Annotated in this window: 80 protein-coding genes, 1 tRNA gene, 1 rRNA gene, 1 other RNA gene, 1 pseudogene and 1 other annotated feature; of the genes and pseudogenes, 46 read left to right on the top strand and 38 right to left on the bottom strand. The window is 39.9% G+C overall.

The annotated features are described in order from the left end of the window. Positions 1–664 precede the first annotated feature (664 nt). Positions 665–1,015, top strand: coding sequence for a hypothetical protein (locus tag H6G69_RS21720; RefSeq protein WP_190691195.1), 351 nt, complete (start codon positions 665–667; stop codon positions 1,013–1,015). Positions 1,016–1,168: 153 nt separating this feature from the next. Beyond that, positions 1,169–1,354 carry a transposase gene (locus H6G69_RS21715; protein ID WP_190691194.1) on the top strand — a complete coding sequence of 62 codons (186 nt, stop codon included), beginning with the start codon at positions 1,169–1,171 and terminating at the stop codon, positions 1,352–1,354. A 5-nt stretch (positions 1,355–1,359) separates the two neighbouring features. Here H6G69_RS21715 and ctpC read toward each other — a convergent pair whose 3' ends face one another. Both ctpC and ispG read right to left on the bottom strand, forming a co-directional pair. Then, positions 1,360–2,646 carry a carboxyl-terminal processing protease CtpC gene (gene ctpC / locus H6G69_RS21710; protein WP_190691193.1) on the bottom strand — a complete coding sequence of 429 codons (1,287 nt, stop codon included), beginning with the start codon at positions 2,644–2,646 and terminating at the stop codon, positions 1,360–1,362. 257 nt (positions 2,647–2,903) lie between these two features. After that, complete coding sequence (ispG, locus tag H6G69_RS21705) at positions 2,904–4,130, bottom strand: (E)-4-hydroxy-3-methylbut-2-enyl-diphosphate synthase (protein WP_190691192.1); 1,227 nt, start codon at positions 4,128–4,130, stop codon at positions 2,904–2,906. Positions 4,131–4,322: 192 nt separating this feature from the next. On the opposite strand from ispG, the gene H6G69_RS21700 reads away from it, so the two are divergent. Continuing rightward, on the top strand, positions 4,323–5,366 hold the full coding sequence (locus H6G69_RS21700; RefSeq protein WP_190691191.1) for an isochorismatase: 1,044 nt from the start codon (positions 4,323–4,325) through the stop codon (positions 5,364–5,366). Positions 5,367–5,384: 18 nt separating this feature from the next. Here H6G69_RS21700 and H6G69_RS21695 read toward each other — a convergent pair whose 3' ends face one another. Both H6G69_RS21695 and H6G69_RS21690 read right to left on the bottom strand, forming a co-directional pair. Then, positions 5,385–6,263 (bottom strand): M23 family metallopeptidase, encoded by an 879-nt coding sequence (locus tag H6G69_RS21695; protein ID WP_190691190.1) that lies wholly within the window; start codon positions 6,261–6,263, stop codon positions 5,385–5,387. A 143-nt stretch (positions 6,264–6,406) separates the two neighbouring features. Further along, complete coding sequence (locus H6G69_RS21690; protein ID WP_190691189.1) at positions 6,407–12,139, bottom strand: alpha-2-macroglobulin; 5,733 nt, start codon at positions 12,137–12,139, stop codon at positions 6,407–6,409. Positions 12,140–12,376: 237 nt separating this feature from the next. On the opposite strand from H6G69_RS21690, the gene pbpC reads away from it, so the two are divergent. From pbpC to H6G69_RS21670, 4 genes are all read left to right on the top strand, one after another. Beyond that, complete coding sequence (gene pbpC / locus H6G69_RS21685) at positions 12,377–14,653, top strand: penicillin-binding protein 1C (protein WP_190691188.1); 2,277 nt, start codon at positions 12,377–12,379, stop codon at positions 14,651–14,653. 298 nt (positions 14,654–14,951) lie between these two features. After that, positions 14,952–16,841, top strand: coding sequence for an ATP-binding protein (locus H6G69_RS21680; protein ID WP_190691187.1), 1,890 nt, complete (start codon positions 14,952–14,954; stop codon positions 16,839–16,841). A gap of 30 nt (positions 16,842–16,871) precedes the next feature. Next, positions 16,872–18,143, top strand: a complete 1,272-nt coding sequence (locus H6G69_RS21675; RefSeq protein WP_190691186.1) for a sensor histidine kinase — start codon at positions 16,872–16,874, stop codon at positions 18,141–18,143. Positions 18,144–18,345: 202 nt separating this feature from the next. Then, positions 18,346–18,501, top strand: coding sequence for a hypothetical protein (locus H6G69_RS21670; protein WP_190691185.1), 156 nt, complete (start codon positions 18,346–18,348; stop codon positions 18,499–18,501). Positions 18,502–18,938: 437 nt separating this feature from the next. Here H6G69_RS21670 and H6G69_RS21665 read toward each other — a convergent pair whose 3' ends face one another. Then, entirely contained in the window at positions 18,939–19,595 is a 657-nt protein-coding gene (locus tag H6G69_RS21665) for a hypothetical protein (RefSeq protein WP_190691184.1), read from the bottom strand. Positions 19,596–19,799: 204 nt separating this feature from the next. On the opposite strand from H6G69_RS21665, the gene H6G69_RS21660 reads away from it, so the two are divergent. Next, the gene (locus tag H6G69_RS21660; RefSeq protein WP_190691183.1) at positions 19,800–20,654 is read left to right on the top strand and encodes a DUF72 domain-containing protein; all 855 of its coding nucleotides are present in this window, start codon (positions 19,800–19,802) and stop codon (positions 20,652–20,654) included. Between the two features lie 526 nt (positions 20,655–21,180). On the opposite strand, the gene H6G69_RS21655 is transcribed toward H6G69_RS21660, so the two are convergent. Both H6G69_RS21655 and H6G69_RS21650 read right to left on the bottom strand, forming a co-directional pair. Further along, complete coding sequence (locus H6G69_RS21655; protein WP_190691201.1) at positions 21,181–22,548, bottom strand: O-antigen ligase family protein; 1,368 nt, start codon at positions 22,546–22,548, stop codon at positions 21,181–21,183. Then, entirely contained in the window at positions 22,530–23,363 is an 834-nt protein-coding gene (locus tag H6G69_RS21650) for a YaaW family protein (protein WP_190691182.1), read from the bottom strand. The genes H6G69_RS21655 and H6G69_RS21650 overlap by 19 nt, the downstream gene beginning before the upstream one ends. 144 nt (positions 23,364–23,507) lie before the next feature. Between H6G69_RS21650 and H6G69_RS21645 the strand changes: the two genes are divergently transcribed. Continuing rightward, complete coding sequence (locus tag H6G69_RS21645) at positions 23,508–24,530, top strand: NAD(P)/FAD-dependent oxidoreductase (RefSeq protein WP_190691181.1); 1,023 nt, start codon at positions 23,508–23,510, stop codon at positions 24,528–24,530. A gap of 534 nt (positions 24,531–25,064) precedes the next feature. Continuing rightward, positions 25,065–25,442, top strand: coding sequence for a hypothetical protein (locus H6G69_RS21640; RefSeq protein ID WP_190691180.1), 378 nt, complete (start codon positions 25,065–25,067; stop codon positions 25,440–25,442). Positions 25,443–25,637: 195 nt separating this feature from the next. Here the strand turns inward: H6G69_RS21640 and H6G69_RS21635 are convergent, their stop codons facing one another. Next, entirely contained in the window at positions 25,638–29,423 is a 3,786-nt protein-coding gene (locus tag H6G69_RS21635) for a hydantoinase B/oxoprolinase family protein (RefSeq protein ID WP_190691179.1), read from the bottom strand. Between the two features lie 103 nt (positions 29,424–29,526). On the opposite strand from H6G69_RS21635, the gene H6G69_RS21630 reads away from it, so the two are divergent. Both H6G69_RS21630 and H6G69_RS21625 read left to right on the top strand, forming a co-directional pair. Beyond that, positions 29,527–30,432, top strand: a complete 906-nt coding sequence (locus H6G69_RS21630; protein WP_190691178.1) for a bestrophin family protein — start codon at positions 29,527–29,529, stop codon at positions 30,430–30,432. Positions 30,433–30,516: 84 nt separating this feature from the next. After that, positions 30,517–32,055, top strand: a complete 1,539-nt coding sequence (locus tag H6G69_RS21625) for a right-handed parallel beta-helix repeat-containing protein (RefSeq protein ID WP_190691177.1) — start codon at positions 30,517–30,519, stop codon at positions 32,053–32,055. 11 nt (positions 32,056–32,066) lie between these two features. On the opposite strand, the gene H6G69_RS21620 is transcribed toward H6G69_RS21625, so the two are convergent. Further along, entirely contained in the window at positions 32,067–32,918 is an 852-nt protein-coding gene (locus H6G69_RS21620) for a M28 family peptidase (protein ID WP_190691176.1), read from the bottom strand. Between the two features lie 324 nt (positions 32,919–33,242). Between H6G69_RS21620 and dnaK the strand changes: the two genes are divergently transcribed. Beyond that, on the top strand, positions 33,243–35,333 hold the full coding sequence (dnaK, locus tag H6G69_RS21615; RefSeq protein ID WP_190691175.1) for a molecular chaperone DnaK: 2,091 nt from the start codon (positions 33,243–33,245) through the stop codon (positions 35,331–35,333). A gap of 238 nt (positions 35,334–35,571) precedes the next feature. Further along, the gene (locus H6G69_RS21610; RefSeq protein ID WP_190691174.1) at positions 35,572–36,567 is read left to right on the top strand and encodes a DnaJ C-terminal domain-containing protein; all 996 of its coding nucleotides are present in this window, start codon (positions 35,572–35,574) and stop codon (positions 36,565–36,567) included. Positions 36,568–36,868: 301 nt separating this feature from the next. Here the strand turns inward: H6G69_RS21610 and trxA are convergent, their stop codons facing one another. Then, positions 36,869–37,186 carry a thioredoxin gene (trxA, locus tag H6G69_RS21605; protein ID WP_190691173.1) on the bottom strand — a complete coding sequence of 106 codons (318 nt, stop codon included), beginning with the start codon at positions 37,184–37,186 and terminating at the stop codon, positions 36,869–36,871. A 193-nt stretch (positions 37,187–37,379) separates the two neighbouring features. Here trxA and fabG point away from each other — a divergent pair, with 193 nt between their 5' ends. Continuing rightward, entirely contained in the window at positions 37,380–38,144 is a 765-nt protein-coding gene (gene fabG / locus H6G69_RS21600) for a 3-oxoacyl-[acyl-carrier-protein] reductase (RefSeq protein WP_190691172.1), read from the top strand. A 7-nt stretch (positions 38,145–38,151) separates the two neighbouring features. Here the strand turns inward: fabG and H6G69_RS21595 are convergent, their stop codons facing one another. Next, on the bottom strand, positions 38,152–39,234 hold the full coding sequence (locus H6G69_RS21595; protein WP_190691171.1) for an MraY family glycosyltransferase: 1,083 nt from the start codon (positions 39,232–39,234) through the stop codon (positions 38,152–38,154). 159 nt (positions 39,235–39,393) lie between these two features. On the opposite strand from H6G69_RS21595, the gene groL reads away from it, so the two are divergent. The 5 genes from groL (at position 39,394) to rnc (ending at position 44,498) form a co-directional block, all read left to right on the top strand. Continuing rightward, positions 39,394–41,052: a chaperonin GroEL gene (groL, locus tag H6G69_RS21590; protein WP_190691170.1), complete on the top strand. Its 1,659-nt coding sequence runs from the start codon at positions 39,394–39,396 to the stop codon at positions 41,050–41,052. Between the two features lie 290 nt (positions 41,053–41,342). Beyond that, positions 41,343–42,485: a magnesium/cobalt transporter CorA gene (corA, locus tag H6G69_RS21585; protein ID WP_190691169.1), complete on the top strand. Its 1,143-nt coding sequence runs from the start codon at positions 41,343–41,345 to the stop codon at positions 42,483–42,485. 38 nt (positions 42,486–42,523) lie between these two features. Then, positions 42,524–43,228 carry a hypothetical protein gene (locus H6G69_RS21580; protein WP_190691200.1) on the top strand — a complete coding sequence of 235 codons (705 nt, stop codon included), beginning with the start codon at positions 42,524–42,526 and terminating at the stop codon, positions 43,226–43,228. A 48-nt stretch (positions 43,229–43,276) separates the two neighbouring features. Beyond that, an RNA gene (gene rnpB / locus H6G69_RS21575) (RNase P RNA component class A) lies at positions 43,277–43,711 on the top strand. 67 nt (positions 43,712–43,778) lie between these two features. After that, positions 43,779–44,498, top strand: a complete 720-nt coding sequence (gene rnc, locus H6G69_RS21570; protein WP_190691168.1) for a ribonuclease III — start codon at positions 43,779–43,781, stop codon at positions 44,496–44,498. An 87-nt stretch (positions 44,499–44,585) separates the two neighbouring features. On the opposite strand, the gene rplL is transcribed toward rnc, so the two are convergent. From rplL to rplS, 8 genes are all read right to left on the bottom strand, one after another. Beyond that, positions 44,586–44,969: a 50S ribosomal protein L7/L12 gene (gene rplL / locus H6G69_RS21565; RefSeq protein WP_190691167.1), complete on the bottom strand. Its 384-nt coding sequence runs from the start codon at positions 44,967–44,969 to the stop codon at positions 44,586–44,588. A gap of 173 nt (positions 44,970–45,142) precedes the next feature. Further along, complete coding sequence (gene rplJ / locus H6G69_RS21560; RefSeq protein WP_190691166.1) at positions 45,143–45,682, bottom strand: 50S ribosomal protein L10; 540 nt, start codon at positions 45,680–45,682, stop codon at positions 45,143–45,145. Positions 45,683–45,744: 62 nt separating this feature from the next. Continuing rightward, positions 45,745–45,910 (bottom strand) — a sequence feature (ribosomal protein L10 leader region). Positions 45,911–45,974: 64 nt separating this feature from the next. Further along, entirely contained in the window at positions 45,975–46,691 is a 717-nt protein-coding gene (gene rplA / locus H6G69_RS21555) for a 50S ribosomal protein L1 (protein WP_190691165.1), read from the bottom strand. A gap of 158 nt (positions 46,692–46,849) precedes the next feature. Next, on the bottom strand, positions 46,850–47,275 hold the full coding sequence (gene rplK / locus H6G69_RS21550) for a 50S ribosomal protein L11 (protein WP_190589092.1): 426 nt from the start codon (positions 47,273–47,275) through the stop codon (positions 46,850–46,852). Positions 47,276–47,281: 6 nt separating this feature from the next. Next, positions 47,282–47,914, bottom strand: a complete 633-nt coding sequence (gene nusG / locus H6G69_RS21545) for a transcription termination/antitermination protein NusG (RefSeq protein WP_190691164.1) — start codon at positions 47,912–47,914, stop codon at positions 47,282–47,284. Next, positions 47,914–48,135, bottom strand: coding sequence for a preprotein translocase subunit SecE (gene secE, locus H6G69_RS21540; RefSeq protein WP_062290310.1), 222 nt, complete (start codon positions 48,133–48,135; stop codon positions 47,914–47,916). The genes nusG and secE overlap by 1 nt, the downstream gene beginning before the upstream one ends. Before the next feature lie 188 nt (positions 48,136–48,323). Further along, positions 48,324–48,396, bottom strand: a tRNA-Trp gene (locus H6G69_RS21535). Positions 48,397–48,546: 150 nt separating this feature from the next. After that, complete coding sequence (gene rplS / locus H6G69_RS21530) at positions 48,547–48,909, bottom strand: 50S ribosomal protein L19 (protein ID WP_190691163.1); 363 nt, start codon at positions 48,907–48,909, stop codon at positions 48,547–48,549. 232 nt (positions 48,910–49,141) lie between these two features. Here rplS and H6G69_RS21525 point away from each other — a divergent pair, with 232 nt between their 5' ends. Further along, positions 49,142–50,080: a glycosyltransferase family 2 protein gene (locus tag H6G69_RS21525; protein WP_190691162.1), complete on the top strand. Its 939-nt coding sequence runs from the start codon at positions 49,142–49,144 to the stop codon at positions 50,078–50,080. A 141-nt stretch (positions 50,081–50,221) separates the two neighbouring features. On the opposite strand, the gene H6G69_RS21520 is transcribed toward H6G69_RS21525, so the two are convergent. Both H6G69_RS21520 and H6G69_RS21515 read right to left on the bottom strand, forming a co-directional pair. Next, entirely contained in the window at positions 50,222–53,455 is a 3,234-nt protein-coding gene (locus tag H6G69_RS21520; RefSeq protein ID WP_190691161.1) for an efflux RND transporter permease subunit, read from the bottom strand. Between the two features lie 156 nt (positions 53,456–53,611). Further along, positions 53,612–55,063, bottom strand: a complete 1,452-nt coding sequence (locus tag H6G69_RS21515) for an efflux RND transporter periplasmic adaptor subunit (protein ID WP_190691160.1) — start codon at positions 55,061–55,063, stop codon at positions 53,612–53,614. Between the two features lie 497 nt (positions 55,064–55,560). Between H6G69_RS21515 and H6G69_RS21510 the strand changes: the two genes are divergently transcribed. From H6G69_RS21510 to H6G69_RS21485, 6 genes are all read left to right on the top strand, one after another. Beyond that, the gene (locus H6G69_RS21510) at positions 55,561–56,109 is read left to right on the top strand and encodes a phycobiliprotein lyase (protein WP_190691159.1); all 549 of its coding nucleotides are present in this window, start codon (positions 55,561–55,563) and stop codon (positions 56,107–56,109) included. A 762-nt stretch (positions 56,110–56,871) separates the two neighbouring features. Then, positions 56,872–57,213: a CU044_2847 family protein gene (locus tag H6G69_RS21505; RefSeq protein WP_190691158.1), complete on the top strand. Its 342-nt coding sequence runs from the start codon at positions 56,872–56,874 to the stop codon at positions 57,211–57,213. Between the two features lie 6 nt (positions 57,214–57,219). Further along, positions 57,220–58,113 (top strand): trypsin-like peptidase domain-containing protein, encoded by an 894-nt coding sequence (locus H6G69_RS21500; protein ID WP_190691157.1) that lies wholly within the window; start codon positions 57,220–57,222, stop codon positions 58,111–58,113. Between the two features lie 17 nt (positions 58,114–58,130). Then, a complete protein-coding gene (locus H6G69_RS21495; protein ID WP_190691156.1) occupies positions 58,131–59,786 on the top strand; it encodes a hypothetical protein in 1,656 nt (551 codons plus the stop codon). A gap of 14 nt (positions 59,787–59,800) precedes the next feature. Beyond that, on the top strand, positions 59,801–62,593 hold the full coding sequence (locus H6G69_RS21490; RefSeq protein WP_190691155.1) for a tetratricopeptide repeat protein: 2,793 nt from the start codon (positions 59,801–59,803) through the stop codon (positions 62,591–62,593). After that, the gene (locus H6G69_RS21485) at positions 62,586–64,094 is read left to right on the top strand and encodes a radical SAM/SPASM domain-containing protein (RefSeq protein WP_190691154.1); all 1,509 of its coding nucleotides are present in this window, start codon (positions 62,586–62,588) and stop codon (positions 64,092–64,094) included. Before H6G69_RS21490 ends, H6G69_RS21485 begins: the two co-directional genes overlap by 8 nt. Before the next feature lie 7 nt (positions 64,095–64,101). Here the strand turns inward: H6G69_RS21485 and H6G69_RS21480 are convergent, their stop codons facing one another. The 5 genes from H6G69_RS21480 to purN form a co-directional block, all read right to left on the bottom strand. Further along, a complete protein-coding gene (locus H6G69_RS21480; RefSeq protein WP_190691153.1) occupies positions 64,102–65,670 on the bottom strand; it encodes a DHA2 family efflux MFS transporter permease subunit in 1,569 nt (522 codons plus the stop codon). 193 nt (positions 65,671–65,863) lie between these two features. Then, entirely contained in the window at positions 65,864–67,138 is a 1,275-nt protein-coding gene (locus tag H6G69_RS21475; RefSeq protein WP_190691152.1) for an MFS transporter, read from the bottom strand. A 145-nt stretch (positions 67,139–67,283) separates the two neighbouring features. After that, complete coding sequence (locus tag H6G69_RS21470; RefSeq protein WP_190691151.1) at positions 67,284–68,765, bottom strand: HlyD family secretion protein; 1,482 nt, start codon at positions 68,763–68,765, stop codon at positions 67,284–67,286. 155 nt (positions 68,766–68,920) lie between these two features. Beyond that, positions 68,921–69,388: a MarR family winged helix-turn-helix transcriptional regulator gene (locus H6G69_RS21465; protein WP_190691150.1), complete on the bottom strand. Its 468-nt coding sequence runs from the start codon at positions 69,386–69,388 to the stop codon at positions 68,921–68,923. A gap of 129 nt (positions 69,389–69,517) precedes the next feature. Next, positions 69,518–70,183, bottom strand: a complete 666-nt coding sequence (gene purN / locus H6G69_RS21460; protein WP_190691149.1) for a phosphoribosylglycinamide formyltransferase — start codon at positions 70,181–70,183, stop codon at positions 69,518–69,520. 25 nt (positions 70,184–70,208) lie between these two features. Here purN and H6G69_RS21455 point away from each other — a divergent pair, with 25 nt between their 5' ends. From H6G69_RS21455 to H6G69_RS21435, 5 genes are all read left to right on the top strand, one after another. Continuing rightward, positions 70,209–71,093, top strand: coding sequence for a carbohydrate ABC transporter permease (locus tag H6G69_RS21455; RefSeq protein ID WP_190691148.1), 885 nt, complete (start codon positions 70,209–70,211; stop codon positions 71,091–71,093). A 252-nt stretch (positions 71,094–71,345) separates the two neighbouring features. Continuing rightward, a complete protein-coding gene (locus tag H6G69_RS21450) occupies positions 71,346–71,960 on the top strand; it encodes a pentapeptide repeat-containing protein (protein ID WP_190691147.1) in 615 nt (204 codons plus the stop codon). 401 nt (positions 71,961–72,361) lie between these two features. After that, positions 72,362–72,688, top strand: a complete 327-nt coding sequence (locus H6G69_RS21445; RefSeq protein ID WP_190691146.1) for a hypothetical protein — start codon at positions 72,362–72,364, stop codon at positions 72,686–72,688. Positions 72,689–72,704: 16 nt separating this feature from the next. After that, on the top strand, positions 72,705–74,786 hold the full coding sequence (locus H6G69_RS21440; protein WP_190691145.1) for a dynamin family protein: 2,082 nt from the start codon (positions 72,705–72,707) through the stop codon (positions 74,784–74,786). Positions 74,787–74,908: 122 nt separating this feature from the next. Beyond that, positions 74,909–77,074, top strand: a complete 2,166-nt coding sequence (locus H6G69_RS21435) for a dynamin family protein (RefSeq protein ID WP_190691144.1) — start codon at positions 74,909–74,911, stop codon at positions 77,072–77,074. Positions 77,075–77,147: 73 nt separating this feature from the next. Here H6G69_RS21435 and H6G69_RS21430 read toward each other — a convergent pair. After that, positions 77,148–77,237, bottom strand: a pseudogene (locus tag H6G69_RS21430) (IS982 family transposase); the annotation flags it as partial. A 130-nt stretch (positions 77,238–77,367) separates the two neighbouring features. After that, positions 77,368–79,749, bottom strand: a complete 2,382-nt coding sequence (locus tag H6G69_RS21425) for a transglycosylase domain-containing protein (protein WP_190691199.1) — start codon at positions 79,747–79,749, stop codon at positions 77,368–77,370. 310 nt (positions 79,750–80,059) lie between these two features. Between H6G69_RS21425 and folK the strand changes: the two genes are divergently transcribed. The 5 genes from folK to H6G69_RS21400 all read left to right on the top strand — a co-directional run bounded on the left by folK (position 80,060) and on the right by H6G69_RS21400 (position 82,764). Then, a complete protein-coding gene (gene folK / locus H6G69_RS21420) occupies positions 80,060–80,608 on the top strand; it encodes a 2-amino-4-hydroxy-6-hydroxymethyldihydropteridine diphosphokinase (RefSeq protein ID WP_313951695.1) in 549 nt (182 codons plus the stop codon). 72 nt (positions 80,609–80,680) lie between these two features. Beyond that, complete coding sequence (locus tag H6G69_RS21415) at positions 80,681–81,229, top strand: NUDIX hydrolase (protein ID WP_190691143.1); 549 nt, start codon at positions 80,681–80,683, stop codon at positions 81,227–81,229. A gap of 283 nt (positions 81,230–81,512) precedes the next feature. After that, complete coding sequence (locus H6G69_RS21410) at positions 81,513–82,010, top strand: tetratricopeptide repeat protein (protein WP_242072133.1); 498 nt, start codon at positions 81,513–81,515, stop codon at positions 82,008–82,010. 63 nt (positions 82,011–82,073) lie between these two features. Beyond that, entirely contained in the window at positions 82,074–82,424 is a 351-nt protein-coding gene (locus tag H6G69_RS21405; protein WP_190691141.1) for a DUF5674 family protein, read from the top strand. Beyond that, a complete protein-coding gene (locus tag H6G69_RS21400; protein WP_190691140.1) occupies positions 82,405–82,764 on the top strand; it encodes a hypothetical protein in 360 nt (119 codons plus the stop codon). Before H6G69_RS21405 ends, H6G69_RS21400 begins: the two co-directional genes overlap by 20 nt. A 20-nt stretch (positions 82,765–82,784) precedes the next feature. Here the strand turns inward: H6G69_RS21400 and H6G69_RS21395 are convergent, their stop codons facing one another. The 3 genes from H6G69_RS21395 to H6G69_RS21385 form a co-directional block, all read right to left on the bottom strand. Beyond that, on the bottom strand, positions 82,785–83,435 hold the full coding sequence (locus tag H6G69_RS21395) for an HAD family hydrolase (protein WP_190691139.1): 651 nt from the start codon (positions 83,433–83,435) through the stop codon (positions 82,785–82,787). Positions 83,436–83,471: 36 nt separating this feature from the next. Beyond that, positions 83,472–84,671, bottom strand: coding sequence for an NAD(P)/FAD-dependent oxidoreductase (locus H6G69_RS21390; protein WP_190691138.1), 1,200 nt, complete (start codon positions 84,669–84,671; stop codon positions 83,472–83,474). A 287-nt stretch (positions 84,672–84,958) separates the two neighbouring features. Further along, the gene (locus H6G69_RS21385) at positions 84,959–86,587 is read right to left on the bottom strand and encodes a DUF655 domain-containing protein (protein WP_190691137.1); all 1,629 of its coding nucleotides are present in this window, start codon (positions 86,585–86,587) and stop codon (positions 84,959–84,961) included. 220 nt (positions 86,588–86,807) lie between these two features. Between H6G69_RS21385 and H6G69_RS21380 the strand changes: the two genes are divergently transcribed. Together H6G69_RS21380 and H6G69_RS21375 are read left to right on the top strand one after the other, a co-directional pair. Continuing rightward, on the top strand, positions 86,808–87,977 hold the full coding sequence (locus tag H6G69_RS21380; protein ID WP_190691136.1) for a cysteine desulfurase family protein: 1,170 nt from the start codon (positions 86,808–86,810) through the stop codon (positions 87,975–87,977). A 68-nt stretch (positions 87,978–88,045) separates the two neighbouring features. Beyond that, a complete protein-coding gene (locus H6G69_RS21375; RefSeq protein WP_190691135.1) occupies positions 88,046–90,814 on the top strand; it encodes a hypothetical protein in 2,769 nt (922 codons plus the stop codon). Positions 90,815–90,904: 90 nt separating this feature from the next. Here the strand turns inward: H6G69_RS21375 and H6G69_RS21370 are convergent, their stop codons facing one another. Next, positions 90,905–91,162: an AbrB/MazE/SpoVT family DNA-binding domain-containing protein gene (locus H6G69_RS21370; protein ID WP_190691134.1), complete on the bottom strand. Its 258-nt coding sequence runs from the start codon at positions 91,160–91,162 to the stop codon at positions 90,905–90,907. 133 nt (positions 91,163–91,295) lie between these two features. Between H6G69_RS21370 and H6G69_RS21365 the strand changes: the two genes are divergently transcribed. From H6G69_RS21365 to H6G69_RS21355, 3 genes are all read left to right on the top strand, one after another. After that, positions 91,296–92,030 (top strand): DUF1995 family protein, encoded by a 735-nt coding sequence (locus tag H6G69_RS21365; RefSeq protein WP_190691133.1) that lies wholly within the window; start codon positions 91,296–91,298, stop codon positions 92,028–92,030. A gap of 213 nt (positions 92,031–92,243) precedes the next feature. Further along, positions 92,244–93,281, top strand: a complete 1,038-nt coding sequence (locus tag H6G69_RS21360; protein ID WP_190691197.1) for a low specificity L-threonine aldolase — start codon at positions 92,244–92,246, stop codon at positions 93,279–93,281. 256 nt (positions 93,282–93,537) lie between these two features. Beyond that, positions 93,538–94,170 carry a DUF2996 domain-containing protein gene (locus H6G69_RS21355; protein ID WP_190691132.1) on the top strand — a complete coding sequence of 211 codons (633 nt, stop codon included), beginning with the start codon at positions 93,538–93,540 and terminating at the stop codon, positions 94,168–94,170. Here H6G69_RS21355 and H6G69_RS34020 read toward each other — a convergent pair. Beyond that, entirely contained in the window at positions 94,167–94,655 is a 489-nt protein-coding gene (locus tag H6G69_RS34020) for an NINE protein (RefSeq protein WP_313951692.1), read from the bottom strand. The two genes, H6G69_RS21355 and H6G69_RS34020, sit on opposite strands and share 4 nt — an antisense overlap. A gap of 863 nt (positions 94,656–95,518) precedes the next feature. Here H6G69_RS34020 and acsF point away from each other — a divergent pair. After that, positions 95,519–96,595, top strand: coding sequence for a magnesium-protoporphyrin IX monomethyl ester (oxidative) cyclase (gene acsF / locus H6G69_RS21345; protein ID WP_190691131.1), 1,077 nt, complete (start codon positions 95,519–95,521; stop codon positions 96,593–96,595). 480 nt (positions 96,596–97,075) lie between these two features. Then, positions 97,076–98,374: a sodium:proton antiporter gene (locus H6G69_RS21340; protein ID WP_190691130.1), complete on the top strand. Its 1,299-nt coding sequence runs from the start codon at positions 97,076–97,078 to the stop codon at positions 98,372–98,374. 342 nt (positions 98,375–98,716) lie between these two features. Here H6G69_RS21340 and H6G69_RS21335 read toward each other — a convergent pair whose 3' ends face one another. From H6G69_RS21335 to H6G69_RS21325, 3 genes are all read right to left on the bottom strand, one after another. Next, complete coding sequence (locus H6G69_RS21335; RefSeq protein ID WP_242072132.1) at positions 98,717–100,885, bottom strand: polysaccharide biosynthesis tyrosine autokinase; 2,169 nt, start codon at positions 100,883–100,885, stop codon at positions 98,717–98,719. Between the two features lie 874 nt (positions 100,886–101,759). Further along, positions 101,760–102,635 (bottom strand): NAD(P)-dependent oxidoreductase, encoded by an 876-nt coding sequence (locus H6G69_RS21330; protein ID WP_190691128.1) that lies wholly within the window; start codon positions 102,633–102,635, stop codon positions 101,760–101,762. 88 nt (positions 102,636–102,723) lie between these two features. Next, positions 102,724–103,467, bottom strand: coding sequence for a tetratricopeptide repeat protein (locus H6G69_RS21325; RefSeq protein ID WP_190691127.1), 744 nt, complete (start codon positions 103,465–103,467; stop codon positions 102,724–102,726). Between the two features lie 590 nt (positions 103,468–104,057). Between H6G69_RS21325 and H6G69_RS21320 the strand changes: the two genes are divergently transcribed. Further along, on the top strand, positions 104,058–105,410 hold the full coding sequence (locus H6G69_RS21320; protein WP_190691126.1) for a pentapeptide repeat-containing protein: 1,353 nt from the start codon (positions 104,058–104,060) through the stop codon (positions 105,408–105,410). Positions 105,411–105,572: 162 nt separating this feature from the next. On the opposite strand, the gene argS is transcribed toward H6G69_RS21320, so the two are convergent. Then, complete coding sequence (gene argS / locus H6G69_RS21315) at positions 105,573–107,339, bottom strand: arginine--tRNA ligase (protein WP_190691125.1); 1,767 nt, start codon at positions 107,337–107,339, stop codon at positions 105,573–105,575. 130 nt (positions 107,340–107,469) lie between these two features. Further along, positions 107,470–108,336: a carboxylating nicotinate-nucleotide diphosphorylase gene (gene nadC, locus H6G69_RS21310; protein ID WP_190691124.1), complete on the bottom strand. Its 867-nt coding sequence runs from the start codon at positions 108,334–108,336 to the stop codon at positions 107,470–107,472. 292 nt (positions 108,337–108,628) lie between these two features. Between nadC and H6G69_RS21305 the strand changes: the two genes are divergently transcribed. Next, positions 108,629–108,735: ribosomal RNA gene (locus tag H6G69_RS21305) — 16S ribosomal RNA — on the top strand; the annotation flags it as partial.

Below are 108,735 nucleotides of genomic sequence, written 5' to 3'. Positions count from 1 at the left end.
CCTCCCTTGCCTATCGGCATCGGTCGGAAGATTGTCGTCAATTAGCCTGCCATTCATCTCATCACCTCCCTTCGGGTAGGTGAGAGGCTTCTGTCAGTTCAAGCTAATAGGACTTACGCAAAATATCTCTCAAACTCTCATTTCTCCGTGAACTCTGCGCCTCTGTGGTTCGATTTTCCGTAGCTTGTGCGTAAGTCCTGTCTAAAATCCACACATTTCTTGATTCAGCAGTCTGCAAAGTTGCGAAATTAGATATATAAACAGTTGAGATGTTGGCGGGAACGATTGTTCAAGCCAACATTTTTTTATTTGTTGAGGAAGTACGCAAAAGACCATGAACATCGTCGACGCGCTCTTCAGCTACCACAGCACCACAGAGAAGCCAGTGCGTAGGTAAATTCCATTGTCTGATCAATACCTATTTAAAAAAATATTAAAAATAAGTGACATCTGATATTTTTCACCTGAAACTATTAAATAAGGCATCAAAAAAAATCAGCTAAATTAGCACTCTTAGCTATTGAGTGCTAATTTAAAAAATAATTAATTCCCAGGTTATAGACTAAAATTTAACTGTTGTCAGATATGATTTAGACAGTTTTAAAACACAATTTAAATAGCAGTTCAAGCTCGTCAATTGCGGTGAAGTTTCAGGAGGACTGGAATGAAATACACTTTTGAGATTATCGGCGTGTCTCCAGTTTTGCAATTTTTCAATCATCAACAACAGACTATGCAAAAGCCGCAGGCTCTTGGCATAGAATATTTAGGAACGCATAAATGCACTTTAGATGCTTTTTTAGAATCTATAGAACCAGTGCCAGCAAAATGGAAATGGAATATGGATCAAGTTGTAGATACGGTGATCGATTTTTGGCTAAATAATTCAGAAAGTATTCAATATTGGAAAACGCGGTTAATCGATGCAGGTAAAGATAATTTATTAGTAGCTAGATTGGCAGATGTGACAGCGTTGCAAGCTGAATTTGAAAATTTATTAGGTAAAAATTGGTAAAAGTATGAAGTGTAAAGTCTGAATTCAAAAATGTATAATACACTCATAAAACTCTAGACTATTAGGCTTATAGCTATTTTGGGGAAGCGCAATAATTCTAAAATAGGGAACTGCGATCGCAATTCCCTATTTCAATAGAGGCAAAACTAAATTATGGATAGTACACAAACTTGGCATATTGTCAAGCATAATACTGGTAATTGCAAAATCGTCCCTAGTGAGCAAGTTAGGGACGATGATACAGAGATTATAGAAAAATGGGGGCCATTTGCTTCACAAGAAGAAGCGATCGCCCGACGAATTGGCTTAATCAGGGCTGGTAAGTGCCAACCCGTGTGAGTAAATTATCTTTTTTCTGCGCTAGTGACACCTTGAGCCGCAATTTGCTTACCTAGTACTTCCACTCCTTTAGCAAACTGGGGATCTGCTAGTGTTGCTAGTTTATCGCGCTCGTGCAACCATAAATCTTGCCTTTGGGCATCGGTCAAATCTACCTTCACATCAGGCGCAATTCCTTGGTGGTTAATATCTCTGCCACTGGGGGTGTGATATTTGGCAATTGTTACCGCTAATCCTGAACCATCTTCTAAAGGACGTACCGATTGCACCAAGCCTTTACCAAAGGTTTGAGTACCCACCAAAACAGCCCGCTTATTATCTTGTAAAGCCCCAGATAAGATTTCGCTGGCACTAGCCGAACCTTTATCTACTAAAATCACCAGTGGTTTAGTCGTCAAAGCCCTACCATTGGCTACTTCTCTTTCTTGCTCACCTTGGCGGTCAATAGTGGAAACAATAGTGCCTTTATCTATCCACATCCGGGCAATTTCCACACTAGAGAATAACAAACCACCAGGGTTGCCACGCAAATCTAAAATATATCCAGCAACTCGCTTGCCTTCTAAATCTTTGATCGCATTTTGCATTTCCTTACCAGCATTGGCACTAAATTGATTTAAGCGAATGTAGCCAATATTTCCGGCTGGTGTTTGTTTTTGAGAATAACGAACTGGATGAATTTCAATCCGCGCCCGTTTAATATCAAATTGTTTAACTGCACCATTGCGCTGAATTGTCAGCGAGACTTTGGTGTTTGGTTCACCGCGAATTAAGGATACAGCTTGGTTAGTATCCATCCCTTTAGTACTTTTGCCATCGATTTTGAGAATCACATCCTTGGCTAAAATACCCGCCTTGAATGCTGGTGTATCTTCAATCGGGGCAATTACAACTAACTGCTTAGTTTTTTCATCCTGGCTGATAGTAATCCCAATACCTATAAGTTCTCCAGAGGTATCAACCTGCATATTTTTGAATTCCTCTGGGTCCATAAACCGGGTGTAAGGATCGCCCAGCTTTTTCAGCATCTCTCGAATAGATTTATAAGCTTCTTGCTGATTACTGTAGGACTTGTTCAGGTACTGCTTACGAACAGCCTGCCAATCTACTTGGTTAAAAGTACCATCCACATATTGGCGGTTAACAATTTGCCAAACTTCGTCTACTGTCTCTTTGGGACTTGCTTTAAATAAAGCCTGACCACGCGAGTGAATGCCCAGGCTAGTAACAGCAATTGTGGAGAGTGTTACTGCTGTAGCACCCAAAACAAGCCTATTTTTTGTAATCACCATAATGACATCTGTGTCAGGAGGAAAAAATAATAGTCAGTATGCCCAATCTAACACAGGTATTCCGCAAAGACGGGGCAAGTATTCCTAACTTCATCAAAATAGTTGACAATCCGGCGAAGTTGGGGCGGGGAAGTATGAAGTGTGAAGTATGAAGTATGAAATAGTTAGTTGTTGAGATTGGGTGTGCGGATGTCAGGGTATATGGTGATAATTTTTCCTTATACTCCTACACCCAACACCCCTATACCCCTGATTCATTAAGGATCTACCCAACGTCCGTCAGCTTTAATCAAGTTGATTAATTCTTCTACGCCTTTGTCTTCTGGGACTTTTTTAATTTCTTCTCGACCACGGTATAAAGAAATATAACCAGGATTTTTGCCTACATAACCATAGTCAGCATCGGCCATTTCGCCAGGGCCGTTGACAATACAACCCATGACGGCAATGTCTAACCCGGTTAAGTGCTTGGTTGCTTCTCTGACTTTATGTAGCACTTCTTCTAGGTTAAATAGAGTACGTCCGCAGGAAGGACAAGCTACGTATTCCACCATTGTTTTTCGCAAACCCAATGCTTGCAAGATGCTGTAGCATACGGGGATTTCGTTTTCTGGTGCTTCGGTGAGTGAGACGCGGATAGTATCACCAATGCCATCTGCTAGTAGGGTGGCAATACCGGCTGTAGATTTGATTCTGCCGTAGTCACCATCTCCAGCTTCCGTTACACCTAAATGTAAGGGATAATCCATACCTAATTCATCCATCCGTTTGGCCAGTAGGCGATAGGCGGCTACCATCACGGGTACGCGTGAGGCTTTCATGGAAATAACTAAGTTACGGAAATCCAAAGATTCACAAATACGCACAAACTCTAAGGCTGATTCCACCATACCTTCAGGGGTGTCACCGTAGGTAAACAGCATTCTTTCTGCCAGTGAACCATGATTTACACCTATTCGCATAGCTTTGCCTTGGTCGCGCAAGGAAACTACCAGAGGTTCTAGAGTTTCGCGGATTTTTTCGCCAATTTCTGCAAATTCAGCTTGGGTATATTCAGTGCGGTTGGTGTTTGGTTTTTCAAATACGTACAACCCTGGATTAATCCGTACTTTCTCGATGTGTTTGGCGACTTCTAAGGCGATTTTCATCCCATTGTGATGCACATCAGCCACAATTGGCACATCTTGGTATGTTTGGATTAGTTGTTGTTTAATTTTCGCCAAAGCTACAGCATGAGCGATGCTAGGCACTGTGACACGAACAATTTCACAGCCAACTTCGTGCAAACGACGAATAGCCGCCACAGATCCCTCTATATCAAGAGTGTCTTCGTTAATCATCGACTGCACCACAACAGGGTAGCCACCCCCAATAGTAATGTTACCTACCTTGACAGGACGGGTTTTGCGCCGTTTGATAGTGGTATCAAAGGTTGGCTGAGGTGATGTGGTGGTGGAAGTGTTAGGCGTAGACAGCGTTTGCATAATTCATTCAGTAATTATTTGTAGCTAATATCTTCAGATGAAATAATCCCTGCTTCTCAGATTGCCATAGGACGCGCTTGTTTGAACGCTAGAGAAGATAAAAAGAAATCGCCGCCTCTTAAAGATTCTTAATTATGCAGGCGATCGCTAAATCCCTATGTTATCAATACCATCAGTAAAGCCGATGGTTTTATGAATACTCAAACAAGCAAACTCCCAATTCCACCCCACTTTAACCCCACCAAAGTAGGCGAAGTCTGGCGCGTACTTTATCAAGACATCGCCGCTACTGCTGAAACTTGGGCGAAACAGCAAAATATTCCCCCTGCATCTTTAGATAAAACTCGCGTTTGTCTACTTTTAATTGATGTTCAAAATACCTTTTGTATCCCTGGATTTGAGTTATTTGTTGGTGGTCAATCTGGGACTGCGGCAGTAGATGATAACTTGAGATTGTGTGAATTTATTTATCACAATTTAGGGAAAATAACCACAATTATTCCTACCTTAGATACGCACACCGCAATGCAAATTTTTCACCCGATTTTTTGGGTGAATGCCAACGGAGAACACCCCACACCAGCTGCAACGAATATCACGCCAGCAGATATTGATAATGGTATTTGGAAAGTTAACCCAGCAGTTGCTAATAGCGTGACTAATGGAGACTATGAGCTATTAGAAAAGCAAGCTTACCACTACGTTAACCAACTAAGTCAAGAAGGGAAATATCCTCTGATTGTTTGGCCTTATCATTCCATACTGGGTGGGATTGGTCATGCTTTAGTTTCATCTGTAGAAGAGGCAATATTTTTTCACTGTATCGCTCGTCAAAGCCAGACACAGTTTGAACTTAAAGGTGAGAATGCTTTAACAGAAAATTACTCAATATTACGTCCAGAAGTTCTATTTGGCTTCGATCAAAGCCCACTAGCACAGAAGAATACAAAATTAATTAAGCAACTTTTAGAATATGATGTTGTCATCATCGGTGGGCAAGCTAAGAGCCATTGTGTCGCTTGGACTATTGAAGATTTATTAACAGAAATTAAACAGGTAGATGCTACCCTGGCTAACAAAGTTTATCTGCTAGAAGATTGCACTTCGCCTGTTGTAGTGCCTGGGGTTGTAGACTATACAGAACAAGCAGATGTTTCCTTTGCGAGATTTGCTGAAGCTGGGATGCACATTATTAAATCCACTGAAGTAATTCCTCTTGGCGATACTCCGCGTTAACCCCCGCGCCCCTCTGCGTTATCTATTCAAATAACCTTTAGGATCTTGTGCTACCCAACCTTGGGAGGAACTAGAACGCATTTCAAAATGCAGGTGAGGTTCTTTGCTAGAAGGCTGTCCAGTAGTTCCAACAGTGCCTAACACATCGCCAGTATTGACTTGCTGACCAACTTTCACTTTGATGCTGCCAAGCTGTGCATAACGGCTTTGCATTCCACCAGCATGGTTAATAATGACTAAATTGCCATAACTACCTTGCTCTTGAGCAAATACTACATTACCAGGTGCGATCGCCTCTACTGGACTACCCAAAGGTGCTAACAAATCTACGCCACTGTGAAAGAACACCTTGCCATCTTGAGGGTTCATTTGCCAACCATAGGCTAACCCAACGCTTGCGGCTTGCGCTAAAGGATAGCCACTAATATTGATACGGCTTTGGGTGTTGGAGTTTGCCGGGATGACAGATGTAGTTTGCGGACGGTTAGGCAACCAATTCAACCCAGGTACAAAGACAATTTTGGGGTTGGTTTGACAACCATTGACTTCAAACATCGCATCAGGACGAACCTTATATTGTGCTGCTACTTGCCGCCAAGTTTGGCCGCTTGGTACTTCGACAACAATGCCGTTGTAGGGAGGTATTTGCAGTTCGCTACCCACACTAACACGGCCATTATTCACATTTGGATTCATCACTATCAATGTTTCCGGGATGAGATTATAGCGTTGTGCTATCTTCTCTAAAGTTTCGCCACGCAATACTTTATGGCGTTGAAAGCGAGATAAGGCAGGGGCTGGGCAACCAGTAGCCTGGGCATGGGTGGGCAGTGTGGATGTTAGTCCAACTGTGGTAATGAGGCTAGAAAGCAAAAACAGACGATAGGAAATTTTCATGAGTCTAAAGTTAAGAGAACCCCTAACTTTAGATTTTAATTGGGGATTTTTTGGGAAGTGTGAAGTATGAAGTATAAAGTATGAAGTATGAAGTATGAAATTTTATACTTCTGGTGCTTGGCTTTGGACAAATGACAAATTACTTAAGGCTGATTCAGTATGATTGTTGACTCGGCAGTGCGTCCAAATTCTTCTGGTGCATACTGTAAATGGGCTTCTGCGCCGGGCCATGTGTATGTACCGGGGGTTACTGAACGGACTAAGTAATGTAGGCTATAAACTCCTGGTTCAAGGTGGTCGGCGTAGGCGATAATGCGATCGCGGTAAATATTGCGATAACCAAGTTGCCAACTATCGGCTTTCGCTTGCAGTGCGGGTGTCGCAGTTTGAAAACTTTGGTCTACGGCTTCAAATCCTGCTGGTAATGGGTCTTTAATTACTATATGGTCTACAGGATGATCTGCAATGATTTCTAAACCAATATCAAATACTTGACCACTATCGACAGTTAAGGGTTTATCTACAGCATACATCCCGGTTTTTTGCAGAACTTTTTCTTCTCCGACTTTACTAATTTCTCTGGTGACTCGTAACCCGTTAAATCTGCCTGGTTGGTTGCCTTGCAGGCGATAATTATAGGCAACTAAATAATGTAATTTACCCCTACCTGATTTTTGTATGATCAAATCATGACGACCACGGGGTAATTTATCCATTGCAACATTTAGCTGTAAATTAGGATTTTTGTAACCATCAAAGCGATTTTCACCTAACTTTTGACGAGCTAATTGAACTGTGGTGGCAAAGTTTGGTGGTGTAGGTTGGAGTTGACTATATTCTACTAAAGCTGTTAAAGCTTGAGCATTATTATAGTTAGTTTGCCATGTGCCATCGCGGCGTAAAGCTAATAGACTTTGGAATAATTTATCCAGAACTTCTGGTTTACTTTGTTTGGCAATAAATAACCTTAAAGCTTGTGCTTGGGCGGTGGTAGATGAATTCATCCATCCCCAACTTTGGGGTAAACTAATTACGGCGTTGCGTCCAGTTTCATAGATATTTTTTTGTAACTGGTTCAGCATTTGTTGTGATTCATCTTGCCATTCTGGGAATTGCGATAAGTACCGCGCTAGTTTGATTTGGGTGACGATATCAAAGTTATTGCGTTGTTGGTAAATATCGCCTAAGAAACTATTGCTTTTATCACCTAATTCTGCTAAGGCGATTAAGGCGTTTAATTGCAGTTGATTTTTACAAATTTGCTGTTTACAAAATTCATACTGTCCTGGGTTTGCTACTACCTTTTGCAGATAATTTTTCAAGCGCGTGAGTGTGGCAGAATCAATAAAACCAGGAAATGCTTGATTAGCTTTTACTAAAGATTCCGCCGAGTATGCAGAAACCCAAGGGTCTGATTTTTCTTGTCCTGGATAAGCAGCAAAACCACCATCGGCTATTTGTAATTTTTGCAGTTGGGTAATGGCTTGGTTTGCTTTTTGGCTAGGATTAAATTCAGTAAATGTTTGACTGTATTGTTTACCTAAAGTTTGCAGGTTAGCAGCAATAATTAATTGACTGGCGGCTGGTTCTGCAAAGGGTAAATCATCATCTTCTAAAACTTGTTTCGCGGGTGCTTTAATTTCGGGTATTAATGTACTCGCCAATTGAATATCTAAACCGCCAGCTTCCGGGTAGATATTTTTATCAACATTCAGGGGAATTTTAACTTGTTTTTCTGTTACCCCAGCTTCTACAACTTGTTCGGTAATTTCTAATGGCTTCACTTCTAAAGGCAATTCAAAAGCATCGGCTGTATTATTTAGTTGAGTGGTGAACCTAACTTTACTTTCGCCAACGCCACCTGCAATCATGGGGAAGCGATAAGCTTTGGTGGCTGGTTCGGCGTTGGTTTGCAAGGAAGTCGTGGTGGGGTTATTTTCCGCAAACTTGACTGTACCGCTAAGTTCACCGTTAATTGAGAGGTTTCCGTTATTCCCGGTGGTGTTGGTGACGGATAAACCCGCGAAGATGCGATCGCCTGGACGGACAAACTGTGGCAAGATGGCATTAGTGAGCAGTGGTTTGGTGGTGATAAATGTCGCATCAGCATTGCCAAAGCGCAAGTTTCCATCAGTAGCAACAGCCATCACCCGCCATGTCGTGAAATCATCCGGTAATTTAAAGGTTATCTGCGCCTTACCACTCGCATCAGCTACAACCGAACCGTTGTAGTAAGCTAACGCCTGAAAATCTGTACGGACGCGGGTATTTGCTGCACCCACAGAAAAACCACCGCCATAACCCCAGCCTTTAGGCTTCGCTATATCTTGGGGTTGTATCACCACATCAGGACGATTATCGCTGAATCGGGTAGATATTTGCTGTTCTGCGTAGACTGTATCTACCAAGTTTGGCGGACGATAACCAGATAGTTGCAACACCGCTTCATTCACCACCATGACAGTAAATTGTCCTGGGGTGGGGTTATTTTGGTTGTCTTTTAGTTCTAATTGTATTGTTTGTTCTGCACCGGGTTCTAAAGATGTTTGCAAGGGTGTCACTTGCACTTTTAAATATTTATCTTGCAAGTTGACTTTAAAAGGTGAGAAACCAATTTTTACTAATTTATCTAAACTTCCTGGTTCTACTTGGTTGAGAGGTGCGCCTTGTCTGACTAATACAGCTTCTACTGCTGCATTAGGTAGCATTTCTGGCGTAACTTGAAACTGAATTTGGGGTGCGCCGCCCTTAACTTTTGTGACTTGTTGATAAATTGGTTTATCTTTAATGACTGCAAAATATAATTCGGCTTCAGGGTAAGGAGATTGAATTAAAGCTGTCGCAGTTTCCCCAGGTTTATACTCTTTTTTATCTAGTTTAACCTCTAGGCGATCGCGGTCTTCCGAACTCCAATAAACTGGGGTTTCTCCTGTTGTCCAAATTTGCAAATCTGTCGCCGTTAATTCCTCTTTGGTATCGCTAAAATTAGCTCTAATTCTGTATGAACCTGATTCGCGTGGTGTTAAAGTTAATATTTGGGCAGTATCAGCAGAAGTAATATCTGTTTGTTCTACTGTTTTATATTCCACTTGATTTTTAGCAGTGCGACTTCCTTCCACTAACTGCGTCACACTACTATATTTCATCTGTTGTAGTTCTAAATGTACCCGTTGACCTGTGATGGGTTTTCCTGTCGGTTCAGTCACTATCATTTCTACAGGTAAAGCCTTACCAGCATCAGCAATAAAATTACTTTTAAGTCCAATCAGTTTGTTACTAGGTAAAGCCGTAAACTTTTGAGAAGACGCTACAGATAAATTAGAAACATCTGCAACTTGCACATCTACTTGATACGTCATTGGGTAAGGTAAATCTTTCGCCACCGTCACAGTTTGACTCGTTTTACCACTTGCATCTAACTTAGAACTAGTTTGCAAAACATCACTTGTCAACGATGGACTTTCTTCCGGCCAAAACCATTGTCTACCAAAACTAAATTCTTCCCAACCTTTAGGGATAAAACTAGTCTGTTGGCGCGTGACAAAATATTTTGCTTCCCCAGCTTCTACAGGCGCACCAAATAAATAGTTACTCGCGGCTTTCGCTTCTACTTTATCGTTAGCTAGGGCAAATTCTTTATCTAAATTAAGTTCAACTTTAAAGTTAGGCGGTTTAAATTCAGCCACCCGAAACTCGCCGGAAATTTCTTGTCCTTTTTTGCCTTTACCCTGAATTGTATAGTAGCCCAAAGCCTGAGTTTTCTGAATGGGTAACTCTAAAGAGAAAGTCCCAAACTCATTGGTAGTTTTGCCACCTAATTGGGTTTTTTGTCCGTCAGGATTAATCAAAGTTAATTGATAAATAGCGTTTTTATCTTGCTGTAGAGTTCCATTTTCTAAATAATCAGCAAAACCAGTAAACCAAGCTTTTTCCCCAGGCTGATATAAGTCTCTATCAGAAAAAATTACACCCCGTGATTCTGCTTTAGCTTCTTGCCAACCTGCATCAATACCATAACCAAAAGACCCGCTATATTCTTCCGTTCTCGCAAAAGCCCAATCTTGATTTTCTCGCGCAATTACTAATAGTTGTGGTGATTTCGTAAATCTTTGATTATCAGGAAAACACTGCTTTAAATTATCAACTTGTAGTCTGAAAGTTCCATTATCGTCAGTTTTACCCGTCGCACAAGGTGCAGCATTACTAGGATATTTTTCCTCTAACTTTGATTGATAAACTTCAATAGCTGCATTCTTAGCTGGCGAACCATCACTCAAATGATGCACACGAATTAAACCAGAGTCAGGAAACCATTGACTAAATACACCCAAATTTGTTAATTGTACTAAACCATAAGTTACAGGTTCCCGCCACAATTCTTTGCCATTATCTTGATATTTATTTGTGCGTGCTTGGACTCCATAAGCTAACATCCCTGTTGGACTACCAAGCTTTTCTCTTAACGGAACATTGACATCTACTAGTTGATTTTTCTTAGAGTTGACTTTAAAGCTTTGCCATGAATTTAGCTGTGGTAATAACTCATTATCATTACCTTTTGGCGAAGCACTATTAAAATAGACTAAATCGCTGGGTTGAACTACACGATAAGCAGCTTTATATTTCGACTCTGGTAAATTAACTGTACTAATATTTAACTGTAAATTTTGACTGGAGGGAAAGATATGTAAATCTGAGGGAACCCAAATATCACCCGCCAAATCACCAGTATTATATTGTAAGGTGACGGGTTTATTTAAAGTCTGACCAAATTTATCTTTAATATTTGTCCCAATCGTAATTTTATAATTAGTCGTAGGTTCTAAAGCATAAGGATTAAGCGTCACCACATTAGATTCTTCTGGAACTTGGAACAGTCGAGAGATATCTTTTGGTGCTGGGTCAATTTTGATATTATCTTTAACTGAATCTGCCAATAATATATTATTAAATTCTAACTGCGGACTACCTTTAATAAATCTGCCATAAGTTCCGTTAACATCAGGCTGTCCGTAAAAGTTGATGGTTTTAAACTCTAAAGGTGAATAAGTCGCCAACTTACTCACCGACTCTTTATCTGTAGGTAAATTACCGTCATTTGGTAATATGCCAGGAGAAAACACCAGACGGTAGTTAGTCGCTTTTTCTAAACTTTGCTGGGGTATGAGATTATAAACCCAATTACGTGCTGAAGGGTCAAAAGTCGCTAAAGGGTCTTCACCTTCTGTTGGTTTTTCCTCTTTCGCTAAGTCTATATTAAAACTGATATCTTTGTTTTTACCTTCGGGGACAAGCTTAAGATGTTCTTGTAACGAAGCTAAGTTTAATTCGACATTCGATGTAAATTGTAGCTTTTGTTTTAAATCGATAGGTTGAATATCAGCTTTTTCAACAGGGTTCACACCAGGTAAATCGGTTAACTTGATAGGTTCAGTGTTAAATGTCCACGCCAAATCTTGATTTAACTTGTGATTTTTTAAATCTGATAAACCCGCTTTTAAAGTAACTTGAAATCTTGTTGCTTGTGGCAGTGCTTTATCTGCTTGAAAACCTACCATACGCGGTGTTAAAAAGCGAAATTTACCGGGTAAAGGCGGCCATACAGTAAATTTTTGTAATAAGTTTTGCTGTTCTGGGCTGTCAAGGTTTTCAACAGGAATTAATGCTTCCTTAAAGCGGATACGAATCTGATTTAAAGGTGTAGCATCACCAATAGGGCTAATTTGTTCAATCCAGTCTGGTAACTTTGGTGGGGTGAGGGGAGAAACGGCGGGTAATGGTTCTTTATTGGAGGATACACCTAATAAACTACAGCCGCTAATGCTGAATATAAATGTTAGCGTAATAAATAATTGGAGGATGATTTTTATAATCATGTTTTATAAATATAAACGCAGTGGTACGCTGAGGTAAACGCAAAGGTGCGCGGAGAAGGAAATTAAGGAGAAACTTGGTATACAATGGATAACCAATTTAGTGTAGTTATTTCCAAAAATCACTACAATTCTTAATTTAAATTGGTATAAATTGTTAAGTCTTTGCAATATTACCTGATAAACAAATAGCCACTACGTCACAATTAAAGTAGGTTTTACTATCCAGGGGAGTCTCTGATGAGACTAAGTAGGCGGCTCATCCGAAAGTCAAAATTTTTCTTAGCTGTTGTGTTTGTATGTGTAGTGGTGCGGCTACTGCCCTATTTTGCGCCTATTCATACCGCAGATATAGCCCAAAATCAGTTGGCTTTGGAATTTAGCGATCGCAATGGGCTACCATTAGGAACAATCCTCACCCGTGACCAAGAACATACCGCCGTCGTCCCCTTAAATCAAGTTTCTCCCCAATTTATCAACGCCATTATCGCCGCCGAAGATAGCAGTTTCTACCATCATGGCGCGTTGGATATGAAAGCCATTATCCGCGCCATCAACCAAGCCATTCACGCCAAACAAATAGTCTCCGGTGCTTCCACAATTACTATGCAGTTAGCGCGGATGTTAGAACCATCCACCCGTAACTTCTCAGGGAAATTGCAAGAAATTTGGTTAGCTTGGCGGTTAGCGGCGGGAATGAATAAAAACGAAATTCTCGCTGCATATATCAATAGGTTGCCAATGGGTGGCAATATATATGGTGTCGAAGCCGCATCCCGCACTTACTTTTTGACACCAGCCAGTGAGTTAAACCTTGCCCAAGCGAGTCTTTTAGCTGCTATTCCTAATAATCCCACTTATTTTGACCCGCTACAACATTGGGATAGACTCAAACAGCGTCAGAAATACGTCCTCAACCGGATGGTACAGGATGGTTATATCACTCAGCAAATAGCCGACAAAACCCAAACAGAAAAAGTTGTTTTTCAGTCTCGTCAACGGGGAATTATCGCTGCGCCTCATTTCTTGTTTTGGTTAGCAAATCAGTTATCAAATACCCAACCACAAGAAACATCTCCCATTTTTACCACCATCGACAGACCATTACAACAATTCGTCGAAGCCCAAGCACAACAAGTCATCTCCAACCTAGCCGCTAACAACGTCCACGATGCAGCAGCTTTGGTAATTAACAACCACACGGGCGAAGTTTTAGCTTACGTCGGTTCACCTGACTATTTCAACGAAGCCAAACTTGGACGTAACGACGGCGTACAAGCCCTACGTCAACCAGGTTCTACCCTCAAACCCTTTGTTTATGAATTGGCGTTAGAAAAAAAACTGATTCGCCCAAACACCATCTTGGCTGATGTCCCCGCCCACTACGCTATTCCTGGTGCGAAACTGTATAGCCCTACAGATTATACTCAACGCTTTCTCGGCCCTGTGCGGGTGCGGATAGCGTTAGCCAATTCTTTAAATGTGCCTGCGGTGCGAGTATTAGAGAAAATTGGTGTACCGAATTTTCTGGAACGTCTGCATGAATTAGGCTTTACTCACCTAAATCAAACCCCAGAATATTACGGCTTGGGTTTAACTCTCGGTAGTGGTGAAGTCACGTTATGGGAACTTGCTCAAGCTTACGTCACAATGGCAAGACAAGGACAAAGTATCCCACTTGTAACTACTGTTAACGATTCTTCCATCCAAAATCCAAAATCTAAAATCGAAAATTCGACAGTGTGGCAACTGATTACTGATATGTTGAGCGATCGCTACGCCCGTGCCACCGCTTTTGGTGTAGACTCAGTATTAAACTTGCCCTTCCCCGCCGCCGTCAAAACTGGTACTTCTTCCAACTTCCGCGATACTTGGACTGTGGGCTTTACTAGCGACTACACCGTTGCAACTTGGGTAGGAAATTTCAACGGCGAACCGATGCGTCAAGTATCTGGCGTGATGGGTGCAGCACCTTTATGGAACCGTATCATGTTGCACCTGCACGAAAACCAAGAACCCGCAGCGTTTACAGTTCCCCAAGGGTTAATTGAACTTCCTATATGTGCAGATTCCGGTTTACGCCCTACAGCAGATTGTAACTCTGTTGTACAAGAGTATTTTTACCCAGAAGATAAAATTGCTTACGCAACGCAAGATAAGTTTAATTTACCACCCGAATATAATGATTGGTTAGCCAAGCAGCAATCAAATTTTGTCTCTAGTAATTTACGAATTGTCTCCCCCCAAAATGGTGATTTGTTCTTACTCTATCCCGGTACAGAAGGACAGCAAAAATTAGAATTTAAACTAGCCGGAAATCCATCATCAGTTGAGTGGCGGTTAAATGGTGAAAAACTCGATATCCAATCAACTAATTTATTTTGGTATCTGCGCCCAGGAAACTGGAATTTAGAAGCGCGGAGTGCAGACACCAGCGATAAAGTGAGTTTTCAAGTAGAATTAGCCAAAATTCGCCCGACAAAGCGGGGTTTTTCAGTTGTTAATTCTCAATCTTAGATACAGTATTTAAGCGCAGCATAATTTGATATTGGCACAATTTTGACTGCTGTACTCGAGGTTATTATACCAGATAAAACACTGCTTTTCGATCTAGTGTGAGATACTCCTAAACCCCTGTTGAAAAATGTGAGTTTGAGATAACTTTCCTACTTTTTCAGGGTTTGAGTAAAACTAAAGAAAACATAAAATAATTCTGTGAGGATGGCTGAGAAATCTGCCAAATTAATAGCTAGTTTATCTTGAGTAATGATTTGGGAATACTAAATTTACGCAACTTAATACGGCTCTTTTTAGCATGATATTTGCATTTTTTACCCATCCCATTGAATATATTGGGTTTATTCCACATGGGCATTGCTATCTTTGGAAACCTTTACTTGTGTGGCTGAATATTATTTCTGATGGCACGATCGCCTTAGCTTATTATTCTATCCCCCTATTACTGATTTACTTTATTTCCAAACGTCAAGATGTTCCCTTTAATGGAGTCTTTCTGTTGTTTGGGGCGTTTATCCTCGCTTGTGGTAGTGGACATTTAATGGATATTTGGACGCTTTGGTATCCTGATTATTGGGTTTCATCTATTTTAAAAGCGTTGACAGCAATTATTTCCATATATACAGCTTTTGCATTAATTTCCCTCATCCCACAAGCTCTAACGCTACCTAGCCCAGCACAGTTAGAAGCTATTAATCAAGAGTTGAAAAGTGAAATTGTCGAGCGTAAACGCATTGAAAAAGAACTACGCCTCGCTGAAGAAGTTGCTAAAGATTCTAGCCAAGCTAAAAGTGAATTTCTGGCTAACATGAGCCATGAATTACGCACACCACTCAACGGGATTCTTGGCTATACACAAATTTTACAACGCACAGAGTCTTTAACAGAAAAAGGCAGTAAAGGCATTGGTATTATCTATCAATGTGCTTCGCATTTATTAACTCTAATTAATGACATCTTAGACCTTTCTAAAATTGAAGCTCGTAAGCTAGAATTAATTGCTATTGATTTTTACTTGCCAGCTTTTTTAGACAGCGTTAGTGAAATTTGTCGTATCCGAGCAGAACAAAAAGTCATCGGGTTTAATCTGCAATTTGACCCCGATTTACCCACGGGAATTCGTGCTGATGAAAAACGCCTACGGCAAGTCTTAATTAACTTACTTGGTAATGCTATTAAATTTACTCAACAGGGTAGTGTTACCTTTAAGGTGAAAGTTATTCAGCAAACAGTAAATCATCAAGGAAAAATCAGCTATAAGTTACGTTTTGAAATCATAGATACTGGCACAGGTATTACCCCTGAACAAATCGATAAAATCTTTGTACCTTTTGAACAAGCAGGAAGTAAAAAGCGACAATCGGAGGGTACAGGTTTAGGATTAGCCATCAGCCAAAAAATTATTTCGTTAATGGGTAGTCAAATTCAAGTAGCAAGTGAGTTTGGCAAAGGTAGTACTTTTTGGTTTGATGTGGAACTACCAGAATCACAAGACTGGGCAAAAGTTTCGAGAATTGTTGACCAGGGAATTGTGATTGGTTATCAAGGGCGAAAACGCACTATTTTAATTGTGGATGACAAATGGGAAAATCGCTCAGTCATTGTCAATTTATTAGAACCCGTAGGATTTACTGTCATAGAAGCTAGTAATGGCAAAGAAGGATTAGAAAAAGCCAATTTCTATCAACCGGACTTGGTGATTACAGATTTAGTTATGCCTGTAATGGACGGATTTGAGTTTATTACAAGTTTGCGTCAATTTGAAAAATTGAAAGCTGTACCTGTAATTGCTTCTTCTGCTAGTGTCTTTGCCATTGATGAATATAAATGTCTTAACCTTGGAGCAAATGCCTTTCTCCCTAAACCGATAGAAGCCGCAACCTTACTAGAAATCCTCCGGCAATTTTTGCAATTAGAATGGTTGTATGAAAATCAGAAAAACCTCAACCACAAATATAATGTAGATAGTTCAAATGATTTAGTTGATTTAGTGGTTCCTGCTCAAGCAGTTTTACAACAATTTTTAGAATTGGCACAAGACGGCGATATTCAACAAATTTTAGAAACTGCCGAAAATCTGACTGCATCAAATCAGCAATTCAGCAAATTTACTGAACAAATTATTCAGTTAGCCAAAAACTTCCAACTCAAACGGTTGGAAACTTTGATTCAGCAACACATTAATTGATTTGGCATAAATTTGACTTTCAAAGACATCATGAATAAGGTTTTAACAAAAGGATTTATTTTGATTGTGGACGATAATGCCACAAATTTATCTTTGCTTTCAGAAGCACTAACTAGTGAGGGTTGGCGGTTCCGTGTAGCCGTAGATGGCGAAAGTGCGATCGCGCAAGTTGAACGCCATCAACCAGAATTAATTTTACTTGATGTCCAAATGCCCGGTATTGATGGGTTTGAAACCTGTCGCCGGCTCAAAGCTAACCCTGTGACTCAAAACATCCCCATTATTTTCACCACAGCTTTAGCCGATGTCGAAAGCAAAGTCCAAGGATTTTCTTTAGGTGCGGTTGATTACATTCCCAAACCCTTTGCTCAAGAAGAAGTAATTGCGCGAGTACGTGTGCATTTGCAACTCCAACAATTAACTCAATCTTTGGAAGAACAAATACGCGATCGCACTAGTGCGTTGCAAAAAGCGCAAGTGCAACTAGTACAACAAGAAAAACTCTCAACTTTAGGAGAGTTAATCGCGGGAATTGCTCACGAAATGAACAACCCCATTGGCTTTATCGTCAACAATATCCCACCTTTACAAGAATATATTGTTGCCATCACCGAGCTACTGCAACTTTACGAAAAAGAGTATCCAGTACCAACAGCCACAATTAATACTTTTATTCACAACTTGGATTTGCAATTTGTTCTCGAAGATTTGACAAAAATTGTCAGTTCCATCGAGGTAGGTTCTGAACGTATCCAGCGCCTTTCCAATTCACTCCGCAGTTTCTCGCGTTCAGATAGTGACAGCAAATTACCTGCTGATTTGCATACAGGTATGGATAGTACGCTGATGATTTTACAACATCGCCTCAAGCCTAATGGCGATCGCCCGGCAATTGATGTGATCAGGTCTTATGGCAAATTACCTGATGTTTACTGCTATCTTGGTGAGATGAATCAAGTATTTATGAATATTTTGGCTAACGCCATTGATGCTCTTGATGAAGCAATCATCCAAGGTAAAATGAGCGATCGCATTCCGCAAATTCAAATTACCACCGATGTCAATGCTCAAAAGATGGCGGTAATTAAGATTGCTGATAATGGAATTGGGATTCCTGAACGACTGAAACAAAGATTGTTTGAACCTTTATTTACTACAAAACCTGTCGGTAAAGGTACGGGACTTGGTTTGTCCATCGCCCATCAAATTGTTGTCGAAAAACACAATGGCACAATGGATGTCCATTCTCAACCCGGTATCGGTACAGAGTTTACAATCGCAATTCCCGTCTACATAAATTAAAACTTTTCGTACTCAAAAATATACCCCTACCTAGTGGTTTACCTAGACGGATTAAACCATAGGTATCACCAAATATTCTGAATAAGAGAATATTTTTATACCCGGAGATTGCCTAACTAAATTTAAAAATCTCTCTTCAGAAATTTGCTGTTTTGAAATTGATGATTTAAAGTAGTTCTGAGTTTTTCGGAAATAATCATCAATGACTACCTTAACCACAGAAAATAAAAAATCTGCCAAGCAGAAAAAGCAGTCTTTTGCGCCGATGAATATTGGTTCTCCCAAAGTTCCATTTCGCAAAACTAAACAGATCAAGCAAGAATATGAGTTACTCAGTGACTGGGAACACGCTAGTTAATGCCTAAAACTGATGGCGAGAAAAACTCACCATACATTTAGACATTACTCATAATTAATCTCTTCTGGGCAATCAATTGCTGGAGATGGACTGTGGGCAAAAAATTGAACTTAAAGACACAATTTTCAGACAACTGGGGCCGCTGCAACTACCATCAACATTAAAAGTGCCAGCATCAAGACGATGAGTTTGACAATGAGGTAAGTTGTAGGGTCAGTGAGTGTAAAGTCGCTAAACATAGCACACCTCCATTGATCAATCTTGCTAAGTTACTTGAGGCGTTAAATTCTATTGAGAAGCAGAGGCTACTTTTTTCTAGTCTCTATACATTCCACCTATATTTTCTATCAAATAATTATTGGTGGAGCAATTATGTAATTATAGGTAACATTTACTGTCTACTACAGCAATCCGATTTGATTTGAGAGTTTGATCAATTATTCAGGTTGCTGCAATTTTCTTACCTGGGCTTGGACATCAAGCGCAATCTGCAATGATTGATTGAGTAATTGAGCATAATCGCCAGCTTGGGTGCTAAGTTGTAGAGCTTGGAGGTTGGCTAAATTGTTCACAAATAACTCTTGATTGCTATTTAAGAGTGTTTTATTATCTCGCAGAATTCGTTCGGTTTTTAATGCCCGGACTAAATCTTCTCGAATTAGTTGTAAAGCCGCTATTACTTGTTCTCTATCATTGAGAGAATTACCGGATGTTGCTAATTGGTCGTGAATATCGATAGCTTTGACTACCCGATGATATTGATCAACTTCATCTAAAAGTATGGTGAGTGCTTGAGAACAAGTAAATCGCCGCCATAGCGATCGCCCGACTAACACGGCCAAGGGTACTACAATTAATAAAATGAGGCCTAATTTAATGGAAGAACCAATAATTGGCAAAATAATAAACGCATAGATAAACCCTACAATAATCGGGGTGAGGGCCAACGCCACCAGCAATTCATTGATCAAAAATCCCCATCGCTTCTCTTTGTCTTTCATAATTGAAGGTCGAAACACATCTTCAGGGTCGAACCCAGTTAAGCGTCTCAGTTCTCCCTTGCTAATTTCTAAGCCTACTAAATCCGGCTGCACTACTGAGTACTCCTGTAGAAAATGCGATCGCGTATTTATTTTAATCGGGCATCCACCTTTTAGAAAAGCAGCGATTTTTGAGTCAAACAACGACCGATATAATTCATTTCAATTCATCTGTCACCACATACCTATACAATTTAAGTAGAAACACTCAAGCGGCCCATACCCTGAGAGTTTTGCTGTTATATTCTGTCAAAGCTTGTGAACTTCTTGATTGGTTGTGCGATTTGGGCATACAAAGGTTGGGTGGGTGAACTTTATCCCCCAGGCACTCGCGCTACAGATTTTCTTCGCCTTTACAGTCGCCGCCTCACCACGGTCGAAGGTAACACAACATTTTATGCTGTACCTAACCCAGAAACTATCAGTCGTTGGGTAGAGCAAACACCTCCTGAATTTGAATTTTGTCTTAAATTACCGCGAGATATTACCCATCAAGGTTTGCTACAACCGCATATTCCCGCAGCTTTACAATTTTTGACAGGAATGCAACCTTTAGGGAAACGCCTAGGGCCGATGTTTGTGCAGTTACCACCTAGTTATCGACCAAGCTTAATTGATGATTTAACAGCTTTTTTGATGGCTTGGCCGCGTGAAACTGCACCATTAGCTTTAGAAGTTCGCCATCCAGACTGGTTTCAAGAACCTTATGCAAGTCAATTAAACAAGTTGCTAGAACAGCTAGGTGTGGGCAGAGTACTGTTAGACTCACGCCCTATCTACAATGGAGAAGATGATCCGCAATTACAATCAGAACGCCGCAAACCCAAATTACCTGTACAGTTTAGCGTTACAGCACCCTTTAGCCTGATTCGCTTTATTTCCCATCCCCAGTTATCACAGAATCAGCCATTTATGGAAGAATGGGTAACGCAGATTCAACAATGGTTGCAAGCAGGGACGCGAATATATTTCTTTGTTCATTGTCCTTTAGAAGCGCGATCGCCTGACAATGCCCGTTACTTTCAACAATTATTAGAACAAAGTGGTGTTTCGGTTCCGCCTCTACCTTGGAATAATTTAGAACATCCACCAAATCAGCTTAGTTTATGGTAAACACAGCAAAAAACAGTGAGATATTTATGCTCTCAAACTGCCTTAATTTTGCACAATTATTACTAGAGAACTTATACCAATTTGAAAAAAGAATGCGACAGATATAACCAAGGAAAGTCTTACTAAATCTGAGTTTTTAATTGCGAATTGCGAATTGCGAATTGATATTACTATTTATTGCCATTCAAATTTTATTGATATCGGCTTACTTACAACACCTATAAATCATACAAAAGGGCATCTAAATAATTAGATGCCCGTCATGTAGGAAACCCCAAAAGGGTTGTCCTTACACCTTCCCAACTATCAGCAACATTGGCTAATTTGTGATTAGCCAAACTCACAGTCACAAATGTGAATATGTTTATCTTATTAACTCTTAATCCTCAATGCCGCCAGTGTAACCACTGAAAAAACATCAATCTGCATCAACACTATAATCGAGCAAAATTGCCTATTCATCTAAATTTTTATCAGAATAAGCTGTTGGTTTTGTCAGGAACGTAAAATATTCCCAACCTGTTCCTTAGGCTTTATTCTCTATTACTTTTTTGTGAGTAAATACAACTCCGCAAATAGCTGCTAACAATAACCATGAGATTGTATTGACGCGAAAATCAAAAAGGGTGACATCCACGCTATTAAATAACATCCACTCTCCCAAAACTAAGAGATAGCTAAAAAGTATCAACCTATCAGCTTTGGCTAAATAACTTGATTGCCGTAAAAATTGAATCCCGGCAATTAATACCCAAATCAATAATCCACAAAACAACGCAGTAGTCGGAAATCCAGTTTCAGCAGATAACATTAAAAACAAGTTATGGGGATGACCTAAATCAATATTCATTTTAGTTTTGTAGAGAGCAGAAAAACTGCGTAAGCCCCAGCCTGTCCAAGGATGCTGCTGTGCTAAATTCCAAGCAAATTCCCATTGCGTTTTACGCATCAGGGCGACTGGTCTATCTGGGTACATTTCATCATTTAACCGCGCCCAAAAGAAAGCCGGGACAATGTGGCGAAAAATTTGAGCAATGGGTGGAGGTGCAAAAGCAGCTAATAAAACACTAGTAACAATCCCCGCAAAGCCACCTACAAGGATGCGCCAACCTTGATAAAGAGCATAGGCTAAACAGGCAATAATGGCGATCGCCCATCCGTTGCGCGAGTTAGTTAAAATTAAAGCGGCAAAGTTGGCAATAGCCGTTAAAGTCAGGAAACAAAGGGGAGAAGATAAGAATTGCCAGTTAAACGTCAAAACACGAGAATTTTTGGCATTTTGACTTTTCACTTTTAACTTTTTCATTTCTGCGTGCCATTGTTCTAACCAAAGTCCTAAAGCTAAGGTGAAAACTATGGCTAAATAAGCTGCCAAAATATTAGCGTGCATAAAATTTGCCGCCATACGCCCTGGCGGTTCTCCTCCAGGTGCAATTTCCCAATCTATAACAATCCACAAAAACTGTAGTTTTAATGCCCAACCCCAAAATAACTGCCCAAAACCGAGAATTACTACAGGTACAGAACCAATAACTAAAATCCACGCTAGTTGGCGTAATTGGGCAATTGTGTGGATTAAGCTACTTAAGCCAGCAAAAACTAAAAAGTAAGGTATTAAATTAAATAACCCTAAAAAAGCATCGGTTTTATTGACAGCAAAACCAGCTGTAATTATCAGCAATAAACTTAAAAGCGCAAATCCTTGGTTAAGAGGACGACGAACAATTGTTCGGGCTTCTCGCAGCCATCCTAATAAAGCTGCTAAAATTATCGCCACAGCCCCGACAAACGGACTAATGGCAAAAACCAAAAGCCCGATTTGCAAAGAATTCCAAGGAAATTGTAAGCGCGGGTTAGGATGGTTAGAAACTATCTTCAAGCTGGTTCCCAATATTCTGTACGCGTAAGTCGAATTTGTGCCAGGGCAAAAATAGTCGGAATGATCCGACCATAGTTAGTAGCGATGGCGCGCCAACCTAAATCTGCCAGAAACCAAGTCCACATCATCGGGCCGACAAAGGCAAACATTGTGCGGACTGCTCCATAACGGGCTGCACTCACAGTCATTCCCTGTTTAGCCATTTGCATAGCGACATAGGTTTGAAACTGAGTGGTAGAACCTGCAATTGCAGCTTCTTTAGCCACTTGATAGGTAGCAAAATGTATGGCAAATTGCCGAGCAATTTGTTTGAGGACAAACGGTTGAATTACGGAAGTTACAGCGAAAGCACTACCGCCTTTGAACAATAAGCCTAAAGGATCGCGCTGCAACATTAATGGTAGAGGTTCTTTAAGTTCTGTTTTCGCCAGATGATTTTGCACTTTCACTGTCAATTTTTGCTTATCTTTTTCTGGCAGTTTTTTCCATACTTGCCCTAGCAGATGTAAAAAGACTTCTGCTTCTAAATCAACAGTTGTTAAATGATTGGAGTAAGGAATTTTTAAATATTTACATACTTGAATTAACGCTTGGCGGTAAGTTACTTGATTTGTACGTCCCCGCAATACTGTTAGTCCATCTGCTGCCAAAAACCGAAAGCGATCTTCTAGCGAATCTAACCAAGCTTGACGGTTTTGACTTTGAATTTCTATAGGTTCGGGTGTTTGAACATAATCTAGGGGATTGAACTTCCGACTAAATAGAATTGCCGTTAAGTCTTGCAATTCGTCTTCTGTTGCTAACTCCAGGGCCGCCCTGAGTTCATCCAATTTCCCTTCCTCCTTGATGTGCAGCTTGTCTGTAACTTATTCTACTATTAGCTTTTAGTCGTCATCAGTAGTCTTTTGATCCTGAATTATCGGTGTTTTGTTATTGGATAATAACCAAGGATTATGATTAAGGACTATTAACTAATGATAGATGTTGCTGTTGTTGGTGCTGGGATGTCGGGTTTAGTTTGCGCCCAGCAGTTAAGACAAGCTGGGTATTCGGTGTTAGTGGTGGAAAAATCCCGTGGTTTGGGGGGAAGAGTGGCTACGCGCCGCTTACATGGTACTTGGGCTGATCATGGTGCTTGTTATCTCAAACCCAAGGGCGAATTTTTCAGGCAGTTTGTGAATTTATTATCTAGTCACCAAGTTTTAGAAGTCTGGGCTAACGAACTGCCAAACCGATATATTGCGCCTGCGGGGATGAGTGCTTGCGCCAAATTCTTAGCGCAAGGTCTGGATGTGTTGCTGAATCAACGCGTAATAGCAATTAACCCAACCACTGAAAATACTTGGCGATTGACTTTAGAATCTAGCGATGAAGAATTAATAGCCAAAGCTGTTGTACTGGCCATTCCTGCACCCCAGGCTTTGATGCTATTAGAACCATTAGGTGCAGATTTATTAGGAACAGAATTTTTAAATAATCTGCGTTCTGTGGAATTTACTGCTTGTATTAGTGCGATCGCAGGCTATTCTACCAATTCTCAACTACTAGCAAATTGGACAGCCCAAACTTTTGCTGACGATCCTGTTTTAGGCTGGATTGGCTTAGATAGCAGCAAACGTCCCAATCCTCAACAACCCGTGTTTGTAGTGCAAAGTAGTGCGAGTTTCGCCCAAATACATCTAGAATCAACAGACTTACAACCAATCGGCCAAAAAATGTTGCAACAAGCTGCCCATACTTTAGGGCTGGCTTGGCTAGCAACACCTGAATGGATGCAGGTACATCGCTGGCGTTATGCTTTTCCTAGCCACCCTTGGCAAGAACCTGTTTTATCTGCCAGTAATTCTCTACCGTTAGTTTGCTGTGGTGATTGGTGTGGTGGAAATCTGATCGAAGGCGCAATGCTTTCGGGACTAGCTGCATCTGAAAAAATGAATAAGTCTCTACATCAGGTGGATTTTTATAATGTGAACTTTTTCAAAATTTTTACCGCTTAATAGTATCTATCGTTAGACTTGTTGCTCAGTGTAGTGAATTTATCTGCAGCAATTTACTACACTTTTAGTCATAAATTGTTTTCTATAATACATTGGTCAAAAAATATAATTTAGAGACCATGAGCAAAAAACTTTACACGTAATGTAAATCACTAAGCAAGTTTTACTTTATGCAACATTGCACTCTTATGAATGTTGTGAAACATGGCTGGAGAATTGATCCCTCAAAGTTTATGCTGCGTTTTATGTATTTTTTAGCCAAATCAAAAAAAGTTTGGAATAATTATTGGTACAGATATCTACATCAGTACAATATACAAATCTAGACTGTTACTTCCAGAGTTTAAGGCAGATTGTATAAAATTTAGCTCAAAACATCCTATATAAATGTCTGGCATTGTACTGATAAGAAGGTTAGTTTTGGGGTAAAAATTTTATTTCTATCAGTATTAGCTGTTTGGCATCACCAAGTAAGTTCAAGCGTGATTGTTCTTTCGCAGAACAATCAACTGTATTTAACAGGAGACAAAACCTATGAAAACAGTCATTAATTTAACGCAGCAATCAGTAATCAGCGAAATTGAAAGCGTGTTAGATACCTATGCTTATCATCCTTATCAAGCCACCTTTGCAATTCCTGAATTACGCCAAGAACTAATTGTTTTCGTTCTTAGCCGTATTCCCTGTTTTTCTAACGTAGAATTTGAGCGAGAATTTCCTTTACAAAACAACACAAAAGATTGTCTGATAGATCAAAAATTTCCTCGTAGCCCCTTAGAACAGAAACTACATTTACAAAACTTAATTCATCAAGCTATTTTTTCCATTATGCACAACAAATCAGACTCAATTAATCAGCATTTATGTGACATAGTTGAACCAGGTTGTGAACCCTCTCATTGGTTTGGTTGAACAAAGGAATTACGCATAAAGGATACTTGTGAAGAATGGGTGTAAGAGTGTGAGGGTGTAGGAATTAATGGGTTGTGAACACCTACACCTCCCTAAAAACCTTGATTTTAGTATTACTGCGTAAATCCTCAAGAGTTAAGAAGTTTACTCATAGTTGACCAGCTAAAAGTGAGGAGTAATTTTTTATTGACACTTTTAGCTTTTTTTGCTGTTGGAACCATAACCTCCACCGCCAGGAGTTTCAATCACAAAAACATCATTTATATTCATTTGCACTACTGCTTTACTACCTAAATATTCAATATTGCCATCACTTTTCTCAACATAATTTTGTCCTACTTTACCGGCTTCTCCACCAGCTAAACCAAATGGCGCAACTAGGCGATGATTTGACAAAATTGCAGCTGTCATAGGTTCTAGAAAACGCAAGCGACGAATTACGCCATTTCCACCGTGATGATTTCCTTTACCACCGCTCTTTTCACGAATAGCAAAATTTTCTAAGACAACAGGAAAACGCCATTCTAATACTTCAGGGTCAGTTAGACGCGAATTTGTCATGTGTGTTTGAACTGCGTCTGTACCATCAAAATTTGCACCTGCACCAGAACCACCGCAGATTGTTTCATAATATTGATAGCGTTCATTCCCAAAGGTGAAATTATTCATTGTTCCTTGAGAAGCTGCTAAAACTCCCAAAGCCCCATACAAAGCATCGGTAATTGCTTGCGAAGTTTCCACATTTCCCGCAACCACAGCAGCAGGGTAACGGGGATTTAGCATACAACCTTCAGGGATATGAATTTCTAAAGGTTTCAGGCATCCGGCATTTAAGGGTATATCATCATTAACTAATGTGCGAAAAACGTATAAAACTGCCGCTTTGCAGACTGCTGCTGGGGCATTAAAGTTACTATTTAATTGCTGGGACGATGTGCCTGCAAAATCTATTTTAGCACTGCGTTTTTTTGGGTTAATAGTAATGGCGACCTGAATAATACTGCCATCGTCTAATGCATAACTGAAGCTGCCATCTTTTAAAACTTCAATTACACGGCGGACAGATTCTTCTGCATTATCTTGGACAAAACCCATATAAGCTTGTACAGTTTCTAAGCTGTAGTGTTCTACCATCTTGAGAAGTTCCTGTACACCGCGTTCATTAGCAGCAATTTGGGCTTTTAAATCGGCTAAATTTTGGGTAATATTTCGCGCAGGGTAAGGTTCACTGGCTAATAATTCCACTAATTCTGTTTCACGGAATTTTCCGGCTGCAACTAACTGAAAATTATCGATTAGTATGCCTTCTTCTACCACATTTGTACTATTTGGTGGCATAGAACCAGGGGTAATACCGCCGATATCTGCATGGTGTCCCCGTGAAGCAACATAAAAGATTGCTGTTAGCGGTAGCGGGGCGTTCAGCCCGTGCTGAGTGCTGTTAGCGGTAGCGGGGCGTTCAGCCCGTGCTGAGTGGGGGAAGACTGGAGTGATAACGGTAATGTCTGGTAGGTGAGTACCACCGTTATAGGGGTTATTGGAGACAAATACATCGCCAGGTTTAATAGTGTCGCCATAGTTAGTAATTAAGGCTTGCACACTTTCACTCATCGAACCCAAATGCACAGGAATGTGAGGTGCATTTGCGACTAATTGTCCAGAACCATCAAAAATTGCACAGGAGAAATCCAGCCTTTCTTTGATGTTGACAGAGGAACTGGTATTTTGTAAGGTTATACCCATTTGTTCTGCGATCGCGCGAAACAAATTATTGAAAATCTCCAGCATCACCGGATCTTTTTGAGTGCTGAGTTTTGATGGCTGAGTGCTGAGTTTTGAGTGTCTTGTTAAAACTAAGTGATTGCGTGCGGTTAATTGAGCTTGCCAATTGGGTTCTATAACATTTGTCCCCGTCGCCTCGACAATGATTGCTGGCCCTGCAATACAATTTCCCGGTTGTAAATCTTGTCGTTGATAAACTGGTGTAGCGTACCATGCACCAGCAGTGTACATCTGAACAGTTGCTACTGCTACAGGTTCTCTATCATCCCTACGTGTAATTACAGCTTCTGCCGGCGCATCATGCTGTGCCACCACCTCCACCGCTATAGCTTCCACAATCAACCGCTTTTCTGGCGCAATAAACCCATAACGCTGACGATGCAACTCCTCAAACTGACGCTGCATAGTCTCAATATCTCCAAAATCCACAATCAACGGCGCATCCGTCCCCTCATATTTTAGATGTACCTTGCGATATATTTCTATCTTCTCTCCTCCCTCCGCGTCCTCTGCGTCTTTGCGGTTCGTTTCCCCCCAAGCCTCCGCCACTAAACTAGCTAACTGCAACTCCATATCCCCCAACAAATCCTCACTCAAAACCGCTTCCACCGATTTCTCGCGCATCACCCGCACATCTGCCAAACCCATACCATAAGCAGATAATACCCCCGCATAAGGATGGATAAACACCTGCTTCATCCCCAACGCATCGGCAATTAAACAAGCGTGTTGCCCACCAGCACCGCCAAAGCAACACAACGTATACTCCGACACATCATAACCACGCTGGAGAGAGATTTTTTTGATAGCGTTGGCCATTTTATCAACTGCGATCGCCAAAAAACCCGCAGCCACCTCTTCTGGTTTTCTCCCATCTCCAATTTCTGCTGCCAATTGCTGAAACTTCTGCTTTACCACCTCTACATCTAAAGGCAAATCAGCATTCACCCCAAACACCTTCGGGAAAAACTCTGGTTGCAACTTACCTACCATCACATTGCAATCAGTCACCGTCAACGGCCCACCCTTAGAATAAGCCGCCGGGCCAGGATTTGCCCCCGCAGATTCCGGCCCCACCCGATACCGGGAACCATCAAACTGCACAATCGAACCCCCACCCGCCGCAACGGTGTGAATTGCCATCATCGGAGTTCGCAGACGCACTCCGGCAACTTCTGTTTCAAAGGTGCGTTCATACTCGCCATTGTAATGAGCCACATCGGTAGATGTACCACCCATATCAAAGCTAATAATTTTGTCAAATCCAGCTATGCGGCTTGTCTGCACTGCGCCAACTATGCCCCCAGCAGGGCCAGATAAAATGCTGTCTTTACCTTGGAAGTTTTCTGCGTCTGCTAATCCACCATTGGATTGCATGAACATCAATTTGAGGGAGTGGGGAGTGGGGAGAGGAGAGTCGGAAGAGAAATCGGGGCTGGGGGCTGGGGGCTGGGGGGATGATTCTTGCAGCCTTTCCCTATTCCCTAATACCAATTGACTAGAGACTTGATTTACATATCGCCGCAAAATTGGGGATAAATAGGCATCAACAACTGTAGTATCGCCCCGACTGACTAATTTCATTAAAGGGCTGACTTCGTGGGATACGGAAATTTGAGTGAATCCAATATCTTTTGCTAATGCAGCAACTTGCTTTTCATGGGTGGTGTAGCGATAACCGTGCATGAAAACAATGGCACAACAACGAATTCCATCAGCGTAAGCTGCTTGTAATTGCGGACGGACTGCCTCAAGCTTTAGCGGGATTAATTCCTGACCTTGCGCGCTGTAACGTTCTTCGACTTCAATTACCCGTTCGTAGAGCATTTCTGGCAAAATTATCTGACGGGCGAAAATGTCGGGGCGATTTTGATAACCGATGCGTAAGGCATCCCGAAATCCTTGGGTAATAACAAGAACGGTGCGAATGCCTTTTCTCTCCAATAAGGCATTTGTCGCCACCGTTGTTCCCATCTTCACAGCTGCGATGCGATGGCTCGGAATAGCTGCATCAACAGCCAGTTCTAGCAGTTCCCGAATTCCTTGGACTGCTGCATCAGTGTAGCGTTCAGGATTTTCTGACAGCAGCTTATGAATTACCAACTTTCCATCAGGACGCTTTGCCACAATATCAGTAAATGTACCGCCTCTGTCAATCCAGAATTCCCAACGCGCAGAAGAAGATGATGCCCCAGTCATGGTAAATTCCTCAATGCCGATTTTGCTACTGCCAAGGTTATGATTTTTAAGTTATCAGATACCTGCTTGATTTGTTTGCTAGATATTACTCGGAGTAAATTGCATGGCAGTTGAAAAAATTCGTTGGTTTCAAATGGCTTTTCAGTTAAGAGGATCGGTGATATCTTCAATTTATCAACGAGTTTTTTGGTCTGGGGTTTTTGGTGTTGTTATTTCTCTACTTTATTCTTTAAAATTGCCAGTATCCCAACCTATTTTAGGTAATGTTATTCCTAGTATTGTTTTAGGTTTATTATTAGTTTTTCGGACAAATACTGCTTATGACCGCTTTTGGGAAGGCAGAAAAGCTTGGGGTTCTATAGTTAACACTGTACGTAATTTAGCTCGGCAAATTTGGGTATCTATTGACGAACTATCTCCAGAAGATAGAGAAAGTAAAGTTGCTGCATTACGGTTACTAGTGGCGTTTGCCGTCACAATTAAATTGCATTTAAGAGGAGAAAAAATAAATAGTGAACTAGAAGAATTACTGCCCCAATCTAAGTATATAAAATTGCATACTATGAATCATCCTCCTTTAGAGGTTGCTTTTTGGATTGGCGACTATCTCCAACAGCAGTATGATCGCAACTGCTTAAACAATTATCAATTAACTAGTATGCAAGAATTATTAAATATTCTTGTAGATAATTTAGGCGCTTGCGAACGAATTTTAAGAACGCCTATGCCTTTAGCCTATGCCATACATCTTAAGCAATTGTTATTATTATATTGCTTCTTATTACCCTTTCAAATGGTAGCAACTTTAGGATGGTGGACAGGCTTAATTGTGGCGTTAATTAGTTTTACGCTGTTTGGCATTGAAGCTATCGGCTTAGAAATTGAAAATCCCTTTGGTTACGATGCCAATGACTTACCCCTAGATGCAATTTGCCACACAATGAAACGGAACATCGATGATTTGATTAGTTTGCCGCCGAATGTGCGATCGCGTCAAAAAAACCAATAATTAAGAAATGATCTATATTGGTTAGTAGATGTAGTGTTTCTACTGAATATCTAGATTAACAGAATTTATTACTGGGGTAGGTTCATGTTAAAACTAACACTGGCTGGCATCTCTTCACTTTTGACGTTCATCATCTTTTTAAGAATTGCTCAAGTAAACACGTCTGCTCCTCAATCAAATCTCACTAGTTCCCAGACACAAGAGTATATTACTATCCCTACATCTAATCTGGCTCTTGCACAGACTGTAACTAATGATCAGACTCCGCGACGTATTCCTAGTTATAAAGTTCCCCCTGCATTACCTTTACCTGCTAATGGTGGTGTAAACTACTATGTTTCTCCAACTGGTTCAGATAATAATGATGGTTTATCTCCGCAACAAGCATTCCAAACACCTCAAAAAGCAGCAAATTTAACCAAGCCAGGAGATACTGTATATTTTCTTGAGGGTACATATTTTCCAGGGAAAAACTGGGTATTGTTGCAAATTAAAAATTCAGGTAAACCTAATGCTTGGATTAGCTACAAACCTTATCCTAATCATAGAGTAAAACTAAAACAAGACCCTGTAAAAGGCAGTTGGCATATTATCTTTAGTGATAGAGCGTCATACATTAATATTGAAGGTCTTGAGCTAGAAGGAAACAATCAAAAAATCACTTTAAAATATGCTCAATCACAATCAAAAAATAAAATGAATACGCTAACAAATGGTAATTGCCTTTCGGTTGATGGGAGAAAAGTTGAGCCTAAACTAAAACCGCATCACTGGAGAATTTTTAATAATAAAGTTCATGATTGTGCAGGTATGGGAATAGGTGCAGCCCAAGCCGACTATATAACTGTTGATCACAATGAAATTTACAATAATTCCTGGTTTACAGTTTACGGAAATTCAGGAACAGGTACTTATCAAAGTTATAACTCGGATAATAACACTACTGATTATAAAATGATCTTTACAAATAATCGGATTTATAACAACAGATTATATATTCCTTGGATTGTTGTTGGTAAAATCACAGACGGTAACGGAGTCATTGTAGATGATGGGAGAAATACTCAAAACGGCTCTAAGTTAGGAGCTTACAAGGGAAAAACATTAGTTGCAAATAATGTTATCTATAATAATGGCGGCTCTGGAGTTCATGCCTATTATAGTGATAATGTAGATATTATTAATAATACTGTTGTCAATAATAATCAAAGCAAAGAAATTACTGGAGGGCAAATATTTGCTAACAAATCTAGTAATATTAAAGTACTCAACAATATCATGGTTGCCTTTCCCGGAAAAAATGTTAATGCTAACTGGGCAACACCAGAAGAACAAAAAACTAATGTATTTGACTATAACATTTACTGGAATTTAGGAAGATTACAACCGAGAGTTAAAGGGCCAAATGATATTGTGGCTAACCCGCAATTTGTCAATGCCAGCAATTTTGATTTTAGACTGAAAAACAGTTCTCCGGCTGTTAATACAGGATTAACAAAAGAAACAGTAGCCTTTGATCAATTTAGAAAAACTAGAATAATTAATTGTAAAAAGACTAGAGGTGCAATTGAGTTTGCTCCTTTAGTTTTTTCTATTAATACCAAAACTAACACTTGCAGATAAGATGGTGACTACTAACTTAATCGCCGAATGCCAAGTACTAAACCTTGGCAGACACCTGTGAGAAAATCTAAATCTAAAGTAGCGATCGCATCACTAGATTGATGATAATGGGGATTCCGCAGAAAAGCTGTATCAGTCACCATAATTGCGGAATATCCCAAATCCCAAAACGGTGCATGATCGCTCAGTCGAGTTTGACGTACAATTAAACCTCTATTCGGTACTGGTAGCCACTGACTAGCTACACCAACTTTGCGAATACTCCGACTTAGACTAATTAAGTCACGGATGGTGCGTAAATTACCAATCAAAGCAATAAAATCACCAGTATTCGGATAAAACTTTTCTAGAGGAGGGGGATAATTTTGCGAACCAGGGGTAGAGTTGCAATAACCCAACATTTCCAAAGAAATCATTAAGCGTAGTGGTTGCTGTTGTTGACGCAACAAAGCTGCATATTCAGCACTTCCTAGCAAACCATATTCTTCCATATCAAAAGCAACCAGCCGCAAGGGATATTTTGCAGCGTCCGTGGCAAAAATTCGTGCTAACTCGAGTAATACTGCTACACCTGTGGCATTATCATCCGCGCCCGGTGTTCCTGGTACAGCATCATAATGCGCCCCAATTAAAATTGGTGGTAAATCTCTACTGTTGCCTACTGCTTGTCCAGGTAAATTTAAAATTAGGTTTTGACAGTTTTTCCCTCTAACTTTGAAGGTGTGGATTTCCACACTCCCCCACTGGGCAAATTGTTGACGAATATATTCTTGGACAAAGAAATGTCCGGCAGTTGCCATGAAAGGATCGCGTTCGCGGACGATTTCATGCAAATGGATTTGTAATTGCTCTTTTAAAGTCAATTGAAGTATGAAGTATGAAGTGTGAAGTATGAAATTAACCCACCCATAAATTATTAAATATAGAGGTGTGGATTACCCAACTTAAAGCATTGATAAAGTGGAGTTTTTCAACCTGAGAGATTTTTGCCTCCTTGGACATACTCAGCATGGTGAATGCTATTCTAGTCTTGCAACTAGCTCCTCAACTTTCAATTATCCACTTTTTACCTTAATTGATTATCATACCATTGAGGTGTTTTCAACCAATAGTTCACAGCTAGAGGTAATCTCGCCCAATCATAATAAATTATATAGATGTAAGATACACTAGGAGAAGAGTAACGCATGGGCAAGGTAGTCGGCATCGACTTGGGTACAACCAACTCAGTAGTCGCCGTGATGGAGGGTGGCAAGCCGGTGGTGATTGCCAATGCAGAAGGAATGCGAACAACACCCTCCGTAGTTGGCTTCAGCAAAGATGGCGAACGTGTAGTTGGGCAAATGGCCAGGCGGCAAACCGTCCTCAATCCACAAAATACTTTTTTTGCCGTTAAACGCTTTATTGGGCGCAAGTATGGGGAATTAAGTCCAGATTCCAAGCGCGTACCCTACACTATCCGCAAAGACGAAATCGGTAATATTAAAATTGCCTGTCCCCGACTGACTAAAGATTTTGCCCCCGAAGAAATTTCGGCAATGGTACTCAAGAAATTAGCTGATGATGCCAGCCGTTATTTAGGGGAACCAGTTACAGGCGCAGTATTGACAGTTCCCGCTTATTTCAACGATTCTCAAAGGCAAGCCACCCGCGATGCTGGCAGAATTGCCGGCTTGGAAGTGTTGCGAATTCTCAATGAACCCACCGCCGCATCGTTAGCTTACGGCTTGGATAGAGGTGAGACAGAAACCATCTTAGTCTTTGACTTGGGTGGTGGTACTTTTGATGTGTCGATTTTAGAAGTTGGGGATGGTGTGTTTGAAGTCAAAGCCACCAGTGGTGATACTCAACTGGGTGGGAATGACTTTGATAAAAAGATAGTTGATTGGTTAGCAGAACAGTTTTTAGAGACAGAAGGTGTAGATTTAAGACGCGATCGCCAAGCTTTGCAAAGGTTAATGGAAGCAGCAGAAAAGGCTAAAATTGAACTGTCGGCTGTGAGCATCACTGATATTAATTTACCTTTCATCACTGCCACAGAAGACGGGCCAAAACATATCGAAACTCGCCTGACTCGTTCTCAATTTGAAGCTTTGTGCGGTGACTTAATCAGTCGTGTACGCACACCAGTTAAACGGGCCTTGAAAGATGCAGGCTTAAGGCCAGAAGATATTGAAGAAGTCGTCTTAGTCGGTGGTTCAACGCGGATACCGATGGTAAAACAGTTAGTCCGCGACTTAATTGGGATTGAACCTAACGAGAATGTTAACCCCGATGAAGTTGTCGCCGTTGGTGCAGCCATTCAAGCCAGCATCCTCGCTGGAGAACTTAAGGATGTACTGCTATTAGATGTCACACCGCTATCTTTAGGTTTAGAAACTATCGGCGGCGTGATGAAAAAACTCATTCCCCGCAACACTACTATCCCAGTTCGCCGTTCTGATATTTTCTCCACCTCGGAAAATAACCAAAACACCGTGGAAATTCACGTAGTCCAAGGCGAACGAGAAATGGCCGCAGATAACAAATCCTTGGGACGATTCAAGCTATACGGCATCCCCCCAGCACCCAGAGGAATTCCCCAAATTCAAGTATCCTTTGATATCGATGCTAACGGGATTTTACAGGTATCTGCCTTAGATAGAACTACAGGCAGAGAACAAAGCATCACCATCCAAGGTGCTTCCACCTTAAGCGAGTCGGAAATCAATCGGATGATTCAAGACGCGCAAAAATATGCTGATGTTGACCGCGAACGCAAAGAAAGAGTCGAAAAGCGCACCCGTTCCGAAGCATTGATTTTGCAAGCAGAACGACAACTGCGAGAAGTAGCCCTAGAATTTGGAATGCAATTTGCCCGGAGTCGTCGTCAACGCATCGATAATATTTGCCGAGAACTGAAGGAAAGTTTACAAGAAAACGATGATCGCGGGATCGATCAAGCCTACGCTGACTTACAAGATGCCCTGTATGAACTAAATCGAGAAGTCCGGCAGTATTATGCTGAAGACGAAGATGATGATTTGTTCGGCACTATCAAAGAAATCTTCACGGGAGGCGGCGATAAAGATAGAGATAGAGAACCAGACTACTACCGTGATTCTTACCGCGATCGCGATTCTTATGGTAAAGATTTCGGTAGAGATAATGGCAGAGACTACGGCAATAGAGACTATGGCAGAGAAAGCCGTTCTTCATCCTACGACAGCCGACCATCTCGCCGCCCATCTCGACCCAGCTACCAAGATAATTGGGATGATGACGATGATTGGTTGTAGTACTCCCTACTTCCCTTAGGTCATAATGTTGATTCAAAATGCGGATTTGATCATTGGTAATAGGTAAATAAGTAAATGGGAAATTATCGCCGTCGAAGTATAGGTTAGGACATTGAAAAAGTATGAATGCCAGACATAGTAAGACTTTTACCTCCTGCCTTCTGCTGCTTTATCTTCCCTGCACTTGTTAAGTATGATCAACATCTAAAATCTAAAATCTAAATTTAAATAACTGACTATGCAAAATTTGCAGAATTTCCGCGATTATTACGAAATTTTGGGAGTAGCGAAAGATGCCTCTAACGAAGAAATTAAAAAGAATTATCGGCGATTAGCCAGACAGTATCATCCTGACCTAAATCCAGGCAATAAAGCAGCCGAAGAAAAATTTAAAGATATTGGCGAAGCTTACGAAATTCTTTCCGACGCTGCCAAAAGAGCGCAATACGACCAGTTTAGCCGCTATTGGAAGCAAAAAGGCTTTGCAGGCAAACAAACCCCAAAAACAAAAGGCTGGGCAGAAAAACCAGGCGATCGCAGCAACGGCAATCAAAATGTTGACCCCAGCCAATTTGCCAATTTTGAAGACTTTATCAATCAAGTCGTGGGGATTGGTAGTCGCCAAACCAATAGAAATGGCAACACGTCCACCAAAACCGATCCGTTTCGTTCGCCTAACAGCAGAGTGGAATATGCAATTCCCAAAAATCCACCAAAACCTGCCCGTCGGGATATTGAAGCGCGCTTAACTTTACCATTAGAAAAAGCCTATCAAGGTGGTAATGAGCGGATTCGTTTAGAAGATGGGCGATCGCTAGAAGTGACAATGCCTCCTGCAATGGTCACAGGGCAAAGTATCCGCCTACGCAACCAAGGCATCGGCGGCGGCGACTTGTACCTCAAAATCACCGTTGAACCCCATCCCTTATTTAAACTAGAAGGCGCAAATATCTCTTGCCAAGTACCTGTCACCCCCAGTGAAGCAGTATTAGGTGGTTCTGTCGAAGCACCCACCCTTGACGGCCCTGTAAAAATGACCATTCCCCCCGGAGTCAGGTCTGGTCAAAGATTCCGCTTGGCAAATAAAGGTTATCCTACAGAAAACGGCAAACGTGGCGATCAATTAGTCGAAATTCAAATACTTACGCCAAAAACTATTAGTCCCGAAGAAAAGGAACTATACGAAAAAATCCGGCAAATTGAAACCTTTAAACCCCGTGCTGATTTACTGTAGTAGAAGGCAGTCTTGATGAAACAAGTTTCATCACCAAGTATGAAAGTGAGACTGGTATTTTTACTCAGCACTCAGCACTCAGCACTTTCAAGTCAGGAGGCAGGAAAGAATATTTTTAAATATCAATATTCTCCAGAGTTATTATGTTTCCCTGCTAAAAGTAATCCAAAACTAATAGAGACGTAACAATGTACGTCTCTATGATTTACAGCAGATTCTCAGTAAGTAAATTACAAAACGCAAGTTTTAAAACCAGACATCAAGAGTTGATAACTCCTGCCTTCTGCCTCAAAAAATATACCTAAATTAAACCTTGGAGATGTTGCACTAGCTGTTGTGCTTGTAGCACACCCTCAATTTTATCTACAGGCTTACCCTCTTTAAATAACATCAGTGTCGGTAAAGCTTCAATACGATATTGGCTTGCCAATTGCGTATATTTTTCGGTGTCAATTTTGACAATACGCAAACGGTCTTTTAATTGAGCATTAACCTGATCTAAAATCGTTGCCATCATCTTGCATGGGCCACACCAATCAGCATAAAAATCTACTAATACAGGTACATCCGAACCAGCAAGCATCTCTTCAAAGCTGTTGAAATGTTTCTTAGTTGCCATAAGGCACACACCGAATTTATTTATATGGATTAATCTCAATATTAATGTGTGCTTTTGGGAATGGATGTAACATTATTTTGTTTTTATAGTCAAGGGTCAACTGAAGTATGAAGTGTGAAGTATGAAGTATGAAATGTTCTTCTTTCACCATAAGATAATTAGCGCGGTGATTTAATAGCGGAAGGAATAGTTCATGGAAGTTTTGCCTGAAAACTTGCAAACTCTACAAAATAAAGTAGCAATTATCACAGGTGCATCGAGGGGAATAGGAAGAGCGATCGCCCTGGAGTTGGCGAAATATGGGGCGAGTGTCGTTGTGAATTATGCGAGTTCCAGTACAGCAGCCGATGAAGTGGTTGCCGAAATTACAGCAGCCGGAGGACAAGCTGTGGCACTCCAAGCTGATGTTTCTCAAGTTGACCAAGTAGAAAAATTAATTCATGCCACCACAGAAAAATTTGGTCGCGTCGATATTTTAGTCAATAATGCAGGTATTACCCGTGATACTCTACTTTTACGGATGAAACCAGAAGAATGGCAAGCCGTAATTGACCTGAATTTGACGGGCGTTTTCTTATGTACCCGTGCTGTGAGTAAACTGATGCTCAAGCAGCGTTCTGGACGGATTATTAATATTAGCTCCGTTGCCGGACAAATGGGCAACCCTGGACAAGCAAATTATAGTGCTGCCAAAGCTGGAGTGATTGGCTTTACTAAAACCGTCGCCAAAGAATTAGCGACGCGTGGGATCAATGTTAACGCCGTCGCCCCTGGTTTTATTAGCACTGATATGACCAGCAATCTCAGCAACACCGAAGAAATTTTGAAATTTATCCCCCTCGGCCGCTATGGCCAACCTGAAGAAGTCGCTGGTATGGTGCGCTTTCTCGCTGCCGATCCTGCCGCAGCTTACATCACTGGGCAAGTTTTTAATGTCGATGGCGGGATGGTGATGTAATTCGTAATTACGGTTTATTCAATCTTCTTTGCCAAACAGTAAAGCCCAAAAGCAAGATAATGCTGCTAGCTGTGGCAACTATCACCGCTAAGGGCATCCCGCGAATTGTCATTGCTAGTAAATTACCCATCAAGGTAATTGTCCACAGCGTGACGGCTGCATGACTCTGAGAGAACCCCCAAGCCAATAAACGGTGGTGTAGGTGATCCTTCCCAGGCGTACTGAGGGGGTTTTTTCCTGCCAATAGTCGCCGTAAAAACACTTGGGTTGTGTCTAAAACGGGTAAAAGCAAAAATAAAACAGTCGGGACTAAAGAGAAAACCGTAGTTACTTGCAGGTCGCCTAAAATACTCGTGGCTGCTAGAACATAACCAAAAAAGTATGCTCCAGCGTCACCCATAATAATTCGTGATGGGTGGAAGTTGTGGCGTAAAAAGCCCAACGCCCCACCACCCAAGGCGGCTAAAACCAAGGTAGCAGCTGCCTTATTGGGAAATTGGGCGGAAACTGCTAACAAACTCATCGCGGTAATAAAACTGATCCCGCCTGCTAATCCATCCATTCCATCCATCAAATTGACGGCGTTGGTAATGCCTACAACCCACAGGACGGTAATCAACGTTGATAAGAGTGGGTCAATGGGTGTGCCAATCGCCACTTGAATACTGATACCATTAGCTACCAACAACAAAGCCGTGATAATCTGCGTCCACAGGCGCACCGAGGGGGGTAAACCAAACTGATCGTCAATAAAGCCGACCAAAACTAGGATTGAGCCTCCTAGGAGAATGGTTAGCACCTGGGCCAAAATATTCTGTAATTCAATCGGTCGTAACAAACAAGCTACAACGATCGCGGCTATGACACCAGCATAAATCGCCAAACCTCCCGCATTCGGTAAAGGTTCACGATTTAACCGTCGTGCATTTGGCTGATCTGCCCAACCTACCCGCAAGGCAAACTTGCGTACAGTGGGAATCAAACGCCATGTTACTAGCCAAGCTAAAACAAATGTAAATACTACTGCCAACCAGCCGAAGCCGCGTGGGTCGGCAATGCCTATAGCCCTAAGGGAGTTGTCTAAATTCATCTCCCAATTCAACCATTACTGCCTGTATCCTACATGAGCATCTAGTGTATATTAATCAATTTTTTAAATTTCCATTTATAATCTGAACCAGCTTTGGTTATTAGCACTCCTAGCCTGTGAGTGCTAAATTGTCTAATGGAAGTGCTAGAAAAGTGAATCATGGCAAAAATTATTTCCTTTGATGAAGAATCACGGCGGGCGCTAGAACGAGGTGTCAACGCCCTGGCTGATGCGGTAAAAATTACCTTAGGGCCAAAAGGTCGTAACGTTCTTTTAGAAAAGAAATTTGGGACACCCCAAATTGTCAACGATGGTATCACTGTCGCCAAGGAAATCGAATTAGAAGATCCTTTAGAAAACACTGGCGCGAGACTCATCCAAGAAGTAGCATCCAAAACAAAAGATATTGCTGGGGATGGAACTACAACCGCTACAGTTTTAGCACAGGCTTTAATTAAAGAAGGTCTGAAAAACGTCGCGGCTGGTACTAACCCCATTAGCTTAAAGCGCGGGATTGATAAAACTATCGATGCACTGGTAGAAGAAATTGCCAGAGTTGCCAAACCAGTAGAAGGAGCTGCGATCGCACAGGTCGCCACAGTTTCGGCTGGTAACGATGAAGAAGTCGGCGCAATGCTGGCAGAAGCAATGGAGAAAGTCACCAAAGATGGTGTCATCACTGTTGAAGAATCCAAATCTTTAACAACTGAACTAGAAGTAGTTGAGGGGATGCAAATCGATCGAGGTTATATTTCTCCTTACTTCATCACCAATAACGAACGGCAAACCGTCGAATTTGACAACGCCCGGATTCTGATTACCGATAAAAAAATCAACAGCATCCAAGAACTAGTGCCAGTACTGGAAAAAGTTGCCCGTTTAGGACAACCCCTGTTGATTATTGCGGAAGATGTCGAAGGTGACGCTTTAGCAACATTGGTAGTTAACAAAGCCCGTGGTGTGCTGACTGTGGCTGCTATCAAAGCACCTGGATTTGGTGAACGCCGCAAAGCGATGTTACAAGATATTGCCATCCTCACCGATGGTCAGTTAATTTCTGAAGAAATCGGTCTTAGCCTAGATACCGCTTCTTTGGAAATGCTGGGAACTGCGCGTAAAATCACCATCGACAAAGAAAACACCACAATTGTCGCTGGTAGCACCACCAAGCCAGAAATTCAAAAGCGGATTGGTCAAATTCGCAAGCAGTTAGAAGAAACTGATTCTGAATACGACAAAGAAAAACTGCAAGAACGCATTGCTAAGTTAGCTGGCGGTGTCGCAGTGATTAAAGTCGGTGCAGCTACAGAAACCGAACTGAAAGACCGCAAACTGCGAATTGAAGATGCACTCAACGCGACTAAAGCAGCCGTAGAAGAAGGGATTGTGCCTGGTGGTGGTACAACCTTAATTCACTTGTCTACCAAAGTCGACGAGATTAAGAACAGCCTCAACGATGAAGAAAAAATTGGCGCAGACATTATCAAACGCGCTTTAGAAGCCCCTCTACGTCAAATTGCTGACAATGCTGGCGATGAAGGTTCTGTCATCGTTTCTAAAGTCAAAGAAACGGAATTTAACATCGGTTATAACGCCGCTACCGGAGAATTCCAAGACTTGATTGCAGCTGGGATTATTGACCCTGCAAAAGTAGTGCGTTCTGCCTTGCAAAATGCCGCTTCGATCGCGGGGATGGTTTTGACTACAGAAGCGATCGTTGTGGAAAAACCTGAGAAAAAACCTGCTGCTGCGCCTGATATGGGCGGTATGGGCGGTATGGGTGGTATGGGCGGTATGGGCGGTATGGGCATGATGTAATGCCAACAGAGGCTAGAGAAAAGAGATTTTTGTGCGATCGCTGTGTAATTTATTGCATAGGTTTCTAGCTGGAAAATACTAGCCCCTAGCCTCTAATCTCTTTAATTTCGCCTTCCCATATAAATAACTTTATCTTTTTCCACAGTTTGCCTTGCCAAGGCAAGCTGTTTTTTTATACACTTGCTGATTTATTAGCAATCCAGCTATACAATTTGGCGTAACACTCTTTGAGGAAAGTAATCCGGCAATCTGTACAAATGACCCAACCTATGACTAATGACAACTAACAAATGATTAGCAAAATTCGCCGTCTTGCCAAAAAAGTTTCTAAGCCCAGCTTTAAAGACTTTTATCATGAGCCAGGAACTATCCCTGGGACACTCTTTATTGATGAAGATGCAGAAGCTCCGGTAATTGTTTTGTTTGATTACAACCAGACAAACTTTATTCGTAAACAAATAGCTAATCCTGAAGAGTGTTTGAACTATTTAGATACAGAATCTGTGTCTTGGGTAGATGTTCAAGGCTTAGGAAATAAAGATATATTACAGCGTTTAGGTAAAACCTTTGAATTACATCCTCTAGTTTTAGAAGATGTAGTTAACATGGCAGAGCGTCCTAAAATAGAAGATTATGAAGACCAATTACTCATAATTGCTCGCATGGTAGTCCCGAAAGAAGATACTTGCGGATTTTATAGCGAGCAAGTCAGTTTTGTCTTAGGTAAACATTATTTATTAACAGTACAAGAAGAACCAGAACATGACTGTTTTGAAAGCGTAAGGATGCGCATAGATAAAGGTAAAGGTATCATTCGCAAACAGGGAGCAGATTATTTAGCCTATGCTTTGTTAGATGCAATTATCGATGGCTTTTTTCCTGTCTTAGAACTTTATGGTGAACGCATTGAGGAATTAGAAGAAGAAGTAATTCTTCATCCTACCCCACAAACATTACAACAAATTTATCAAGTGAGGCGAGAGCTATTACAATTACGTCGGTCTATCTGGCCCCAAAGAGATGCTATTAATGCGTTGATTCGAGATGGGAGTGAATTAATTAGTGAAGAAGTTCGTATCTATTTGCGAGATTGCTATGACCATACAGTGCAAGTCATGGATATGGTAGAAACTTACCGCGAATTAGCATCAGGATTGATGGATGTATATTTGTCATCTGTGAGTAACAAAATGAATGAAATTATGAAGTTGCTCACAGTGGTTTCTGCCATTTTTATTCCGCTAACTTTTGTTGCCGGGATATACGGAATGAACTTCAATACAGAAAAATCTCCATTGAATATGCCGGAATTAAATTGGTATTGGGGTTATCCTGCTTGCTTGGCTTTGATGGCAACGATCGCAGTTAGTTTACTCATCCTATTTCAGCGCAGAGGATGGCTAGCAAATTTTTCTAGTATTAAGCAAAAGTAAAATATCTAAACTTATTCAAGGAGCGAATATTTCCTATGATGAGAGGAAGTAACGACCAAAATTTGGTAGTGTTGACGCTTTATATTATCGGTGTATCTTATACCTTCAATCGGATGATTGAATCCATTGATGATAAAGTCAAATATGAATTTAAAGGAGCCAAATTCACTGAAGATTCCACAGAACAAAATCTGCAAGACCAAATAGGAATTTCTTTTAAACTGAATTCTTCTTACTCCTTAGATGATGTCAAAGAATTACAAGTAACTATTGAAAATAAATCAGATAATTTGGCTGTATATGTCGATTGGGAAAACTGTACATTAGAGTACAATAAACAGTCCCGGCGTGTAATTCGACTTTCACCATCTTTAACCCGTGACTTAGCAATACCACAAACTCCTACCTTAGTGACACCTAAAAAAAGTATTACCGAAAAGGTGACAGCCGAAGATGTCTTGGAGTTTGATGCAACAGCAGGCACATATTCAGCGAAAAAGCCTATAGTCAACATCGGTGGATTAAAAAATGGTGGCCCACCGCAAAAGAAACTTTACAACGATTTTATGAATCGGGGCAAAGAGTTGGAGTTTTCATTACAGCTAGTGTTAAGAGTATCGGATTTTCGGGTCGGCATAGCTCCCGGTGTCAACATTCCACCCACGCATCTCATCGATTGCCCATTCATAATCAAGAAATTACCTTGGACTTACGCTTTACCGTGGAATAAAAAGAAGAAATAACTTAAATCAGACACATTATGCCATCCAAGATTACACTGGAACTAGGGAGAGAGTAGGCGTAGGCGGTTGCAGAACTGTAATTTTGCCAGTTTTGAGGAAAGTCCGGGCCCCCGAAAGACCAAACTTGCTGGATAACGTCCAGTGCGAGCAATCGTGAGGATAGTGCCACAGAAAGATACCGCCATCTTCAGTGAACAGTGAACAGTTATCAGTAAACAATAACAACCTGATAACTGATAACTGATAACTGAAAATGGTAAGGGTGCAAAGGTGCGGTAAGAGCGCACCAGCAGCATCGAGAGGTGCTGGCTCGGTAAACCCCGGTTGGGAGCAAGGCCAGAGGAACTATGGTTGGTCTTTTACCAGTTCCGTTCATGAGAGCCGCTAGAGGCGTTTGGTAACAAGCGTCCCAGATAGATAACCGCCATCATGTAAAATTTTTTACATAGATAACAGAACCCGGCTTACTACCAACTCTCTCTCCTTTTTGATCATGAATTATTTGTTTTGTGTTCTTTTTTAATGACTATTGACTCTTGACCATTGACTAATGACTCTTGTTTATCCCCGTCGTCAGAGACAACTCGAAAGCTTAGTAAGAAAGTTAGGTTTGCCGCTAGATGCGCCCATTAAGTGGCAACTTTTAGATTTAGCGTTGACTCACGCTACAGTATCGGAGTCAGCCAATTATGAACAACTGGAGTTTGTCGGTGATGCGGTAGTGCGCTTGGCGGCGGCGGTTGTATTGTGGGAAAAATATCCAGATTGCCAAGTTGGGGATTTTGCTGCAATTCGTTCGGTATTAGTGAGCGATCGCATTCTCGCTCAATTAGCTAGAGAATATGGTTTAGAGTTATATCTATTAGTTGCTGGCAGTGCCACTAGTGATAAAGTCGGTCAAGAATCACGCCTAGCAGATGCTTTTGAAGCTGTTTTGGGTGCGCTTTACCTCAGCACCAATAATTTAGAACTCATTCGCCCTTGGCTAGATCCCCACTTTCAGCAACTTGCAGCAGAAATTCGTCTCGATCCTGCAAGACTCAACTACAAAGCTGCTTTGCAAGAATGGACTCAAGCCCAATTTAAAGTTTTACCAGAGTACCGAGTTGAAGAAATTAATCAACCCAACCGCAACCAAGAGCGATTTATGGCTGAGGTATGGTTACACGACAAAAAACTTGGCGAAGGTAAAGGACGCTCTATCAAAGCCGCAGAACAAGCCGCAGCCAAAGTAGCTTTTTTAGCAGTTGCTAATTTAGAAAAAACTTGAGTGGTAAGTATAGTTTTTCAGATTAATGTAATACAAAAAAAGAGCCTGGATGAGGCTCCTTAATTCACAACTAAAATGAAATTGTAATTACTTAATGGTAACTTTACCGCCAGCTTCTTCAATCCGTTTCTTAGCATCTTCAGCTGCTTCTTTAGCAATTGCTTCTTTAATTGGCTTAGGAGCAGCTTCTACCAAGTCTTTCGCTTCTTTCAAGCCTAGACCAGTCAATTCCCGGACAATCTTCAGTACGGCAATCTTCTTATCAGCAGGAACAGATTCTAGAATTACGTCGAACTCGGTTTTTTCTTCAACAGGTTCAGCAGCAGCCGCAGCAGGAGCAGCAACAGCTACACCAACGGGAGCAGCAGCACTTACGCCAAAAGCTTCTTCAATTTGCTTAACTAATTCAGCAGCTTCTAGCAAGGTCAAGGATTTCAACTGTTCTAAAATGTTATCGGTTGTAGCAGACATTGATGTAACTCCGTAATGTTTGATTAGTTATGGGTGATTTGTCATTTGTCATTCGTCATTACCACTGACTATTGACTCTTGACTAAAGAAGTCTAAAGAATGAAAAACTCAGTAAATAAACCATTTTTTTGATATTTGGCTTATTTCACACTTCATACTTCATACTTCATACTTTATTCAGCCGCGCTTCCTTGTTCTTGTTCAGCCACAGCTTGCAAAGCACGAGCCAAGCCACCAGGAACTTCGTTGATACCCACAGCAATTTTGGTAGCCAGTGCGTTGATAGCTCCAGCAATTTGACCCATGAGTTGTTCTTTGGATGGCAAGTCTCCTAAAGCCTTGACATCAGAGTCTTTCAGCAGACGGCCTTCCATAACACCGCCACGCATTTCGGTTTTTTTGGTGGCTTTTTGGAAGTCTTGGTAAGCCTTAATTGCTGAGGAGAAATCTTCTTTGACTAATAAAAAGGCGGAAGAACCTTTGAGCAACTCAGATAGTGGTTGCCATTTTTCGTCTTCTTGAATGGCAATACCCATTAAGGTATTTTTTGTTACCTTACAAGTAGTACCAGTCGGACGCAGCCGCCTCCGTAAATCTGTGATTTCGGCAACTGTTAGCCCTTGGTATTCAATTACCAGTGCTAAAGTTGACTCACTCAAAGATTGTTTGAGGTCAGCTACTATTTCTTGTTTGTTTTCTAACGTTCTACCCATCTTGTTTCACCTCCAAGGGCAAAATCAGCGATTTCCCTGCTTGTGTGTTGTAGTTCTGAACAACCAAAAACAATAAACCCCAGTTTTTTTAACCGGGGTTCGCAGCAAAACTCTTGACGCTGTAGCGCCTACACCTTTTGGGTAGTACTTCAGGTAATGAGAGTTTTTACCTCGGCAGGACATTAAGCTATTCGCACCTGCTGTCTCCGGTTTGAACTATTTAGTTTTTGGGGAAGTGGCGAGTTGGGAGTAGGCTTTTGCTCTCCTACTCCCTCAACCCTATTCCCATTTCTTATGCAGCTTCAGTCAGTTTTAAATCCCGTAAAGCTGTGATGTCAACTTTAATTGCAGGCCCCATAGTAGCAGACACATAGAAGCTGCGCCAATAGCGGCCTTTTGCGCCTGAAGGACGGTTACGGTCAATTGTTTCTTGCAACGCCTTCAAGTTTACTAACAAATCTTCTGGGGAGAAACCTGCCTTACCAAACATAACATGAACAATACCTGTACGGTCAGCCCGGAATTCTAATTTACCAGCTTTGAATTCGGCGATCGCACTTGCAATGTCAAATGTGACTGTACCACCTTTGGGTGATGGCATCAAACCACGAGGGCCTAGTAATTTACCTAGTTTCGCTACCTGTGGCATGACATCTGGCGTAGCAATTAGTTTATCGAAATCCATCATGCCTTTTTGGATTTCGTCAATCAATTCTTCCGAACCAACAATATCAGCACCAGCGTTAGTTGCTTCTGTGACTTTTTCACCTCTGGCGATAACTGCTACCCGGACAATTTGTCCTGTACCTTTGGGTAGTGCTACCGTTGTCCGCAATTGTTGGTCTGTATATTTCGGGTCAATTCCCAACCGGATATGTGCTTCGGCAGCTTCGGGGAATTTAGCTGTTGCTGTTTCTTTTAGTAGTGCTAAAGCGTCTAGGGGTGCGTATTCCCTGTCCTCTATTTTTGCTTGCAGTTCCCGCAAGCGACGCGATACTTTTTTTGTCATTTTTTTCTCCTGGGGTCATTGGCGAAGCTGGGCTTCTCCCCCGATAGTTTTTTAAGTGCTGAGTGCTGTTAGCAGTAGCGGGGCGTTGAGCAGCGTGCTGAGTGCTGAGTGCGAAGTTATATTCTTTCCTTCTGACCCCTGCCTCCTGCCTGCTTGTACTATTCAGTAATGGTAACGCCCATGTTTTTAGCGGTTCCGGCCACAATGTTCATTGCCGCGTCTATGTCGTTGGCGTTGAGGTCTGGTAATTTGGTTTGGGCAATTTCTCGCAATTGCGCTTTGGTAATTGAACCGACTTTCTTTTTGTTGGGTTCATTGGAACCTCTTTCGATTTTCGCGGCTTTGCGAATCAATACTGATGCTGGTGGGGTTTTGAGTACAAATGTAAAACTCCGGTCTTCATAAACGGAGATTTCTACTGGGATAACCATACCAGCTTGGTCGGCTGTTTTGGCGTTGTACTCTTTGCAGAACATCATGATGTTCACACCATGTTGACCCAATGCCGGGCCAACTGGTGGTGCTGGGTTGGCTTTTCCAGCATTCAGGGCCAATTTAATGACCGCTACTACTTTTTTCGCCATTTGTATTTAGCTCTGTTTTTCTACCTGATTGAATTCCAATTCAACGGGTGTATCTCGGCCAAAAATCGAGAGCAAGGCTTTAAGTTTGCTACGCTCTGGACTGACTTCAATCACCTCGCCTTCAAAGTCCTTAAATGGGCCAGAAAGCACGATAATTTTATCACCTGTAGCCATGTCAATTTTGACGACTGGCTCTTGTTCGGTGGTTTGCTTGAATATCCGCTCTACTTCTGAGTAACTCAGAGGTACTGGTTTAACGTGACCACGACCTTTGGCACTGCCACGTTTTTGTTCTGCGCCTACGAAGTTGATCACATGAGAGGTGTTACGAACTACCTGCCATGTATCATCATTCATCACCATTCTGACTAGCACATAACCAGGAAAAACTTTTTCTTCTGTATGCTGGCGACTGCCATCTTTCCGAATTTTGACTGCTGGCGTATGTGGAATTTCGACTTGAATGATTTTGTCGGCAACGTCAAAGGTTTGGATGCGTTGTTCCAAGTTTGTTTTGACGCGTTTTTCACAGCCGGAGGCTACTTGCACTGCATACCACCGCGCTTCTTTGAGCGCTGCTTCTGCTGTTTCCTCTGACTGCAAATTTGAGTTAAGTGGGTCGTCTGTTGCAAAAGTCATCAGAACACCTGTTTTGCTGCCCAAGCAAACAATCCATCCACCAAATAAATCAGAGATGCGGAGAGAGTCACCATTAACAACACGGCTGCTGATTCGCTCACTAGCTGTCTGCGACTTGGCCAAACTACTTTTTCAAGTTCTTCTTTTGTACCTTGAAAAAAGTTTTGGATGTTTAGACCGCCAGTGTTTTCTGGCATTTCAGCTTCATTTTTTTTAGCCACTGTTTATCCCCCCGTTTCTTGTACAGCTATATCCTGTTGAGTGTAACCTCAGGTTTACAGCTTTGATTCCAGCCTGCTGACTTGCAGCAAAAATTCTCTAATGTATAAAACAAGTATACCCGAAATCATCAGCACTAACTACGGTAGATAGAAGTGCTATTGTTTCGGGTTTTGTTTTTGCTTGCGAGCGCGCCCTGGAGGACTTGAACCCCCGACATCAGGTTTTGGAGACCTGCGTTCTACCAACTGAACTAAGAGCGCACAGGTTGGTTTGGATTCGGTGATTGCGCTGAACTTTTATCTAGTTTAACGCAATTGCGATTTTGATTGTACATGATTTTTGTCGAGGGATCAACTTAGCGGCAAAAGCCGCTTGTTAATTGAGATTTCTCTCATACCCTGAGCCAAAAATTACAAAGGACGATCAAAGCGTTGCTTGATCCGGGTGGCTTTACCAACGCGATCGCGCAGGTAGTAAAGTTTAGCACGACGTACTTTACCACGACGTACCACTTTAATGCTGTCGATGCGCGGAGAGTGTAATAAGAACACTCGCTCTACACCTACCCCTTGGAATACACGGCGAACGGTAATAGTTTCGTTAATACCGCCGTTGCGCTTGGCAATGACAACGCCTTCGTAGGGTTGTACGCGGTATTTATCGCCTTCTTTGATTTTGACACCGACTTTGACAGTATCGCCGATATAAATATCGGGCAAATTTGATTTTAGCTGTTCCGCTTCAATGGAGCGGATGATCTCTTGAGCGTTCATAGCCGCCTATCTGCTTTAAAAACTCACAATCATCCATAATAAATCGAGAATCGGCTTTCAGTCTACTGTTATGAAACAATATAGAATTTTTATTATCCTGAATAAAAATTTCATCCGCAGTTGGCATAAAAGGATTTGTTTAAAAAATCAAGTGGATCTTTACGGAGAATTAGTATAAGTCATTGAAAATGGAAGGTATATTACTTACAGCTTGACTACGGCTGTGATTTTTATGAAATTTAGTGTTGTTATCACTACTTATAACCGCGTCAGCTTACTACGTAGAGCAGTTGATTCGGTACTTAATCAGACAATTCCTTGCGAGGTGATTGTCGCTGATGATTGTTCTTCTGATGAGACAGCAGCTTATGTAGCGAGTTTAGGTGATGCAGTAGTTTACCATCGCAATGAAACTAATCAAGGTCATGCAGCAACGGTAAATGCAGGTGTAGAGAAAGCCAGTGGTGACTGGGTGAAATTTTTAGATGATGACGACTATTTAGCGGCTAATTGTATCGAAGAAATGATGAAGGCGATCGCGCTTCATCCAAATGCTGTGATTTGCTCTTGTATTGCGGCGCAGGTGGATGAACATGAAGTGGAACTTCATCGCACACCTCAACTTGGCCCAGGTTCAGCTTTTTATGTTCCCCAAGCAGACATTCATTACGGAATGCTGTTGGAATTATTACCTTTTGGGACACCTGTGCAAGTAGCTTGTCAGCGCGATGCTTTTTGTCAAACAGGTGGTTGGGATTCTCAACTTGATGCTAATTGTGATGATATAGATTCTTGGCTGAGAATTGCTCAATTTGGTGATGCAATTTTTATTAATCAATGTTTAGCTTACCGGACTATTTGGTCAGGAGCTTATAATTATAAGTTCGCGGTTGCTAAACGCTTAGATACTAATATTTTGATTAAAGAAAAAATTTACGCTTTGGTTAACGAAAAATATCGTCAACATATCCCAAAGTTAAAAGATATCAAGAATTATTTAAAGCTTCATTGGGCTTTTGTCGCCCTAAAGCAGAAAAATTTGTCCAACTTTCTGTCAATGTTAGATAAAGCTATCTTTTCGCCAAAAGCATGGCGACTTTTGATATCTGCTATTTTTTTACGGCGTTCTCCATCACAAAATTCTCATGTTCGTAAATTTGTGTTGCATTGAATTAATCGGTTGTTTGAAAGACTTTGTAGATAACGTCTCTAGAAGATTTATACAGTGCAGCTGCTCATAGAATTGCTATTGCATCAAATGGGCGGACAACATGTCCACCCTACAAGAGTTTGATGTAATTGCCACCTGATGTTAGTAATATCTTTTCTTCCACTTATCAAACTTGTTGAGTATTGGCTTGAGCCAACCGAAATCTAAAATATCGTGCAGCAGTGTGTAAAAACACGGAATAATAAACAGTGTTAGTACAGTTGCTAAGGATAAGCCAGAAAACACAACTACACCCAAGGGCTGCAAAAATTCAGATCCTTCGCCAATTCCCAATGCTAAGGGAAACATCCCTAACACTGTGGTAATAGTAGTCATGAGTACAGGTCTTAAGCGTTGAGGTGCAGCTTGTAAAATTGCTGTTTTGCGGTCGATATTGTCTCTTTCTCGAAGTTGGTTGGCTAACTCGACCATGATGATGGCATTGTTCACGACAATACCTACTAGCAAAACTGCACCGACAATGACGGTAGCACCAATCGCAGTTTTAGTAATATACAGACCGAAAATCCCCCCAGCTAATGCTAAGGGAATGGTAAACATAATTACTAAAGGGTCGATGAGGGAATTGTACTGCACTGCCATGACGACAAATACTAGAAATGTTGCTAATCCACCTAATAGTTGCAGCGAACTTTGGAGTTGTTGATTTGATTCGGCGGCGGCACTAGGTAAAACGCTCACACCTTCTGGTAAATCAAGATTATTAATTACGCCTCTGACCTGTTCTATGGCTTGGCTTAAACTTGCACCCTCGGTTAAATTCCCAGCTAAGATGACAACTTGACGCTGGTTGATGCGCTGAATTTCTCCGGGTGCTTGTCCTTCGACAATTTTGGCAACATCACTTAAGCGGACTTGATGATTATTATCGACAAACAACGGCAATCTTTCTAACTGAGATGGGGTTTGCACATCTGTTTCATTTAACTTGACGCGGACATCTACTAAGCGGTTGCCGCGTTGTAATTGGGTGGGAACGCTACCTTCTAAGGCAGTTTGAATAGTATCGCCAATGTCTGTAGTAGTTAAACCCAAGGCGGCAACACGCTCCCAGTCTGGCAGAATTTGAATTTCTGGTTGGCGCTCATCAGCATCGGGACGAAATCGGGCGAGGGTGGCTTGTTCTTCTAAGGCGGCTAAGACTTGACGACCAGCTTGTTGTAAGGTGTTTGGGTTGTTACCTTGGAGAATTACGTCAACGTCCGCACCACGTACAGGGGAGTTATTGAGAATTAAACCTCGTACTTGCCCAGGGGAAAGGCGCAGGCGAATTCCGGCTAAGTTTAATTTGTCAAGTTCTTGGGTGACTCTTTCCACGTAAGCCTCAACATCTGTACCAGATTTGAGGGTAATGTTGCTAGTACCGCGTAAAGGGTTGGCGTTGGTGGTATTACCAAATAAGGCTCCGCCAGAGGTAGAAAAGATATATTCTGTTTCTGGTTGGTTGCGAAGAATTTCATCTACCGCATTCATGACTTTGAGGTTAGTTTCCAAAGGTGTTCCTGGAGGAAACTGAGCGTTTAAGTTAGCTTGTCCGGTATTAATTCTAGGGAGGATTTCTTGGGGAATTTGGGGAGCCATCCACAAACTACCGCCACCAAATAAAAGGAGGGCGATCGCAACTGTAATGATCCGCCAGCGTAATATCATACTTAAAAAGCCGCCATATCCTCTGGTAGCAGCATCAAAGCGGCGATTAAATTCTTTGAGTAGCCAAAATTCACTCAAACGGCTCGAAAATTTCCATCCCAGCATTCGAGATGCCATCATCGGCACAACGGTAACAGCAATTAAAATCGAAGCTGCGACGGAAAAGCTAATTGTCAAAATTAATTCATTAAATAGCAGGGCGATAAACCCACCAATCAGCAAAAATGGCAATACTGCGACTAAGTTGGTACTGGTTGAAGCTACTAAGGCTGATTCTACTTCGCGGCTACTTTGTTCTGATTGATTGATTAATTGTTGCTGGTTTAATTTGCTTCGGTTACTTTTGCCTGGTGTCATACCCACACCTTCGGCAATGTTTTCTAACATAACGATGGAGTTATCCACCACAATACCCACACCCAAGGCTAAACCACCCAAACTAAAAACGTTCAGGGATAAGCCAAACAAACCCATCAAGATAATTGCGGCGAGGCTGGCTAAAGGTATAGCGAGGACAATGATCAAAGTTTGTCTGATGGAACCTAGGAATAGGAGAACTGCGATCGCTGCGAGTAATGTCCCAATTAACCCAGAACTAGTAACATTAGATATAGAATTACGGATAAACCGTGATTCATCCAAAGTCGCAGTAATCACGGTTCCTTCAGGAATCACACCAGACTGACGCAGTTCTTCTACACGTTTTCTTACACCATCAACGACGTTGATAGTATTAGCATCTGGTTGTTTTTGAATACTGACTTTGACGGCTGGTTCACCATTCAAAGAAACGAAAACCCTTTGTAATTCTGAGCCGTCTATGACTTCGGCAAAGTCTCGCAGATAAACGCGGCGACGCGGAACTGTTGACTGAGTATTGCTCGTATTAGCCGCAGATACTTCAAAGGATAAATCACGCAATTCTTCTGCACTGCGAAACCTGCCCACAGTCCGAGTTAAAGGTTCAGAATTCTGCCCTAAAATTCGACCACCGGAAATATCTTGGTTGCGGTCTCTTAATTCATCTAAAACATCTGTTAAACCTACACCCAAAGCTTGCAGACGGTTTAAATCTATATTGACTCTGACTTCTTCGGGTACTCCTCCTGATACATCTACCCCAGCTACCCCAGGAACAACACCTAGTTCACGGGCGAGTTCTTCTTCGGCAAAAACGCGTAAATCAACACCTTGCAAAGTTGGTGAAGTTAACGCCATTTCATAAACAGGTAACTGGGAAGGATCTACTTTAAATATGCGTGGTTCTTCTATGGTGTCTGGTAAAGTCCCTCTGGCGCGGTTAAAGGCTGCTGTCGCATCATTTAAAGCTTGGTCAATATTACCGCCCGGTTGAAAGTATAAATCTAAACTAACTTGCCCCTCACGGGTTTGGGAAAATACTTGTACTACACCTTCGGTAGCGGAAAAGGCTTCTTCTAAAGGCTTAGTGACTTCATCAATTGCCACTTCTGGGGAAATTCCAGGTGCTTCTAAGCGTACCCCAATCCGGGGGTAGGTAATTGATGGTAGTAAATCTACTGGAAGTTTAATGATAAAGAATACACCCATAACGATTACCGCTAGGGTAAGCATGAGCGTACCGATATGTTGGCGAATTGAGATGGCACTAATACTAAATCCGCCGCTTTTCTGGACTTGCTGCATGATGACTGCGCTCCAAATTCAACCTGAACAAACACTTACGCATCAAGATTGATGATTGAGATTGGGTGTCGGGGATTAATGGTTGTGAATACTTATACCCCTGCATCCTGAATCAATTACTTGATTGTTAGTTTTTATACGTCAGTTTCTAAGATGTTAATTTCTGGTTCCACGGGGTGTAGAATTCGATTCTGTTGTTTCTGAGAGAATCGATAAGCGTACAGGGTTGCCATCTTTTAACGGTCTACCACTACGTACTACGTAGCGTTCTCCAGGTTGCAAACCAGATAAGATTTCGACTTTGCTATCAGCTTTTTTGCCCAAGGTGACAGTACGTGCTGTCACTTTTGGCTGATTTTGACTGTCTGAAACTACAAATACAGTGCCATTTGTCTGATTTTGCTGATTATTGGCTTGGGTTTGAATGGCAGTTTGGGCGACGACGACTCGCGGTTGTGTTTGGTTTTCAAAATTAACTCTGGCTAGAAGTCCGCTACCGATATTATTGCCAGTGTTGGGAATTTCGACTTCTACAGGGATGAGGCGAGCCGTAGCATCGGCGGCGGGAGAGATGCGTGTAACTCTACCTGTTAATGTTTTGTCAGCAAAGGCATCTAACCGTACTTGTACTGATTGCCCTGGTTTAATTTTTGCTAGTTCTAATTCCGAAACCTGGACTACGACTTTGACGCGGCTAAAGTCACCAATTTGAATAACTTCAGAGCCTGCTTGCAACAGGTTGCCCGGTTCTGTAACTTTGCTGGTAACTACGCCACTGATGGGGGAAATTAGTCGGGAGTAAGAGCGTCGTTCTTTGGCTTGGGCGACGACGGCTTGTTGTGCCAGAACTCTGCCTTGGGCGGCGGCGACGGCTTGTTGTTCTGTACGGACTTGCTCATTAGCTGCCCGCAAGGCTTGGGCGGCTGTTTGGGCTTGGGTGCGTGCTTGTTCGGCTGTTTGCTCGGCGATCGCACCTTCTTTGTATAATCTTTGTTGTCTTTCAGAATCGGCTTGTGCTTGCACCAGTTGTAAGCGCAGTCTTTCTACTTCTGCACGGGCGTTACTGACTTGGGTTAAAGCTCTGGCTACTTCTGATTTTTGGGCTGCGAGTTCGGCTTCGGCTTGTTTTAAATCTGTTAACAGCAACGCATCATCTAACTGGCCGATGTTTTGTCCTCTACGTAGGCTATCACCGACATCTACGCTTAAAGATAATAACCGTGCTTCTACTTGCGATCGCAATGATACGGTACGGAAGGGAATTGTTGTACCTGTATATTCTGGCTGTTTTTCTAATATATCTGTTCGAGCGATCGCCACATCTACTGGTGTGGCACTATTCCGCTCTCCCGCTCGATTTTTTGACTGGGCTTCAGCTGCTTCTTTCGGTAAAGAGCCGCAACTTATTGTTAATAATCCTGTAGCTAACAAAAAAATCATTAGTTGTACAGGTTTTAAGCGGGATTTCTGAAAATATTCGCAATTAGTTTTGCGGTTTTCAGCTTTCTTTTGGGTAGAAAAGTTATTCTGTGTAGACATTACCTGGTTTGGGTTGATATAGGTTGGCTGCTGAATTGATTTTTGCGGTATTTTGCCGTTGCAAATCATTTATTTTTCTAGAATCAAAGAAGTTTTATCGAAAATAACAGCTAGTCATTACCAAGTAATTTTGTAAATATGACTTTAGTTAGAAAATTTGGTGACAATCCACTCTGGGTGGTTTTTGGGTCATGATTTACTATTTTTTCTCTATAAATGTCGAGAAATCTGCTGATTTGATTTCTGCATAAGCAAAATACTGTTGATGGTTGCATTAAATAGATTGCATTATTTTTTTTGATGACTTTGATTGATCACCAAAATACTAGAATTGAGAATCCAAATACAAGGTAAAAGGCTAGTCTTAGTATTTTTATTTGCCAGCCTTAGTTAATAATATTTAGTTTTACTAACTATACATAATATATCTTAGCAAACACCCTCACAAAGGAATCTGTAATTCTCAATTTATGAGAAATATTAAAAATTCTAAACCGTAATTGTCTTTTGTCACCATGTAGTATAAGGGAAACTGCTATTTCTAGCATAAGCGAGGACAATAACGCGTGACATCACCGCTAAGACTGACTCTAACTGCCAACGAAGCACAAATTACAGAATTTTTCCGAGAATCCTCTGGTCAATGGCGTTCAGAAAGACGCTACTACACTCTCCCTCAAGGGGAAACGAAGGAAATGGAGAGTTTGATTACTATCCGGTTTTTGGAAAAAGAATGCGCTCAATTGCAAAAACTGGCGCAACTACATAACTTACCTGACACAGTAACTTTGATTTGTGGCGCAGAAGTTTTATGGAGTAGTACAGATATACTAAAAGGTAGGCAAGAATCTCAAGGTTCCACAATATTTGGTGTATTAGGAAATAATGTATACCGCGATCGCGGTTTTGCCACATCCAAGCCAGTCACCGCCGAGTATTATTTCCCTAACCCTAAAACTTTATATTTGCGAACTGAGTACAACGGTTCAGTATTTGAGGAAGAATTAAAGTTAATTGGTAATAAATATCGCACCAGACAAACCATTATTTCCCGCGCGGGCGAACAGTTAATGATTGGTCAATATCTGGAAAAGAGAATTGATATGGAATTCTAGCGCACAAAAGGTGACAAGAGTAAGTTCTGCTGTGTAACTTTTTCTTTGCTATCAGTTGTATCTTCATCAATAAACTGTATCAAGGGTTAAGGATGTAGGGGTAGAGAAATACCTGTATCCTTAGCCCTATTTCATGAGTTTTTTATTTAATCTCAGTAAAATTACGAGTTGCAGCAAAACTATACATATATTTGATAGATCAAGGATTATAATACTTGTTAAATCTATTACATAGCATTTAGGCAGAATGAAGTAGATGATTTTAGGAAAAACTTCATAAATTGCCATAGCTCGCCAATCAAATTCATGATTGGTTTTGGGCTACTTCTAAATGGTCAACAGTTTGATGTGGTTGGTATTACCCGACCACAAAAAACCAGAGTATGTAAAAAATTGTTGCTAACTTTATTGATTATTAACATAATGTAGGGGTTTTTACTTCAATGAGGTACAAAAAATAATTAACCACAGATGTATGTAGACGCGCATTCGGCTTATCACAAGCTACGCTAAGAGATTTGTACCTCAGCCAAATCGGAAATGTTATCAGCTATTAACTTTCAATCAGTAATTTGGTGGAAAAAATAAAACTATGTTAAGCAATTTTAATTAAGTTTTAAAATTATTACATCCTGACTTAAAAGTGCTGATAAAAATACTCGCTTCTCTTGCATCCCAGGATTGTGAAATACATTTTTTGGTACTGTTTGTTGCTTTTTTATAACTACAAATATTTATACTTATATACTGCAAAGTTTGATTATGAACAGAAAACAAATCGCCGAGTTTTTACTCGAAAATGGCACAAAGTTTTTAGTTGAAATTGATGAATCAGAAAATAATAATGCGCTTGTACGTGCTGCCAGACCAGATACGGGGCAAATGGTTGTTGAAGCTAAAAAGAAATTTGATGAAGTATTAGAGCAAATACAGCCTGTAGCTTCAGAAATTATTTCAAAACTGAGTCGTTTGAATACACCTGCTGATGAGATAGAAGTGAAGTTTGGGATTAAATTAAATGCAGCAGCAGGAGCAATTTTTACTACTGTCGGTGGGGAAGCAAACTATGAAATTACCTTGAAATGGAAGCAAGACAAGGGATAGTAAATTATGACAGCAAGTACAGATAATTATATTCAAACTTTTAGATCAGCGATCGCCCGCATTTTTCATAGTAGTGGTGCGGTGGTTGGGGCAGGTTTTTTAGTAGCTGGGCAAACTAATAATTATATTTTGACTTGCGCTCATGTTGTGACCTCTGCTTTATCTTTACCAGAAAATATCGTTGAAGTTCCTCATGATGAGATTTATTTAGATTTTCCCTTAATTGCGCCAGGACAAAAATTAAAATCTAAAGTGATTTTTTGGCAACCTGTTGTTAGTAATATATCAACTTATACACCTGAAGATATTGCGGGATTACAAATTGAGTCGCAATTACCGCCACAAGTACAACCAGTTAATTTCATCAAAGCTCATCATATTTGGGCGCATCCTTTTCGCATATTTGGTTTTCCCTACGGACACAATGATGGCGTTTGGGCTACGGGTATATTGCGAGACAGCCAAGGAAACCGATGGGTGCAACTCGAAGATGTCAAGGTGACTGGCTACAGCATAGAACCAGGTTTTAGCGGTGCGCCTATCTGGGATGAAACTCTCAAGGGAGTAGTTGGTATGGCGGTAGCAGCAGAAAATCAGCGAGAAAATAGCAAAACTGCTTTTATGATTCCGACGGATGTATTGTTTGCCGCCTGGAATGAAATAGCTTTGTCAACTTCAGCCAATACCCATACCCAAAATATACCTAGCAGGGTACAACAACTCAAGTTGAAAACTTTGCAACAACGCTTTGACGTTTTGATGAGTGATTATGAAGCAGCTTATAATCAGCTTAATTATACACTCAATGCAGGCGATCGCAATATCATCCAACGCCAAATTAATAGCATATTGCAAGAACTTGAACGCGTAGAAAGCGAACTGAATGCCATAAGTCATTAATTTACTATCTAAATGCTATGACAAATTCTTCAGATTTACGCAGGCATCATCTCGAACAAATAATTAAGAATTTAACCTCAGAAATCGAAACTCTGAGTAAACAAATATTAACAACACTGGATGCAGTAGAAAAAAATAAATTACAAAGGCAATTGAGCGATAAATTTGATGAAATCCAACAAGCAGAATCAGCATTAAACCAACTTAGTCAAGAATCTCTAGAACCAGGTGAAATTGATAAAATTCCCTTTACTAATCGGGATGCAGCCATTACAGAAATTACCGCAATAAATTCTCCTCCTTATCGTCTGGTGACTGCTCCCGAAGGTTACGGAAAAACGGAATTTCTCAAACAGATCCACAAACGATTTCAGGAATTGCAATGGTGCTGTGCTTATGCTTCTATTTCTTGTTATGAAAATATTCAAGACTTAGAAGAAAGATTAATCAATTGTTTTCAAATTGCGCCACAATTAGGTAATCAATCAAATGTGAGTGAGCGTTTAGAGTTAGTTTTGCGAAGAAATTGGTTTAAATGGCAATCTCAGGGTAAAAAAGGTATTGTTCTGCTCATTGATCTCGATGGTTGTGCGCCCAGAAAAGAAAGTTTCAACAAAATTTTTGAAAATTTTAAGGATTTTGTCTGGAGAATTCAAGACTCTTTAAAAGAATTACAATTTTTTAAAGAAAATTCGCGCCGATTTCGGGTGGTGATTGCGGCTCGCTGCTTAATTGATATTCCTTTAGACCGAATTTTTCCTAAACTCATCCTCTCGCCTTTCAATTGGGAAGTGATTCAAGATACAGCCACAAAATATCTTCAGCCAATAGATATGACATCTGAAAGTCTGGCTTTATTGGCAAGTCACTTACTGTATTTAACTGGTGGACATCCAGGCGGTATAGCCGAAGCACTCAAAGTTTATCGCAGTGGTGGTTATCCTGTTAATTGGATTTTAGACAGTTATGGCGATGAATTATGGGAAAAAAGCCTCAAAAAATGTCGAGACCAGATTAGAGAAACTTTAACCAGAGAAAATCATGCTCTTTACGAATCGATTGAGAAATTGAGTATTTTTCCTATATTAAATAGCACATGGATATTAAAAGAAGCTATTCGCAGATTTCAGTTACCTTTTGGAGATGATAGTTTTAAATTAAATACTGAATTGACAAAAACATCTATTTTTACGCGTGATAAAACAATTATTAAAGATGGAGTCACAAGGAGACTATTAGTTATTGGCTTACTGCGAGAATCACCAGGTGATTTTCAAAAGCTTTGTAGTGAAGCGGCTCAAATTTGCTGGGAATATATTCATGCGTTGAAATCAAAAAATGACTCGGCTGCTGCGGGTACTTGGTCAATGCAATATTTTTTCCAAAGCCTACAACAACACGCTGCCTATATTAATAGTGGCGCAGATAGTCTGGCTTATCGGCAAAAGCTTCACAGAACATTTTTTGAACAAACTGTCGAACAAACTATTGAAATATTCCGCAATACAGAACCAGAGCAAATTTATGAATTTTTGTCTACCTTAAAATCGGAAATTGAACACGACTGGGAATTTCAATTTCTAGTCAATTATTATCTCCATAGTGATGAATATAACGATACCCCTTATAAATATTTAATTCAAAAGCTTGATGAAGCTATTCCCCATAACTAACTCAGGAGTTTATCATGTCCGAACTAGAAAAATTAGAGTTTGTTGGCCGTGAAGAACAACTAAATCGAGTTATTTCCCTAGTTCAAGAAAATAAAAAACTGCATATTATTTTAGTCGAGGGGAGGGGGGGAATTGGCAAAACTTGGTTGTTGCGTGCTTTAAAATCTCGCCTGGAGAAACTTCAACTTTTAACCAGTGAAATTATTGATTGCGATATTCCTATTTTTAACGATGCGGAAGATTTATGCACGCAAATTGCCAAACAATTATATGATTCTACCTATCAGGAATGGCTACTGCGGTTAAGACAATTAAGAGAAGATGAAAACCGTTTAAGTAAAGCTGTCTACGAACAGGAACGCCAACAACTGCAAAAGTTCTTAATTGATGCGATTAATCGCAAATCTAGCCAACAAAAACTAGTATTTCTCATTGATACAGTTGAGAAGTTAGGGCAACCAGAAGTTAGAGAACAAGCTTGGGGATATATTAGCAATCTAGCTCGACAATTAGATAATTCTATATTTATTTTTGCGGGTCGTCCTAGTCCGGCACGGCAAATTTTACAACAATCATTTCCAGAACCAGAGTTAGGCTGTTTAGAATTAACGGAATTTAATCATGAAGATGTCCATAAATACATTCACTCTAAAGAAGAACAGCTTCACTTTATTCTGGGCGAAGATTTAGTTAATAAAATTGTCGCTCTTGCTGGTGGTAGCCCCATCATGATAGAGTTTGGCGTAGAGTATGCTTACCGAGAAGTTATTCCAGATTGGCTAGAAAGTGAGGAATTAGAAACTATTCCTAGCCGATTAGCAAATATTGGCGGATTTGAAGCTGAAATGGTGCGGCATATTACCCAGCTGCGCACATCAATGGATAGACTAACTTTATTACTTTCACGAATCTATCCTTTAACTAGCTCTGATATTGCTAATTTATTAGAACTATCGAAAGAAGATGCTGAAGAATTATTTTTGAATGCCCAAAGTTACTTTTTTATTAAAACAGTTATGGGTGGTTCTCAAATATCTTTGCATGATATTGTTCGAGATTTAGTGAATAAATATGTCTGGCCCGATATTGATCCTGATATGGAATGGCGAAAACGAGATAGTCGCATTGCTGCTGAATATTTTGAGCATAAAGATGATGATTTAGGGCCAAAACGCGGAAAAATAGAAATACCAAATTCTTCTCAAGATGAGCAGGCAATTTTCCATACTAATTTTCTGATTGAAGAAGTAAAACAAATCAGAGAATTTAATACTACCCGATGGCTGTGGAATGCTTTATATGCGGATGCAAAAATAGGCTTTGAAACTTGGTATAAAGTAACTAACAGAATACGTACCCAATCTAAAAAATTTAGCTTTGTGAAACACTTATTGGGGGTAGCGAGAGAGTTTGAAGAAGAGCTAAGTGCAGATCAAAAAACTAAATTAACTATTTTTGCCTCTCGGTTGGTTTATGCCTATGAAGATAAGGATAAAACCATTAATGAAGTCAAAAAGCTCGAAACAATGTTAACAAAAAAATCTGCTATCGCCACTCATGAAGCAGATATTTACAATGTTTTAGGAATGCTGAATGCTAAGTTACATCTTTATGATGAAGCTTTGAAATATCAACAAATGTGTTTAACTTTAGTGCAAGATAAACAGCTTGCATCTGTGATTCCTGGTGTAGCCAACCAAGTTGGTTATTTACATCGCCAACTTAATAACTCTCTAGAAGCAGAAAAATATTATAAATTAGGTTGGGAAGCAGCAATGGAAATTGACCATCCTAACAAAGGTTTGACTCAAGTTATGGCGAGTATTCAAAATAACTTGGGATATTTATATGGCATCCAAAAAGATTATATCAAAGCGGAACAGTGTTTTAAAGCCGCTATTGATATGTGGTCGAGTATTGAAACCGAACGCGAAATTGCTAATGCGGAAATTGCCTCTGCAACTATTTGGGTAAATGAGGGAAATTATCTTAAAGCTAAACAACTACTTGAGAGTGCTTTAAGTCGTTGTGACAGTGAAGAAAACGATAATCGCATCTTGTGTAGAGCCTATTTTCAACTAGGTTTAAATCAGTGGTTTAGTTCGGAGATAATTAATAAAACTATTTGGGATGTGACGCAGGTAAAATGGGATCTGAATTTGTTAACTTTGGCTCAAGATGCTTTAGCAAAAAGTCTAAAATTGGCAGAGAAATATGGTATTGAAGAAGAATTACCAGGCATTCTGCACCAGACTGCTAGTGTAAATTGGTATTTGGGTTTTCAAAAATGCGATCGCACCCTGCAAGAACAAGCAGTACAACTCAACGAGCGCTCTTATCAAACTAGTTTAGAGTATAACGATATCCGCTATGCCATTGATAGCCTAGTTGGGAAAGCCGAATTTGATTACTACGCCCAAAAATTTGCCAATATCGAAAAATATGCCCAAGAATTGAGCGATCGCTTCCAATCTTATCAAAATATCCATAAACTATATTTTGGTCGGATATTACGCATAGAAGGTGATGTTGCATTTCAACAGGAAAATTACGATTTGGCCTTTGCAAAATATTCGCAAGGGATACCCAAAATCTTTGAGGATGGTGGCTTTGGCCCTTACTCCATTCAACAGGAACTCACGCTGCTGCAAAACAAAATCGACCGTTTACCCATAGAACTTGCCAAAACTCTCATCCAACAACTCAAATCTTGGTGGAATGATTTTAAGGCTCTGAAAGAATGGTGCGATCAACAAATGTTCCTGACTCGGATTCGTGCAACAAAACAGGCTTCTACTCATGATTAGTAAAAAAATTGGTCAACCCCAAATTATAGTTTCTCTTGACTCTAGTTACACACCAGTCGGACAATGTGATTGTGATGGGGGCGACTGTGCCTGTGATGTTTCTCCTTTAGCAACACTCACCTCAGATATACAATTTTCTCCAGGGATGTTGGAGAATTTTGTGAGAGTTCCTAACTCACAAATCATGAATTTAGATGATACTTATTCTGTCTGTTATGGCACTTATCATCAAGTCACCGTTTTGAATCAATCAGCGCGAGATTTACTCAATCTATTTAGCAATCCCTGTAATTTAAATGATATTGCTTTAAGAAAATCTGATTTTGATGCTAAAGACTTACAAACAGCTATCCAAAAACTATATCAAGCAGGGTTAATTGTTCCGCAAAAAAATTGCTCATTTAATTTAAATGAAACTCCAGAAACTTTAACAGCATGGCTGCATATTACTGATCGTTGTAATTTAAGATGCGATTATTGTTACCTGCCTCATTTACCCAGTGATATGTCAATTGAGACAGGTAAAGCAGCTATTGAATCTACATTTCGCTCTGCTAGTTTAAATCATTATCGTCGCGTCAGATTAAAGTATGCCGGAGGAGAAGCATTACTTTGTCCTAATGTAATTCAAGAGCTACATTTATATGCTCAATCTGTAAGCGAAGCAACCAATATTTTATTAGATGGAGTTGTTCTCAGTAATGGCACATTGATTAAGCCTGAGATTATTGAAATGCTGCAAAAATTGAATCTGCGTTTGATGATTTCCTTAGATGGATTATCAAATTTTCATAATATGCAGCGAGCTTACGCAGGTGGGAAAAACTCGTTTGCAGATGTAGAACGAGGGATTAAAATTGCTGTAGAAAATGGTCTTATCCCAGATATTTCGATTACAGTCACTGGGCGGAATGCATCTGGATTAGCCAATTTAATTGAATGGTTATTAGAGGATGATTTACCATTTAGTTTAAACTTTTACCGTGAAAATGAACTGTCAGCAACCTACGCAGATTTACAACTAGAAGAATCTCAGTTAATTACAGGAATGCTAGCAGCATTCAAAGTCATCGAGAGAAAATTGCCGCATCGAAGTTTACTGGGTTCATTAATTGACCGCACTAATTTAGCATCTTTGCATAAACGTACTTGTGGCGTGGGACAAAGCTATCTCGTATTTGATGACAAAGGACAGATTGCTAAATGTCAAATGCAGCTACATAAAACAGTATCTTCAGTTGATATTTTAGATCCTTTAAAAGTTGTGCGCCAAGATAAAACAGGTATTCAGAATTTATCTGTAGAAGACAAAGAAGGCTGTCGCACCTGTGAGTGGAAATATTGGTGTACAGGGGGTTGTCCTTTAGCAACATTTAAAGCTACAGGTCGTTATGATATTCAATCGCCTAATTGTAATATTTATAAAGCTTTATATCCTGAAGCTATCCGCCTAGAAGGTTTACGTCTAATCAAATATTACCAAGCAACTTCAACTAATTAGCTTGAAGTTAATGTGCGGCTGTAGCACCAGTAGTTTTGACTTTTTTAATGAAAATAATCGCAATGCCACTGAGTAATAAAGCTAAACCAATAAAATAGAAACAATCATTAAAAGCCATGACAAATGCTTCACGGCGAACGACATTAGAAATAGATGATATCGCCTGATTTTGCGCTGTAGTTAAATCTGCACCACGACTCACAAAATATTGTGTCATTTGGTCAATTCTTTGTTGCGTTTCCGGGTTATATAACGATACCGCATCACCCAATCTATTAGAGTGAAATTGCTCTCTATTTGTTAATAAAGTTGCTAACACAGCAATCCCCATCGAACCACCCATATTCCGCATCATGTTAAATAAACCACTGGCGGAACCTGCATCTTTAGGATTCACCCCAGCCGTTGCAATTGATGTTAGCGGAACCATAATTAATGGTTGTCCCATCGCGCGCACAAGCTGTGACCACCGCAATTGATCTAACCCTGTTTGATTAGTTAATCCTGCATTCATAAATGCACTAATGGCAAATAAAGTCACTCCTAAAGCCACCATAAAACGCACATCAATGCGTTGCATAAGTTTGGGAATAAAAGGAATAATGAATAGCTGGGGAATTCCCGCCCAAATTAACACTTCACCAATTTGTAAGGCATTATATTGTTGAATTTGGGCAAGATATAAAGGCAAAATATAGATAGAACCATATAACCCTATTCCCAAGGAAACATTCACAATACTGGCTAAAGCAAAGTTGCGATAACGTAATAAACGTAAATTAATAAATGGTTGCTTGCGCGTTAATTCAATCAAGAAAAATAAAGCCAAAAAAATTACGGCAATAATACTCAACCGTACAATCAATGGTGAACCAAACCAATCTTTGCGGCTACCTTCTTCTAAGACAACTTGTAGGGAACCTAAGCCAATAGCCATTGAAAGAATTCCCCACCAGTCGCCTTGTTTTAATAATTGGGTTTGAGGTGGTGTCTGCTTAATTCCATACCAAACACCAGCCAACATTAAAGCCCCAGGAAACACGTTGATATAAAAGCTATATTCCCAACTATAATTTTCTGTTAACCAACCGCCTAAAGTGGGGCCAATTGATGGTGCAAAAACCGCAGTAATCGCAAATGCCGCCAGTCCTACAGATTGTTTTGCAGGTGGTAAAGTTGTTAAAACTACAGTCAAAGCAGAGGGAATTAAAACCCCGCCACAAAAACCTTGAAAAGCCCGAAAAACAATCATGGAATTTAAATCCCATGCCCAAGCACAGCAAATAGAAAATAAAATAAATAATACAGTATTAACTAATAAATAAAGCCTCAGCGAAAAAACCCGCGATAACCATCCAGTTAAAGGAATGACAACAATTTCTGCCACTAGATAAGCAGTAGAAATCCAAGAACCTTCTTCTAAAGTTGCACCTAAAGATGCTTGAATTTCTTGTAATGAAGAGTTAGTGATTTGAATATCTAAGACTGCCATAAATGCACCAAGCATACTGGCTAATACACCAATCCAGGTTCTTAAAGGTATAGGTTCTGGTGCTACAGCAGAAACATTAGCCATAGTATTGCTCCATTGTCAGGTGCGAATTAGATGGGGAGAATATTAAAAATTTACCATTCATGGGAGTTATACCGTGTCTGGCTAGTGAAAGATTTATCATGAAGATGGCTCTAGGGAGCAGAGGAGAGGGTTTGAACATTTATACACAAATTGTTGGCATTATCACCAATTAACGCCGCCAAAAATTAATCTTTTATTTAGATAATTTTTGACTACTGATAATCCCTTTTTGTTCATAAATCGGAATTAGCATCTGCCGTAAGGCAGGTAGTTGTCTGCTAAATAAGATTGAACCAATGATACAAGCTATACCATCAATGATTAATGTGTTGGGAGTACCAATAATATCTGCAATTCCGCCTCCGATTAAATTACCTATGGGTATCATGCCTAAAAATGACATTGTGTATAGGCTCATCAATCTGCCACGTTTATCTTCTTCAACAATGGTTTGCAAAAATGTGTTACTAGCGGCTATTTGTAAAATAGTTCCTAAGCCGACAAAAAGCATGGTGAATAAAGATAAAGGTAAAAATCGAGAAAAGGCAAAAGCAATGAGACCACATCCTAATATTGCTGGAGCGATCGCAATTAATTTGCCAACTCCTAAAATTGTGGTTCTAGTAGCTAGATATATTCCCCCTGATAAAGCTCCTACACCTGAAGCTGCCATTAAAAAGCCTAAAGTTTCTGCACCACCTTTTAAAATTGTTTCGGCCATAACTGGCACAAGAATTGTATTTTGTAACCCCATTAAACTAGTTAATGCTGATAGTAATAAAACGGCGCGAATGGGCGGAAAACTAAAGGCATAAACAAATCCCTCTTTAACTTTCTGCAAGGGATTGCCATAAGTAACTGGCATTTTCCACGGTTTGACTTTCATCGCCAACAAACCAATAATGACGGCAATGTAACTCAACCCATCTATTAAAAAACAGTATGCCGCCCCAACTTTAGCAATGAGTAATCCGCCGATCGCCGGGCCAATTAATCGCGCACCATTAATCATCGTGGAATTAATAGCGATCGCATTGGCTAAATCTTCTCGGCGTTCTACTAATTCGGGTACGAAGGCTTGGCGTGCTGGTGCATCCAAAGCATTGATGAATCCTTGTAATAAGCTTAAAGCGATGATATGCCAAACTTGAATCACACCCATTAGTGTCAGTACAGCTAACGCTAACGACTGAATCATCGCCATGACTTGGGTACTAATTAAAGTCCGATACCGCGAAAAGCGATCCACAAATACACCACCAAAGGGAGAGAGAAAAAAGCTGGGAATTTGGCTAGCAAACCCAACAACCCCTAACATTAATGGTGAATGAGTTAAGTCATAAACTAGCCAAACAGTCGCTAGTTGAGTCATCCATGTGCCAATGAGAGAAATGCCTTGCCCAGCAAAAAATAAACGATAGTTTTTTGACCGAAAGGCAGGTAGTTGCAACTGTTTAAATATTGTCATTTGTCAATAGTCAAAAATTGATGCTCATTGATATATTTTGAACTCAAGTTCATTTCATACTTCATACTTCATACTTCATACTTCACACTTCACACTTCATACTTCATACTTCATACTTCATACTTCACACTTCATACTTCATACTTCATTTAACTTCCACACTAACTTCCGCAGACATCCCTGGGGTAATCCGTGAGTCGTAAGCTTGAATACTCTTTTGGTCTAAGACAATTTTGACGGGGATGCGTTGCACAACTTTGGTGAAGTTACCTGTAGCGTTGTCTGGTGGTAATAAAGCAAATTGCGCGCCGGAAGCCGGGGAAATGCTATCAACTCGACCTGTAAAGGTTTGGTGGGGAAAAGCATCCAACTTCACTTCTACTAATTGTCCTGGGCGCATTCTTTCTAATTGGGTTTCTTTAAAGTTGGCTACTACCCAATTTTCGTTATCAACAATCGCCATTAATGGTGAGCCTGCTTGAATTCTGTTACCCACTTCCACGGTTTTTTTACCAACTCGTCCGGCACTAGGCGCAGTAATGTTGGTGTAGGATAACTGCAATTGGGCATCTTTTAATGATGCTTCGGCTTGGACAATCGCCGCTTTGGCCGCTTCGTATTGACTGCGTTTTACGCTGGTATCTTGGTTACTCGCGGTAGCTTGTTGCAATCCACCTCTCGATGCGGCGAGTTTGGCTTGGGCGCTGGTAACTCCTTCTTGGGCTTGTGCTAGTTGAGATTGGGCTTTGGCAACTCCCACTCTCGCAGAAGCTAACCTCGCTTGGGCTTGTTGAACTCCTTGCACAGCAGCATTTTTTTGTGCTAAAGCTACGTCATAAGCGGCTTTAGCTGCATCTAACTGTTGACGAGCGATCGCACCTTCTTTATATAAACTGTTGTAACGGTTGTAATCTGTTTGGGTTCTTTCCAAGTTGGCGTTAGCTTGGGCTACTTGGGCTTGGGCTGCGGGGATTCCAGCTTGGGCTTCTTGGACTGCTGCTTGGGCGGCGGGAATCCCGGCTTGGGCTTCTTGGACTGCTGCTTGGGCAGTGGAAATAGCGGCTAAGGCATTACTCACATCACCTTGGGCTTGAGTTGTCTTACCACTGGTAGTTTGAGAAGTTAAGGCAATATTGGCAGCAGCAGCTTGGGCTTGACTGCGGGCATTTTCTAATGCGGCGGCGGCTTGCTGCACTTTGCTTTCATAATCGCGGGGGTCAAGTTTGACTAACAACTGTCCCGGCTGCACTTGTTGATTGTCGTTGACTAAAACTTGGGCAACAGTTCCGGGTATTTTGCTACTAACTTGATGGACGTGTCCGGTAACTGTGGCGTTGTCTGTGTCTTCATGAGTAGAAGCATACTGCCAGTAATGATAACCAAATGTACCTGCAACGATCGCACCTACACCCACCCCTGCCAAAATCACAGGCAAACGCTTTTTATTGCGTGGTTTTTCTTTTTTGTCTGCCTCTGGCTGGCGATGTACATCCGTTTCTGGTGCTGCTGGTGTGGCAACTTTGGCTGATTCTGGCGTTGCGTCTAAAGTTTCGGCATCCGTCACCATTTCTGTTTCGACAATAGCCGTTTTTTCTTTGTTGCGTCCATTTAAAGTAGTTGTGGCCATTCCCTCTTCCTCGCTTCCTTGCTGAATAATCAAATTTATTTAGAATACGTACTATTCACTTGCTAGTTATCCTTAAACTTTTACTTAGGATGCTAAATATATTCGCAAAAAAATTTATACATGGCTTCACCCGAATGGGCGATTGTCATCCAGCCTTAAGATAGGTTATTTATTGCTTTAGTCAAGATTTGAGAAAAGAACTCACGATCAGCAGGTGGGATACCTTGCATTGCTTGATCGCGTAATTCTGCGGCCAGTGGAGGTAAAACTTTTTCTAATTCTTTACCTGCATCGGTTAACCAGATACGCCAAATGCGGCGATCATGTACATCTCGTTCTCGACGCACTAAACCGCGTTCTTCCATTCGGTCTAGTACGCCTGTTAAAGTGCCGCCTACCTGTTGGAGCTTTTCACCAATACTAGATGTCGGCAAACCATCTTCTTGCCACAAGCAGCACAAAACCAACCAGTGAAATGGTGTTAGCCCAAAGGGTTCTAGTTGGTCAGTAAACTTGCGGGTAAGCAGTTGGGACAGCAACTTGATTTTATAGCCCAAACTGTAAGGTGCTAAAACTTGCTGCCAAGACTCTAATGTTTTAGAATTGTCAGAGTTAATAATCATTATTGCAAAATATTTAGCGTACGTACTATTTATCATAACCATATATATTAATCTTGGCAAGAGAGCGATCGCGTGTATCAGCAGATTGGTAAACCCGCTCCACAAATTCACGCTCAGAGGTTCGTTGTTTTAGGAAGAGACGAGTGTAGTTTGCAATTTATGAGCGGCAATTGCGATCGCCTGTGGTAAGATTCGGTGTTCTTGAATTTGAATCCTGGCGTGGAGTGTTTCTGGTGTATCATCTGGTAAAACTGGCACAGCAGCTTGAATTAATATCGGGCCACTGTCAACTTCTAAACAAACTAAATGCACAGTACACCCAGTAATTGTTACCTTTGCTTGTAAAGCTTGTTCCACAGCATGAAGACCCTTAAAACTAGGTAACAAACTAGGATGAATATTAACAATTCTGTTAGGAAAAGCATCAATTAAAACGGATGTCACCAAACGCATCCATCCTGCTAAAATCACCAAATCAACATTATGCTGCCGGAAAGTCTGGACGATTTTTTTATCTAAAGCTTGACGATTTTTGTATTCGCGGTGATTTAATAAAACTGTTTCTATGCCACGATTTGCGGCGCGTGTTGCGGCTTTGGCATCGGGATTATTGTAAATTAGAACTGGAATTTGGGCATGAAGTTGTCCAGTTTCAATAGCTTGGGCCACTGCTGCAAAATTGCTGCCATTCCCAGAAGCCATAATTCCCAGTTTTAAGGGAGTATCAGTAAATAATAGGCGATCGCTAATGTTGGGAGAAACCAAGCTCAGGGTAGAATCAGGGCAAAGGGTCATAACAGCAATAAGGAAAAATTGATAGATGCCAAAGATATATACTAATAAATCGTGGCTAGATAATGATACATTTGCCGCTGGAATTTTTCTCACACCTGCATTAATTTTATTAGGACTTTTTGTAATTTGGCCGATCGCTTATTTGTTCTACCTAAGTTTTACAGCAGGTAGTTTCACTTCCACCGGAACTTATTGGGTAGGTGGGAAAAATTACTGGCGGTTGTTATTTAACTCTGATTTTTGGCAAGTTATCGGCAATACCATCTATTTTACTGTTGCTACTGTGATTCCCAGCTTAATTATTTCTTTGGGTTTGGCAGTCTTATTAAACCGTTCCCTTGCCTTACGAGGAATATTAAGAAGTGCCTATTTTTTACCATCAATAATTTCTTTAGTCGCAGCTGGTTTAGGATTTCGCTGGCTATTTCAAAACACTGGCCCCATCAACGCATTGTTAAATTTATTTGGTATTGCACCTATAGCTTGGCTAGGAGACACATTTTGGGCAATGCCAGTATTAATTATTTTAAGTATTTGGAAACAACTAGGTTTTAATATGGTTGTTTTTTTAGCAGGTTTACAAGCAATTCCCCCTAGCCGCTACGAAGCCGCCGAATTAGACGGTGCTGATGCTTGGCAACAATTTTGGCACATTACATTGCCAGGATTACGCCCTACTTTAATATTTTCCACAGTGACCACTGCAATTTTTACATTGCGGAGTTTTGAGCAGGTTTATGTAATGACGGGTGGCGGCCCGTTAAATTCTACTAATTTATTGGTTTACTATATTTATCAAGAAGCATTCGGTCAATTTGATTTTGGTTATGCGGCGGCGGCGGCCACAGTTTTGTTAGCTATAGCTTTAGTTTTTGTATATTTGCAACTACGTACTTGGGGCGAAGAGTAATTATTGATATTTATGAATAATAAGATCCCGGACTTCTTAAAGAAGTCTGGGATCAGAGCAGATATATTTGAGAATATTATTAATCTTTCCTGACATATGTCAGCATTTTTTGTGATCAAAAATACTATTTAAGCCAGTTTTTCGTTAATTTAAAATTTTTGCTTTTGTTAATTATCTTTAGTGGTGTAATCTCAATATACAGTGCTTCTCACAAGTGCGCTTTGCAAATATTGACACTCTGAGGTGACTACCATGAGAAATTTTGCTGACGTGCAGAAATTAATATTAAATCAATCTAAAGATGAGTGGAGCCAACAGCAAGATTTTAGTGGATGTGATTTACGGGGAATTGAGTTAAGAGAAGTTAATTTAAGCGGGGCAAATTTTCGGGGTGCAGATTTAACTGGGGCTAATTTATCTGGCTCTATTTTAACTAATGCTAACTTTATTGAAGCAGATTTAACGCAAGCAAACTTGAGCCATGCTAATTTAAGTTATGCTAACTTATGTGGGTCTTGCTTGTGGCGATCGCAATGTATTAACACTAATTTTTGGGGTGCTTCTTTGTGTGGTGTAGATTTTACAGAAGCAGACTTGAATAAAGCCACCTTAATTGAAGCATCTTTAATTGAAGCTAAATTAATTAAAACGAATCTTACCCAAGCAAAACTCTGCGGCGCAATATTACTAGAAGCTAATTTAAATGAGGCAAACTTAAATAGTGCAGACCTCACTTGGGCTAACTTAACTAAAGCTAATTTATTTTATGCCAACCTTTGGAATACAAAGGTAATTTATGCCAAACTCAGAGCTACCATTATGCCAGAAGGCTCAATTTGTCATCCAGATATAGTGATTAGCTATTAAGCATTCGTAGCACCAGCAATGTAGGCTTTGTTTAGCACATCTTTATTTTCTAAAAAATAAAAATTGGTGGTAGTTTTAATTGCTGAATCGATAATTACATTGCTTGTGCATCCAAGAGTAGGTAGTCAGTTTTCCATCTGGCTCTTTTTATTGTGCCAATATTCAAAGTTAACCACTTATACCTGTAAGTAATTGCAATAAATATTACTAAATAATAAGAACCAAATAAAATTCGGGAATCCAAATTCATTTTAGTGAATTAGATACTTTGATTGCATTTTACAGGCGATCGCAGATAAAGCAGTAATATCACTGGAGGTATCAAATTTACTGTGCGTTAAAATACACAGTAAATAATTTTTGACTGCCAAGATCATTTCTTTGTTACAGAGTAGACACAGATGAAATCTGAAGAAGAACGCCGTCAAGAACTGGAACAGCAAGAACGTATACTGCGCGAAAAAGAAGTGGAATTAAGGCTACGAGAAATAGAAGCTGATATACATAATTCCCCAGCACCGTTTTATCAAACTGTGAAGCATCAGCCAGAAAATGCTCAAAAATCTTGGGGAAAAAAAGCCATTATCGTAGGCAAATTATTTACTTTAGGTGTTGTAGCGTTAATTGCAGTCAGAATAGCTTCAGTATTGGCTAGTTTGATTATTCTTGCTGCACTGGTATGGATATCTTACAAACTATTTCTGGAATCACCAAAAAAGAATTCTTAATTAGGGAACTTTTATCATGAGTAATCAAGTATTAACTGACCAATTTCTTAAAGATTTAGAACGTGTTGCTCAAGTACGTTCAGATATGTCTATTTATTTGCATAACTTAGCCGAAACAATCACTAAAGCAGAGTTAGCCGGAGACTCTTCATCAGGAAAGCTAAGTTTAGAACGCAATATTGAAGATATTACATTAGCTAGTAAAAATCTGCGTCAAGGTGTCTTTCGCCTTTTGGTATTAGGCGATATGAAGCGGGGTAAAAGTACATTTTTAAATGCTTTAATTGGCGAAACTCTTTTACCTAGTGATGTTAATCCTTGCACTGCGGTATTAACAATTTTGCGCTACGGCCCAGAAAAGAAAGTAACCATTCATTTTAATGATGGCAAAACTCCCCAGACACTAGATTTTCAGAGTTTTAAACACAAATATACAATTGATCCAGCCGAAGCTAAAAAATTAGAACAAGAGAAAAAACCAGCCTTCCCTGATGTTGATTATGCAGTTGTTGAGTATCCTTTATCCTTGCTTGAAAAAGGAATTGAAATTGTTGATAGCCCTGGATTAAATGATACAGAAGTACGCAACGAACTATCTTTAGGTTATGTGAATAACTGTCATGCAATTTTATTTGTCATGAGAGCTTCCCAACCTTGTACTTTAGGAGAGCGACGCTATTTAGAAAACTATATTAAAGGTCGTGGATTATCGGTTTTCTTTTTAATTAACGCTTGGGATCAAGTCAAAGAATCATTAATTGACCCAGACGATACAGAAGAATTACAAGCAGCAGAAGCTAGACTCAGACAAGTATTTAAAGCGAATTTAGCTGATTATTGTTATGTAGATGGTCAAGATATTTATGATGAGCGCGTATTCGAGCTTTCGTCCATTCAAGCACTCAGACGACGGTTAAAAAATCCCCAAGCTGATTTGAGTGGGACTGGCTTTGCTGAGTTTATGGGTGCTATTAATACTTTTCTTACCAGAGAAAGAGCAATTGCAGAACTCCGCCAAGTTAGAACTTTAGCCAGACAAGCCTGTAACCACACCCGGGAAGCCATAGAAAGACGCATACCTTTACTTGATCAAGATGTGGAAGAATTAAAAAAACGCCTTGAATCAGTAGAACCAGAATTCAACAAACTAACCAATATTCGTGACCAATTTCAAAAAGAAATCATCAACACCAGAGATACTCAAGCGCGAACCATATCAGAATCTTTTCGCAGTTATGTTTTAAACCTAGGTAATACATTTGAAAGCGATTTTTTACGCTATCAACCAGAGATAAATTTGTTAGATTTTCTCAGTAATGGTAAACGAGAAGCCTTTAATGCTGCATTAGAAAAAGCTTTTGAACAATATATTACTGATAAATCTGCTGCTTGGACTTTAAGCGCTGAGAAAGATATTGATGCAGCATTTAAAAAATTATCGCGCAGTGCTGCACAATATGGCGCATCCTACAACAAAGTTACAGATGATATCACCGAAAAACTCACAGGTAAGAAATTTAATGTTCACGCAACGCCTTCCACAGAAGAAGATAACTCTCCCACCTGGGCAAAATGGGCAATGGGAATATTATCTTTAACTAAAGGGAATTTAGCTGGAGTAGCATTAGCTGGTGCAGGATTTGATTGGAAAAATATCCTCCTCAATTACTTTACTGTCATTGGTATTGGTGGTGTAATTACAGCAGCTACAGGTGTTTTGCTAGGCCCTATTGGCTTTGCATTGCTTGGCTTAGGTGTTGGCTTTTTACAAGCAGATCAAGCACGCAAAGAACTCGTGAAAACTGCCAAAAAAGAGTTAGTTAAATATCTACCACAAATCGCCCACGAACAATCACAGACTGTCTACAATGCAGTCAAAGAATGTTTTGATAGTTACGAACAAGAAATCAGTCAAAGAATTAACGATGATATTACTGCGCGTAAATCTGAATTAGATAATTTAGTTAAGCAAAAACAAACACGCGAAATTAATCGAGAAAGTGAATTGCAGAGGTTAAAAACCTTGCAAGAAGATGTTATAGCTCAATTGCAAAAAATCGAAGCCTCTTATAGTAGCCTGCTCGCTTACTATAGCTGAGTGCAATAATTATTGAATATGCTCGGGAAACAACTCCGCGCAACTTCGCGTTACCCTCCGCCTACCCTTTGCGTTCAAACAAAGCTAACTTAAACTTAGATGCAGATAATAGCCAGGGAAATATGCCGAACCAAAATGAAAATTACAAAAATTTAGCAGAGGCTCTCAAATCTGCATCTAAATTACTCAACCTAGAACCTAAATCACAACTCAATCAAGATATCAATGCTATTTGTAATTATCTAACTAACCCTAACTTTAGAATTGCGGTATTTGGCCCTTTTAATCATGGCAAATCTACCTTACTCAATGCCATCTTAGGAACGCGCACATTACCCATTGATTTAATTCCCACAACAGGCGCAGCAATTACTGTCAAATATGGTAGCGATGTCAGAACTCGCATTATGTTGGCAGATGGGACAGAAGTTTATCGCAGTGGCACAGAAATTTTACAGCAATTTGCAATTCTAGATGACAACAGACAGATGCGAAAAGATGTGGTGTCTGTTGAAGTTTTTTGTCCTCATTCTTTTTTAGAAACTGGTGTCGAGTTGCTTGATTTACCAGGAACTAATGATAGAGATGAACAAGATAATTTAGTCAAAGAACAACTATTAGGTGCAGATTTAGTTGTGCAATTATTAGATGCGCGCAAGTTAATGACTTTAGGGGAACGAGAAAATTTACGAGATTGGTTATTAGATAGAGGGATAAAAACTGTTATTTTTGTTGTAAATTTTCTGAACTTACTTGAAATAGAAGAGCAAAAACAGGTGCAAAATCGCCTGTTATTTGTCGCAGAAAGTTTTCGCGCAGAATTACCTGCTGGTTTTAGTAATTTATATCGGGTTGATGCTTTACCAGCTTTAAGAGCAAGGTTAAAAGGTGATGTGGCGGCGGCTAACAGCAGTGGCTTAGTGGCGTTTGAAACTGCTTTGCAAAATATCGTGAGTATTTTACAGCAAAATCGTGGCGGTGTGAGGTTGCCGAGAGTGCAGGCGATCGCAACTCAACTTCAACAAGCATTAAAATCTAAAATTGACCCAATTTATACTGAAATTCAAACATATACCGACAAACAAAATGCCAAAACTGAAATCAAACAAAAAGCTATTAATCTGATTCAACAAGGTTTTGATAAAAGTCTTGCTGAGTTATGCGACTGGTTAACTTTACCTAACCTTTTGGCAAAATATCAAGCTGATGCCGCAGTTGCCTTAGCAGAAAATAACTTTAAAAATTGGCAGACAACTACTCTTAAAAAAGACCTTACTCAGTTGCAATTAGCTGTAGTCAAATGGCTATATCAAGCTTATGAATTTTTCCAAGCAGAACGACCAGAAGATTTATTTATACCTTTTCCTAGTGAACCACATATCACCTTACCACCCAAGCCTGATAATACAGATTATTTGAGTGAAACAGGTTCTATCGCCATTGGCAGTGGTATTGGTTGGTTTTTAGGCGGCCCAGTCGGTGCGGCTGTTGCTGGGAGCATTTCTTATTTATTAAATAAAAATATTCAAAAACAAGACGAAAAATCAGCAAGCGAATCTTATCATCAACAAGTTGCTAAACTTTGCATAAATGCGACAGAAGATTATTTGACTCAATTTAGTAATCAAGGTTTAACTATATTAGAAGAATATGAAAAAAAATCTGCAAAAGTAATTCGCTTGGAAATAAGTCTAGAACCACCAAAAATTTTACAGAAGCGCGAAGAATTTAAAATATTACAAAATAGTTTTAATCAATTCTTGCAAGAGTTAACCCAATCTCAAATATCTTTAAACTATCAACCTTATCCAGATATACCAAAACCGAAAATTCCATCTACCCAAGCTTATGCAAAACAAAGAATTTATCGTTATTCAGCTAAAACTCAGCCAGAAAATACCAATCAAACTCAAACAAAAGTAGAGACACCCTCTCCCAAAGCAGAAGAAGTTGATGCAAGATTTCGGGCTTGGGAATTAGATGAAGAAATCGCCCAAATGAAAGCACAAATGCACTCTTCTGGCTATCAAAATAGTCAACAACAAACTAAGCAAGCTGCCAATTCACCCAAAACTCAGTCCGTAACAGATAAAATTACTCGTGCTTATAATATTTTAGGTTTACAACCAAATGCTTCTTTTGCAGAGGTGAAACAAGCGTATAAAAGCTTAGTAAAAAAATGGCATCCTGATTTATTTATGAATCAGCCACAACAGCAAAAACAAGCACAGGAAAAAATGCACTTAATCAATGAAGCGTATAAAATTTTGGCTGAGAAATCTAGTTAGAAAGATATTCTTAAATTAGCTAATTAATATTCCGTAACAAGTGCGTCGAGCGATTAAGCCAAAAACAGACAGTATCTATTCCCAAAAACTCTGCCACTACTTCCACTGTTAAAACTTCCCTCGGTGTTAAACTCGGCGCAAAACCTCGTCTGTTGATTGGGTAACTTATTCTGCTTGCGGTTATTGCAATCTGGTTATTGCAAGCCTACACTGACCGCTTGCAGCAGTGTAGGTAGTTGACTCGTTCATACACCGGACTTGTGTAACAAAACAATAAGTCGCACATCGCGTTATTAATTAGATGAATTAGGTCTGAGTCTGTCCCGCCAAGAAGGTTGTGAACCAGATCCCGAACTTGAACCTGAACCTGAACCTGAAGAATTAGAACTACCACTACTGGAAGATGAAGAACGCCGAGAACTGCGCGGTGTGGGAGATTCTGATTCTGCTTGGCGATATCTTCTTCTAGGACGTGATGGTTCTGAGGTTGACGCGCTGGAGTCGTTGTCTACTCTGCGAGAACGTCGTCTTCTTGGTCTTTGTGTTTCTGTATTTACCTCTTGCTGCTGGTAACGGTAACTGCTTCTGCGCCTGCGTCTGGATGAGCCACTATCATCAGCGTTACTGTTATTTACTTGTTCGGAATCGTCATCATTATCAGCGGAAATTGAATTGTTAAGTACTTTTCCTGGCTTGATGGGTTGGGCTTTAATAGTTCCTTTGCGACCATCTAATTTTGGTCTAGCGGGGAATTTTTCCACAGGCATTCCCTCAACGGCTTTTTCCATAAATTCGTGCCAAGTGTAGGCGGCACTACTACTACTACCGTAGGTGGGACGGTTGTTATCGTTACCTAACCATACCCCTGTGGCTACTTGCGGGATGTAGCCAATAAACCACAAGTCTCTAGCTTCATCAGAAGTACCAGTTTTGCCTGCTACAGGTCGATTATCTAGTTGCGCCGCGCCACCTGTACCCTCATCGACAACGTTACGCAGCATCCAAGTCATAATGGCAGCACTGTCAGCATCGAGCGCTCGCTTTGGTTGAAAATCTGCTGACCAAATAACTTGACCTTGGCGGTTCAGGATGCGGCGCAAACCATGTGGTTCTACGTGTAAACCCTGGGTGGCAAAGCTACCATAAGCACTGGTTAATTCTAAAAGATTGACTTCATTAGAACCAAGAGCTAGAGAATAATGAGGGTTGAGTTTTGATTTAATCCCCATATCATGGGCTAATTTAATTGTTGGCTCAAATCCCACATCCAGTAATACTTTTAACGCAACTATATTCACGGAGCGCCTTAAGGCATCTACCATATTCATCTCGCCCCGGAAGTTTTCACCGTAGTTTTTGGGTTCGTAACCATCAACTACAAAAGGCGCATCGATGTATGTATTGTAAGGACTTTTGCCAGATGCGATCGCTGCTGCATAGACAAATCCTTTAAAGGTAGAACCTGGTTGACGTTGGGCTTGGGTAACGCGATTAAATTGGTTTTTATCAAAATCTTTGCCCCCAACCATCGCTTTAATTTCGCCATTGCGGGGATCGATAGATACTAGTGCGGCTTCTTTAAAGTTTTCCCACTGCCCTTGATTGCGTAATACTTTCGCTACAGCATCTTCCCCGGCTTTTTGCCACTTCGGGTCTAGGGAAGTTTCCACAGTTAGGCCGCCTGTTGCTAACACATTAGCCGGAACATATTTAGGTAATTCTTGCTGAACGTAGCTAGTAAAGTAAGGTGATTGAACTTGCAAACGTTGAGGCGGACTACTTTTTACCACCAACGGCTCTTGGGAAGCGGCTTGTCTTTCGGCTGCGGTAATTACTCCATCTTCCTGCATCCGCTGTAAAACCAAATTGCGCCGTTTTCTGGCGGCTTCAGGATTAGTAGCTGGGGAATACAAGCTAGGTGCAGGTGCTAAACCAGCAATTGTCGCTGCTTCTGCCAAAGTCAACTGGTCTACAGGTTTACTAAAATAAACCCAGGCTGCATCTGCTACACCATACGCACCTGAACCTAAATAAACCAAATTGAGATATCGTTCTAAAATCTGGTCTTTGGTTAATTCTTGCTCCATTTTTTGAGCGAGGCGGACTTCTTTGAGTTTGCGCCAAATGGTCTTTTCTTGATTGAGGAAAAGTATCCTGGTGACTTGTTGGGTGATAGTGCTACCACCTTCTACCACATCTTGCGATCGCAAGTTATTTAATCCTGCACGCAAAATACCTTGGGGATCAACACCTTGATGTTCTGCAAATCTTCTATCTTCTGAGGCAATAAAAGCTTTTTTTAGCTTATCGGGAATTTGGTTAATTTTGAGTTGTTCTCTGGTTGCGTCGCCTTTTTGCTCTAGGATAGTACCGTCAGCCGCTTTAATGGTTAATGTTTGTTCGCGCACCGCAGCTTGCAGTTGTGATTTATCCGGCAAAGTCTTATCTATCGACGCAACGACATATTTAACCGCAACAACTCCACTACCTATAGTTAGGATTGCCCAAAACCAGAACCGGCGATAAAACGGCTTCTCTTTACTTGTAAATACTCGCACTATCCCAGATGAAGCACTACCTATTTGGCTAAATAGTTGCTTTACCTTTACTCGTTTGTTGGGAGAGCCGCTCTCTTGAGTGGATTCCTCATTTTTGTATTGATTCCCAGGCGACAATCGCAGTTCCTCCTTGCCAGAGTCACTCAAAATTTGTGGTTTGTTGCTTGAACCAGGAGGTGAGCTTCCCCACGTTAGTTCCTCGCTTCAAGTGGGCGCAAGCTATTGGCCTCAAACAAAGTTTAGGCGTTTAGCTCACTTGTTCGTGTTAGTATATTATCCTATAAATAATTAACTGAATTCATTGATACATAAAAATCTTTTCTCTTAATTAATAGGTGAATTTTGTCAAGATTTAAAACAAAGTAATATTTAATTGAGTAGAGAAAAATTGTTAAAAATATCCGGGCAGGATGAGAATCAAAATGTAATAACTCAGCCTAATGATAGTGGACAAGAGGGTTCTAGTAATCAGACCTACGTATTAGCGGCCCTAGCATTAGGGAGCAATTTAGGTGATTCACAGACAATATTAGCCACAGCACTAACTAACTTAGGTGCAATACCAGAAATTGAAATAAAATCAACATCCAGTTGGTATAAAACTAAAGCAGTAGGGCCACCACAACCAGATTACATTAACGGCTGTGCCATATTGCAAGTAATTATGACACCGCAGTTATTATTAGACACCTTATTAGCCACAGAACAACAATTTGGGCGCGTCAGACAAGAGCGTTGGGGGCCGCGATCGCTAGATTTAGACTTACTGTTGTATGATAAAGTGATTCTAGACACACCAAATCTGCAAATTCCTCACCCCAGGATGCGAGAGCGGGCATTTGTTTTAGTTCCCTTAGCCGAAATTGCCCCAGATTGGATAGACCCAGTTTCCGGATATGCGATCAAACAGTTGGTAAAAGATGTAGACTGTTCTGATGTACATTTACTGAAGAGCAATTCAAGTCACTACCCATAAACACGCAAGACTCTGAGCTTTTAAGCGATCGCAGTGTTTGTCTGTGTAATTTGAAAAGATAAAACTATTACTATGCCATTAGGTAGAGAATTACCACAGCTTTTAAAACAACGCCTATTCCATAAAGGACGTAAATTTAATTTTGAGGTAAACCGCTTGCGTTTACCAAACAAATCCGAAGGCGAATGGGAATGTATTCGTCACCCAGGCGGGGCTTTAGCTGTGCCTGTGACAGCAGAAGGAAAATTAGTCCTCGTGCGTCAATATCGCTTTGCCGTTCAAGGAAGGATATTAGAATTTCCGGCTGGTACTTTAGAACGCAATGAAGATCCCCAAGAAACAGTGAAACGGGAAATTCAAGAAGAAACTGGATATAGCGCCCAAAAATGGCGCAAACTTGGCGAATTCTTCCTTGCACCTGGTTACTCCGATGAAATTATTTATGCTTTTCTCGCTCAAGATTTAGAAAAGTTAGAAACACCACCAGCACAAGACGAAGACGAAGATATCGAAACAGTGCTAATGACACCAGAAGAACTGGAAAAAGCAATTTTAGCAGGCGAACCAATAGATGCGAAATCAATCACTAGCTTCTTCTTGGCACGTCCATTTTTAATGTAATAGTAATATGCTGCTAGAGTTAGCGATCGCAATATTTCTAACATAAACTTGAAATATGCCCTCACTGAGGGCATATTTCAATATCTGCATACTTAAACTGGCAAAATTTCTGAATTTTATGAAATTTACTTTTTCTAAATCTTCAGTGTTAGCTTACGCATCATCTATTGTGCTGCTAGGCGTTTCGATGCCAATGTTTACACCAATCTTCGCTTTGGGCAATCCTGAATCCTGCAGAGCTTTGAAGCCGCCATATATTTATAGCGTAGCTTACTTTATAAGTATGGGTCACTATCACCAAGAGTGCGAAAACAACCCACTCGCTGCGGTTTCTTCATTCACACAAGCAATTCAGCTTAATCCTCAAGCTGAAGAACCATATTATCATCGTGCCAATGCTTACTATGAGCTTAGAAATTATCAAGCAGCAGTAGCAGACTATACCCAAATAATTAGTCAAAATACAGGTAAATTTGGTTTTAGTAGTGCTGCATACTGGAACAGAGCTAGGGCTTATGAACAGTTAGGTGAAAAACAAAAAGCAATTTCAGATTTGACTCGATTAATTGGTGATAGTAGCCTCAATGCTGATGAGTATTTATTAAGAGGTAAACTATACAAGAATTTAGGCAATAAAGAAAGTGCGATCGCAGATTATAAAATCGCAGAAAAGCTTTTGCAGCAATCTTTAAATGGCGATTTCGGAACTGGGCCGATAGATGCCGAAAACGCAAAGAAGTTAGATAAAGTTAGAAATGAATTATCACAATTACATTCTTAACTAAAATAGGCTAGAAAGTTTATGGGGCAGTAGAAGTAATATGCTGCCCAAAATCAATAATCTATGGTATTGATTATTCAAGAAAGAGCCACAATAAAACAAGTTGAACAAATGCTGCAAACTTTACGAGTTTACATTAAAGTTGCAGTAGACATTGAAAAAGGGATTTTGGCAGGAGGAGGAGAAAAACACGCTGACTGTGAAGCAGCATTGCTAGAAGACGGTAGTAGACAGCAAGATATTTGGGGTGCTGATTGGATTCCCTTTAACCAATCAATAGCTTTTGAATCTATTATCAACATTCGCCCCAGTCAAAATAATCGCTCAATGTTAATTCAAGACCCAGTAATTCGAGAACGTGTTCAAAAAATCACTCAGGAGTTGATTGGGGGATATGAATCAGAATTTAGATGAAAAAAAAGCACGATTTCAAAGTGAAAATACATCAACTCGCTTAGGTCACATAGCTTCAAATTTAGCAAGGATTAGAACATTCTGTAACAGCACTTATAAAGAAGCTGTTGAGATTGTCACAGAGGAAACTACGTGGTTTATTGAGTGGACAGCAGCAGAAATTGAACCAGAATATGCAGAAGAACTAGTTAACATTCAAGTTCAACTAGCCCGATGGAAATTGACTTTAGATAGTATTTGGTTTGACGATAGGGAACGCAGAAAAATTTCCGAACAATCTAATGCTTGGTCAGAGCAAGTTTTAGATATATCAGGACTAATCTCTGAATCAATAGCATAATTTCTCTACACTGCTGCCTACTATTTTGGTTCCCGATTTATCCAAATTCCTCTCATCCCTACAGCTTTCGCCCCTTGATAATCTTCCACAATGCTGTCGCCAATATGCCATGCTGCCTCAGGCGGACAGTCATGTTTTTCTAAAGCAACATGAAAAATTTCGGCATCGGGTTTAGCGGCGCGTGCTTGCGTAGAGATAGTGACAGAGGTGAAATAGTCACTTAGTCCTAAACTTTGTAATACTGAATAAATTCGAGAATCAAAGTTAGAAATAATTCCCATTTCAATTCCCAACCGCCGCCAGTTCATCAACGATGGTAAGACATCCGCATAAACAAACCACGGTTCAGCAGTACCGAAGTGAATGTAAAGTTCGCTAAAAAAAGCCGAAAAGTCAGAAAATTGCTTGAGAGCGCCAGCAGCTTCAAAGGTATTGAGTGCAATGAGCCGCCACCAGTCAAATTCTCTTTGCGGGATATCTGCTGGTTCTACATCGAGAAATATAGGTGGCGGTGCTGCTTTAAAGCTGTGGATAAATGCTTTGTTGATTCTGGCTGCAGAAATGTTTACGCCAAATTCTTTGGCTATTTGACTATAAACTTCGCCTACACTGCCTTTTACGCCGAAGATTGTGCCGACAGCATCAAGAAAAATAACTTTCGGTCGTTCCATCAAACTGTTTGTGATTAGGTATTTTGAATATGAGATTTAGATTGACTGCGAAATTGTCTCTATAATAGGACGGACTAGCCAATTAAAACCAACTTTGAGTTGATGATCTAAGGTTGGCATCCGATAAAGATAGGTAAGACGGCGGGCGATATATGCTAAAGAACCATCTAACTTGATACCTAAACTAGTTAAGGTGGCGTTGTCTATTCCGAGTGCCATCATTTCCCCTAACTTTTGATAATGCAAGGGCAGTAAAGGACGCTGGGTAATAGAAGCCCAAATATTCCAAGCAGTATAATCAGCTTGTTGCAAGGCAGCTTGGGCTGTCGCTGGGACTTGCTGACCATCAGCATCGTAACAGTCGGCTAAATCTCCCAAGGCAAAGATTTCGGGATGGTCAAGAACTTGCAGAGTAGATGTAGTGGTAATTTGATTGCGCTGATTTTGCTTTAAAGGTAAGCTTCTGACTACAGGGGCTACGCGCGTGCCGACAGTCCAAATTACCAAATCGACGGGAATGGTATCTACCTGATTTTTGTATTCTAGAGAGATGGTATCGGAAGTAATTGCTTCGACTTTAGTGTCTAAATCAATAAATACACCGCGCGCTTCTAAAGCTTTTTGGGCGGCTTCGCGGTTAAAATCTGGGGAAGTGCGTAAAATTTGCTCGCTAATTTCGATTAACCGCAACCTGCCTCTGTTGCCTAGTCGGTCAGCTAATTTACAAGCGAGTTCCACACCACTATAACCAGCCCCGACAATTGCTACGCGAATTTTTTCAGCATCAGACTCTTCGAGAATTCGCAAGCGTTCTTCTAAACGATAAGCATCAGTGACAGTGCGGAAAGCGTGAGCGTAAGATGTACCGCCAGGAACCATATCTAGTGGTGTTTCTCCACCTAGAGACAGCACTAATTTGTCGTAGGGAATTTCCGGGCCGTCTTGTAGCTGTATTCGTTGTTGGTCGATGTCAATTCCCGACACGACAGCTTGGTAGAAGCGCACGCCTGTACCTTGGAGGAGTTCGGCAAAAGGCGGGGCAATTTCCCAAGTTTGCAGTTCGCCTGTGAGTAATTCGTAGAGTAAGGGGGAAAATAGAAAGCGATCGCTTTGATCTACCAGTACAATTTCGGGTTTTTGTTGAGATTCCCAAGGTAACTGACTGAGGCGCAAAGCAGTATAGAGACCACCAAAGCCTCCACCCAGGATTGCAATTCTCGTTGTTTCTTTAGTCATTGTTTATAGGGGATGGTCAATCCCAGCAGGGCAACTAACTCTCAGTTTAATGATTTATCTCGCTTTATGACCATCAACCAGCAATCGAGTTATTTTCCTTGATGCGGTTTATGGATTGATAGTAGCTTGACTTATACAAAGCACATTTTTGAGCAAAATAGGCTTATGTATAACAATCTTATCAGCGGACAATACTATAAAAAATAGCCAAAAATTATATCTGTAGCCATCCTAAATCATTTGTGAAATTCTCTTCAGGAGCAAGAATTATATTTTGATAAATATCGCTACAAAGTGACATATCCATGCCATTTTTCCAACATTTTCCGGCTGATACCTGGAACTTTAGCCAAGTCTTGTAAAGAATTAAATTTTTGCTGTTGTCGGGCATTAATTATCCGTTGGGCTAATTTTTTACCTACACCAGGAAGAGTAGCTAATTCTTCTAAACTAGCTGTATTTAGATTCACAATTTTAGTTGATAAATTTTTGCTGGCGGTAACAGTTGTAATGTGAGAACATTTTTTAGCTTCGGCGGCAATTTTTGCTTGAATTGCTGGTGGTAAACCTAGTTTAGCCTTGGCATAAAGTCGGTCAAACTCACGGACATAATGAGACGCAATGGTAGGATTTTCAATGACTATTAATGTTTCATCGTTACTGTTATTAGCAGCATCAGACCAATTATGGGAACCTGTAATTACTATTTGATTATCGATTACTGCAAATTTATGATGCAGTAAATCGCCTTTATTTAAAGTAGGTACACCTACACTCGTAATGGGATTTTGCCAAGGTTGATTATCAATTTCATATTTACATTTGTTAGCGAGTGCCACACCCATCATATCTAAAGCTTCGCTATAGGGTCTAAAAGCAAATTGTGGCTCAATTAAAGCCCGAATCACGACATTTTCTTGATGGCGAGTTTCTAAAATATTTGCTAGTAGCTGTTCGGAAAATACAAACAATGCCATATCAATAGATTTATTGGCAGAGTTTAGGGTTTCTCCAATTAAACCATTACTAGTTTTAGCCCAAGGTTGAGTAGGAGAAACAGGAGAAAATTGCACTGTAATTTTACTTTTACCTAAAGTGATTGTTTTTGCAGAACGCAATGGTTTGTTCAAGCCAAATTTGCTGTCTGGTTTACCGCCTGGCCCATCTCCCCACATAATATTAAACTCTTGGGTAAATTCATTTGCTAGTTCTGGACTGTCAATTTGGAGTAAATTATTGGCATTACCTAAACTGCTGAGGTTGCTAAAGTCGCCGGATGTGTCGCTGAGTGTAAAGTTAGCTGAACTAACAATAATGAGGCGATTATCGACAATGACAAACTTGTGATGCATCAAACTACTACCTGCTGAAGCATCAGAGCGATCGTCAATTAAGGGAACTTTGGCATTTTGTAAAATTACTAAAGCATCTCTTTGATTAATTTCCTCAACACTAAGTTTTTTATCTTGGTTAATGTCAATGAATTGATAAAATTCGTTGTATCTTTCTCTGTCTCTTGGGGCTAACTTTTTTAACTCATCTGGTGTAAGGCTACTCCAAGGACGACTATAGGTATTTTCTAAAATTACCCTGACTTTTACCCCGGCTTTTTGTTTATCTACAAGTGCTTGGGCAATCTTAGGTAAACGCAATTCTTGGACGGCAACATCTACTGTAGATTTTGCTTGATAAATTGCATCTACAATCAGCTTTTCTAGATCATCCCCTAGCCGAGTTTGCTGACGGTAGGTTTCTTTGTATTCTGAAGATTGAGAATGATTAAAATATATTTGCACTAATGGGTCTTGTGGTAATGGCGATAAGCGATGATGGGATGATTTGGCTTGTTGACAAGCAGTCAGAACAAATATTAATAAAAATATCCAAAAATACTTATATTGACGAAAAATTTGCACGTTAATCTGCTACAAGTGAATTGGTAGTGAACATTGTTATAGTTCCCAAATGCAGCACGCCTATTTAGTGAGAGAAACAGCTTGATAGACAATCAGAAAATCTTGCCATCGATGCAGAGTAAATCAGATTTTTTCAGGATTTATTAACTTTTTTATCTAGCTAAAGTGAAAATAGTAGGTAGCCCCTACTCCGTGTGCCTTTCCGCTCAAGTTTTGTGATATGCAAATATATTTAGATTACAGTGCTACTACGCCAACTCGTCCAGAAGCTATCGCAGCGATGCAAGCCGTTCTGACTCAACAGTGGGGTAATCCTTCCAGCTTGCATGAGTGGGGACAACGGGCTGCAACAGTTGTAGAACAAGCCAGAGTGCAAGTCGCAGATTTAATTAACGCCGCTGATCCTGCATCAATTGTTTTTACAGCTGGTGGTACTGAGGCTGATAATCTGGCAATTATCGGTGTTGCCCGGTTATCTGCTGTGCCACAACACATCATTATTTCGAGTGTGGAACATTCAGCAATTTCGGAAACAGCCCGGTTATTAGAAATGTGGGGTTGGGAAGTCACGCGCTTGGGAGTTGATAGTCAAGGTAGAGTTAGCTCTGAAGATTTACAAGCTGCATTGCGTCACAATACTGTCTTAGTATCAATAATTTACGGGCAAAGTGAAGTTGGGACAATCCAACCGATAGCCGAACTAGGAAACATAGCGCGATCGCACGGTGCTATATTTCATACAGATGCGGTGCAAGTTGCTGGACGTTTACTGCTTGATGTGCAAGCATTACCAATTGATTTACTCAGCATTTCTAGTCACAAAATCTACGGGCCACAAGGAGCGGGAGCATTATATATTCGTCCTAACGTGAAATTGCTGCCTTTATTAACAGGCGGTGGGCAAGAAATGGGGATGCGTTCGGGAACCCAAGCTGTACCTGTCATTGCTGGTTTTGGTGTAGCCGCCCAATTAGCCGCCCAAGAATTAGCCACAGAAACCCCCAGATTAATTCAATTACGCGATCGCTTATTTTCGCAATTAGCAGATGTGCCTGGTTTAATTCCCACAGGCGATTTGATTCATCGTTTACCCCATCATGTCAGCTTGTGTCTAGAATACGCCGATGGTAAAAAACTCAGTGGTAAAACTTTAGTGCGCCAGTTAAATTTAGCTGGTATTGGTATTAGTGCGGGTGCTGCTTGTCATAGCGGTAAACTCAGCCCTAGCCCGATACTTTTGGCAATGGGCTATTCACAAAAAGCCGCCTTGGGCGGAATTCGGATGACACTAGGGCGTGATACTACCGTAGCCGATATTGATTGGACGGCGATGGTGTTGAAACAAATTTTGCAGAGGTTAACACCAGATTTATATTTAGCTACACGCTGAAATTAACTATAAAAATCGCGTACTTATGGGAATACTAACGACATAGGTTAGGAGACTGTATGTGCGCGATGAGAGAAATAGGATTTATAAAGTGGTATGGCGGCTATGACCATCAAAGAAATCGAGAAAATGATTTTGGATATATTGGTCGTGAAGGAAAGTTAGATGACGTAAAGGTTTACCGAGAGGAAGTATGTTGTTCAGAAAGTGATTTAAAAGAAAGTATATTGGTTACTTTTGAAACAACTATAAATCCAACAAATAATAAATTATATGCTAAAAAACTAAAATTATTTACAGAAATAGGTAGAATTAAAAACTTTGGTATAAATATCAATCAATCCGTAAAACCTAATTATTGGTTTATAGAATGTGAGTATGACGGTCATATTTTGGTACATAGAAAAGACTTTAATTTTATAGAAACAGACTTAACGGAAGGAACAATCGTTAAGTTTTTAATCCAAAAATATGGAAAAGAATATAAAGCAAAAAATGTACATTTATTTAATTTTAGGGAAGAAATCGATCCAGATATAATTGAGAGATGCTTAAATCATAAAGACCCTAGAATTTGTGCTTTGGGAATTTGGGGTTACATTAACAATAATTCATTTGATAAGGCTATTTCTTTGATAGAGCAAAAATTAAAAAAATATTCAGATTGGGAAAAAAAGCGTTTTTTAAATCAAGCACCTGGTTTAATATATTTTTATTTTGAATTAAAAACTATTAGTCCATCGTTACTTAATCAAAATCAATTAAATATACTATTTCAATTTTTGACTAATAATTCAATTTTTTTAAAAAATATTAGCGTTAATGAAGAAGTTTTAAATATTTTTGATAAAATTCAAACAACAAATTTAAGCTTTTGCAACAATTTTATAGATAAATATTATAATCTCTATTTAGATAACCCGATATATCGCAAGCGACTTAGGACTGAACTACAAGTCAAATGTTTAGTTAAAATTATCAGTAATTTAGATAGTAATATTAGTATACATAGCTTATTAAATGAATTACAAGAAGCTATAGTAAATTCAAAATCAAATAATATTTGGATAGCAATACCTAATTATATTATTCTGAAACAACCAATTTGGTCTATAGCACCACAATCTAGGCGTATTGGCATCCTTGTAAGTCAACTGAGCAATGTACAAGATTTAGCTCAAGAAAATAAAATTTTGGAAATCGCCAATTTACTTGAAGAATCTACATCAGAAGAGATTACAAAAATAATACCTATACTACAAGATAAATTTTGGATAAAATCTCATGAGTCTATTTTAAAATTCTTCCCAGTAACTGAACAAATTAACATTCTTATTTCAAAACTGAATAATGGACATAGCAAAAATATAGAAACGATAAATCAGCTTGTAAAATTACTTTGCAACGTTTCTAGTAACGAACTTGATAAATTCATTTATATACTGCCAAACGAAGTTAAACAAAATGATGCAGTATTAGAATTCTTCCCAGCGAAGGAACAAGTTTTGATATTGCTATCAAAGCTGAAAGAAGAGGGGCAAATAAAAAATCAATATATTTACATTACCAATAAAATTGGTAATGTGATTTATCGAGCAGCTAATGATGAGCGTATAATATTGATTTATTTACTTCCAGAATCGATAAGGTACAAAGAGCCAATACTTAACGTACTTCATACTCTGATTCCAGAAGAGCAAGTTAAATTGGTCTGGAATTTTATTATAAATGGCTCATTATTAACTTGGTTTTATATGTCAAGACAAGCAAAAATCCTATGTGTTTATCGTTTGGCAAAAGAAAATCAAAATATTTCTATGTTTCTGAGTGAATTAAAAAGAATTCAAAAAACTAGCCCTGAGAATGATATGTTGGTTAGGTGTACTCTAAAAATACTATGGGCGAAAGAGAATTCAAAACAATGCGAGAATGTTTTTAAACAAGTGGATGAATTGTTGATTCAGTATGTAATTGAAACTGTCAATACTTCTAATGAACTTCTCAATCTTGATCCATTACTTCCTTATTGTAAACCTACAGAAGTTAAAGTTAAATATTGTGAAGGAAAACTTTGGCATAAAAAAGGTAATCAAACCAATGGTGAGGCTGAAATAACAACTACTAGCTATTGTCCTCGTACAAGAAATATTTGTAATTTATTTGATCCAAATAAAAAAGAAAATTATAATTTATATGGAGCGCGATTGTATGCCGAATGTTCGCAAGATTGGCAGGACTGGTCTTTACTAGAACTATTTCAAACAGCAGGTATTATACCAAAACCTGAAGATTACATAGCAAAACTATCAGGCTGGATTAATCGCATTAACGAAATTCGCTCAAGATTCAAGTGTTCTGTATGTGGAGATATAATGCCCCACAATATTGAATATGCAAAATTTAGGGCTAAATTTAGAGTAACCGTTTTTTCGTGCCAACACGGAGGAAATCACGATTATAATATTTATTTGAATGAGTGTTGGGGATGTAATGCGATAATTGACAGTAGGGAAAGTAAGTATCAGTCCAAAGAAGATAAATATTATATTTGCATTCATTGCGGAAGTGGAACACGACACAGCAATACTTATACTCAAGGTGATATTTGCCCTAAATGCGGTATGGTAGGAATGAATGTTAGTCCGTCTAATAATCGTTACCGTCAATGTTTATCTTGCAAACATTCAATCAAATTACCAGATAAAAATAAAATAACAGGCCCCCGTTGCCCTGAATGTAAAACGACAGGACTGTTTTTAACAGTTAATCAAAATAATGAATTAGTTCGGATGTGCCGTTCCAGATTTTGCACGTATTCAATTGTTGTTTCTAACTAACATCCCTTAATTAAATTCGTATTTTAGACAAATAATTTAATTATTTTTTTATATGAAACAAGCTAAAAAGCAGAAGCATCTAATACGAATTTAGTCATTTAAAGCTTCAAGTTTACGTTCCTGTATAAGTTCATTAACTAATTCTCTTTCTGGAGATTTATCTTTCAATAAACCGCGGATTTTTTTAACTTGTTGTTTTAAGCTGATTAATTGAAGAGTGCCGTTAGATTGAAGTGTTAAAATCAAGCGATCGCCTGATTCTAAATTCAAACTTTTTCGGATTTCTTGAGGTAAAGTTAAGCGTCCTTCTGGTTCAACATCAATTGTATAGTGTTGAGGAGATAACATTATATTGGCAAATTTTGAGTATAGTTATAGTTTAGCAAAATCGCTCATTTAGATTCAAAATAAGAGCGATCGCACTTTAAAATAGCGCGAACACTGAAACAATAGGAATAGATGATAGAGTCATATAACAACCATGAGTCAACTTCCTAACTCTCTTGAAGAAGCGATTGCCCAATCCCGCGAAGCCACCAAAGCAGCATTAGCAGATGGTTATACTCGGTTGCAAGTTGAGTTAATCTTCCCAGAACTCAAACCTATGCCGATTGCCGAAGAATTTCTGCCTTTATTTGCCGAATATGAGTCACATTTGAAAGTTTTGTTTGCGGATGCGGGTAGTGCAGCCTTAGCACGTCGTGAATGGGTGGATGTCCCATTTCAAATTTTTGATATTGGTACAGGTAGGGCTGCGTCTATTCAGACAAAAATTCAACCAGAAGATAAAATTGCCTTCTTTGTTTCCCCCACTTCTGTAGAATTACCTCAGTTAGAAAAAATTTGTGAAGTACTTGGCGAGCGCCCATTTGTCATGTTGAACCCGCGCCTAGAAGATTCTGCTACTATAGGCATTGGTTATGCTGGTAGACAAGCCCGCGATCGCTTCATCAACACCATTGAATCTTGTTACTACTTGCGCCCAGTCGATGATGATACTGCGGTACTTCGCTGCTATCCCGGGCAGTGGGAAATTTGGGTACAACAAGCTGGAAATTGGGAAAAATTTGTCGAATTACCCAAAAAACCCTCCGGCGATGATATAGATTACATCCTCGCGCAGGGACAATCGCAGACATCAGGTAACGCTGCACCTGTCAAGAAACCCAATGTGTTTAAAAGTTTGCAACGCTTCATTAAAGCCTTGAGTAGCTAGGAAATAGCAAACAAGTTAGGTGAGATGATCAGGGTGCGTTGTCGAAAGTTCAACGCACCCTTGCATTTTCAAAGCAATATTTTTCACAACTCAATAGGATTGTTATATTAGATTTTTCATCCGTGATTAATCATCTGTTTTTTTAGTCATCAAAAAACGAGAAAAATAATTCACGTTAATGTAGATTAAACCAGCCCTATGAGTTTAAACTTTATGAGTATTAATGCCGAACAGTTTGCCAGCGATAACTACTCGGGAATTTGCCCAGAAGCATTAGAATATATGCTGCAAGCTAATCTTGGTAGTGCGCCAGCTTACGGCAATGATATATGGACTCAAAAAGCCACTGACTATTTTCGGGAACTTTTTGAAATTGATTGTGAGGTATTTTTTGTCTTTAATGGTACAGCCGCTAACTCTCTATCTTTAGCAGCATTATGTCAGTCATATCATAGTGTGATTTGTCATGAGACCGCGCATATAGAAACAGATGAATGTGGTGCGCCAGAATTTGCCTCTAACGGTTCTAAACTCTTGATAGCCCCAGGCGCAAACGGCAAATTAACTGCTCAAAGTGTAGAAGCTATAGTTACCAAACGTAGCGATATTCATTTTCCTAAACCAAAAGTTATTAGTTTAACGCAATCAACAGAATTAGGAACTATATATTCTGTTGCAGAACTTTTAGCGATTAAAGAAATTGCTAATAAATATCAATTAAAAATTCATATGGATGGTGCGCGGTTTGCCAATGCGGTTGCGGCAATTAATCAAACCCCAGCCGAACTGAGTTGGAAAAGTGGTGTAGATGTGTTGTGCTTTTGTGGGACAAAAAATGGTATGGCTTTAGGAGAAGCAATTATTTTCTTTAATAAAGCTTTAGCAGAAGATTTTGATTATAGATGTAAGCAGGCAGGACAATTAGCATCGAAAATGCGATTTATTTCTGCTCCTTGGTTAGGTTTGTTAGAAACAGGTGCATGGTTAAAAAATGCCCAACACGCCAATCAATGTGCGGCATATTTAGAAAATAAATTATTACAAATAGACGGTGTAGAAATTATGTTTCCGCGAGAAGCTAATGCCGTGTTTGTCAAATTACCCGATCGAGTAATTCACAGCTTAAAAGCAAAAAACTGGCAATTTTATACTTTTATTGGTGTAGGCGGAGTCCGGTTTATGTGTTCTTGGGCGACAACGCAAGCAAGATTGGATGAGTTAATCAAAGATATTCAAACAGCACTCGCCTAAAATAATCATGCTGCGGCTAGACTTTTTAATTAGCCAGGGAAAATTATTAAAAAACTTAAATAGTCACATAAGTAGTACTCAATAACACAAGTTTTATCTGGCAAAACATCAGAGATTTAACTGTTGACTATTGATTATTGACTATGGACTATAAACTCTTGACGATAAACTAGCTATCCTATGTCAAAATCAAGATAAATTAGTACACAAAGGTGAGCGATCGCTCCCAAAGCTAGATAAAGGATTGACCTGAGCAATGGCAGACGAAACCAATCACAATCAAGCGGGAGAGGTAGCTCCCAGCACTGTTGACAAACAAGCCCCTTCCGTCGCCGAAGACAACGCCCCCAGCACCAGCGAACCAGTGGCGACAAATATACCTACTGCCAACACGCCAGATCCCAAAGCAGCCAACCCAAAAGTTAATCCTAATGCTGCTAAACCAGCCGCCGCTAAAGACGCAGCAGCAGAAGACAAGCCAGCCGCCGCTAAAGCTGCCAAAAAAGAAAAGCCCCCAGCCGTCGAAGATAAGCCCTTTACCCAATTCATTGAGCAAGACTACTTGCCAGCCTTACAAAAAGCGATCGCGGAAGAAGGTGTCAAAGATTTACAATTGTCTTTTGCCAAACAAAAGCTTCCCATCACTGGCTTCTCTTCTAATGAACAATATTGGCAAGTCATCGGCAGTTGGCAAAATGGCCAGCGTCAGTTTAATGTCTACTTCCCCGATGAAGACATCCAAGGTAAAAAAGGTTTTTCCTGCAATGAAGGCAAAAAAACCAGCACTTTGGAATCATTCTTAATTGACGAGCGCAAAACCACCCTTGACTTATTGGTATTTGGCTTAGTTAGACGCTTAAACAGTCAAAAGTGGCTAGGTAGAAATTAGTCTAGTTCGTGAAAATAGTAAGTAACGGCTCCAGAAATGGGGTCGTTATCTATTTTGACGTAACCTGATTTCAACATTTCTTTGAGTACCATTTCTACTTCTGCAAAGCTAGCTCCTGTGGCTTTAACACCTTGCGTCACCGTTAAACTACCGCCGCGACTTTCTGCCACTTCTATGAGTTTAATCATTAAATCATTACCACTGGGGCGATAAACCTGAGAAGCCACAACAGGTTGATTTTGTGGCACACCAAAACTAGATACACCTGCTTTGGCACGTAATTTTTTTTCGTATTCATTTACCATGTTCGGTAAAAGAAATAAATCATAAACCTGCCCTACATAAAATAAACCACCTGTACACAGCCACAATAACCCTGTAGCAATCTTGCCATTATATAAACGGTGCAAGCCTCCGAAGCCAATAAACCCAATCCCACACAAAATATAAGAAATAGTGAGACGATTATTACCTGTAGGATTAATTTCTTGATCTAAGCGATCGATACCACTGCTAATGGTCGTAAATGCTTTAGAAATTTCAGCAGAAATGTCAGATAGACCTGAGTTTGGCTGGTAAGATACATAGCCACTGGCTGAAGGCGTTGGTGCTGTAGATGAAGTACCTATCTGCTCTTGGACAAATCGACCGTAATTTTCCACCTCAGCCCGCGTTCCCACAAAGGGATTTCCGTGAGCCACTTCTTGACGCTGCTTATTAGCATTAAAGATCATCTGGCGAGCTTCATCACTCAAAGTGCCGTACTCTTGCATCAAGTCAACCAATTCTTTCCATTGAACTTCTTGTCTATCTTGCACCCGTTGGCGTTGTTCTAAAGACAGCAAATTATTCGCCGCCAGCCAGCCCCGAAAATAGTCTTCTAAAGCACCATGAAAACTGACCAGTGCATAACCTATAGACTCTTGGTCATTTCCAGCTTTTTGTAATCTTTCCCAGCCTAGTTGTAGCTTATTCAAATGATTACTCATTGATAGCCCTATTGCTTTTGTAGCTTTTCTAAAAATTTTAACGAATGACTAGTTGCAAAAAAGACAAAAATTGTGTCGGTTGCTTAAGCTAAGATACCTCTTTAATCCCATTAATCCTTGAAAATAGCCAAGCCTGAGTTTTCTAAATACACCAACTACAACTACTCAGACTGGTTGCCCAATTCCCTAAATTTTGAAGTATTGTTGCAACTCTTAACGTTTCACATACCAGTTTCTCGCTGCACCTTGGTAGACTGAAATTTATACAAATTAAATTATTGTCCTTTGCTGCGCCTTATGAGAGCATTACTTTTGGTTCTCTGGCGTAATCAAGATAATACACTCGTGGCAATCAAGACATGGTAGATTCCCTCAAAAAACCAGGCTTTGAAGAAATACGGCCAGGGATTAAAGTCCCGGCAAAAGAAACCTTATTAACACCACGGTTTTATACTACCGATTTTGATGAGATGGCGCGGATGGACATCTCCGTAAACGAAGATGAGTTACAAGCCATCTTAGAAGAGTTCCGCGCTGACTATAACCGCCATCACTTCGTTCGGGATGCCGAGTTTGAACAATCCTGGGATCACATCGACGGGGAAACTCGCCAGTTGTTCATTGAATTTTTAGAGCGTTCTTGTACCGCAGAATTTTCTGGCTTCTTGCTGTACAAAGAATTAGGCCGCCGCTTAAAAGATAAAAGCCCCGTCCTTGCAGAGTGCTTTAACCTGATGTCACGGGATGAAGCGCGTCATGCTGGCTTTTTGAATAAAGCGATGTCAGACTTTAACTTGTCTCTAGACTTAGGGTTTTTGACAAAGAGCCGCAATTATACCTTCTTTAAACCAAAATTCATTTTCTACGCCACCTATCTTTCCGAGAAAATTGGTTACTGGCGGTATATCACCATTTACCGTCATTTAGAAGCGCATCCCGAAGACAGAATTTATCCAATTTTCCGGTTCTTTGAAAACTGGTGTCAGGATGAAAACCGTCATGGTGACTTCTTTGATGCCATCATGAGAGCGCAGCCACAAATGCTCAACGACTGGAAAGCAAAACTGTGGAGTCGCTTTTTCCTGTTGTCAGTCTTTGTGACAATGTATCTCAATGATTTACAGCGCAAAGATTTCTACGCTTCGATTGGTTTAGATGCGCGTGAATACGATATTTACGTCATCAAGAAAACCAATGAAACAGCAGGTAGAGTCTTCCCTGTAATTTTGGATGTTGACAATCCAGAGTTTTACGATCGCCTGGATCTATGTATCAAGAATAACCAAAAATTGACGGCGATCGCTAACTCCAACACACCCAAATTCCTACAATTCTTCCAGAAGCTGCCATTATATATCTCCAATGGTTGGCAGTTCTTGAAGTTGTACTTTATGAAGCCAATTGATATGGTTTCCGCTCAAGGTGCAGCTCGTTAAATAAAAATATTTCATCTCCAAGGCACGGTTTCTGGTGAACAGAGGCCGTGCCTTTTATTTGTGAAATCGCTAAACTAAACTAATGCTCCTTTCCTTATCCCGAACTCAGGTTACACAAGTAATTTCAATAATCAAGTCGGATTACTCTAGTATAAATATACTATAGGAGCGATCGCACTGTGCCAGTTGCGTAATACCATTTCCCGAAAAATATGATACAGATGTAAACCCCCAAAGCTTTGCTGTATCTAAGTTTTTTAATTGCGTTAGCGAGCCTGCGATAGCGAAGAACGAGCGTCGCGTCATTGCAAATTGCGAATTGTGAATTGGTATAAGTCCTGATATTGCTACTTTCTTTAACAAAAAAAGATAGAAATAACTGGAAAAATCTAATTTTTCCAAAATCTATCTAGAGATAATTTAATGCTAAAAATATTACGACTAACCTGATGAGGTAGTATTTTTCATATACCAACTCCGATGATAGATATATATATTATTGACTTGTTGGTTATTGGGTTACTCTTGCTGGCAGTCACATTAGGCTCCGGTTGGATTACTCGATTACCTTTATCTTTTGCACTTATCTATCTACTGGTTGGAATTTTTCTGGGGCCTTATGGCTTAGGGTTGATTAAATTAAGACAAGCAGAATTATTCAATGCGGAATTACTAGAGAGAATTACAGAGTTTGTCGTGATTGTTTCAGTTTTTAGTTGTGGCTTAAAAATTATTCGTCCACTAAATTTTCGAGTTTGGGATATTACGGCACGTCTGATTGGATTTTTGATGCCGATATCGATTTTTGGTTTGGCTATTGTCGGTAATCTCTTGTTAAAGATGGGATGGGGAGAAGCTATTTTATTAGGTGCTATTCTTGCACCTACTGACCCAGTTTTAGCTTCAGAAGTGCAACTAACAGATACAAATGACCGAGATGAATTGCGTTTTGGTTTAACTTCGGAAGGCGGTTTAAATGATGCTTTAGCTTTTCCGTTTGTCTACTTTGGTATTAATGCTATCAAAGATCATAATTGGCATAATTGGTTAAAAGAGTGGGTAGCAGTTGATTTAATTTGGGCGATCGCTGCTGGTATAGTTATGGGAATTATCGTTCCTAAAACAGTTGTGTGGCTCGACCAAAAAATCCAGAAACGCCGTTCTGCTGAGAAATTAATGGAAGATTTTATTGCTGTTAGTATAATTTTATTAACTTATACTTTAACAGAATTTGTCAATGGTTATGGTTTTTTGGCAGTCTTTGTAGCTGGGTTAGTCGTACAACGCAGTTATAGGAATCGAGAAAAACCACTAGAACAACTAGAATTTATTGAGCAGTTAGAAAAGCTCATGGAGGTAGGCACAATATTATTACTAGGCTCAATCTTATTATTTCAGCCTATGCTCGATTATGCTATTCAATCTTTAGTAGTCATTGTTTTTTTATTTTTAGTAATCAGACCTTTAGGCGCGTGGCTCAGTACAATTGGCCAACGCCACATAAATTCTCATCGACGTAATTTGCATCCTGGAACTCGCTGGTTATTCGGTTGGTTTGGAATTCGTGGTGTTGGCTCTTTGTATTATCTTGCTTACGCCTTTGGCAACGGACTTAAAGGAGAATTAGCTGAACAAATTGCTTGGATCACCTATACTACAATTGTAGTTTCTGTGGTTGTACATGGCATTAGTACAACTCCCTTAATGGCTTGGTATGAGTCAAATATTGCCCAGCGTCAAAATGCCGCTCCTCCGGCAACAATTGATGAATTTGAATAAAGAAGTAGCCGCTCAAGGCAATAGACATAAAAATTTACTACAAGGTACTTCAAAAAAATACTTGCCAACTTCGCTAGATTATAGTACTTTTATACTATGAAAAGACCCTATACAACTACCCCACAGCACTTGTGGGGTTTTTTCAGCAATAGAAAGCCTAGGTTTGATCAGCTGCTGATATTTTACAAAAACCTAGTACAGCTTGGCGTAAATACACAGACTATCGGAAATTGCTAAAAGGCTTGTAGTATCACAATTCTTCCTTTTTCTTTTTGATTTTTTACTTTTGCCTTGTTGTACTAGGCAAAGTAGCAGGAAAAATAACTCTTGACAATTAACAAATCAAAGCTGTTGATAACTCCTCACTCCGTTAGCAATAATGCCAATCAAATTCCAATGGCTCAAAATTTCCTGAGCCTGCATTAAATCACTTTGAGTTAATAAACCCATACGTCCTACCATCACGATTTCATGGCAATATCCTGCCAAAATTCTGGCATCAGCTGTACCTAAAATTGATGGAGCATCTACTAATACTAAATCGTAGGTTTGTTCAAACTTTTTGAGTAGTTCTTTCATCCGTTGAGAACTAAGTAGCTTAATGGTGTCATCTGGCTTAGGCCCAGCAGTTAAAACATCAATTAAGGGATGAACTGGCTGAATATAATTATGAATATGAGTATTTGTTTCATCTAGTAATAGTAGAGATAAACCCCAATCATTAGATAATTGCAGAGTTTTATGCAAGTTAGGATACCGCAGGTTTGCATCAATCACTAAAATACGCTGATGCATTCTAGCAGCACTAGCAGCAAGCCCTAATAACAAAGTAGTCTTGCCTTCACCAGATAAGGCTGAAGTAAACATTAAAGACTTAAAAGGCAAAGGATACTTTGATATGTTTAGGTTCTGGTAGAGAATGTCTAAGGTTTCATGACAAGGCAACCAACTATCAGTTTCTCCAAAAGAAGATGCTATAGTATTTTGTTTATTCCCAGAAAGATTAGGAAGCCATTTTTTGAAACCTCGTGGTGCTAATTTTGGCACAGAACCGAGTAAGCGCAAGTTTGTTAATTGCTGTAATTCTTGTGCTGAATAAATAGTGCGAGTAAACATTCCCCAACTTAAGGCGGCGGCAATGCCTAAAATTGGACTAATTGCTATGCCACCCAACAACAATGATAATCTATTAATTCCTATTAGCTTTCCTATAGATGGTTCTTCCATAACTTGCCAGTCAATACCGCCTTGAGCAATTTTTAAACTCAAAGACTGTTGCGTTTGCAGTAGTTGTTCTAGTTGTTTACGCTTGGTTTGTACAGATGTTAGAAGGCGGTTGTATTCTGCTATCAAGCTGGGATATTTGCTGAATTCAAACCGGATTTTTTGTTCTGTCTCAGCTAAACTTTTTGCGTTTGCTAATAATCCTAGAATAATTGTTTGTAGTTGAGTGCGCTCTTGAATTAACTGCGGATTAATACCTTCTATTTGCTCGTTTTCTGAAGGAATTACTGGAATATCACTAATTAATTGATTTGCTTCTCTTTTTAAAATAACTAATTGATTTTGGCGTTGTTCTTTTAGCTGTTCTATAATAGGAGATTCATCGGTATAACGCTGCTGTTCTTTGGCTAAAGTTAATTCTGTTTTCTTGAATTCATTTAATAAAGTTTGGTAGCTATTTGACTGATTTAAGCGTGAGTGAATTCTAGCTTGATGAGATACAGAAGTAATTGCTTGTTCTAAGTTAGTATAACGAGCCTGCACATCTTGTAATTGAGCGCGGTTAGTTTGTAGCTGATTTTGTACTTCAGCCAGTGACTGTAGTAAGATTTTACTTTGCGCTTCTGGGTCGAGAATGTTATGTTTACGACGAAAATATTCTAAATTTTTTTCTGATTGTCTAACTTCTTGTTGGAGTTGCGATAGTCTAGCATTCACAAATGCCAAACCTTTATTTAAACGTTCTTTTTGATGATTGATATTATAATCTTGATAAACTTGTTGTAATGCTAGTAATACTCTTTTAGTTTTAATTGGGTCTTCATCAATAAAAGAAATTTTCAATACCTGTAAAGGAAGATTATTAGTTCCTATTTTATCTTCCAATTGCTCTATTGATAGTCCTGTAGGTTGTGCATTTATGTTTTTGCCTTGAATATCTTCTATAGTGATATTTGGATAGTATGGGCGAAGTAAAATTATAGCTTTTTCAATCAGTTTAGAACTCAACAGTAACTTAACTTGACTTGTATAATCTACAGATGGTGAATTGATATCAGATATTTCATCGGCAATTAAGTTTGGAAGCTTACTCGCTTGATTGTTAGTGTTAGCATCAGAACTAACTAACAATTGCATCGAGCTTTGATAAGTAGACTTAGTATTGATAGCTATTAGGCTCACAAGAGACATTACTACACAAGAAACTCCCAAAACTAAAAAGCGTCGGCGACGCAAAGTTATTGATAATTCTTTGATATTAAACTTGTCTGAAAAAGAGTTATTCATGAGTTTATGTTGGGTTAATTTCATATTAATTGCTCTGTAATTTCTTAAATATTTAAACGAGATTTAAAAAGCAAAACCAGAAAATTTTATTTGATTTAATGTTTTAGATAACCTAGTAAAATTAAATACACTAATTAACTCATGAAGTTGACTATATACTCATGAGTTGGTCTGATAAACACAAATATCTTATGAAGGTAGAATAATTTAATTACTATCGTCAATACTCTCAAAAAAACTTTATTAATCTGTTTAAAGCTATTTTTTATTTACCGAATAATCTAATTTAGAATATACTAAAATTTTCTAGAGAGTTTGATGTGACAAAAAAACATTTACTTTGGCTGATTTTATTTAAATAACTGGTATAGAAAAAAACTTCAATATTTTCTGATTGAGAATTAGTATTTATACAGCGTTTTTGACATGGATGAGGTACTTTTCTAGTCTCTAGTCCCTAGCCTCTAGTCTCTCTTACCCTTGAAAGATGTACTGCATCAAACTGAGAAAAGCTGTATATAGAAGTGCAGGCAAATAACGCAAATTTTACCTTTATGTGTTTTAGTTTATTCCGTAAATTAACTATAATCTCAACTATGAGAGGTTAAAAATATTTAATAAATGCTTGCCCAGAAAAACCGAGTATATGACTATTTAATAGTTCTATATTTTTGCTATGAAAATTGGCTGTACTATGAGTGGTGATTAATTATTCATCTGATTTTTTACATGAATAATGCTGTTCCAGTTAATGAAATGCTGTCACACTGATGATTTAAATTGAAAAATCTATGAAATTATGATATTTTTCCTGATGCTTCTCAAAATCATTGTAAATGAGATTTTAGCTACTCTAGTATTGCTGTAATTTCCACTATAAGTAACTAGCGATCGCTTTTAATTCTTCCGTGATAGATAAAGGCTGATAACCTAATTGAAAAGCTTTTGTACTATCTAAAGAAACATCTGCTGGTCTAGGTGCAGGCATTTTTACATCTTGTTGAAGACAACCATTGAGTCCAGTGGATGGTAGATTCAATACTTGGATTAAAATCTGGCCAAAATCATACCGGGAAATCCGTTCTTTTCCTCCTAAATGAATGATGCCATTGACTTTTGCTAATGCTAATAACAATCCTTTGGCAGCTGTTGTCCCACTAACAGGAGTGCGAAATTCATCAATAAATAACTTTAATTCTTTCTCTGCCTTTAAAGTTTGTATAAATGGTTGAATAAAGCTATTGGCGGTGGGAGTTTCGCTGCCAAACATCAAAGGCATTCGGCATACTGCTGTCTGAGGGTATCGCTCTAGCATACCTATTTCAGCCATGACTTTTTGCTCCCCATAAATATTTACAGGACATACGGGAGCAGTTTCTTGATAAGGTGCATTTAAGCCATTAAATACTTGATCTGTTGATGTAAAAACACAAGGTATAGAATAATCAGCACATAACCCAGCAATATTACAAGAAGTGGTGACATTAATGAGGTGTGATTCTTGCGGATGAGTTTGACAAAAGTTTGGTTGTGAGTATGCTGCTGTGTGAATTACAGCTTCTGGCTGAATTTCATTAAATATCTGTTTTAATGCTTGAAAGTCACTCAAGTTGACCTTGATCATTTTGATTTGAGGAATTTCAAGTGTATGGGTGAAATAAGTGCCATAAACTTCCCATTCCTGTTTGGCTAGTTGGCAAATATGCCATCCTAAAAAACCACTAGCTCCGGTAAGCAATAACTTTTTCATATATGATTTGCGATCGCAAATAGCAATGCAGAGATTAAACTAAATTAATCCAAATCATACCGTAGAAGTTAACCGTGCCAATTTTGGATTATTGAATTAATTCCTGAAATCTCCAATCACCACGTACCTTTTTAAAGTCTGAGTCAGTTCTAGCTAACTTTTGAAATTTGTCGGGAACTAATTGTATTGCTGCTTTCAGGTTTTTAATAGCTAATTCTGCTTTACCTTGCAGAGCATAAGTACAGGCTCTGTTATAATAAGCTTCTGCCTTGTCTGGCTTAATAGATATCGCTTTGTCGTAGGATGCTAGTGCTTCTTGGTAGCGTTGTAGCTTTGTTAAAGCAATACCTCGATTAATCCAGGCTTCATGTTTATCGGGTTTAATTGCGATCGCTTGATCATACGCCGCAATGGCTTCTGAATATCTTTGTAATGATGTTAAAGCATTACCTCGGTTATACCAAGCTTCATCTTTATCTGCTTTAATTGCGATCGCTTTGTCGTAGGATGCTATTGCTTCTGTATTTTTTTGCAATTTTGTGAGCGCAATACCTCGATTAATCCAGGCATCAGCACTTTCGCTATTTAAGGCGATCGCTTTATCGTATGCTGCGATAGAATCTTGATAGCGTTGCCTATCTAAAAGATTATTCCCTTGTTTAAATAAATCTTCTGCTTTTTTATTAGTCTTGACTTCTGTCAATAATTGCGAAACATTGATTTCCTGCACCACCTGTCTGGTATTTTCTGTTGATAAGTATGCCCCATTTCCGCAGCCATATACTAAGCCAGTAATTAAGCTAGAGGCTGCAAAGCAGCGCCAAAAGACCATGCTATACCTACAGAACTCTTCGTTTGATCTTAAATCATTTTGATATTTTTTAATAGTATCAGAAAATACTCTTTATTTCGGATTAATTTGCTTATGTTTTTGATAACTAAATTGAACCTATTTTGAGATAAATAGGCAGCATTTTATCATACAAAGTTGATCAAAAGAAACTTTATTTTGGAAGTTCGCTAAAATGCTCACCTAATAATATGTTGAAAAAATTTCCTTTTGATTCAGAAAGAATGCTGGAAATACATGAGTTTTTAGCCAATCTGCAATCAGAGAAGCATCATCAATTTACATTTGTAATTTATGATTATTAATCAGCAAGTAACCCGTCAATAAACTAAAAACAAATAAAAAATTAAATATTTTCCGCCAGTTCTCAAGTCGATGATTGGTAACATAGTCAAGATTTAGAAAAAAAACTTGACTTTATCAGTAAATTTTACAGCTTTGATGATTGCAGATTCCGGCTGCTGTATGATGCTATTGATTAAATACAACTTGTGGCAATTAGCGAATCTTACCCAGTAGCGGTTAACATATAACAGCTGTTGAACTGAGTCTACTGGGGCAAAATAGAAAGCATGACGATTGAACCTAACCCTCCTAATCTACCAACCCCAAAAACCCTACCAGAAGAAGAACAGCAACCAGATGATTTTGATAGTGCGGAAATTAATCATGACTTAAGTTCAGAAGCACTAGCCGCACAACAAGCTTTAGCTGCAATTTCATCTTTGCAAACACCGCAGACCACAGCAGCTATGCAACAAGCTCGTTCCAGCATTCAACAGCGTTCTGTTTATCAATTGACAGTTAAACCAAGAGCATTACTCATTACACTCATAGCGATCGCCATTACATTATCAGGAGTAATCCTCAACAACTGGATTCTAGGTATTACAGGGACTCTGTTGACCTTGGTATTATCTTTAGCAATGCTATTACCTTGGTTGCAATACGTACTGCAAGAATGGTTCTCACCAGAAGATAGAACAGTGTTTATCGCCTTTTTGGGAATCGTAACAGCTATTGTTGGCATAGTTAAATTTAGTGGTCTTGGGAATCGCCTCCTAATTTTAGGGCGCAGAATTAACTGGGAAGCTTCGGGAACCTTAGCAGAATGGTTTGGTGCGTTAGGACAAATCTTAATTGCGATTATTGCCGTTTACGTGGCTTGGCGACAGTACATCATCTCCAAAGACTTGACAATTCAACAAAACCTGCTCACGTTTCAACAAAATATTATCACTCAACAGCAAACAATCGATTCTTATTTCCAAGGCATTTCTGATTTAGTTTTAGATGAAGAAGGATTATTAGAAGACTGGCCCCAAGAAAGAGCGATCGCCGAAGGACGTACAGCCGCAATTTTTAGTAGCGTTGATGGTAATGGTAAAGCTAAAATTTTGCGCTTCCTGTCTCGTTCCAAATTGTTGACACCTTTAAAACGCGATCGGCGCTTAGGTCGAGCCATCCTCAATGGTGTAGGTGGTTATGCAGAAGACCGTTTAGAAGGTGTGCGGGTAATAGATTTAGGTGTGATGTTAGCCACCGCAGACCTTTCTAATACAGATTTACGCTGGACAGACCTGAGTGAAGCTAATCTTGTCCGTGCAAACCTCAGTGGCTGCGACTTAGTAAAAGCAAACCTGGCGCGCACTATTTTATACGATGCAAATCTTAGTGGTGCTGACTTAAATGGAGTACGCCTATTTTATGGTTCTTTAGAAAACGCTTCACCCCGCAGCCGCACTGAACCCCCAGACTACGACACAGGCGAACGTACTGGTGCTGTAGTTGAAAATGCTGATTTGACAAATGTACAAAGGATATCGGAAGCTAACCGTTACTACTGCTGTGCTTGGGGTGGTGAAAAAACGAGAGGTACTATTCCCGGTGGTTGTGGTGACATTCCGAATCTCTTAGGAAGATAAACTTGGCTTTCTTTGCGCGCCTTGGTGAAGCAGTCCGGTTTTGGGAGTTTCCTAAGAAAAACTGCTGAACCCGTTAGCGACGCAGAAGTATCTGGGCGGTTCGCTAAATCAAAATCTTCAATTACAAAGAAAAACGAACCACAAAAACACAAAGCGATAGTGTTACATTCGCTCCAATACTTGAATCCCTAACAAAGATAATCCTAGTTTTAAAGTTCTAGCCGTCAAATCACACAAAACTAAACGGGATGTGCGTTGCGGTTCTTCTGCATCTAACACCCGTACACCGTGATTGCGATCGTAGAACACATTAAACTTTTTACTCAAATCGTAGAGATAATCACATAACCGATTCGGCAACAAATCTTGCTCTACAGTACCAATCACTTCACCAAATAGCAGTAAATATTTAGCTAAAGCAAACTCTGTGTCATGCTCCAATACCACCTTAGCCTTATCGCCTAACTCTTCAAAGCTAATCCCTCCCTTACGGCTAATACCCTGAATCCGCGCATAAGCATAAAGCATATAAGGTGCGGTATTGCCTTTGAGATCCAGCATTTTGTCATAGCTAAAAATATAATTACTAGTACGGTTTTGGCTTAAGTCAGCATATTTAACCGCACTAATACCAATCACTTGGGCAACATTAGCAATAAATTCTGGTGATTCCGGACGATTATCTGCTTGTAATCTTACTTCCAAATCAGCATGAGCGCGAGCAACTGCTTCATCTAACAAATCTCGTAGTCGCACACTTTCACCAGCACGAGTTTTAATCTTCTTACCATCTTCACCTAAGACTAAACCAAAAGGAACATGAACTAGTTCCACATCATCAGGAATCCACCCTGCTTTACGTGCAACTTGGAAAAACTGAGCAAAATGATTGCTTTGTCCGGCATCTGTTACATAGATAATACGTTTTGCTTCATCTTGTTGAATCCGGTAACGCAACGCAGCTAAATCTGTTGTGGCATAGTTGTAACCACCATCAGATTTCTGCACAATTAATGGCAAAGGTTCACCTTCTCTATTAGTAAAACCTTCCAAGAACACAACTTTTGCACCTTGGTTTTTTACAAGTAAGCCAGATTTCTCTAAATTTTCAATTACGTCAGGTAGTAAAGGATTGTAAAAAGATTCTCCGCGTTCATTTAAATGAATATCTAACAAGTCATAAATAACTTGAAATTCTTGCCGTGATTGTTCACATAGTAACTTCCACGCATGAAGTGTATCTTCTGCACCCGCTTGCAATCTCACAACTTCTTGTCGTGCTGTCTCTTGGAAAGCTTCATCCTCATCAAAGCGTTGTTTGGCTTTGCGGTAAAAACTGACTAAATCACCAATATCCAAAGCATTAGCAGTAGTTAATGCTTCTGGGTAAACTTCCCGCAGGTAAGCAATTAACATACCAAATTGCGTCCCCCAATCACCCACATGATTTAACCGCAAAACATCATGACCGCGAAATTCCAAAATCCGAGCAATAGAATCACCAATAATCGTAGAACGCAAATGTCCGACGTGCATTTCCTTGGCAATATTCGGACTAGAAAAATCGACAATTTCTCTTTGTGGCGTTTTTGTCTTGGCTACTCCCAAGCGTGAATCTACATAAATAGAATTGACTTGAGCTTCGAGGTATGTTGTTTTTAATTTCAGGTTGATGAATCCAGGCCCAGCAATCTCTGGCTGTTCGCAGATTTCCGAGACATCTAATTTCTCAACAATAGCAGCAGCGATCGCTCTTGGTTGCTGTCCTAATTTCTTACTCAGCGACAAAGCCACATTCGCTTGATAATCACCGAACTTAGGATTACTCGCAGGAACTAAAATCGGATCTACCTCAGCGTATTCAGTGCCAAAAGCAGCCACCAAAGCCTGCCCAAATTTTTCTTTTAGTTTTTCTTGTGTAGCATTCATATATAAATGTTATCTGTCACAGGCCCAATGTGGCTGTTGAGAGTTTGATATTCTCAGAAGCTTGATTATTTTAACCCCAAACTATACTCATCGACTCCAAATCAAGACTGCGTTAGTACAGCACTCATTTCTAAAGTGAAATCCTCATACTCAAATCCAGCCACTTTGACTGAGTAATCGGCGCACTACTAGAAATATAGTCAACACCTGTCTGCGCCACAGCACGAATAGTTTCTAAAGTTACATTTCCTGACGCTTCAATTTTTACCCTACTATCCTGCTGGCGAATTAACTGCACTGCCTCACGCATTAACTCAACCGACATATTGTCTAACATAATAATGTCAGCATGATATTGTAGAGCTTCTTTCACCTGCGCTAAACTTTCCGTTTCCACCTCTATCGTCAATGGATAAGGAATTTTGGCACGAATCTGCGTAATAGCTGCTCCAATTCCACCAGCCGCAGCAATATGGTTGTCCTTAATCATTACTGCATCATCCAACCCCATCCGGTGATTAATCGCTCCACCCAAAGCAGTTGCGTACTTTTCTAATAATCTCAACCCTGGTGTAGTTTTACGCGTATCCACAAACCGAGCAGGTAAATCAGCAATTTCTTCTACATATTTATGGGTTAAAGTTGCTATTCCACTCAAACGCATAGCTAAGTTGAGAGCAACTCTTTCTCCCATGAGCAACGCATCCAACGAACCATGAACTTCCGCCACAATCTTTCCGGGTTCACAGAATGCTCCTTCATCAGTAGTCGCTACAAAGCTTACTTTTTCATTCAAAAGGTGAAAGACTCTTGCAGCCATAGGTAAACCAGCAACTATTCCCGGTGCTTTAGCTATCCATTTAGCTGTTCCTGGTGTGACATCTGCAACTAAAAGACTATTTGTAGTGCGATCGCCCCGACCAACATCCTCCAGCAACCAGCCATGTAACAATGGATCTAATACTAGCCAAGGCGGCAAAACACCAGAATTGCTCACGACGCTATATCTTCTTTGCTAACTTTCAGAAAATACTATAGCCCAAAATGCTCATTACCAAAGGGTTCTGACATAAGTAGAAAAAATGCGAAAAAAAATCGCCAAAAGTAGTTGACACTCTTATCTAGGTTAGATATATTGGATAAGTGCCTGAGGGAGCCGACGAGAAAAAGCGGCGCAGTCAGGAACCGAACCTTGAAAATATTATAGTTTGAAAGCAATTATACAACAAGCCTGCGTCAAGTAAATAAAATAACCAGGCTAAGGTTAAAAAAGAGTAGCCAACAGAATCAAAACGGAGAGTTTGATCCTGGCTCAGGATGAACGCTGGCGGTATGCTTAACACATGCAAGTCGAACGGAATCTTTCGGGATTCAGTGGCGGACGGGTGAGTAACGC

This window comes from Nostoc sp. FACHB-110, assembly GCF_014697425.1.
Classification (GTDB): domain Bacteria; phylum Cyanobacteriota; class Cyanobacteriia; order Cyanobacteriales; family Nostocaceae; genus Nostoc_B.
This window is presented reverse-complemented; position numbering and strand designations above follow the sequence as displayed.

Excerpts from the sequence above, each read along its gene's own strand:
- H6G69_RS21720 (WP_190691195.1), top strand. The coding sequence starts at position 665 with ATGAAATACACTTTTGAGATTATCGGCGTGTCTCCAGTTTTGCAATTT.
- H6G69_RS21715 (WP_190691194.1), top strand. The coding sequence starts at position 1,169 with ATGGATAGTACACAAACTTGGCATATTGTCAAGCATAATACTGGTAAT.
- ctpC (WP_190691193.1), bottom strand. The coding sequence starts at position 2,646 with ATGGTGATTACAAAAAATAGGCTTGTTTTGGGTGCTACAGCAGTAACA.
- ispG (WP_190691192.1), bottom strand. The coding sequence starts at position 4,130 with ATGCAAACGCTGTCTACGCCTAACACTTCCACCACCACATCACCTCAG.
- H6G69_RS21700 (WP_190691191.1), top strand. The coding sequence starts at position 4,323 with ATGAATACTCAAACAAGCAAACTCCCAATTCCACCCCACTTTAACCCC.
- H6G69_RS21695 (WP_190691190.1), bottom strand. The coding sequence starts at position 6,263 with ATGAAAATTTCCTATCGTCTGTTTTTGCTTTCTAGCCTCATTACCACA.
- H6G69_RS21690 (WP_190691189.1), bottom strand. The coding sequence starts at position 12,139 with ATGATTATAAAAATCATCCTCCAATTATTTATTACGCTAACATTTATA.
- pbpC (WP_190691188.1), top strand. The coding sequence starts at position 12,377 with ATGAGACTAAGTAGGCGGCTCATCCGAAAGTCAAAATTTTTCTTAGCT.
- H6G69_RS21680 (WP_190691187.1), top strand. The coding sequence starts at position 14,952 with ATGATATTTGCATTTTTTACCCATCCCATTGAATATATTGGGTTTATT.
- H6G69_RS21675 (WP_190691186.1), top strand. The coding sequence starts at position 16,872 with ATGAATAAGGTTTTAACAAAAGGATTTATTTTGATTGTGGACGATAAT.
- H6G69_RS21670 (WP_190691185.1), top strand. The coding sequence starts at position 18,346 with ATGACTACCTTAACCACAGAAAATAAAAAATCTGCCAAGCAGAAAAAG.
- H6G69_RS21645 (WP_190691181.1), top strand. The coding sequence starts at position 23,508 with ATGATAGATGTTGCTGTTGTTGGTGCTGGGATGTCGGGTTTAGTTTGC.
- H6G69_RS21640 (WP_190691180.1), top strand. The coding sequence starts at position 25,065 with ATGAAAACAGTCATTAATTTAACGCAGCAATCAGTAATCAGCGAAATT.
- H6G69_RS21635 (WP_190691179.1), bottom strand. The coding sequence starts at position 29,423 with ATGACTGGGGCATCATCTTCTTCTGCGCGTTGGGAATTCTGGATTGAC.
- H6G69_RS21630 (WP_190691178.1), top strand. The coding sequence starts at position 29,527 with ATGGCAGTTGAAAAAATTCGTTGGTTTCAAATGGCTTTTCAGTTAAGA.
- H6G69_RS21625 (WP_190691177.1), top strand. The coding sequence starts at position 30,517 with ATGTTAAAACTAACACTGGCTGGCATCTCTTCACTTTTGACGTTCATC.
- dnaK (WP_190691175.1), top strand. The coding sequence starts at position 33,243 with ATGGGCAAGGTAGTCGGCATCGACTTGGGTACAACCAACTCAGTAGTC.
- H6G69_RS21610 (WP_190691174.1), top strand. The coding sequence starts at position 35,572 with ATGCAAAATTTGCAGAATTTCCGCGATTATTACGAAATTTTGGGAGTA.
- trxA (WP_190691173.1), bottom strand. The coding sequence starts at position 37,186 with ATGGCAACTAAGAAACATTTCAACAGCTTTGAAGAGATGCTTGCTGGT.
- fabG (WP_190691172.1), top strand. The coding sequence starts at position 37,380 with ATGGAAGTTTTGCCTGAAAACTTGCAAACTCTACAAAATAAAGTAGCA.
- H6G69_RS21595 (WP_190691171.1), bottom strand. The coding sequence starts at position 39,234 with ATGAATTTAGACAACTCCCTTAGGGCTATAGGCATTGCCGACCCACGC.
- groL (WP_190691170.1), top strand. The coding sequence starts at position 39,394 with ATGGCAAAAATTATTTCCTTTGATGAAGAATCACGGCGGGCGCTAGAA.
- corA (WP_190691169.1), top strand. The coding sequence starts at position 41,343 with ATGATTAGCAAAATTCGCCGTCTTGCCAAAAAAGTTTCTAAGCCCAGC.
- H6G69_RS21580 (WP_190691200.1), top strand. The coding sequence starts at position 42,524 with ATGAGAGGAAGTAACGACCAAAATTTGGTAGTGTTGACGCTTTATATT.
- rnc (WP_190691168.1), top strand. The coding sequence starts at position 43,779 with ATGACTCTTGTTTATCCCCGTCGTCAGAGACAACTCGAAAGCTTAGTA.
- rplL (WP_190691167.1), bottom strand. The coding sequence starts at position 44,969 with ATGTCTGCTACAACCGATAACATTTTAGAACAGTTGAAATCCTTGACC.
- rplJ (WP_190691166.1), bottom strand. The coding sequence starts at position 45,682 with ATGGGTAGAACGTTAGAAAACAAACAAGAAATAGTAGCTGACCTCAAA.
- rplA (WP_190691165.1), bottom strand. The coding sequence starts at position 46,691 with ATGACAAAAAAAGTATCGCGTCGCTTGCGGGAACTGCAAGCAAAAATA.
- rplK (WP_190589092.1), bottom strand. The coding sequence starts at position 47,275 with ATGGCGAAAAAAGTAGTAGCGGTCATTAAATTGGCCCTGAATGCTGGA.
- nusG (WP_190691164.1), bottom strand. The coding sequence starts at position 47,914 with ATGACTTTTGCAACAGACGACCCACTTAACTCAAATTTGCAGTCAGAG.
- rplS (WP_190691163.1), bottom strand. The coding sequence starts at position 48,909 with ATGAACGCTCAAGAGATCATCCGCTCCATTGAAGCGGAACAGCTAAAA.
- H6G69_RS21525 (WP_190691162.1), top strand. The coding sequence starts at position 49,142 with ATGAAATTTAGTGTTGTTATCACTACTTATAACCGCGTCAGCTTACTA.
- H6G69_RS21520 (WP_190691161.1), bottom strand. The coding sequence starts at position 53,455 with ATGCAGCAAGTCCAGAAAAGCGGCGGATTTAGTATTAGTGCCATCTCA.
- H6G69_RS21515 (WP_190691160.1), bottom strand. The coding sequence starts at position 55,063 with ATGATTTGCAACGGCAAAATACCGCAAAAATCAATTCAGCAGCCAACC.
- H6G69_RS21505 (WP_190691158.1), top strand. The coding sequence starts at position 56,872 with ATGAACAGAAAACAAATCGCCGAGTTTTTACTCGAAAATGGCACAAAG.
- H6G69_RS21500 (WP_190691157.1), top strand. The coding sequence starts at position 57,220 with ATGACAGCAAGTACAGATAATTATATTCAAACTTTTAGATCAGCGATC.
- H6G69_RS21495 (WP_190691156.1), top strand. The coding sequence starts at position 58,131 with ATGACAAATTCTTCAGATTTACGCAGGCATCATCTCGAACAAATAATT.
- H6G69_RS21490 (WP_190691155.1), top strand. The coding sequence starts at position 59,801 with ATGTCCGAACTAGAAAAATTAGAGTTTGTTGGCCGTGAAGAACAACTA.
- H6G69_RS21485 (WP_190691154.1), top strand. The coding sequence starts at position 62,586 with ATGATTAGTAAAAAAATTGGTCAACCCCAAATTATAGTTTCTCTTGAC.
- H6G69_RS21480 (WP_190691153.1), bottom strand. The coding sequence starts at position 65,670 with ATGGCTAATGTTTCTGCTGTAGCACCAGAACCTATACCTTTAAGAACC.
- H6G69_RS21475 (WP_190691152.1), bottom strand. The coding sequence starts at position 67,138 with ATGACAATATTTAAACAGTTGCAACTACCTGCCTTTCGGTCAAAAAAC.
- H6G69_RS21470 (WP_190691151.1), bottom strand. The coding sequence starts at position 68,765 with ATGGCCACAACTACTTTAAATGGACGCAACAAAGAAAAAACGGCTATT.
- H6G69_RS21465 (WP_190691150.1), bottom strand. The coding sequence starts at position 69,388 with ATGATTATTAACTCTGACAATTCTAAAACATTAGAGTCTTGGCAGCAA.
- purN (WP_190691149.1), bottom strand. The coding sequence starts at position 70,183 with ATGACCCTTTGCCCTGATTCTACCCTGAGCTTGGTTTCTCCCAACATT.
- H6G69_RS21455 (WP_190691148.1), top strand. The coding sequence starts at position 70,209 with ATGCCAAAGATATATACTAATAAATCGTGGCTAGATAATGATACATTT.
- H6G69_RS21450 (WP_190691147.1), top strand. The coding sequence starts at position 71,346 with ATGAGAAATTTTGCTGACGTGCAGAAATTAATATTAAATCAATCTAAA.
- H6G69_RS21445 (WP_190691146.1), top strand. The coding sequence starts at position 72,362 with ATGAAATCTGAAGAAGAACGCCGTCAAGAACTGGAACAGCAAGAACGT.
- H6G69_RS21440 (WP_190691145.1), top strand. The coding sequence starts at position 72,705 with ATGAGTAATCAAGTATTAACTGACCAATTTCTTAAAGATTTAGAACGT.
- H6G69_RS21435 (WP_190691144.1), top strand. The coding sequence starts at position 74,909 with ATGCCGAACCAAAATGAAAATTACAAAAATTTAGCAGAGGCTCTCAAA.
- H6G69_RS21415 (WP_190691143.1), top strand. The coding sequence starts at position 80,681 with ATGCCATTAGGTAGAGAATTACCACAGCTTTTAAAACAACGCCTATTC.
- H6G69_RS21410 (WP_242072133.1), top strand. The coding sequence starts at position 81,513 with ATGGGTCACTATCACCAAGAGTGCGAAAACAACCCACTCGCTGCGGTT.
- H6G69_RS21405 (WP_190691141.1), top strand. The coding sequence starts at position 82,074 with ATGGTATTGATTATTCAAGAAAGAGCCACAATAAAACAAGTTGAACAA.
- H6G69_RS21400 (WP_190691140.1), top strand. The coding sequence starts at position 82,405 with ATGAATCAGAATTTAGATGAAAAAAAAGCACGATTTCAAAGTGAAAAT.
- H6G69_RS21395 (WP_190691139.1), bottom strand. The coding sequence starts at position 83,435 with ATGGAACGACCGAAAGTTATTTTTCTTGATGCTGTCGGCACAATCTTC.
- H6G69_RS21390 (WP_190691138.1), bottom strand. The coding sequence starts at position 84,671 with ATGACTAAAGAAACAACGAGAATTGCAATCCTGGGTGGAGGCTTTGGT.
- H6G69_RS21380 (WP_190691136.1), top strand. The coding sequence starts at position 86,808 with ATGCAAATATATTTAGATTACAGTGCTACTACGCCAACTCGTCCAGAA.
- H6G69_RS21375 (WP_190691135.1), top strand. The coding sequence starts at position 88,046 with ATGAGAGAAATAGGATTTATAAAGTGGTATGGCGGCTATGACCATCAA.
- H6G69_RS21370 (WP_190691134.1), bottom strand. The coding sequence starts at position 91,162 with ATGTTATCTCCTCAACACTATACAATTGATGTTGAACCAGAAGGACGC.
- H6G69_RS21365 (WP_190691133.1), top strand. The coding sequence starts at position 91,296 with ATGAGTCAACTTCCTAACTCTCTTGAAGAAGCGATTGCCCAATCCCGC.
- H6G69_RS21360 (WP_190691197.1), top strand. The coding sequence starts at position 92,244 with ATGAGTATTAATGCCGAACAGTTTGCCAGCGATAACTACTCGGGAATT.
- H6G69_RS21355 (WP_190691132.1), top strand. The coding sequence starts at position 93,538 with ATGGCAGACGAAACCAATCACAATCAAGCGGGAGAGGTAGCTCCCAGC.
- acsF (WP_190691131.1), top strand. The coding sequence starts at position 95,519 with ATGGTAGATTCCCTCAAAAAACCAGGCTTTGAAGAAATACGGCCAGGG.
- H6G69_RS21340 (WP_190691130.1), top strand. The coding sequence starts at position 97,076 with ATGATAGATATATATATTATTGACTTGTTGGTTATTGGGTTACTCTTG.
- H6G69_RS21335 (WP_242072132.1), bottom strand. The coding sequence starts at position 100,885 with ATGAATAACTCTTTTTCAGACAAGTTTAATATCAAAGAATTATCAATA.
- H6G69_RS21330 (WP_190691128.1), bottom strand. The coding sequence starts at position 102,635 with ATGAAAAAGTTATTGCTTACCGGAGCTAGTGGTTTTTTAGGATGGCAT.
- H6G69_RS21325 (WP_190691127.1), bottom strand. The coding sequence starts at position 103,467 with ATGGTCTTTTGGCGCTGCTTTGCAGCCTCTAGCTTAATTACTGGCTTA.
- H6G69_RS21320 (WP_190691126.1), top strand. The coding sequence starts at position 104,058 with ATGACGATTGAACCTAACCCTCCTAATCTACCAACCCCAAAAACCCTA.
- argS (WP_190691125.1), bottom strand. The coding sequence starts at position 107,339 with ATGAATGCTACACAAGAAAAACTAAAAGAAAAATTTGGGCAGGCTTTG.